We start from the raw sequence: 114681 nt of genomic DNA on the forward strand, positions 1-114681 counted from the left end.
ACCGGCCTGCAGTCCGGGGGGGTTCGGGGGCTCCCCCGCGCTCCCCCGGTTTTTTCCCCCTTCGGGGGGGGGGGGGCCCGTACGTGGTACGGGCCCACGCCGTCTGCGTTTTCCTCCGGTTCTCAGGGATCGGGGGTAGGGATAACCCCCCTCCCAGAACTCCGCCGCCCCTCATGGTGCGCGGCGCGGCGAAGGCGGAGGCTAGGGGCGTACGGGACGGGAAGGCGTCGAGCGGGGCCGGTCGGGGGAACGCGGCGGGCACGGTGGCGGCGAACGGTTCCGGCCGGACGGGGACCCGTAGGCGTCCCGGGAAACCGCAGCAGAACGGATGACGAAAGCCGATGGCGATGAATACCGCTTACTCACCGCGGACGCGTCCCTCGCGGATACCGGTGGGGCTGCGCGCCCCGTTCTCCGGGCAGACCTGGCGCGAGTTCCTGTACCTGATGCTCAGCCTGCCGATCTCCATCGTGACGTTCACCTGCGCGGTGGCGGTGATGTCGCTGGGCGCCGGCCTGCTGGTGACGTTCGTGGGCATCCCGGTGCTGGCCGCCGGGCTGACCGCCGTGCGGGGGCTGGGATACCTGGAGCGGGCCCGGGCGCGTGTCCTGCTGGGGCTGGAGGTGGCCGACCCGCGGCCGGTGCGGCCGGCGAAGCCGGGGGTGGTGAGCTGGACGAGTGCCGTCCTGAAGAGCGGGGTGTCCTGGCGGCACTTCCTGTACGGGGTGCTGCACCTCCCCTGGGCGGTCTTCGCGTTCGGCGTCTCGCTGACCTTCTGGCTCCTCGCCTGGTTGCTGCTGGCCTACCCGCTGTGGAAGTGGACGTTCCCCGCCTACCTGGACCAGCCGGGCATCCAGATGTTCGGCGACGGCACCCCCGAACGGTCCTGGTACATGGACACGCCGTTCGAGGTCGGGGTCGTCAGCGCGATCGGGCTGGCGCTGGTGTTCGTCGTGCCGTGGATGTTCCGCGGGCTGACGCACGTCGACCGGATTCTGGTGCTCGGGCTGCTGGGCCCGTCCGCCCTGGACCACCGGGTGTCGGAGCTGGAGTCGGACCGCGGCGTGGTCGTCGACACCGCCGCCGCCGACCTGCGCCGCATCGAGCGTGACCTGCACGACGGCGCGCAGGCGCGGCTGGTCAACCTCGCCATGGACCTGGGGCTGGCCAAGGAGAAGCTGCTCAAGGACCCCGAGGCCGCGGCCAAGATGGTGGACGAGGCCCACGGCGAGGTGAAGGTCGCCCTCCAGGAGCTGCGCGATCTGGCCCGGGGCATCCACCCGGCGATCCTCACCGACCGGGGGCTCGGGCCGGCGCTGTCCTCGCTGGGCGCGCGGTGCGCGGTGCCCGTCACCATCACCGTGGACCTGTCCCGGCGGCCCGCCCCGGCGATCGAGGGCATCGCCTACTTCACCGCCTCCGAGCTGCTGCAGAACATCTCCAAGCACGCCCGGGCCACCCGCGCCACGGTGGACGTCTGGCAGACCGACGACCGGCTGATGCTGCTGGTCACCGACGACGGGCAGGGCGGCGCGAACACCGCCTCCGGGAGCGGGCTGGCGGGCCTGGCCGAGCGGCTGGACTCGGTGGACGGCCTGCTCGTCATCGACTCGCCGATCGGCGGCCCGACCTCCATCACGGCGGAGCTGCCCTGGCGCGGGTGACGCCTGCTCCGGCTCCGCGAGCGACGTCCGCTCCGGCCTCGGCGGGTGACGTCCGCCACCTGCCGCGGGGGACGCCCGCGGTCCTCCGCGCATGACGTCCGCCGTCCTCCCCCCATACGCGCGCTCCCCGCCCGGCCCGGCGGGGAGCGCGTCGGCGTGCGGGATCTCGGCCGGTCCCGTCCATGGCTCCCGGCGTGAGCACGCGGGCATGCGGCCACCCCGTCCGCGCCCGGCTGTCTCCCCGTTACCGAACCGCGTCGGATCCGTCCCCCGGAACCCCCGCCCCCGCTTCCCCACCCGTACGCGGACGCGGCCCGTTGCCGGAATGCTGAGATGCTGGGACGGCACGGGGGGACCTCAGGGGCGAATCGGGGAGATCCCGGAGAGAACTCAGGGGTCGGACCGGTGAAGCCCGGGGACGCCGGGGGGACAACGAGAACGTGGGGGATGTGCGGTCGTGGAGGACAGGGTGCGGGTGGTCATTGCCGAGGATTCGGTGCTGCTGAGGGAGGGCCTGACCCGGTTGCTGACCGATCGCGGACATGACGTCGTCGCGGGGGTGGGTGATGCCGAGGCACTGCTGAAGATCATCGGTGAGCTGGCGGACGAGGGGGCGCTGCCGGACGTGGTGGTGGCGGACGTGCGGATGCCGCCGACGCACACCGACGAGGGGGTGCGGGCCGCGGTGCGGCTGCGCCGCGACCACCCGGAGGTCGGGGTGCTGGTGTTGTCCCAGTACGTGGAGGAGCAGTACGCGACGGAACTGCTGGCGGGTTCGACGCGCGGGGTCGGCTATCTCCTCAAGGACCGGGTAGCAGAGGTACGGGAATTCGTCGACGCGGTGGTGCGGGTGGCCCAAGGCGGCACCGCGCTCGATCCCGAGGTGGTCGCCCAGCTGCTCGGCCGGAGCCGCAAGCAGGACGTACTGGCCCACCTCACGCCCCGGGAACGGGAGGTCCTGGGGCTCATGGCCGAGGGCCGGACGAACTCCGCGATCGCCCGGCAGCTGGTGGTGAGCGACGGTGCGGTCGAGAAGCACGTCAGCAACATCTTCCTCAAGCTCGGCCTGGCCCAGAGTGACGGGGATCACCGGCGGGTCCTGGCCGTTCTCACGTATCTCAGGTCCTGAGACGACCCCGCGCCGTCAGGTGCCCAGCTCAGAGGCGGCGGCCATCCGCCCCCTGAGCTGTGCGGACGCCGCGGCGCGGAACCACCGGCCGGCCGGTGAACGTCATGGTGAGAGGACGTCGGGGGGCGTTGACTCATGACAGACCACCACAGAACGGTGCCCGGGGACGTCTCACACCCGCGTCCATCATGTGATCCACCCAAGGTAGGCGACCCTTACCCACGTACGATGGTCGTGGGACAACCGGTCCGTACGACACGTCCCGAGTCGTCCCCGGTCTACGGCGGGGATGCCCCACGCCTCTAGGGAGGTCCGAAGCAGTGACCAGCCAGGTCAGTAGCCCAGCCGAGCAGGCCGACGGAGCACCGACCGGGGAGCGGCCCGCTCCCGGCGGCGCGAACGGTGGCGTCCACAACGGCGGCGGCAAAGAGGTCCGCCGTCTGGACCGGGTGATCATCCGCTTCGCGGGTGACTCCGGTGACGGTATGCAGCTCACCGGCGACCGGTTCACGTCCGAGACGGCGTCCTTCGGCAACGACCTGTCGACGCTGCCGAACTTCCCCGCCGAGATCCGCGCCCCCGCCGGCACGCTGCCCGGCGTGTCCAGCTTCCAGCTGCACTTCGCCGACCACGACATCCTCACCCCCGGCGACGCGCCGAACGTGCTGGTGGCGATGAACCCGGCGGCGCTGAAGGCCAACCTGGGCGACCTGCCGCGCGGCGCGGAGATCATCGTCAACACGGACGAGTTCACCAAGCGCCCGATGGCCAAGGTCGGTTACGCCACCTCCCCGCTGGAGGACGGCTCGCTGGACGCGTACAACGTCCACCCGGTGCCGCTGACCACGCTGACGATCGAGGCGCTCAAGGAGTTCGGGCTCTCCCGCAAGGAGGCCGAGCGCAGCAAGAACATGTTCGCGCTGGGCCTGCTGAGCTGGATGTACCACCGGCCCACCGAGGGCACCGAGAAGTTCCTGCGACAGAAGTTCGCCAAGAAGCCGGACATCGCCGAGGCGAACGTGGCGGCCTTCCGGGCGGGCTGGAACTTCGGCGAGACGACCGAGGACTTCGCGGTCTCCTACGAGGTGGCGCCGGCGACGAAGGCGTTCCCCACCGGCACCTACCGCAACATCTCCGGCAACCTGGCGCTGGCCTACGGCCTGATCGCCGCCGGTCAGCAGGCGGACCTGCCGCTGTACCTGGGCTCGTACCCCATCACCCCGGCGTCCGACATCCTGCACGAGCTGTCCAAGCACAAGAACTTCGGTGTGCGGACCTTCCAGGCCGAGGACGAGATCGCGGGCATCGGCGCGGCGCTGGGCGCGGCGTTCGGCGGCGCGCTGGCGGTGACCACCACCTCCGGCCCCGGCGTGGCGCTGAAGTCGGAGACCATCGGCCTGGCGGTCTCCCTGGAGCTGCCGCTGCTGATCGTGGACATCCAGCGCGGCGGCCCCTCCACCGGCCTGCCCACCAAGACCGAGCAGGCCGACCTGCTCCAGGCCATGTACGGCCGCAACGGTGAGGCGCCGGTGCCGATCGTGGCGCCGAAGACGCCCGCCGACTGCTTCGACGCGGCGCTGGACGCGGCCCGGATCGCGCTCACCTACCGCACCCCGGTCTTCCTCCTCTCGGACGGCTACCTCGCCAACGGTTCCGAGCCGTGGCGCATCCCCGAGCTGGACGACCTGCCGGACCTGCGGGTCCGGTTCGCCACGGGCACCAACCACACCCTGGCCGACGGCACCGAGGTCTTCTGGCCCTACAAGCGCGACCCCGAGACGCTGGCCCGTCCGTGGGCGGTGCCGGGCACGCCGGGGCTGGAGCACCGGATCGGCGGCATCGAGAAGCAGGACGGGACGGGGAACATCTCCTACGACCCGGCCAACCACGACTTCATGGTCCGCACCCGCCAGGCCAAGATCGACGGCGTCGTCGTGCCGGACCTGGAGGTCGACGACCCGTCCGGCGAGGCACGCACGCTGGTCCTGGGCTGGGGCTCCACCTACGGGCCGATCACGGCGGCGGTCCGCCGGGTCCGCGGCGAGGGCGAGCGGATCGCGCAGGCCCACCTGCGGCACCTCAACCCCTTCCCGGCCAACCTCGGCCAGGTCCTGAAGGCGTACGACACCGTGGTGGTGCCGGAGATGAACCTGGGCCAGCTCGCCACCCTGATCCGGGCGCGGTACCTGGTGGACGCCCGCTCCCACACCCAGGTCAGCGGGATGCCGTTCAAGGCCGAGCAGCTCGCGGAGGTCTTTAAGGAGGCCATCAATGACTGAGACGATCACGGAAGGCACCGGCACGATCGAGGCGCTTTCCCTCGTCCCCAAGGCCGTCGCCCAGCAATCCATGAAGGACTTCAAGTCCGACCAGGAAGTGCGCTGGTGCCCCGGCTGCGGTGACTACGCCATCCTCGCCGCCGTCCAGGGCTTCATGCCCGAACTCGGCCTGGCGAAGGAGAACATCGTCTTCGTCTCCGGGATCGGCTGCTCCAGCCGCTTCCCGTACTACATGAACACCTACGGGATGCACTCCATCCACGGACGCGCCCCGGCCATCGCCACCGGCCTGGCCTCCTCGCGCCGCGACCTGTCGGTGTGGGTGGTCACCGGTGACGGCGACGCGCTGTCCATCGGCGGCAACCACCTCATCCACGCGCTGCGCCGCAACGTCAACCTGAAGATCCTGCTGTTCAACAACCGGATCTACGGGCTGACCAAGGGCCAGTACAGCCCGACCTCCGAGGTCGGCAAGATCACCAAGTCGACGCCGATGGGCTCGCTGGACGCGCCCTTCAACCCGGTGTCGCTGGCGATCGGCGCCGAGGCCTCCTTCGTCGCCCGCACCGTCGACTCCGACCGCAAGCACCTCACCCAGGTGCTGCGCGAGGCCGCCGAGCACCCGGGCACGGCGCTGGTGGAGATCTACCAGAACTGCAACATCTTCAACGACGGCGCCTTCGAGGTCCTCAAGGACAAGGAGAAGGCCCAGGAGGCCGTCATCCGCCTGGAGCACGGGCAGCCGATCCGCTTCGGCGCCCCGGGCGAGGACGGCCTCGGCTCCAAGGGCGTCGTCCGCGACCCGGCCACCGGCGACCTGAAGGTCGTGGACGTGGCCGCGCACGGCACCGACGGCATCCTGGTCCACGACGCCCACGCGGCCTCGCCGACCACCGCGTTCGCCCTCTCCCGGCTCGCCGACCCGGACACGCTGCACCACACCCCCATCGGGGTGTTCCGCAACGTCGACCGCCCGGTGTACGACACGGAGATGAGCGACCAGCTCGACGCCGCCATCGAGCAGAAGGGCAAGGGCGACCTCGCCTCCCTGCTGGCCGGCAACGACACGTGGACGGTGGTGGGCTGACGCCCTTCCGGTCGGGGCGGCGCTGTCGTAGGCGGGGCGCCCCGGGCGGCTGACGGAACCGAGCGGGTGCCCGTACGAGGAGTCTCAGGACTCTTGTCGTACGGGCACCCGCTTTTGCGCGTGGGGCCCCCGCTTTGTCCCGTGGGGGCACCCGCTTTTCCGCGTGGGGGCAGAGCGGGTCCGGGGAAGGAATCCGGGCCCGGCGCGGTCCGTCGTTCGATGTAGTGCGATGTCGTTCCGCGAGGGGAGGAGCGGCCGGGTGGGCTGACCTAGCGTCGGCAGGGACATGATCAAGCAGACAGACACCCCTCAGCCCCGCCCCGTGCGCCTCGCCGACCGGGGCGCCCCTCTCCCCGCGTACGCCTCCTACGGACGGGCCTTACTGGGCGCGGCCGTCATGGCCCTCGCCCTCGGGACGGCCGGGGCCCTGGGCGAGCTCGCGCACCTGCGCCTCGGGCTGGACGGCACCGCCCGGCAGGCGCTGACCGCCGTGCTGTGCGGCGGGATCGCCGTGCCGCTCGTCCTGTGGCTCCGGCGGCGGGTGGACCGGCGGCCGGTGGCCGGGCTCGGCCTCGCCGCCCGGGGCGCCGCCCGGTCCTTCGGGCTCGGCGTGCTCGTCACCGGGGGCGCCGCCGCCGCGACGTTCGCCCTGGGCACCGCGCTCGGCATGCTCCGGTGGGGCGCCGTGGACGGGCCCGTCCTGGCCCGGTACCTCCTCGTCAACGCGCTCGTCGCGCTCGCGCTGGAGGCGGTGCCCGAGGAACTGACCCTGCGCGGCTACGCCTACCGCAACCTCAGCGCCCGGCTGCGCCGCTGGACGGCCGCGCTGTGCACCGTCCTGCTCTTCCTGGCCGTGCCGGCCGGTTCGACCGTCGTGCAGTGGGCCCTGGCCGGCCTGCTCGGCGGCCCGGTGACCGCGCCGTCCTTCGCTCCGGCGGGCCAGGACCCGGTGTCCTACGCCGTCCTGCTCGTGGTCTTCGGCTGCGCGCTGCTCGTCGCCCGCATCACCACCGGGTCCCTGTGGACGGGCATCGCCCTGCACCTGACCTTCCTGACCGTCAACCGGATCACCCTGGACGGGGCGGCGCGCGGCGCGGGCTGGTCCGCCGAGCCGCTCACGCCGGACGCCCTGCTGCTGGTGCCGGGGTACCTGCTGCTGACGGCCGTGGCCTTCCTCGTCCTGGCGCGGCTGCGCGGGCGCCGCACCGGGTGGCGGGAGCGGGATCCGTACGGGGCGGAGGCGGACGCGGCGGGGTGACGCGGCTCGTCGGCGGGGTGACACGGCTCCGTGGGTGACACAGCTCCGTCGGCGGGCGGTGGGGGCCCGGCGCACGACACCCGGCACGTGCCGCGTACCCAGCGCACGACACCCGGCACATGCCGCCTACTCAGCGCACGACGAGGACGATCTTCCCCGTGGTGCGGTTCGTCTCGCCGTGGGCGTGGGCCTTGGCGGCCTCGGCGAGCGGGTAGGTCGCGTCGATGTGGGCGCGGAGCTTGCCCTGCTCGGCGAGTTCGGCGATGGCGCGCGTGCCCGCGTGGTCGGCCTCGACGACCATCCCTTCCAGCCGGACGCCCAGTTCGGCGGCCTTCCGCACCGCTTCGGCCTCGCTGCCGTCGGTCAGGATCGAGACCAGGATGCCGCCCTCGCGCAGGACCCCCAGCGAGCGGGTGCGCACGTCACCGGCGAGGGTGTCCAGCACCACGTCGACGCTGTCGACGGCGTCCGCGAAGTCCGTGGTCCGGTAGTCGATCAGCTCGTCGGCGCCGAGTTCGCGCAGCAGGTCGTGCTTGCCCGCGCTGGCCGTACCGATGACGTACGCGCCGCGTGCCTTGGCGATCTGCACGGCCAGGTGGCCGACCCCGCCGGCCGCGGCGTGGATCAGCACCCGCTGCCCCGGCCGGACGTCCGCGGTGTCGACCAGCGCCTGGTACGCGGTGAGCGCGGCGAGGGGCAGGGCACCTGCCTGCACGTGATCGAGGTTCGACGGCTTGTGGGTGAAGCTCCGGGCGGTGGCCTTGGCGTACTCGGCGTGCGCGCCCGCGCCGTGCGGGTACGGCAGCATGCCGAACACCTCGTCGCCCGGCTTGAACAGGGTGACGCCGGGACCGATCGCCTCGACGACCCCGGAGACGTCCCAGCCGAGGACCGGGCGGAGTTCGGGCACCCACGGCAGACCCGCGCGGTGCTTCCAGTCGGTCGGGTTGAGCCCCGCCGCGTGGACGCGGACGACGATCTCGCTCAACCCGGGGACGGGCCGCGGCCGTTCGGCCTCCTTCAGCACCTCCGGACCGCCGAAGGCGTCCTGGGTGATGACCCGCATGGTGCCGCTGTTCTCGGTGCGCTCGGTGTGCTCAGTGCTCTGAGCGTTCTTGGTGTTCTCGGTGTTCTCGGTGCTCTGGGCGTTCTTGATGTTCTCGCTCATGGCCCCAGCCTGCGGAAATCCACCCGATCACCACAATGGCATGATGGCCATCATTCGATGGGTTCATGCCAGCCCGCCGGCGATCCCCTCCCCCCTCCCGACGGAGTTACGCCATGGCAACCACGCACCGTGTGGCCGTCCTCGCCCTCGACGGGGTGTACCCGCTGGAACTCGGCGTGCCCAGCCGCATCTTCGGCGCCACCGATGGGCTGTACGAGGTGCTGACCTGCACCGTCGACGGCCGCCCTGTGCGTACGGCCGCCGACTTCACCATCGCCGTCGAGCACGGCCCCGAGGTGCTGGGCACCGCCGACACCGTGGTGATCGCCTCGTTCGCCGCGTCCCCCAGCGCGGCCGAACTCGCCCTGCTCCCGCTGCCGGAGCCGATCGCGGCGGCACTGTCGCTGATCAGGCCCGGCACCCGGCTCGTCTCCATCTGCACCGGCGCCTTCGTGCTCGCCGCGGCCGGTCTGCTGGACGGCCGCCCGGCCGCCACGCACTGGCAGGCGGTCGAGGAGTTCCGGCGCTTGTTCCCCAAGGTCGACCTGGACCCGGACGTGCTGTTCGTCGACGACGGCGACATCCTCACCTCGGCCGGGGCCGCCTCCGGCATCGACGTCTGCCTGCACCTGGTGCGCAAGGACCACGGCAGCGAGGTCGCCAACCAGGTGGCACGCCGGTGCGTGGTGCCGCCGTGGCGCGAGGGCGGCCAGGCCCAGTACATCGAGCAGCCGGTCCCCAGGACCCCGCAGGACAGCACGGCGGCCACCCGGCAGTGGGCGCTCGAACACCTGCGGGAACCGCTGGCCCTGGCGGACCTCGCGGAGCACGCGCGGATGAGCCGGCGCACCTTCGTCCGCCGCTTCAACGACGAGGTCGGCATGAGCCCGGGCCGCTGGCTCGTCCAGCAGCGCGTGGCCCGCGCCCGCCACCTCCTCGAATCCAGCGACCTTCCGGTGGACGAGGTCGCCGCCCGGGTGGGCTTCGCCACGGGCACATCCCTGCGTCAGCACCTCCATGCGGCGATCGGGGTGTCACCGTTGGCTTACCGGCGGACGTTCCGGGCGGGGGGCTGATCCCTCCCGGGGGGCCTGCGCCCCGCTCCCGTGTGGCCGAACCGCACCGCCTGTCACGAGTGTGACGACGTACACGCATGACAGGTGGGCCGGGCGCCGCTACCGTCAGGCGTCGGAAATAGTTGGATGCCACACGAGAAAGGGCAGGGCCTTGCCGCCTCACAGTGATCAGCGCGCCGGACTTGTCTACGGCTTCACGGCGTACGTGATGTGGGGCCTGCTCCCGCTGTACTGGCACGTCCTCTCGGACGTCGCGCCGTCGGAAATCCTCGCCCACCGGATGCTGTGGTCCCTGCCGGTGGCCGCCGTCATCCTGATCGCGCTGCGCCGGGGCGCCTGGATACGGCCGCTGCTGCGGCAGCCCAAGCGCCTCGCGTTCATCGCCCTGTGCACCCTGGTCATCTCGGCCAACTGGTACCTGTACATCTGGGCGGTCAACGCCGGGCACGTGCTGGAAGCCTCGCTCGGCTACTTCATCAACCCGCTGGTGAGCATCGCCTTCGGCGTCCTGGTGCTGCGGGAGCGGCTGCGCCCGATGCAGTGGGTGGCGGTCGGCGTCGGCGCGGTGTCGGTGCTCGTCATGGCCATCGCGTACGGGCGGGTGCCGTGGATCGCGCTCGCGCTGGCGCTCTCCTTCGCGACGTACGGCCTGATCAAGAAGCGGTACGTGAAACTGGACGGCATCGAGGGATTCAGCGCCGAGACGGCGCTGCAGTTCCTGCCCGCGCTCGGGTTCCTGGTGTTCCTCCAGACGCGCGGCGAGACCGGCTTCACCAGCGGCGGAGTGGGGCAGGCGCTGCTGCTCGCCGGGTGCGGGGTGGCCACCGCCGTGCCGCTGATCTGCTTCGGCGCCTCGGCGGTCCGGGTGCCGCTGACGACGCTGGGGATGATGCAGTACCTCGCGCCGACCTTCCAGTTCGTGCTGGGTCTGCTGGTCTTCCACGAGGAGATGCCGCCGGAGCGGTGGGCGGGCTTCGCCCTCGTGTGGCTTGCGCTGGTGATCCTTACCTGGGACGCGCTGCGGACAGCGCGAACGGCGCGCGCGGCCCGGGAGGCGGCGGCAGCACGGGCGGCCCGGGAAGCTGCGACAGCACGGGCGGCGGCGGCTCCGGTGCCGTCCACGGTTGCTCCGGTGCCGTCCACGGCCGCCCCGGCCGCGTCCGCGTCGGGGACGACGAACGCGCCGGAGACGGCCACCCCGGCGGAGACGGCCGGGTGCTGACGAGGCAGGCCGCCACCCAGCCCGAAAGGTGGCGCGGCGCCCGGCCCGAAAAGCAGCCCGCCGCGGAGCCCGACAGGCAGCGCGCCGCAGAGCCCGAGCGACGGGCCGCCGCAGAACTCGCACGACGGGCCGTCGCAGAGCCCGAACAACGGGCCGCCACCGAGCCCCAACACCGGCCCTCCTGACGCCCGTTTCCCGGGCGGGGACCCGCCCCGGTCCCCGCCCGCAGGCCGAGAGTGCCCGCTATGCGGACGCCCCTGTCCGGAATCACACTTGTCATGGACGCACCATCACCCCCACCATCGGCTTCCACGCACGTTCCGTCCCCGCCTCCCCCTCACGGAATCCCGGAGACCCCTCATGTCGTCGCACGCCGATGGACGCACCACCCGTAAGCCACGAAGATCCGCTCCAGCCTGGGCGCGGCGCGCCGCGCTGGCCGCCACCGCGGCCGGCACCGTGCTCGGCCTGCTGGCCGCCGCCCCCACCGCCGGCGCCAGTTCGCCCGGCGCCCCGACCGCGGCGCGCCCCGCCCCCACCGTGGCCGCCCCGGACATCCCGGTCGCCAACGTCAAGGCGCACCTGTCCCAGTTCCAGTCGATAGCCTCCGCCAACGGCGGCAACCGGGCCCACGGCCGCCCCGGTTACCGGGCCTCCGTCGACTACGTGAAGGGCAAGCTGGACGCCGCCGGGTACACCACCCGCCTCCAGCAGTTCTCCACCGGCGGCGCCACCGGCTGGAACCTGATAGCCGACTGGCCCGGCGGCGACCCGAACCAGGTCCTGATGGCCGGCGCGCACCTGGACTCCGTCAGCGCCGGGCCCGGCATCAACGACAACGGGTCGGGGTCGGCGGGCATCCTGGAGACCGCGCTCGCCGTCTCGCGCGCGGGCCTGACGCCCAAGAAGCACCTGCGGTTCGCCTGGTGGGGCGCGGAGGAGCTGGGGATGCGCGGCTCGCAGGCGTACGTGAACAGCCTGCCCGCCACCGACCGCTCCAAGATCAGCGGCTATCTGAACTTCGACATGATCGGCTCCCCGAACCCCGGCTACTTCGTCTACGACGACGACCGGCAGATCGAGTCCACCTTCAAGAGCTACTTCGCCTCCATCAACGTCCCCACGGAGATCGAGACCGAGGGCGACGGACGCTCCGACCACGCGCCGTTCAAGAACGTCGGGGTGCCGGTCGGCGGCCTGTTCTCCGGCGCCGACTACACCAAGACCAGCGCGCAGGCGCAGAAGTGGGGCGGCACCGCCGGGCGGCCGTTCGACTCCTGCTACCACCGCTCCTGCGACACCACCGCGAACCTCAGTGACACCTCACTGGACCGCAACACCGACGCCATCGCGTACGCCATCTGGACCCTCGGCGGCTCCGGCTCCACCAACCCGCCGACCGGCACCGTCTTCGAGAACGCCGCCGACGTGCAGATCCCGGACGCGGGCGCCGCGGTGACCTCCGCGGTCCAGGTCACCGGGCAGACCGGCAACGCCCCCGCCGCCCTCCAGGTCGGCGTCGACATCAAGCACACCTACCGCGGCGACCTCGTCATCGACCTCGTGGCCCCGGACGGCACCGCCTACCGGCTGAAGAACTCCGCCGCGGACCCCGCGCCCAACGTCCAGACCACGTACACCGTCGACGCCTCCAGCGAGGCCGCCAACGGCACCTGGCAGCTCCGCGTCCAGGACGTGGGCCCGCAGGACACGGGCTACATCGACAGCTGGAAGCTGACTTTCTGACCCGCCCCGGGCCGGCCCGACCCGGCCCGACCCGGCCCTGACGCACGTTCCGATGCCCTTCGGCGGGGACGGACGCGCGCTGTGACGGGCGCGTGCGGTGACGCCGTGCGGTTCCCGTACCGGCCGGTGCCCTTCGGTGGCACCGGCCGGTACGTGTGTGGGGCCCGTCAGCCGCTCAAGCCCCGTCCGTCCTCACGCCGTGATGTCCCGCGTGGTGAAACGGGCCCACGCCGCCGAGCCGAAGACCAGGGCGTACAGCCCCTGCAAACCGAGGTTCTTCTGGAGCTGGTCCCAGTAGACGGGGTCGCGGAGCAGGTCGGCGAAGGACAGCCAGTAGTGCGAGAACAGGTACGGCTGGATGGCGTGCATCTGGGGGATGGTGTCCAGGATCTGCACCGTGATCAGCACGCCCACGGTGGTCGCCATCGCCGCGATGCCGCTGTTGGTGAACGTCGAGACGAACAGGCCCAGGGCCGCCACACCGATCAGCGACAGCGCCACCACGCCCGCGATCACCAGCGCCCGCAGCAGCCCCTCGACGAACGGCACGGACGTCCCGGACAGCAGCGTGACCTCGCCGAGCGGGAACAGCAACGCCCCGACCACCAGCGCCGAGGCCGCCACCACCAGCGTCGCCACCAGGCAGAAGACGAGCGTGGTGGCGTACTTCACGAGCAGCAGGCGCGTTCGGCCCGCGGGGGCGACGAGCAGATAGCGCAGCGTCCCCGAACCGGCCTCGCCCGCGATGGCGTCCCCCGCGACCACCCCGATGGCCAGCGGCAGGAAGACCGGCAGCGTCGCGGCGAGCGAGGTGAAGACCAGGAACAGCCCGTTGTTGGTGATCTGCGAGACGAAGGCCGGGCCGCCTCCGCCACCCATCGAGCCCCCGTCGCTGGTCTCGATCTTCACGGCGATGCCGACGAGGACGGGCACGCCGGCCAGCACGATCAGCAGCGTACGGGTGCGCCAGCGCCGGAACGTCGTCCCGATCTCGCTGCGCAGCAGCCCTAGCGACCACAGCAGCCGGGGGCCGCGCGCCGCCACGGCGGCCGGGGAGCCCCCCGCGCCGCCCACGTCCGAAGCGTCCGAAGCGTCCGGAGCGGGACCGCCCCGCTCCGCCGCCGTCGTCGTCTCAGCCCGCGACATCGAACCCCTCCCCCGTCAGCCGTACGAAGATCTCCTCCAGGGACGCGTTCTCCGTCCCGAACCCGCGGACGCGGACGTCGGCCCGGACGAGGGCGGCGTTCAGGTCCGCGAGGTCCATGGAGCTCACGCCGTCCGGGGCGCCCGAGGCGTCCGGGGTATCCGTGTGAGGTCCGGTGCCGGTCGGGGGCGGCAGTTCGCCCGTCACCCTGTCGTCGGTGACGAGGAGGTCCGTCACGCCGTGCTCCTTCAGGACGCGGGCCGCTTCGGCCGTGTCGGGGGTGGTGACGACGAGCCGGCCCCGCGTGTCGGCCGCCAGTTCGGCGACCGTGCCCTGGGTGATCAGGCGGCCCCGGGCCATCACGGCCGCGTGCGAGCAGACCTGTTCGATCTCGTCCAGGAGGTGCGAGGAGAGGAAGACGGTCGTGCCGTCCGAGGCCAGCTCCCTTATGAGGGTGCGGATCTCGCGCATCCCCTGGGGGTCCAGGCCGTTGGTCGGCTCGTCCAGAACCAGCAGCTCACGGGGTTGCAGCAGCGCCGCGGCCAGCCCCAGCCGCTGCTTCATGCCGAGCGAGTAGGCCCGCGCCTTCTTGCGGGCGGCGGCGGTCAGGCCGACCCGGTCCAGCGCGCGGGCGACCCGTCGGGCACGGGTGCGCGGGTCGGCGGTGGGGTCGGCGGCGTCGTAGCGCAGGAGGTTGTCCCGGCCGCTGAGGAAGCCGTACAGGGCCGGGCCCTCGATGAGGGCGCCGACCCGGGGCAGCACCCGCCGCGCGGCTCGCGGCATCGGCTCGCCCAGCAGCCGCGCCCCGCCGGACGTGGGCTCGATCAGGCCCATCAGCATGCGGATGGTGGTGGTCTTGCCGGAGCCGTTCGGGCCGAGGAAGCCGAAGACGCTGCCGCGCGGCACGACGAGGTCCAGCCCGTCGACGGCCAGGTGCCCGCCCCGGTAGCGCTTCGTCAGACCGCGCGTCTCGATCACCGGGTCGGCGGTGACGAGCGGTGCCGGGACCGGCTTCTCCTCCCCCGTGCCCGGCGGCTCCGCCACCCGTTCCCCGGTGCCGGTCGGCGCCGGTCCCTCCCCGGCGGTCGGCTGTGTCATCGGCTGCTCCCCCTCCTCGTGGCTCGCCGTCTCCGTGGCGTCCGTGGCCAGGCGTCTTCATGGCTCGGCGTCCGGGCGCGCGGTTCCGACGGGTGCGGTCTTGCGGGTGTGACCCCGCAGCGGGCTTCCGTCTTCCATCGGACGACGAGCTCCGGTACCCGTTCCGGGCAACGCTCGGACCCCTCTCCGTACGGTACGCCGGAGGCGCGCGATACCCACGGCCCGCCGGGGACGCGGGAGTGCCGACGATCCCCCGCGCGCTCCCGGCCGGGTTCGGCCCCCGCGGGGTGGCCGGGGCCGTGCGGGCCGATCCCCGTACTCCCGGCCGCCCCCCGCACGACACCCGGGGTGGCGCGGGCCGTCACGCCCCCACCACCCCGGTGCCGCACCGCGTCACGGCCGCGCGCTACCGCGCTCCGCTCACTTGGCCTTGTTCGCCGCGTCGAGCAGGACCTGCTTGTCGACGGCGCCGGCGTAGACCGTGCCGTCGTCCGTGATCAGGGCGTTGACCAGGCGCGTGCTGAAGATCCGGCCGGCGCCGAAGGAGCCGTTGACCTGCTCGGTCATGCTGTCCAGCAGGTTGGCCACGTCACCGGACGCCTTCTGCTTCCCGCCGAGGGCCTTGGTGTCGGCCTTGGTGCCCTCGATCCGTACGACGGAGGCCCAGCCCTTGCCGATGACCGAGGGGGCCACGCCCTCGTTCTTCAGCTCCACCGGCTTCCCGTTCCGCAGGTCCTTGAACTCCCGCTGGAGCTTCTTGAAGTCCTCGGAGTCCTTGAAGCGCCCCAGCTCCTTCTCGTGCTGGGTGCGGACCTGGTCGCCGTCGAAGACCTTGGCGCCCTTGGGCGGGGCGAACCGGAAGGTGCTCGCGTCGGGCTTGGCGAAGTCCACGGACGTGAAGCCCGCCTCGATCGCCGCGGCGCCGCCGCTCTTGGGGGTGAGCGTGAACTTCAGCGGCACGCCCTTCTCGGCGTCCACCGCGATACGGATCTCGCCGACCGTCGAACCGGACTGCTTGGGCTTCACCGAGAGCTGGTAGGCGTCCCGGCCGGCCACCTTGGCGGTGCCGTCGACGGTGACCGCCGTCGAGTCACCGGCCGCCTTGAGCACGCTCTGGGCGAACTCCTGGGGGGTGAAGTCCTTCAGGTCCTTGGGGAGGGCCTCCACGCCGGACTTGCCGGAGCCCTGGATCCCCTTCGCGGCGTCCGCCGGCACCTTCTCGCGGAAGGCGGTGTTGGTGCCGCTGTCGTACGCCCAGACCTCGGCGCCGTTGTGGACGACGCTGTACTCGGCGGTCTTGTCCACCATGGACACCCGCTGGTGCTCGCGCCCGTCCACCGCGACGCGCAGCGTGTGCGCGCCCGAGGCGAGCTGCATGAGCCGCTGCCGCGGGTCCGCGGACGTGCCTGCGTCGTCACCCTTGTCCGGTCCGGCCTTGGGACCGGCGCCGAACGCGCCCGCGCCGCCGCCACCCGGCAGCGCGGGCAGCCCGAGGTCCGTGCTGATCCGCACGGTGCCGGAGAGCTGCTGCACGTCGGACTGCGCGACCTTCGCTATCAGTTCCTTCGCCGTGATGTCCGGCAGATCGGGGGAGCCGGAGCCGGCGAACGCCGGGACGAGCCCGACCGTCGCCGCCGCCACCCCCGCCACCACGACCGGGACCGCGTACCGGATCGTCTTCCGGCGCTTGGCTGCGCGCCCCCCGTCCCACTCGTCGGTGACCTGTGTCGGTTGGTTCCGTGGCATGTGCCCTACCTCCGTCGTAAGCGGCGGTTTCTACGCAACGCACTCCTCCACCCCTCGGGCTCATTGTGACCCGATCCGCCGCGGCGTGGTGCTCCTAATCCCACCAAATCCACCACCGGAACGCGTCAGCCCCGGGGATCACCTCGCCCTACTGCTGAGGGATGACGGCCCTGATCCGAGCGGGGGTGTCCGTACCGCCGCAGGCGGAGCGGACCTTAGGGGACGGCCTGGACACCGGGCCGTTCTTTGCCGATCGACGGGGCCGGAAACCGGTCTTGACCTCGGGCGGCATGGGGGCACGGGGGGACGTGCCGACCCCGTGGAGGGAGCGCGTCCGGCCGTTACGGGCAAAAAGGCCGGGGAGCGGGAGACCCAGCCCTTACGAGGGCGGGGAAAAGGCCGGAAATCGGCACTACAGGCCGGAAATCGGCGCTACGGACCGAAAGCCGAGCGAATGCCGACCGAATGCCGACTGAAAGCCAATGCCCCGATGCCCCTTACACAGACCCGGAGGAACACCGTCCCGGAAACGAACGCCCAGAACGCCGGGAACGGCCGGAACGACCGGAACAGCCAGAACGTCCAGAACGACCAACCGGACCGCCGACCGAACTGGAACGCCAACCGGACCGAACCGCCGACCCGAATCGAACCCACCCGGCCCCACCCCGGCGCCCCCGCCATCGGGCCACCAGGCCACCGGGCCACCGCTCAGCCCGCCCGGTGCACCACCGCGTCGCACAGGCTCTCCAGCGCCACCTTGGCCGTACAGGGCGGCAGCGGCGCGAGCGTGGCGCGGGCGTCCTCGGCGTAGCGCACGGTGTCCCGGCGCGCCTGTTCCAGCGCCGGGTGCTTGCGCAGCCGGGCCAGCGCGTCGGCGTGCCGCACGTCGTCGGTGAGGTCGCCGGCCAGCAGCTCGGCCAGCTCGCGGTCCTCGGGGGTGGCGTCGGGGCCGCCGGCCAGCGCCCGCACGTGCAGGACCGGCAGCGTCGGGATGCCCTCGCGCAGGTCCGTGCCCGGCGTCTTGCCGGACTCGTGGGAGTCGCTGGCGATGTCCAGCACGTCGTCGGCGAGCTGGAAGGCGGTGCCGAGCCGCTCTCCGTACTGGGTGAGGATGTTGACGATGGACTCGTCGGCGCCGGACATCATGGCGCCGAACCGGCCCGCGACGGCGATCAGCGAGCCCGTCTTGCCCGCGATGACGTCGAGGTAGTGGTCGATGGGGTCGCGGTCGTCGCGCGGCCCGGCCGTCTCCATGATCTGGCCGGTCACCAGGCGCTCGAACGCCTCGGCCTGGATGCGCACGGCCTCCGGCCCGAGGTCGGCGAGGATGTGCGAGGCACGGGCGAAGAGGAAGTCACCGGTCAGGACGGCGAGCGAGTTGCCCCAGCGGGCGTTGGCGCTCGGCACGCCGCGGCGCACCGCGGCCTCGTCCATCACGTCGTCGTGGTAGAGCGTCGCCAGGTGGGTGAGCTCCACGACGACGGCCGAGGGCACGACGCCGGGCGCGTGCGGGTCGCCGAACTGCGCGGCCAGCATCACCAGCAGCGGCCGGAACCGCTTGCCGCCCGCCCGTACGAGGTGCTGCGCGGCCTCCGTGATGAACGGCACGTCGCTTTTGGTGGCCTCCAGAAGGCCCTCCTCGACAGCCCCCAATCCGGCCTGGACATCGGCCTCAAGAGCCTGGTCCCGCACGCTCAGCCCGAAGGGCCCTACGACGGTCACGAGGGGTACTCCTGTCTGCTGACGATCAAACGGAATGTCGATCTGTCACTGTCTTCACCATTGGCCAGCGTATCCGGTCGCTCTTCGATCACCGTGAGCGCCCGCCCACGGGGGGCCTCCCAGGCGCCACGCGGGCACCCCCACGCCTCCCGCGCCGGGGCTCCGGCGGGGCCGTCGGGGGTGTTCCCGGTCACCTTGGGAGACCGGTGCGTTCCGCTTCGGGGTTGTGTCGCTTTTCCGACATCCGGTGGCGTCCGGTATGCGGCGACTCTATCCATATGCCGACTTACCGCGGCCCGGCCCCGTCACCCGTCCTCGGCGGCCCCCGCCCGCGCACGCGCATACAGGCGACGCGCACATACAGGCGAGGGGTGCGGGAGACCCGCACCCCTCGCCGTCGACGCCATCGCGTCCTCCGCCGCTCCGGGGCGCGTCCGAGGCGGCAGCCCGGACGGACGCGTCCGGGCCAGCCCGCGCGGACGCGTCCGGGTCGGCCCGCGCGGACGCGTCCGCATCACTCCGGGCGGAGCGCCAGGCGGAGCGCCAAGCGGGGCTCCAGGCGGATCTTCAGGCAGACGCGTCCGCGCACGCCCGCACGCCCGCACGCCCGACCGCGTACGAACGCACCACGCCGGGACTACTCCGCAAGCAAGAACCACCCCTGAGCCGAGCGCTCCCTCAGCCCCGTCCCCGGTCTCGTCCCCTCATCCGCCCCCTCACCCGTGCGCCGCCGCCAGCGCCCGCGCCAGCCGCGGCGAGGCGAACTCCGTCCCGCACACGAACCGCATGACCGGCCCGAAGGAGGCCGCCGCCGGCAGGCCCGTGAAGTACAGGCCCGGGACGGACGAGCCGTAGCCGGCGTCCAGGCGCGGGCCGCCCGCGCTGGTGACGATCTCCGTGCGGAGTCCCTGGCCGAGGAAGTCCAGCGCGGCCAGATCCATGCGGTAGCCGGTGGCGGCCAGGACGTGGTCCGCGCCCAGTTCGCCGCCGCGGCCGTCCGGCCCGCGCAGCGTCAGCACGGGGCGCCCGTCCTCGATCCGCGCCCGCGCGATCCGGCGCCCGGCCGTGACCTGCACCCGGCCCACGAACCGGTCCCGCAGCCACCAGGCGCCCAGCGGCCCCAGCACCCGCTTGACCAGGAACTTGCGGGTGGGCGGTGGCAGGTGGCGGAACCCGCCCGCGTAGTACGTGAAGGCGTACAGCGACCAGGCGTTGCCGAAGGGGGTCTCGGGCCGCAGCTTGGGCTGCCGGTCCGGCGGCGCGCCGAAGCCGACGGCCGCGCGCCCGCGCGCCACGATGCGCACGGACCGGGCGCCCGACTCGGCGAGCAGCACCGCGCTCTCCAGCGCCGACTGCCCGGCCCCGATCACCAGCACGTCCTTGCCGGCGAACCGGGACAGGTCGTGGTGCTGGGAGCTGTGCGAGATCGGCCCGGTGGGGGACGGCCCGTCGGGCACGGCGGCGAGGAGTTCGGACGGCATCCGGGCGAGCCCGGTCAGGCCGGTGGCCACCACGACCGCGCGGGCGGTGAACTCCTCGCCGCTGTCGAGCTTGATCTCGAAGGCGCCGCCACGCCGGTCGACGGAGACCACCCGCACCTGCTCCAGGTCGGGGACCAGCTTCTCCTGGAACCACTGGCCGTACCGGATGAAGGTCTCCACGGGGATGACGTCCCAGTCGGACTCGTACCGCCGCTCCCCCACGGCGTCGCAGAAGTCCACCAGCGTGTGGCCGCGCTGCGGGGTGTCGATGTTGGACGCCACCGGCGTCGACTTGAGCAGCATGCCCGCGGGCATGTGCGCGCGCCAGCTCACCATCGGGCTGCCGAAGACCCGGACGGGCAGCCCGCGGGCGCGTAGGTGGGCCGCCGTGGACAGGCCGAATGGTCCGGCCCCGATGACTGCTACCGGAGTGATCACTGAGGTCCCCTCCCCGAGGTGGTGCGATTGCCGGTGCGGTGGTGCTCCGTACGCGGGGCCCGGGCGGGACTCCCGCGTTCGGGCTCCCGTTTGTATGGGCTCCGGTGTACGGCTCCCGTGTACGGATGTGTCGGATGCGGATGTGACGGGTGCGGTGCACGTGTGACGGATGCGGATGTGACGAGTGCGGATGTGACGGATGCGGTGCACGTGTGACGGATACGGATGTGACGGACGTGGTGCACGCCGAAGGCCGGACGCGGGCGCCCTCCCGCCCCGTCCGGCCGTGGCTATCTGCCGGAACGCGCCCGGCGGGTGGCCCGCCGCAGTTGCAGCAGGTGCTTGACGCCCGGCCGGACGAACCGGGCGAGCATGGTGAAGAACGGCTTGAGGTCGTCCGGGGCCAGCCACGCCAGTTCCGTCCCGGTGGCGCGGGTGGGGGCGTGCGGCGTGGTGTAGCCGCTGCGGCGGTAGGCGAGCAGCGCGGGCAGGTCGATGTTCTCGACGACGAACCGGTGCCCGGCCCGCTGCTCGGCCTCCGGGACCTTGCGCCCGGTCAGGTCCAGGTGCTGGGCGCGGACCACGTCCACCCCCGCCTCGTTCTCGAACAGGCGGAACTGCGCGCCCATGCGGGGGTTGAAGTCCAGCAGCTTGTACCGGCCGTCGCGGCGGTCGTAGCGCCAGTCGAGGTCGATGATCCCGCTGAAGCCGATGCGTTTGATGAACTGGGCGGACATCTCGGCGAGTTCGTGGTTGTCCACGACGTACGCGCAGGCCGTCATGCCCGCGTGCGGGGGCCAGGAGCGCACCTTGACCCCGGTGAACATGGTCAGCGCCGTGCTGTCCGCGTCGAAGTAGGCGTGCGTGATCCAGTCCTCGGCCTGCTCGCGCGGCAGGTACTCCTGGAGGATCACCCCGGGCCGCGGCCCCCAGTCGCGCGCCAGGTCCAGCAGCTGTTCCGGCCCCGCGATGCGGGTGGTGCCGGGGACGGCGGGGTGGCGGCGGCGCTGGAAGGCCTCGCGGTTCTTGGCCACCACCGGGAACCGGGCCCGCGCCGCGAACCGTTCGACGTCCTCGTAGGACTCGGGGAACGCGGCGTCCGGGGAGGGCACGCCGTGCTCGACGCACAGTTCGTGCAGCCCCTGCTTGCTGGCCAGCCGGCGCGGCAGCGCGGGGTCCGTGCGCGGGAAGAGGAAGGCGTCGCCGAGGACGTCGGCGTGCTCGCCGATGAGGACGGCGGCCTCCTCGTCGGTGGGGATCAGGACGGTGGGCCGCCCGATCCGCCGTCCGATCCGCAGCAGCCCGTCCACCAGCCGCTCGGGGTCCTCTCGTCCGGTGGTCGGCCAGACGAAACGTCCCCGCAGGTAGCGGGAGGTGGCGGCGGGCGTGAAGCGGTCCTCGGTGATGGCGTACATGGGGACGCCGAGCCGGCCCAGACTCCGGATCGCCCCCACTCCGCCGTGGTGCAGCGGATAGTCACCGATCTTTACGATCAAACCCGGAACGCTCCGGTCGATCCCGAACAGTGTGCTGCTGCGAGCCACCTGTCCCCCCAACGGCTCGGTCCTCCCCGACCCCTGCCCCGCCACAGGACGCTAGGTGCGAATTACCCCTTCCGGCACCGTCTTTCCGGACATTACGAACTCTTTAGCCCCCTCTGGCGCGACCGTGCCCCCTATCCACCTCTTCACCTTTGCGTCGTCTCCTGCTCGATATGGCTCATTTGTGTTTCCCGACTGTCCTGTCCGATTCGCCTGTCGAGCGTTCGGCGACCTGTTCCGCCCCAGGCGTACAGAGGTAGCGGAGAAGGACGACGGACCGTGACGAGCCCCGGTCCGCACTCCCGGCACTCCCGGCGTCGCGCGCGCGGACGACGAACGCCGACGAGCCCCCGGCCCGCCCCCGGCCCCCGATCCCCCATCCCCCCACCGCCCCCCGGGCCGTAATCTGATCGCGGGCCCACCGGCCCACGGTCCGTACGACACGCGGCCCGAGGTACGTCCGCAGCGCCCCGGTCCCCCGCGGGCGTTCGGCTCCCCGGGCGACGACGAACGCGAGGAGCTGTCCATGCCCGAGCAGAGCCCGCTCGACCTGCCGGAAGGCGACCCCTTCGGCCCGCACAACCTCCCCTACGGCGTCTTCAGCACGCGCGAGCAGCCCGGCCACCGCCGGATCGGCGTCCGCTACGGCGCGCACGTCCTGGACCTGCACGCGCTGGCCACCACCTCCCCGTCGCCGCACGCCGCCCTGCTCACCGCCCCGACGCTCAACCCCCTGATGGCGGCGGGCCGTTCCGTATGGCAGGCCGTGCGCGAGGCGGTCCGCGCGGCCGTCACCGACCCCGCGCACCGCGCGACCACCGAGGACCTGCTGATCCCGCTGGACGAGGTCACCCTGCACCTCCCGTTCGAGGTCGCCGACTACGTCGACTTCTACGCCAGCGAGCACCACGCCACCAACGTCGGCCGGATCTTCCGCCCCGACGGCGCCGCGCTCACCCCCAACTGGAAGCACCTCCCGATCGGTTACCACGGCCGGTCCGGCACCGTTGTCGTCACCGGCACACCGGTGGTACGGCCCAGCGGCCAGCGCAAGGCGCCGTCCGACCCGGCGCCGGTCTTCGGCCCCTCCGTCCGCCTGGACATCGAGGCCGAGGTGGGCTTCGTCGTCGGCACGCCGTCCGCGCTCCACGAGCCCGTCGGCCAGGACGCCTTCCGCGACCACGTCTTCGGCGTCTGCCTGGTCAACGACTGGTCCGCCCGCGACCTCCAGGCGTGGGAGTACGTGCCGCTCGGCCCCTTCCTGGGCAAGTCCTTCGCCACCTCCGTCTCGGCCTGGATCACGCCGCTGGACGCCCTGGACCACGCGCGCACCGCGCCGCCGTCCCGCGACGTCCCGCTGCTGCCCTACCTGGACGACGCCCGGCGGGAGCCCGGCGGTTTCGACATCCGCATCCAGGTGGACATCAACGGCGAGACGATCTCCCGTCCGCCGTTCTCCGCGATGTACTGGACGGCGGCCCAGCAGCTCGCCCACATGACGGTCAACGGCGCCTCGCTGCGCACCGGCGACCTGTTCGCCTCCGGCACCGTCTCCGGGCCCGAGCCGGACCAGCTCGGCTGCCTGCTCGAACTCACCAAGGGCGGCGGACCCTACCTCCAGGACGGCGACGAGGTCGTCCTCACCGCCTGGTGCCCGGGGCCGGACGGCGCGCGCATCGGCCTCGGCGAGGTCCGCGGACGCGTCGCCCCCGCCCACGCGGAGTCCACGGGTGGGCCCGCCGCCGACGACCCCGCGGCGGTTCCGCCCGCGTCGTGAACGGGCCGAGCGGGCCGGTCGGGCCGACGGGTCCCACCGCCCCGACCGGGCTGACGCTGCCCGAGGAGCTGCTGCTCCTCGGGCTCGACCCGGAGACCGGCCGGACGCGGAGCAACCGGTCCTACCTGCGGTACGGGCTGGCCGGCGCGGCACTCGCCGAACTGGAGTGGGCGGGCCGGGTCGCCGAGGGGCACGGGAGGCGGATCACCGTCCTGAATCCGCTCCCCCTCCAGGACCCCGTTCTGGACGCCGCCCTGGCGACGTTGCCGCACCCGTCCGGCAAGGGTGGCGGTCGGCAGGCCAAGGCCCGCGTCTGGGTGCGCCGCGCCGCGCGGGAGGTGGAGGAGGCGTGCCGGAACCGGCTGGTCGAGCGGGGCGCCGTGCGCCGGGAGACCCGCCGGCTGCTGGGGATCTTCCCGTACGAGCGGCTGCCGGCCGGCCAGGCGGGGCTGTCCTGGCCGGTGCGGGAACGGTTCCGGGCCGCCCTGGAGGCGGGGCTCCCGGAACCCCGGTACCGCACGCTCGCCGCGCTGGCGGCGGCCGTCGACCTGGCCCCGCGGCTGCTGCCCGGCCGCGCCGAGGCGCGTCGGCGCCGGGAGCTCAAGCGGCTCGCCCGCGAGGAGTGGACGGTGCACGCCGTCCTGCGCGCGGTCCAGCAGGACAAGTCCTCCTCGGGAGGGGACGGGGGCGATGGGGGCGGAGGGGGCGGGGACGGGGGCGGCTGAGCCCCCGGCGGTGAAGCGGGCGGCCCGGTCGGGAAGAGGCGCCGGAAGCAACGGGGCGGCCCGATCGGAAGAAGGCGCCGGAAGCGACGGGGCGGTCCGCCCGGAAGAAGACGCCGGAAGCGACGGGGGCGGAAACGGGGCGCGGACGCCCGGTGCGCGAAGTGCGCAGGGACATCCCGAATGCCACCATGCGCCGCCCCTGTCCCGGATTCGGGGGAACGTTTACCCCATACCCGACTGCTAGCCTCGCGTCTCCCTGTTCCCCCAACGGAGGAGGCACACGTGCGCAACGCAGCACCGATCGCCGGGGCGGCCGTCGCCGCCGCACTGCTGCTCAGCGGTTGCGGCGGTACGGGTGACGGAGCCGGTACCGGCAAGGTGGCGAGCGGTTCTCCCGAGGCGAGCCGGTCCGGGGACGGGGAAGGCAAGGACGCGGACCAGGCGTTCCAGGGCGCCTGGGAGGCCGGCACCGACGGGACCAAGGTGATCCTCGTCGTCGCCGAGCGCACCGCGTCGCTGAGCGTGGGCCGCAAGACGGCCTGCCTCGGCACCGTGGAGGGCCGCACCGTCACCGTGAGGTGCAGCAACGGGGACACCACCCGCACCACGGGCACCCTGGAGCCGGGGAACGACAGCAAATCCCTCACCGTGGCCTGGAAGGACGGCCCGACCGACGCCTTCACCCGCTCCCCGGCCGGTGGCATCAAGCTGCCCAGCGGCGCCCCGACGAGCCTGCCGTCCGAAGTGCCGACGACCCTGCCCTCCAGCATCCCGACGGGCCTCCCGAGCGAAATCCTCCCCAAGCTCCCGGCCGGCAACTGACCCGCAGCCGCACGCGACCCGGCCCCTGCCCCCCTACCCCCACGCGCAAAGGCGCCCGGCTTCCGATCCCCCGAACCCCAGGCGCCTTCCCCCCCACCTCCACACGCAAAGGCGCCCGGCGTCCGACCCCCCGAACCCCAGGCGCCTTGCCGCGCGGCGCGCCTCAGCGCACGAACACCCCCGCCTGCTGGGCCAGATCCAGGAAGTACTGCGGCGCCAGCCCCAGCACCAGCGTGCCCGCGACGCCGACCCCGATGGCCGTCATCGTCAGCGGGCTCGGCACGGCCACCGTCGGCCCGTCCGCCTTCGGCTCGGTGAAGAACATGAGCACGATGACGCGGATGTAGAAGAACGCCGCGATGGCCGAGGAGATGACACCCACCACGACCAGCGCGCTCGCCCCGCTCTCCGCCGCCGCCTTGAACACCGCGAACTTGCCCGTGAACCCGGAGGTCAGCGGAATACCCGCGAACGCCAGCAGGAAGACCGCGAACACCGCCGCCGTCAGCGGCGAACGGCGGCCCAGCCCCGCCCACTTGGACAGGTGGGTCGCCTCGCCGCCCGCGTCCCGCACCAGCGTGACCACCGCGAACGCGCCGAGCGTCACGAAGGAGTACGCGGCCAGGTAGAACAGCACCGAGGAGATGCCGTGCTCGCTGAGGGCGATGACACCGGCGAGGATGAATCCGGCGTGCGCGATGGAGGAGTAGGCCAGCAGCCGCTTGACGTCCGTCTGCGTGATCGCCACGACCGCGCCGACCAGCATCGTCACGATGGCCACGCCCCACATCACCGGCCGCCAGTCCCAGCGCAGCCCCGGCAGCGCCACGTACAGCAGCCGCAGCAGCGCGCCGAAGGCGGCGACCTTGGTGGCGGCGGCCATGAAGCCGGTGACGGGGGTGGGCGCGCCCTGGTACACGTCCGGCGTCCACATGTGGAAGGGCACCGCGCCGACCTTGAACAGCAGGCCCATCAGCAGCAGCGCCCCGCCGATCAGCAGCAGCGCGTCGTTGCCCATCGTCCCGGCCAGCGCGGGGTCGATCTCCTTGGCGCCGTCGCCGACGACCTGGGCGATCCCGGCGTAGGAGACGGTGCCCGCGTACCCGTACAGCAGGGCGATGCCGAACAGCAGGAACGCCGAGGAGAAGGCGCCGAGCAGGAAGTACTTCACCGCCGCCTCCTGGGACAGCAGCCGCTGCCGCCGGGCCAGCGCGCACAGGATGTACAGCGGGAGGGAGAAGACCTCCAGGGCGACGAACAGGGTCAGCAGGTCGTTGGCGGCCGGGAAGACGAGCATCCCGCCGACCGCGAACAGGGCGAGCGGGAACACCTCGGTCGTGGTGAACCCGGCCTTCACCGCCGCCTGTTCGGCCTCGCCGCCGGGGACGGCGGCGGCCTGCGCGGCGAAGGAGTCGACCCGCTTGCCGTGTGCCGCCGGGTCCAGCCGCCGTTCGGCGAAGGTGAACACCGCGATCAGGGCGACGAGCAGGATGGTGCCCTGGAGGAAGAGCGCCGGGCCGTCCACGGCAATGGCGCCCATGGCGGCGATCCCCTGCTTGCCGGAGGTGGCGGAGCCGAACCCGCTCGCCGCCAGGCCGATGACCGCCGCGAACGCCGACGCGAGCGCCAGCACCGACAGCACCAGTTGGGCGTAGTAGCGGGTGCGGCGCGGCAGCACCGCCTCCAGGACGATGCCGACCACCGCGGCACCGAGGACGATCAGGGTGGGCGCGAGCTGGGTGTACTCGATCCGGGGCGCCGGGATCTTCCCCGGTACCTCGGCCGCCATCGTCCACAGGCTGTGGACGCCGGTCACGGAACTCATCGGGCGGCCTCCGTCTTCTGCTGCGGCTGGGGATCATGCCGGTCCACGACGGACAGCGTGTGCCGCACCGCCGGGTCGACCAGGTTCGTCAACGGCTTGGGGTACACGCCGAGGAAGACCAGCAGCGCGACCAGCGGCACCACGACGACCAGCTCCCGCGCCTTCAGGTCGGGCATCGCCCGCACCTCGGCCTTGACCGGCCCCGTCATCGTGCGCTGGTAGAGGACCAGGACGTACAGCGCGGCCAGCACGATGCCCACCGTCGCCACGATCCCCACCGCCGGATACCGGCTGAACGTGCCGACCAGCACCAGGAACTCGCTGACGAACGGCGCCAGCCCCGGCAGCGACAGCGTGGCCAGCCCGGCGACCAGGAACGTCCCGGCCAGCACGGGCGCCACCTTCTGCACCCCGCCGTAGTCGGCGATCAGCCGCGAGCCGCGCCGGCTGATCAGGAACCCGGCCACCAGCATCAGCGCCGCCGTGGAGATGCCGTGGTTGACCATGTAGAGCGTCGCCCCGCCCTGGCCCTGGCTCGTCATCGCGAAGATGCCCAGGACGATGAAGCCGAAGTGCGAGATGGAGGCGTAGGCCACCAGGCGCTTGATGTCCCGCTGGCCGACCGCGACCAGCGCCCCGTACAGGATGCTGATCAGCGCGAGGACGAGGATCACCGGCGTCGCCCAGGAGCTGGCCTCCGGGAAGAGCTGGAGGCAGAAGCGGAGCATCGCGAAGGTGCCGACCTTGTCGACCACCGCCGTGATCAGCACGGCGACCGGCGCGGTGGCCTCGCCCATGGCGTTGGGCAGCCAGGTGTGCAGCGGCCACAGCGGCGCCTTGACGGCGAAGGCGAAGAAGAAGCCGAGGAAGAGCCACCGCTCGGTGCCCGTCGCGATGTCCAGGTCCCCGGCGTCGCGGGCCTGGACGATCTGCTGGAGCGAGAAGGTGCCGGAGCCCAGGTCGTCGGCGGTGACGACGTACAGCCCGATCACCGCGGCCAGCATGATCAGGCCGCCGGCGAGGTTGTAGAGCAGGAACTTCACGGCCGCGTACGAGCGCTGGGTGGCGGCCCGCTCCTCGCCGTGCTCGCCCGCGCGGTCCCCGAAGCCGCCGATGAGGAAGTACATCGGGATGAGCATGGCTTCGAAGAACAGGTAGAAGAGGAAGACGTCGGTGGCCTCGAAGGAGATCACCACCATCGCCTCGACCGCCAGGATCAGCGCGAAGAACCCCTGGGTCGGCCGCCACCGGGAGCGCCGTTCGCCGGGCCCGTCCGTCTCCAGCCGGTCGGCGTCGTGCCAGCCCGCCAGGATGACGAACGGGATCAGCACCGCCGTCAGCGCGATCAGCGCCACCGCGATGCCGTCCACGCCCAGTTCGTAGCGCACCCCGAACGCGGGGATCCACTCGTACGACTCGCTGAGCTGGTACGGGCCCTTGGCACCCGAGTCGAAGCGGAAGGCGACCACCGCCGCCAGCACCAGCGTGGCCAGCGAGAAGAGGAGCGCCACCCACTTGGCGGCGGTGCGCCGGGCGGCGGGGACCGCCGCGGTGACGATCGCGCCGGCGGCCGGGACCGCGGCCGTGAGGGTCAGAAGGGGAAAGGACATGGCTCACACACCCCTCATCAGCAGCGTCGCGGCGATCAGCACGGCCACGCCGCCCAGCATCTGCACGGCGTACGAGCGGGCGTAGCCGCTCTGCCACTTGCGCAGCCGCCCGGACAGCCCGCCCATGGAGGCGGCGGTGCCGTTGACCGCGCCGTCCACGACCGAGTGGTCGAGGTAGACCAGGCCGCGGGTCAGGTGCTCGCCGCCGCGCACCAGCACGACGTGGTTGAAGTCGTCCTGGAGGAGGTCCCGCCGGGCGGCCCGGGTCAGCAGCGAACCGCGCGGCGCGACGGCCGGCACCGGCTTGCGTCCGTACTGGAGCCAGGCGAGCCCGACGCCGAGCAGCAGCACCACGATCGTGGCGGCGGTGACGGCCGTCGCGCTGAGCGGGGAGTGCCCGTGCTCGAAGTCCGTGACGGGCCGCAGCCACTCCACGAAGGCGTCGTTGAGGCTGAACAGTCCGCCCGCGGCCACCGATCCGACGGCCAGCAGGATCATCGGGATCGTCATCGTGCGGGGCGACTCGTGCGGGTGCGGCGGGGCGTACTCGCCCCGGGTCTCGGCGGCGGGCTCCACGTCCGGCTCGGCGGGCGAGGGGGTGGGCGCCTTGCGCCAGCGCTCCTCGCCGAAGAACGTCATGAGCATCACCCGCGTCATGTAGAACGCGGTGATGGCCGCGCCCAGCAGCGCCGCGCCGCCCAGGATCCAGCCCTCGGTGCCGCCCTTGGCGAACGCCGCCTCGATGATCTTGTCCTTCGAGAAGAACCCGGACAGCCCCGGGAAGCCGATGATCGCCAGGTAGCCGAGGCCGAAGGTGACGAACGTGACCGGGAGGTACTTGCGCAGGCCGCCGTAGCGGCGCATGTCCACCTCGTCGTTCATCGCGTGCATCACCGAACCGGCCCCCAGGAACAGCCCGGCCTTGAAGAAGCCGTGGGTGACCAGGTGCATGATGGCGAAGGCGTACCCGACCGGGCCCAGCCCGGCGGCCAGGATCATGTAGCCGATCTGCGACATCGTCGAGCCGGCCAGCGCCTTCTTGATGTCGTCCTTCGCGCAACCGACGATCGCGCCGAACAGCAGCGTCACCGCGCCGACCACGACCACCGCGGTCTGCGCGTCCGGCGCCCCGTTGAAGATCGCCCCGGAGCGGGTGATGAGGTAGACGCCCGCGGTGACCATGGTGGCCGCGTGGATCAGGGCGGAGACCGGGGTCGGGCCCTCCATCGCGTCACCCAGCCAGGACTGCAGCGGCACCTGCGCGGACTTGCCGCAGGCCGCCAGCAGCAGCATCAGCCCGATCGCGGTGAGCTTGCCCTCCCCGGTCTGCCCGGCCGCGTCCAGCACCGGCCCGAACGCGAACGTCCCGAAGGTGGTGAACATCAGCATGATCGCGATGGACAGGCCGATGTCGCCGACCCGGTTGACCAGGAACGCCTTCTTGGCGGCGGTGGCCGCGCTGGGCTTGTGCTGCCAGAAGCCGATCAGGAGGTAGGAGGCCAGGCCCACGCCCTCCCAGCCGACGTACAGCAGCAGGTAGTTGTCCGCGACGACGAGCAGCAGCATCGCCGCGAGGAAGAGGTTGAGGTAGCCGAAGAAGCGGCGGCGCCGCTCGTCGTGCTCCATGTAGCCGACCGAGTAGAGGTGGATCAGCGATCCGACCCCGGTGATCAGCAGGACGAAGGTCATCGAGAGCTGGTCGAGCTGGAAGGCGACGTCGGCCCGGAAGCCGCCGACCGGGATCCAGCTGAACAGGTGCTGGTGCAGCGTGCGGTCCCCGGCGTCCCGGCCGAGGAGATGGGCGAACAGGACGGCGGCGACGGCGAAGGACACCACCGCCAGCCCCGTACCGATCCAGTGGCCCCCGCGGTCCAGTCTCCGGCCGCCGCACAGCAGCAGGGCCGCGCCGAGCAGGGGGGCCGCGACGAGCAGCGCGATCAAGTTCTCCACAGTGTGCGACCCCTTACAGCTTCATCAGGCTGGCGTCGTCGACCGAGGCCGTGTGGCGGGTGCGGAAGATCGTGACGATGATCGCCAGGCCGACCACGACCTCGGCCGCGGCGACGACCATCGTGAAGAAGGCGATGATCTGGCCGTCCAGATTCCCGTGCATCCGCGAGAAGGCCACGAAGGCGAGGTTGCAGGCGTTGAGCATCAGCTCCACGCACATGAACACCACGATGGCGTTCCGCCGGATCAGCACCCCGGCCGCGCCGATGGTGAACAGCAGGGCGGCGAGATACAGGTAGTTGACCGGGTTCATTTGCTGACGTCCTCCCTCGCGGCGGACGGGGCCTGCGGCTCCTCGGGCTCGCTGTCCCGCCCCAACCGCTCCTCGGCGCGCCGCTCCAGGGCGGCCAGCTCCGCCAGCGCCTCACCGGAGACGTCCCGGATCTGGCCGCGCTGGCGCAGCGTCGGGTTGACGGTGAGGTCGGAGGGCGTGCCGTCGGGCAGCAGGCCGGGGATGTCCACGGCGTTGTGCCGGGCGTAGACGCCCGGGGCGGGCGCCGGGGTGGGCAGCGGCCACGCGGAGCCGCCGCCGGGGCGGCCGGACGGGGACTGGACGCCCTCGCGGACGCGCCGTTCGGCCAGCTCGCGCTGGGTCTTGGCGCGCTCGGTGCGCTCGCGGTGGGTGAGCACCATCGCGCCGACCGCCGCCGTGATGAGCAGCGCGCCGGTGATCTCGAAGGCGAACACGTACTTGGTGAAGATCAGCGCCGCCAGGCCCTGCACGTTGCCGCCGGCGTTGGCCTCGCCCAGGCCGTTGAAGTGCTTGAGCGAGGCGTTGCCGATGCCGGCGATGAGCAGGACGCCGAAGCCCAGCCCGCAGGCGGCGGCCAGCCACCGCTGGCCCTTGAGCGTCTCCTTGAGGGAGTCGGCGGCCGTGACGCCCACCAGCATGACGACGAAGAGGAACAGCATCATGATCGCGCCGGTGTAGACGACGATCTGGACGATGCCGAGGAAGTACGCGCCGTTGGCGAGGTAGAACACCGCCAGGATGATCATCGTCCCGGCCAGCGACAGAGCGCTGTGGACGGCGCGCTTCATCAGGATCGTGCACAGCGCGCCGATGACGGCGACCGTGCCCAGGATCCAGAACTGCACGGACTCGCCGGTGGACGTACTGGACGCCGCGGCGGCGAGGTGGAGGGAGGCCGTCATCGGATCACCTCGGACGCCGCCGGTTCCTCGGGACCGAAGGTCTCGGCGGCCTCCTGCGGGCGCTCGCCCTTGGAGATGGCCGTCTGCCGCTCGGTGCCCGGCGCGGCCCGGGTGACCAGGCCGTTGTAGTAGTCCTTCTCCGTCATGCCGGGGAAGATGGCGTGCGGGGTGTCGACCATCGTGTCCTCCAGGCCCGCGAGCAGCTCCTCCTTGGTGTAGATGAGCGATTCGCGGGACCGGTCGGCGAGTTCGTACTCGTTCGTCATGGTCAGCGCGCGCGTGGGGCACGCCTCCACGCACAGGCCGCACAGGATGCAGCGCAGGTAGTTGATCTGGTAGACGCGGCCGTAGCGCTCGCCCGGCGAGTAGCGCTCCTCGTCGGTGTTGTCGGCGCCCTCGACGTAGATGGCGTCCGCCGGGCAGGCCCACGCGCACAGCTCGCAGCCCACGCACTTCTCCAGCCCGTCCGGGTGCCGGTTGAGCTGGTGGCGGCCGTGGAAGCGTGGCGCGGTGGGCTTCTTCTGCTCCGGGTACTGCTCGGTCAGCCGCTTCTTGAACATGGCCTTGAAGGTCACGCCGAAGCCGGCCACCGGGTTGTGGAAGTCAGGCACCGTCGCCCCCCTTTCCCTCGGTCCCACCCATTCCATTACGGACAGTGTCGGGGCCGCCACTGACAATCAGCTCGCGCTCGGCCCACCGCGACCGCCGCCGCGGCACCGGCGGCAGCGTCTGCCCCGGCAGCGGCGGCACCGGGAACCCGCCCGCCATCGGGTCGAACGCCGGCTCGGGCGCCTCCTCGGGAGCCCGCTCGCCGCGCCGGAAGAAGTCCACGACCAGCGAGAGCAGCAGCAGCGCCACCGCCGCGCCGGCCACCCACAGGACGATGCGCTGGAAGTCGTACCCCTCGTTCTTCAGCGCCCGGACCGTGGCGACGAGCATCAGCCACAGCAGCGAGACGGGGATGAGGACCTTCCACCCCAGCTTCATGAACTGGTCGTAGCGCACCCGCGGCAGCGTGCCGCGCAGCCAGATGAAGAAGAACAGCAGCAGCTGCACCTTGATGACGAACCACAGCATCGGCCACCAGCCGTGGTTGGCGCCCTCCCAGAACGTGGAGATCGGGTACGGCGCCTTCCAGCCGCCCAGGAACAGCGTGACCGCGACCGCCGAGACGGTGACCATGTTGATGTACTCGGCGAGCATGAACATCGCGAACTTGATGGACGAGTACTCGGTGTTGAAACCGCCCACCAGGTCGCCCTCGGACTCCGGCATGTCGAACGGCGCCCGGTTCGTCTCGCCGACCATCGCGACGATGTAGATCAGGAACGACACCGGCAGCAGCAGCGCGTACCACGTCCCCTGCTGCGCCTCCACGATGGTGGAGGTCGACATCGACCCGGAGTACAGGAACACCGCCGCGAACGCCAGGCCCATCGCGATCTCGTAGGAGATCATCTGCGCGCACGAGCGCAGGCCGCCCAGCAGCGGGTACGTCGAGCCGGACGACCAGCCCGCCAGCACGATCCCGTAGATGCCGACCGACGCGGTGGCCAGAATGTAGAGGATGCCGATCGGCAGGTCGGTCAGCTGCATCGGCGTGCGGACCCCGAAGATGGAGATCTCGTTGCCCGCCGGGCCGAACGGGATCACCGCGATCGCCATGAAGGCCGGGATCGCGGCGACGATCGGCGCCAGCACGTACACCGCCTTGTCGGCGCGCTTGACGACCACGTCCTCCTTGAGCATCAGCTTGATGCCGTCTGCGAGGGACTGGAGCAGGCCCCAGGGGCCGTGCCGGTTCGGGCCGATGCGCAGTTGCATCCAGGCGACGACCTTGCGCTCCCAGACGATGGAGAACAGCACCGTCAGCATCAGGAACGCGAAGCAGAACACCGCCTTGATCGCGATGAGCCACCACGGGTCCCGCCCGAACATCGACAGGTCTTCCTGCGCGAGCCGCGTCCCGGCCGGGGCGAGTTGCGCGATCATGCGTCCACCTCCTGGCCCGGCGCCACGGCGCCGGTGACGGGGGAGATCGTGACCAGGTCGCCGGGGCGCGCCCCGGTGTCGGCGGTGACGCCGCCCCCGGTGGAGTTCATCGGCAGCCACACCACGTGGTCGGGCATCTCGGTGACCGCCAGCGGCAGCCGCACCGTTCCGGTGGGCCCGGTGACGGCGAGCAGGTCGCCGTCCTTGACGCCGGTGTCCGCCGCGGTGGCCGCCGACAGCCGGGCGAGCGCCGCGTGCCGGGTGCCGGCCAGCGCCTCGTCACCCTCCTGGAGGCGGCCCTGGTCCAGCAGCAGCCGGTGCCCGGCGAGCACCGCCTGGCCCGGCTCCGGACGGGCCGGGGGCCGGCCCGTCTCGGCGGGCTCGGTGGCGTACGGGCCGTCCCAGGGGCCGAGCCGGTCCAGCTCGGCCCGCACCGCCCGGACGTCCGGCAGCGCCAGGTGCACGTCCATCGCGTCGGCGAGCATGTGCAGCACCCGGGCGTCGCTCGGGGCGTGCCGGTGCGTCAACTGGTCCGGCTTGAGCGCGGCCTCGAACAGCCGCGCCCGGCCCTCCCAGTTGAGGAACGTTCCGGCCTTCTCGGCGACCGCCGCGACCGGCAGCACCACGTCCGCGCGCTCGGTGACGGCCGAGGGCCGCAGCTCCAGGCTCACCAGGAAGCCCACCGCGTCCAGCGCCTCCAGCGCGCCCGCCGGGTCCGGCAGGTCGGCGGGCTCGACGCCCGCCATCAGCAGCGCGCCCAGCTCTCCGGCCACCGCGGCGCTCAGGATCTGGCCGGTGTCCCGGCCGTGCCGCAGCGGCAGTTCGGCGACGCCCCAGGCGGCGGCGACCTCCTCGCGCGCCCGCGGGTCGGTGGCCGGCCGCCCGCCGGGCAGCAGGCCCGGCAGCGCCCCGGCCTCCAGGGCGCCGCGCTCCCCGGCCCGGCGCGGGATCCACACCAGCCGGGCCCCGGTGGCGCGCGCGGCCCGCAGCGCGGCGCTCGGCGCGCCGGGCACCGCGGCCAGCCGCTCGCCGACCACGATGACGGCGCCGGGCGCGCGCAGCGCCTCGGCGGCGGCCCGCCCCGCGTCCGGCGTCCCGTCGCCCACCGACGTGCCCCCGAGGGTGGCGCCGTCGGCGAGCGCGTCCAGCCAGCGGGTCTCCGTGCCGGGCGCGGCGGGCAGCAGCGTGCCGCCCGCCTTGAGCAGCCCCCGGGTGGCGTACGGGGCGAGCCCGTAGACGCGCTGCCCGTGCTTGCGGTGCGCCTTGCGCAACCGCAGGAAGACGCCGGGGGCCTCCTCCTCGGCCTCTATCCCGGCGAGCAGCACGGCGGGCGCCTGTTCCAGGGCCGTGTACGTGACGCCGCCGCCGTCCAGGTCGCGCCCCCGCCCGGCGACCGCCGCCGCCAGGAAGTCGGCCTCCTCCGCGCTGTGCGCCCGCGCCCGGAAGTCGATGTCGTGGGTGTCCAGCGCGATCCGGGCGAACTTGGCGTACGCGTACGCGTCCTCCACCGTCAGCCGTCCGCCGGTCAGCACGCCCGCGCGCCCGCGCGCCGCGGACAGCCCGCGCGCCGCCGCGGCCAGCGCCTCCGGCCAGCTCGCCGCGTGCAGCGCGCCGTCCTCACCGCGCACCAGCGGGGTGTCGATCCGGTCCCGCTGCTGCGCGTAACGGAAGCCGAACCGGCCCTTGTCGCAGATCCACTCCTCGTTGACCTCGGGGTCCTCGGCCGCCAGCCGCCGCATGACCTTGCCGCGCCGGTGGTCCGTCCGCGTCGCGCAGCCGCCCGCGCAGTGCTCGCACACCGACGGGGACGAGACGAGGTCGAAGGGGCGGGACCGGAAGCGGTACGCGGCCGAGGTCAGCGCGCCGACCGGGCAGATCTGGATGGTGTTGCCGGAGAAGTACGACTCGAAGGGGTCGCCCTCGCCGGTGCCGACCTGCTGGAGCGCGCCGCGCTCGATCAGCTCGATCATCGGGTCGCCCGCGATCTGCTGCGAGAAGCGGGTGCAGCGCGCGCACAGCACGCACCGCTCGCGGTCCAGCAGCACCTGCGTGGAGATCGGAACCGGCTTCTCGTACGTGCGCTTCTTGCCGGTGAAACGCGAATCGGGGTCGCCGACCTGCATGGCCTGGTTCTGCAGCGGGCACTCGCCGCCCTTGTCGCAGACCGGGCAGTCCAGCGGGTGGTTGATCAGCAGCAGCTCCATCACGCCGCGCTGCGCCTTCTCGGCGACCGGCGAGGTGAGCTGCGAGCGGACCACCATGCCGTCGGTGCAGGTGATGGTGCACGAGGCCATCGGCTTGCGCTGGCCCTCGACCTCCACGATGCACTGCCGGCAGGCGCCCGCCGGGTCGAGCAGCGGATGGTCGCAGAACCGGGGGATCTCGATGCCGAGCATCTCGGCGGCCCGGATGACCAGCGTCCCCTTGGGGACGCTGATCTCGATGCCGTCGATCGTCAGCGTCACCAGGTCCTCCGGCGGCACCGCCGCCTCCCCGCTGCCGGAGGAGGCGCTGGTCGTGACGGTCATGCGGTCACCTCCACGGGGGTGTCGGCCCAGACGGTCGATTTGGCGGGGTCGAAGGGGCAGCCCCGGCCGGTGATGTGCTGCTCGTACTCCTCGCGGAAGTACTTCAGGGAGGAGAAGATCGGCGAGGCGGCGCCGTCGCCGAGGGCACAGAAGGACTTGCCGTTGATGTTGTCGGCGATGTCCTGGAGCTTGTCGAGGTCCTCCATGCGGCCCTTGCCCGCCTCGATGTCCAGCAGCAACTGGGTGAGCCAGTAGGTGCCTTCGCGGCAGGGCGTGCACTTGCCGCAGGACTCGTGCGCGTAGAACTCCGTCCAGCGGGTGACCGCCCGCACCACGCAGGTGGTCTCGTCGAAGCACTGGAGCGCCTTGGTGCCCAGCATCGAACCGGCCGCGCCCACGCCCTCGTAGTCCAGCGGCACGTCCAGGTGCTCGTCGGTGAACATGGGCGTCGACGAGCCGCCCGGCGTCCAAAACTTCAGCCGGTGGCCGGGGCGCATCCCGCCGCTCATGTCCAGGAGCTGGCGCAGCGTGATCCCCAACGGGCCTTCGTACTGGCCCGGGTTGGCGACGTGGCCGCTGAGCGAGTACAGCGTGAAGCCCGGGGACTTCTCGCTGCCCATCGAGCGGAACCACTCCTTGCCCCGGTGCAGGATCGCGGGAACCGACGCGATGGACTCGACGTTGTTCACGACAGTGGGGCAGGCGTACAGGCCCGCCACGGCCGGGAAGGGGGGACGCAGCCTGGGTTGCCCGCGCCGTCCTTCCAGCGAGTCCAGCAGCGCGGTCTCCTCGCCGCAGATGTACGCGCCCGCGCCCGCGTGCACGATGACGTCGAGGTCGAGGCCGGAGCCGAGGATGTCCCGGCCGAGGTAGCCCGCCGCGTAGGCCTCCCGCACGGCCTCGTGCAGCCGCCGCAGCACGGGGACGACCTCGCCGCGCAGGTAGATGAAGGCGTGCTTGGCCCGGATCGCGTGGCAGGCGATGACGATGCCCTCGATCAGGGAGTGCGGGTTGGCGTACAGGAGCGGGATGTCCTTGCAGGTGCCCGGCTCGGACTCGTCCGCGTTGACGACGAGGTAGTGCGGCTTGCCGTCGCCCTGCGGGATGAACTGCCACTTCATCCCGGTCGGGAAGCCGGCGCCGCCGCGCCCGCGCAGCCCGGCGTCCTTGACGTAGGCGATGACGTCGTCCGGTGGCATGGCCAGCGCCGTGCGCAGGCCCTCGTACCCGTCGTGCCGCAGGTAGGTCTCCAGCGTCCAGGAGTCGGGCTGGTCCCAGAAGGCGGAGAGCACGGGCGCGAGCAGCTTCTCCGGGCTGGTCTCCGCGCCGGCCTCCGGCCGGGAACCGCCGGTGTATTCGGTGGCCACGGTCATCACTCCCCCTCCTCGGCGGCCGGTCCGGACGGCCGGGCGGGACGCGGGTCGGCGCCGCGCGCGGCGCCGGGGGGCGACGGGTGGGCCGGGTCGGCGGCCGAGGTCGTCAGCGGCGCGTCGTGGGAGCTGGGGTGCCCCGGCGCCGCCTCGTCCTGCGGGTAACGGCCCGGCCGCGGCGCCACCACGTGGTCCGCGCTGCCGCCCCCCTCCCCCTTGGCCAGCCGCAGCCCGGCCAGCGAGGCGGGCCCGGCGCTGCCGCCCTCGCGGACGGCCTCCGGCCGCGGATCGGGGAAGCCCGCCAGCACCCGGGCCGTCTCCTTGTACGTGCACAGCCGCGCGCCCCGGGTGGGCGCCACCGGGCGGCCCGCCTTCAGGTCGTCCACCAGCCGCTTGGCGCTGTCCGGCGTCTGGTTGTCGAAGAACTCCCAGTTGACCATCACCACGGGCGCGAAGTCGCAGGCCGCGTTGCACTCGATGTGTTCGAGGGTGATCTTCCCGTCCTCGGTCGTCCCGCCGTTGCCGACACCCAGGTGCTCCTGCAACTCCGCGAAGATCGCGTCGCCGCCCAGCACCGCGCACAGGGTGTTGGTGCACACGCCCACCTGGTAGTCGCCTGACGGCACCCGCCGGTACATGGTGTAGAAGCTCGCCACCGCCGTGACCTCGGCCGTCGTCAGCCCCAGGTGCTCGGCGCAGAACCGGATGCCGGTGCGCGTGACGTGCCCCTCCTCGGACTGCACCAGGTGCAGCAGCGGCAGCAGCGCCGAGCGGGCGCCGGGGTAGCGGGCGATCACCTCCCGGGCGTCCGCGTCCAGCCGCGCCCGCACGTCGGCCGGGTAGTCGGGGGCGGGCATCTGGGGGATGCCCAGGTTCGTGCTCGCCGGAGTGACGTCACTCACCGGTCGACGCCTCCCATCACGGGGTCGATGGACGCCACGGCGACGATGACGTCGGCCACCTGGCCGCCCTCGCACATCGCCGCCATGGCTTGCAGGTTGGTGAAGGACGGATCGCGGAAGTGCACGCGGTAGGGGCGGGTGCCCCCGTCGCTGACGACGTGCACGCCCAGCTCGCCCTTGGGTGACTCCACGGCCGTGTACGCCTGCCCGACCGGCACCCGGAACCCCTCGGTGACCAGCTTGAAGTGGTGGATCAGGGCCTCCATCGAGGTACCCATGATCTTCTTGATGTGGTCCAGGGAGTTGCCCAGCCCGTCCGGCCCCAGCGCGAGCTGCGCGGGCCAGGCGATCTTCTTGTCCGCGACCATCACCGGCCCGGGCGCCAGCCGGTCCAGGCACTGCTCGATGATCCGCAGGCTCTGCCGCATCTCCTCGATGCGAATCAGGAAGCGCCCGTAGGCGTCGCAGGTGTCGGTGGTCGGCACCTCGAAGTCGTACGTCTCGTAGCCGCAGTACGGCTGGGTCTTGCGCAGGTCGTGCGGCAGGCCCGCCGAGCGCAGCACCGGGCCGGTGGCGCCGGTGGCCAGGCATCCGGCCAGGTCCAGGTAGCCGACGTCCTGGAGGCGCGCCTTGAAGACCGGGTTTCCGGTCGCGAGCTTGTCGTACTCGGGCAGGTTCTTGCGCATCTTCTTCACGAACTCGCGCAGTTGGTCCACCGCGCCCGGCGGCAGGTCCTGGGCGAGGCCGCCGGGCCGGACGTAGGCGTGGTTCATCCGCAGACCGGTGATCAACTCGTAGAGATCGAGAACGAGTTCACGATCACGGAAGCCGTAGATCATGATCGTGGTGGCGCCCAGCTCCATGCCGCCGGTGGCGATGCACACCAGGTGCGAGGAGAGCCGGTTGAGCTCCATCATCAGGACGCGGATGACCGACGCGCGCTCGGGGATGTCCTCGGTGATGCCCAGCAGCTTCTCCACGGCCAGGCAGTAGGCCGTCTCGTTGAAGAAGGGCGTGAGGTAGTCCATCCGCGTGACGAAGGTGGTGCCCTGCGTCCAGGTGCGGTATTCGAGGTTCTTCTCGATGCCGGTGTGCAGGTAGCCGATGCCGCAGCGGGCCTCGGTGACCGTCTCGCCGTCGATCTCCAGGATGATCCGCAGCACGCCGTGCGTGGAGGGGTGCTGCGGGCCCATGTTGACGACGATCCGCTCGTCGTCGGCGCGCGCGGCGGCGGCGACGACCTCGTCCCAGTCGCCGCCGGTGACGGTGTAGACCCGGCCTTCGGTGGTCTCGCGGGGAGTTGCCTGCGACGTGGTCATCAGCTGTACGACCTCCGCTGGTCGGGTGCCGGGATCTGCGCGCCCTTGTACTCGACGGGGATGCCGCCGAGCGGGTAGTCCTTGCGCTGCGGGAACCCCTGCCAGTCGTCGGGCATCATGATCCGCGTCAGCGCCGGATGGCCGTCGAAGACGAGACCGAAGAAGTCGTACGTCTCGCGCTCGTGCCAGTCGTTGGTCGGGTAGACGTCCACGATCGAGGGGACGTGCGGGTCCGCGTCGGGCGCGGAGACCTCCAGCCGGATCAGCCGGTTGTGGGTGATCGAGCGCAGGTGGTAGACGGCGTGCAGCTCACGGCCCTTGTCGCCGGGGAAGTGCACGCCGCTCACCCCCGTGCACAGCTCGAAGCGGAGCGCCGGGTCGTCCCGCAGCGTCCGCGCCACCACCGGCAGGTACTCCCGCTCGATGTGGAAGGTCAGCTCGCCGCGGTCCACCACCGTCTTGCCGATGACGTTCTCCGGGACGAGTCCCTGCTCCTCCAGCGCCCCTTCGAGCTCGTCGGCGACCTCGTCGAACCACCCCCCGTACGGCCGCGCGCTCGCGCCGGGCAGCCGCACGGTCCGCACCAGGCCGCCGTACCCGGAGGTGTCGCCGCCGGCGGCGGCGCCGAACATGCCGCGCCGGACGCCGATGACCTCGCCGGAGTCGTCCCGCTGGGCGGGGACCTCCGATCCGTTGTGCCCGCTCACCGCAGCAGCCCCTTCATCTCGATGAGCGGCAGCGCCGTGAGCGCCGCCTGCTCCGCCTCGCGGGCCGCCTCGCGCTGGTTGACCCCGAGCTTGGTGCCCTGGATCTTCTGGTGCAGCTTGAGGATGGCGTCCATGAGCATCTCGGGGCGCGGCGGGCAGCCCGGCAGGTAGATGTCGACCGGCACGATGTGGTCCACGCCCTGCACGATCGCGTAGTTGTTGAACATCCCGCCCGACGAGGCGCACACCCCCATCGAGATCACCCATTTCGGGTTCGGCATCTGGTCGTAGACCTGCCGCAATACGGGCGCCATCTTCTGGCTCACCCGGCCGGCCACGATCATCAGGTCGGCCTGCCGTGGCGAGCCCCGGAAGACCTCCATGCCGAAGCGGGCCAGGTCGTAGCGCCCGGCCCCGGTGGTCATCATCTCGATGGCGCAGCAGGCGAGCCCGAAGGTCGCGGGGAAGACCGACGACTTGCGGACCCACCCCGCGGCCTGTTCGACGGTGCTCAGCAGAAAGCCGCTGGGCAGCTTCTCTTCAAGTCCCATTGGTGGCCCCTAGTCCCATTCCAGGCCGCCGCGGCGCCAGACGTAGGCGTAGGCGACGAAGACGGTGAGCGCGAAGAGGAGCATCTCCACGAGCCCGAACACCCCCAGCGCGTCGAATGTGACGGCCCAGGGGTAGAGGAAGACGATTTCGATGTCGAAGACGATGAAGAGCATCGCCGTCAGGTAGTACTTGATCGGGAAGCGACCGCCGCCTGAGGGCTGCGGGGTCGGCTCGATTCCGCACTCGTACGCTTCGAGCTTGGCCCGGTTGTAGCGCCTGGGTCCGACGAGCGTGGCCATGACGACGGAGAAGATCGCAAAGCCTGCTCCGAGGGCTCCCAGTACGAGGATGGGCGCATAAGCGTTCACCGTCCTCGCTCCCTTCAGTCGACGATGACTGGTTGGCGGTCCGTCCGGGTCCCGTCGCCGCCCCGCGAAGATCGTGCATATGTGAGGCAGTTCACAAGCCCGAACCGCCTGCATCTTAAGCCCGACGGTCTGTGATCTGCGACACGGGGTACGACAACGCCTTTGTGATCTCCACCACCTGACGATGGATCATGGGGCGGCAAACTCGATGATCTTCGTACATCAAGCGCTCAAATGATCACCAAGAGTGATCACAAACGGGGTTACCGCTGGTCAGGAAGAGATTGGCTTTATCAAGGTGTGCCAGGTACACGCAAATTGGTGTTACCGCCGATCACCTGATAATGCGTCCGCTTCGAACGCGCCCGGAGGGCCGCCCGAGGCCTCCCGGGGCGCGAGCCGGGCAGCGAGGAGAGCCCCGCCATCGTGACGGACCGTGAGCCCCTGGGCATGGGCGACGAAATGGGACGCCCGTTCGGTCGGCCGACGGGGGCGGCCGCCTGACCGCCGCTACGCGCGCCGGTTCACGAGCGGCCGGGAATGTCGTACGGAGCACCGGACGCCCCGCGACACCGCGCGGACCGACGCCGACGGCGAGCGGGGGACGCCGGACGGACGGCGGCGGCGCACACCGGATACGCCGGACGCGCGACCCGGCGATGCGCACCGCCCCACCCCCGGGACGGCCACCGGCCCTCCGAAACCGGCCACCCCTCCCCCGCCCCTCACATCGCATCAGCCACCGCGCGCACGCCGCTCCCTCACGGCCACTCACATCACGGCTCATCACGACCGCATCACAGGCACATAACGGGCACCTCCGAGTGACGTACCCCACGCGTCCCTCTGCTTTGGAATCGCCGCGACGGGGAAACCTTGGCGCGGCGGCTGTAAAAGTGATAAGCGCCCGCGGATCATGCTCTCGGCAGCAAATGCCATGCGTAGGAACATGATCACGAAATTCGTCCGGCGCCCGGCGCGATCAAGGCCCGACCAAAAGTCCGTTTTGTTCATCGCGTACGCGTCAAGTGTGGCGCACAACACGTTTGTTGGCAGCAACCTGTGGCTCCTGATAGCCGTGGTGCCATGTCCCCGAACGCAGTCATACCCAGCCACCGGAAGCCCCGTCGTTCCGCGTCTTCGCGGGCGCTGCGCGCAGGGGTCACCGGCGGCATCCTGACCCTCGCGGTCACCGGTGCGGCCCTCCCGGCGAACGCGGCCGAAAAGCCCGTCGCCGAGACCCTCGAAATGCCCACCGTCACCGCCGACCTGGTGACCACCCTCGCCAAGAGCGCCGACGCCGCCGAGCAGGCCGCCCTTGAGTACGAGCGCCAGGCCGCGCAGGACAGCTCCACCGCCGCCGCAGCCAAGGCCGCCGCCAAGGCCAAGGCCGAGGCGGAGCGCAAGGCCGAGGCCGAGCAGAAGGCCGAAGAGGCCCGCCAGGCCGAGGAGGCCAAGGCCCAGGAGCGCGCCTCGCGTTCCACCGAGCGGACCACGCTGACCACCCGCGCCGCCTCCACCGGGGTCTCCACCGACGCCACCGCGTCCACCCCCCGCTCCACCGGGACCGGCAGCAGCTCCTCGCTCGTCGGCTTCCTCCAGGCGCAGCTCGGCAAGTCCTACGTCATGGGCGCCACCGGTCCCTCCGCGTACGACTGCTCCGGCCTCGTCCAGGCCGCCTACCGCCAGCTCGGCATCGACCTGCCGCGCACCTCCCAGCAGCAGTCCACCTTCGGCACCCAGGTCGGCCTGGGCAACCTTCAGGTCGGGGACATCCTGTACTGGGGCGGCGCGGGCAGCGCGTACCACGTCGCCGTCTACGTCGGCAACGGCAACTTCATCGGCGCCCAGAACCCCAGCACGGGCATCGTGGAACGCCCGCTGAGCTACAGCCAGCCGACGGGTGCGGTGCGGGTGCTCTGAGGGGCTGGAGAGGCGTCTGAAGCGTCCGGGGGCTCGGTGAGCTGAGGACGCGTCTGACGGGTCTCGGCGGCGCGGTGTTGCCCGGCCGCGCCGTGGGGCCGGCCTGGATGTACGACGAAGCCGCCACTTCCTCCGTTGGGAGGGGGTGGCGGCTTCGGCGCGCCCGGGTGGAGGCGGGCGCGCTCCCCGGTGCCGGGGCCGGGGCGTCGGCGCGCCCATGGGGCCGGGCCATGGCTCCTCTGCGGACCGCGTATTCCCGGCCCCGTCACGCCCGCCGCCCCGCCGATCCGGTCCTCAGGAGCTGGGGGCCACCTTCGAGAGGCCGTTGATGATGCGGTCCATGGCGTCGCCGCCGGTGGGGTCCGTCAGGTTGGCGAGCATCTTGAGGGTGAAGCGCATCAGGACGGGGTGGGTCAGGCCGCGCTGGGTGGCGAGCTTCATGACCTTCGGGTTGCCGATGAGCTTCACGAAGGCGCGGCCGAGGGAGTAGTAGCCGCCGTAGGTGTCCTTGAGGATCTTCGGGTAGCGCTGGAGGGCCAGCTCGCGCTGGGCGTAGGTCTGGCGGGCGTGGGCCTGGACGATGACGTCGGCGGCGATGGCGCCGGACTCCATGGCGTACGCGATGCCCTCGCCGTTGAACGGGTTGACCATGCCGGCCGCGTCACCGACGAGCAGCAGCCCGCGCGTGTAGTGCGGCTGGCGGTTGAAGGCCATGGGGAGGGCGGCGCCGCGGATCGGGCCGGTCATGTTCTCCGGGGTGTAGCCCCAGTCCGCCGGCATGGAGGCGCACCACGCCTTGAGGACCTCGCGCCAGTCCAGCTCCTTGAAGGCGGCCGAGGTGTTCAGGACGCCCAGGCCCACGTTGGACGTGCCGTCGCCCATGCCGAAGATCCAGCCGTAGCCGGGGAGCAGGCGCTCCTGGCCGCCGCGCCGGTCCCACAGCTCCAGCCACGATTCGAGGTAGTCGTCGTCGTGCCGGGGCGAGGTGAAGTACGTGCGCACGGCGACGCCCATGGGGCGGTCCTCGCGCCGGTGCAGGCCCATGGCCAGGGACAGGCGCGTGGAGTTGCCGTCGGCGGCGACGACGAGCGGGGCGTGGAAGGTGACCGGGGTCCTCTCCTCGCCGAGCTTGGCGTGCACGCCCTCGATGCGGCCGGTCAGGTCGTTGATGATCGGCTCGCCCACGTTGCAGCGCTCGTACAGCCGGGCGCCCGCCTTCTGGGCCTGGCGGGCGAGCTGCTCGTCGAAGTCGTCGCGCTTGCGGACCAGCCCGTAATCCGGGTACGAGGCCAGTTCGGGCCAGTCGAGCTGGAGGCGGGAGCCGCCGCCGATGATGCGCAGACCCTTGTTGCGCAGCCAGCCCGCCTCTTCGGAGATGTCGATGCCCATGGCCACGAGCTGCTTGGTGGCGCGCGGCGTCAGGCCGTCGCCGCAGACCTTCTCGCGGGGGAAGGCGGTCTTCTCCAGGAGGAGCACGTCCAGCCCGGCCTTGGCCAGGTAGTAGGCGGTGGACGAGCCCGCCGGGCCGGCTCCGACGACGATGACGTCCGCGCGGCGGTCGGCGCCGCCGTCCGGGACGGAGGCGGCGGCTGGCGCGGACGCGGGCGAGGACTCCGTGGCGGACTCGGAAACGGGCTCGGACGCGGGCTCGGTCACGACGGGGCCTCCCGGAACTCGAAATCTGGGTGCCGACCGGCACTGGGCACCTGCAGTCTATGGGGGCGTATGTGATCAGAACCTGAAGGGTTCGTCCGGGAACGGGCCACTCCGGCCAGGGTCGGGCGGTGGGCTTTCCGGTGGGCCTTGGGCGGGTCCCTGGAGGGTGCCTCGTGTCGGGTTCCTGGAGGGTGCCTGGAGGGTCTTTGTCGGGTCCCTGCCGGGTTTCTGGAAGGGGCCCTGCCGGGTTCCTGGAGCGGTCCCTGCCGGGTTCCTGGAGGGCTTCGCGTCCGGCCGGCGGTTCGACCGCGCGTCCTGAGGGCCGGGGCCGTTCGCGAACGTTCAAGGGGGAGCCGTTCGGGAACGGCTCCCCTTGTGGCTGATCGGCCGTTTCAGGACGGCCGTGCCGCCGGGTCAGTCGATGTCGGTCTCCTCGGACCAGGTCTTCAGGGCGGTGCTGAAGACGATGTCCTGCTCCGGGTCCCACAGGTCGGCCCGGCACTCGTAGTAGATGCTGTATTCGGTCCCGTCGTCGGCGACGTACGCCTGGTCGATGGCGTGGATGGTCCGGCCGGAGTCGTCCGAGGTGTAGGTGAACTCCCAGCGGGCGCCGGGGCGGCCCTGGAAGGTGTTCTCCCGCATCTCCACCCGCTCGTAGTCCTGGCGCTTGCGGGCGCCCTCCTCCAGGGTGCGGAAGTTGTCGTACGAGCTCACCGGGGCGTCGTGGATGACGCCGATGCGCAGGTACGAGCCTCCGGTCGGGGCCTCGTAGTCGATCTGGGTGCCCTTCTCCGTACGGTGCCACCCGTCCATCACGGCGAGGGAGAAGCCCCGGGGGTCGGTGGTGCGGACGAAGTTCGGGGGGAGGTCGGTGAGGGCGGAGGCGGTGGCCTCCGGGGTGCCCTCCGGCGTTCCCTCGGGGGTGGCGGTCGCGGGGGCGGCGCCGGGCTCGGCGGTGGTGGCCGACGGGGTCGGGGACGCCGGGGTGGGCCGGTCGGATTCGGCCGCCGCGCGGGGCTTGGCGGGAGCGTCGCCGTCCTTGTTGAGGGCGTACAGGGTTCCGGCGGTGGCCGCGCCGCCGACGACGAACGCCGCAGTGGCGAGGGCGATCCCCTTCCCGGGCCGACGGCGCGGGAGCGGCGGGGCCTGCGGTGACGAGGTGGCGGAAGGGGCGGGGGACGGCGCGGCGGCCGGAGCGGTGCCGGGCGTGGCGTGGGCGGCGGGTGGCGCGGTGGGCGGTGCGGTGGGCGGTGCCGTAGGGGCGGCTGATGCGGACGGGGCGGTCTGTCCGTACGGTGCGGGGTTTCCGTGCGGTGCGGACGGCGCGTACGGAGCGGGCGGAGTGGTCTGCCCGTACGGAGCGGCAGGCGCGTACGGGGTGGCCGGCACGGCCGCGCGGGGAACGGCGAGGCCGAGGGCCTTCAGGGCGTACGGGACGAGGAGGACGGCGGCGAAGGACCAGAGCAGCCCGAACAGCAGCGCCTCGGCGCCGCCCACCGTGAGCGAGCCATGGGCGACCAGGCCGTCACCGCTGCCGGCGGCTTCGAGCCCGGTGCCGTAGTCCTCGTCACCGGAGAACAGGCCCCCGTCAAGCCCCGTGCCCGCGCTCACCTCGCGGAGGTTGAACTCCATCCCGAAGCCCGCGATCCACAGGAGCAGCAGCAACCCGGCGACGAAGAACCCGGCGGCGAGCAGTCGTTCGCCCTGGCCCACCGACCACCGCGCGGCCAGGACGCCGAGGATCAGCGCGCAGACCACGCCGAGCGCCACCGTTCCGGCGACCGTGCCGCCACCGGGGCCGTGGGCGAGGTCGGGGTAGCCCCAGGACATGTCGCCCCGCCCGAAGAACGGCAGGCCCGGTATCGACCACTGGGCGTCCAGCGGCGCGCCCCAGGAGAACCCGAGCGCCATCGCGCCCAGATTGGGCAGCAGCACGAGGAGGCCGACCACTCCGCCCGCGTTGATGTCCTTCCCCTGGACGAGGGTCAGGACGAGGACGACGGCGGACACGAGGCCGACCACGGCCGCCAGGGCGCACAGGGCCGTGCGCAGCGCGCCGACGGCCGTGCGCAGCGCCGGGCGGCCGGACAGCCACCGGTCGCGGTCCGGGCGCGTCAGCACGGTCCCGGCGATGACGGCGGACAGCAGGAAGGACCACAGCAGGGACGCGAACGGCGCGGACGATATCTCCGCACCGCCGTACGAGGGCTGGGCGAACAGCGCCAGAACGAAGGCGCCCAGGGCACTGAGCGCGGCGACCCGCAGCGTCGTCTCCAGCGTCTCGGTACCGCCCGGTGCACCCAGTGGTGCCGCCGTCTGGTGGACGCGCCGGGCCCGGCGGGCGGCGACCGCCAGCGCGAGCGCCCACAGGAGCGTCGCCAGCAGCGGCACCAAGGAGAGCGTCGCCTGCCCGGTGATCCGGGTGTCGGACGAGCCTGGGGCCGGACCTCCGTCCCCGGAGATCTCGAAGCCGCCGCCGACGCCTTGCAGCAGCAGCGCGAGCAGGGCGCGGGCGATGTCCAGCCAGCCCGGCGGGGCCCCGTCCGTACGCTCCGAACGGTCCTCGTCGCCCGTGGGGACGAAGGCGGCCAGGGCGCACGCGAGGACGAGGAACAGCGCGTTCGGCCAGACGGCGATCCGCGCGGCGGCTCCCCAGGCGCGGCCACCGCTCTTCACCGTGCGGGAGAGGAAGGCCGCGAACGGGGCGGCCGGTGCGGGCCCTTGGGTGGCGACCATCGGCCCATGAGCGGCGGCGTACGGCGGGACGCCGGGCGGGGGCGGGGCGGTCGGTGGCGCGGCCGGTGGGGTGGTGGGGCGGTGCGTGGGAGGGGGCGGGGTGCTCGGCAGCGGGGGGTGGTCGGGGGCGGTGGGTGCCGCGGAGGGGGTGGCCTCGGCTGGCGCCGGGTTGGGGCTCGGTGCGTTGGCGTCCGTCGGTTTGGAGACCGTCGCGTCCGTGCCCGTCGGCTTGGAGACCGGCGCGTCCGCTTCCACCGGCTTGGAGACCGCCGGGTCCTCGCCCGTCGGCTTGGGGCTTGTCGCGTCCGTGGCCGGCGCCTTCGCGTCCGGGGACTCGTCAGCCGTCGGCTTTCCGCCCGGGGCCTTGGACGGTGCCGTCCCCTCGGGGCGTATTTCCCGCCCGCACCCCATACAGAAGCGCGCCTCCCCTGGTGAAGACGCGCCACAATCCGGACAGAAGGCTGGCATGAGAGGCTCCGGGCATCGCGGGGCAGGGCCTGCGCCTCCCCCTGGACGTACGTACAGACACAGCCGTCACACAGGCGGTTCCCGGCCACGGGCCCCTGCCCCACGCACGCGAACGACCCCCTTCCGGCCGACACACGCGCGTCCATGACAAGCCGTCACGCCCCATGGTTACACGGGCATATGACTGCGATGGCTGTGATGGCCGTGATGGCTGTGATGACTACGTGAGCGGTAGCCGACGATCCGGGAGGGCACGGCCGCCGGAACCCGGCCGCACCCGCCCCACACCCGTCAGCCCTCAGCCCTCAGCCCTCAATCGGCTTGTATCCCCGGTGCATCGCCACGATGCCGCCCGTCAGATTGCGCCAGGCCACCTTCTGCCAGCCCACTCCCTGGAGGCGGGCGGCCAGTGCGGGCTGGTTGGGCCAGGTGCGGATGGACTCGGCGAGGTAGACGTACGCGTCCGGGTTGCTGCTGACCGCGCGGGCGACGGGCGGCAGGGCGCGCATCAGGTACTCGGTGTAGACGGTGCGGAAGGGCGCCCAGGTGGGTTCGCTGAACTCGCAGATGACGACCCGGCCGCCGGGCTTGGTGACCCGGTACAGCTCCTTCAGGGCGGCGTCCGTGTCCTGCACGTTGCGCAGGCCGAAGGAGATCGTGACGGCGTCGAACACGTCGTCCGCGAAGGGGAGACGGGTGCCGTCGCCGGCCGTGAAGGGCAGCCACGGGTTCCGCTTCTTGCCCTCGCGCAGCATGCCGACCGAGAAGTCGCACGGGACGACGTACGCACCGGAGCGGGTGAACGGCAGCGAGGACGTGCCGGTGCCGGCCGCGAGGTCGAGCACGCGTTCGGCGGGCCGCGCGGCGACCGCCCGGTCCACCTCCTTGCGCCACAGCCGCGCCTGCCCCAGGGACAGCACGTCGTTGGTGAGGTCGTACCGTGCCGCCACGCCGTCGAACATCTCGGCGACTTCGTGCGGCTGCTTGTCCAGGGATGCTCGGGTCACAGGCCCATTGTCCACCGCACGGCACTTCGTCCCCGTCCGGGGCACGGGTCCCCCGACGACGCTCCCCCTGCCGGGCCCCGGCGTCGTCACCGCCTCCGGAAGACCAGCCGCCCGTCCAGCACGGTGACCAGGCAGGCGCCGTCCGCGCCGAAGACCGCGAAGTCGGCCGGTCCGCCGACGGCCAGGGCGCGGGGACGGGGTTCAGGGCCGGGTCCGGGAAGCACGCGGAGGCCGGAGCGCTGGACGGCCGTACGGACGGCGGGCCGGGTGAACGGGCCGGTGACGGCCGTCGTGCCCGCCGCCAGCAGCCGCTGGAGGCCGCGCCGGGCGCTGGCGCCCCACCGGGTGTCGGGCATGTCCAGGGCGGCCAGCGCCCGCCCGGTCAGCGGCTCGCTGCCGAGCGCGTCGGCCTCGCGCGGGTCGGGGTGGTAGGTCGCCTCCAGGTAGGCGGCGCCGTCGGGCTCGTACCCGCCCGGCGTCAGCACGCCGTCCCACGCGCGGACGCGGGCCCGCGCGCCGTACGTCGCGGCCAGTTCGTCGTACGGCCCGATGGCGGCGAGGCGGGCACCGTCGACGACAACGGCGTCCGCGAGGTCGACGACGGGGGACGCGGGCTCGTCCACGGCGTGCGCGGGGTCGGCGGCAGCGGAGGACTCGGCAACGGCGTGCGCGGGCTCGTCCACGGCGCGCGCGGACGCGACGGCGGTGGGCGCGGGCTCGTCCACGGCGCGCGCGGGGTCGGCGGCAGCGGAGGACTCGGCAACGGCGTGCGCGGGCTCGTCCACGGCGTGCGCGGACGCGACGGCGGTGGGCGCCGGACCGGCAGCCGAGGGCTCCGGACCAGTTGCCGCGAGCCCGTCCTCTCCGGCCCCTACGGCGACCCGCACCCCCCGCACCCGATGGATCGTCAGCACGGCGGCCGGTTCAGCCGGCGTCGACGAGCTTCAGCTCGGGGTGGGCGGTGCCGCCCTCGATGGCCGTCGAGGAGAGGTGGGAGACGACGCGGTCGTCGACCGGGTCGTTGGCGGGGTCGTCGTGCACCACCAGGTGCTCGTACGTCGTGGCGCGCTGCGCCGGGACGCGGCCCGCCTTGCGGATGAGGTCGATCAGCTCCAGGCGGTTGGAGCGGTGCTTGGCACCGGCCGAGGAGACGACGTTCTCCTCCAGCATGACCGAGCCGAGGTCGTCCGCGCCGTAGTGCAGCGAGAGCTGGCCGACCTCCTTGCCGGTGGTCAGCCAGGAGCCCTGGATGTGGGCGACGTTGTCCAGGAAGAGCCGCGCGATGGCGATCATGCGCAGGTACTCGAAGAGGGTGGCCTGCGTGCGGCCCTTCAGGTGGTTGTTCTCCGGCTGGTAGGTGTACGGGATGAAGGCGCGGAAGCCGCCCGTGCGGTCCTGGACGTCGCGGATCATGCGCAGGTGCTCGATGCGCTCGGCGTTGGTCTCGCCGGTGCCCATGAGCATCGTGGACGTGGACTCGACGCCCAGGCGGTGCGCGGTCTCCATGATCTCCAGCCAGCGCTCGCCGGACTCCTTCAGCGGCGCGATGGCCTTGCGGGGCCGCTCGGGCAGCAGCTCGGCGCCCGCGCCGGCGAAGGAGTCCAGGCCCGCGGCGTGGATGCGGCGGATCGCCTCCTCCACGGAGACGCCGGAGATCCGGGCCATGTGCTCGACCTCGGAGGCGCCGAGGGAGTGGATGACGAGCTGGGGGAAGGCCTTCTTGATGGCGGAGAAGTGCTCTTCGTAGTACTCGACGCCGTAGTCCGGGTGGTGGCCGCCCTGGAACATGATCTGCGTGCCGCCCAGCTCGACGGTCTCCGCGCAGCGGCGCAGGATGTCGTCCAGATCCCGCGTCCAGCCCTTGGCGGTGTCCTTGGGGGCGGCGTAGAAGGCGCAGAACTTGCAGGCCGTCACGCAGACGTTGGTGTAGTTGATGTTGCGCTCGATGATGTACGTCGCGATGTGCTCGGTGCCCGCGTAACGGCGGCGGCGCACGGCGTCGGCGGCGGCTCCCAGCGCGTGCAGCGGCGCGGAGCGGTACAGGTCGAGCGCCTCTTCGGGCGTGATCCGCCCGCCGTCCGCGGCGCGGTCGAGTACGGACTGGAGGTCGGCGTTCTCGGTCACCGGGCGTCCCTTTCACAGGCGGGCATAACGACCGAACCAGACTACGCCAGGGGTCTGACACCGACTCCGGGGGCCGGGCGGGGGCGGGGAGCGCTCCCACACCCCGCCCGTGAACGCCCGTGGTTTTCCCGGGCCGGGGGACCCCTCCTCCCGCGACCCGTCGCACGCCGCCGAAACCGCCCCGCCCCGCCCCGGGCACCGGCTCACCCGCCGAGCAGTTCCACCTTCACGTCCGCCGGGTAGCCCGTCGTCGGCCCGGTGTGGCGGGCGAACTCGGTGACCCCGCGCAGCTGGTCGGGGCCGAAGCGGAAGTCCAGCGTGGTGAAGTACCGGGCCAGGACCTCCTGGTCGAAGGCCTCCCAGCGCGCCGCCTGCTCGGCGACCTTGTCGACCTCCTCCAGCGAGAGGTCGCGGGAGGCGAGGAACGCCTGGTGCACCTTGTGCACGAGCTCGGGCTCGCGTTCCAGGTACTCGCGGCGGGTGGCCCAGACCGCGAAGACGAACGGCAGCCCCGTCCAGTCCTTCCACATCTGGCCGAGGTCGTGCACCTGGAGGCCGAGCCGGGGGCCGTCGTGCAGGTTGGCGCGCAGCGCCGCGTCACCGATGAGGACGGCGGCGTCCGCCTCCTGCATCATCACGCCGAGATCCGGCGGGCAGGTGTAGTAGTCCGGCGTGACGCCGATCTTCTCGGCCAGCAGGAGCTGGGCCAGGCGCACGGAGGTGCGCGAGGTCGAGCCGAGCGCGACGCGGGCGCCGTCCAGCTCCTCCAGCGGCTTCTGCGTGACGATGACGCAGGACATGACGGGGCCGTCGCAGCCGACGGCCAGGTTCGGGAAGGCCACCAGGTCGTCGGCGGCGCGGAGGTACTCCACGAGCGTGACGGGACCGATGTCCAGGTCGCCGCGCACCAGCTGTTCGCTGAGCTTCTCCGGCGTGTCCTTGGTGAGGTCCAGATCGAGCAGCGCGCCCGTCCGCGCGAGGCCCCAATACAGGGGCATGCAGTTCAGGAACTGGATGTGGCCCACCCGCGGCCGGCTGCGGCGGTGGTGGGCCGCGCTTCCCTCGGGTGCGTCTTCGGCGGGTGCGTCTCCAACGGTTGAATTGTCCACATGCGGAGGCTAAACCCGTTGCGTACGTCTCGGCCCGGCGGGGGTTCGCCCGCTCACCGGGCCGTGGCCGGCCCGTCATGCCTGGGTGCCTATGACCGGTCGGCGCACTCGGTAAACGTGATCTTTAGCTCTTTCGCCTCCCCAACGCACCGTGCTAGGCTCAGCGCAAGTTGCAGTTTGGTTTCCCTTGCAGTACAGAGCCTGCGGAGCATGTGACGCCGCAGGCTTTTGTAGTTTTCAGACTTCTTGCAGGTTCTGGAGCAGGGCAACCCTTTGGCCCAAGGAGGGCTTATGGCTACCGGAACCGTCAAGTGGTTCAACGCTGAAAAGGGCTTCGGCTTCATCGCCCAGGACGGCGGCGGCCCGGATGTCTTCGTCCACTACTCCGCGATCAACGCCTCTGGCTTCCGCTCCCTTGAGGAGAACCAGCAGGTTACCTTCGACGTCACCCAGGGCCCCAAGGGTCCCCAGGCGGAGAACGTCACCCCGGCCTGAGTCAGCCGGATCGACCGATCGCGGTCGACACAGCAGTACCCAAGGAGCCTCGCTTCCTCCACCTTCGGTGGGGAGCGGGGCTCCTGCCTTGCCTCCGGCCTCCCCGCACCGTCCGCCGCTGGTCAAGCCGTACGGCACGGGGCCGGCGCCCGGCCGCTTCCCCCTCCCCCCGGCCCCCCTCCTCCCTAGGGTCGCCCGCCGCACACCCCCTCCGCTCCGACGGGTCTCCGGAGCGTTCCCGTCGGCGTCGCGAGGCGCTTCCGGAACGGTTCCCCAGTGATCCCGCCGACGTGCCGGCTCGGTTTTGCCAGGGGATTCCTTACGGATTCATGACGCCTTCACGCGTCTTTCCCGTTGACTTCGTGCCGCCTTTGCGCAGCCTTCACATCATCTCCGCGCCGCTTTCGCGTGACCTCTGTCGACTTCTGCCGCCTTTTCCGCGATTCAGGCATGAAGACATTGACGGACGGGTAGAGAACGTCCTTTTATCCGGATCGCACGTCACCACCGGGACGGGAATTCGGGAATCGCCCTACCCTGATTTCGTTCATACCTCCACCCCATTTTCAGATTCTCAGCCGTCACACGGAACACATCCGCCACACGGGCACACCGCTTGGGCCATCTCGCCCACACCTCGTCCACGGTCGTGCCGGTTCACCACTCCTGACCCGACCGTCCATTCGGGCTACTGTTCATGAGCATGACGATTCCCGGAATCCGTGCCGCGTCATGACCCGGCCGACCATCGCGGCGCACCACGTACGGGCCGCGCTGGGCGGTGCGCGGCGGCTGGGCCTGGACACCGTGCCGCTGCTCCAGGCCGCGCGCATCCCGCCGTCCCTGCTCGGGGACGACCGGGCGCGCGTCACCTCCGAGCAGTTCGCCCAGCTGATCAGGGCGCTGCGCCGGGCGACGGACGACGAGTTCCTGGGGCTGGGACCGGTGCCCAGCCGCCGCGGCACCTTCGCGATGATGTGCCAGGTGACCCTGGGCTGCCGCGACCTCGGTACGGCGCTGGACCGGGCGGTGCGCTTCTACGGGCTCTTCCCCGGCGTGCCCCGGTTGGCGGTCGGGAGCGGTTCCGAAACCTCCGAGGCCACCTTCTCCATCGCGGGCGAGCTGACCCCGTACGACGAGGACCGCTTCCTGTCCGAATGCCTGCTGATCATCTGGCACCGTCTCTCCAGCTGGCTGATCGGGCAGCGCATCCCCTTGCGCTGGGTCCGGTTCGCCTACCCGGCGCCGCCGCACGCCGAGGAGTACGACCTCCTGTTCGGCTGCCCGGTGCGCTTCGGCGCGCCGCGCACCGGCGCGGGGTGGGACGCCCGCTGGCTGGCCGCGCCCGTCGTCCGGGACGAGGCCGCGCTCGCGGCGATGCTGCGGCGGGCGCCCGCGGACCTGCTGAGCGCCCCGGCGCACGGCGCGTCGGTCGCCGAGCGGGTCCGGTACGCGCTCGGCGCCGCGCTCCGGGCGACCGGTCCCGCGCGGCTCCCGGAGGCCGTCGAGCTCGCGGCCCGGCTGGCGGTGAGCCCGGCCACCCTGCGCCGCCGCCTGCACGAGGAGGGCACGTCCTACCGGCGGCTGAAGGACGCGGTGCGCCGCGACGCGGCGATCACCTCGCTGGTGGCGGGCCGGGAGCCGATCGCGGAGCTGGCGGTCCGGCTCGGTTTCTCCGAGGACACCGCGTTCCATCGGGCGTTCCGCCGGTGGACGGGCACCACGCCCGGCGCCTACCGGCTGCACCAGGCGCGGGTGGCGGGACGTGCCGAGGGCCCGGTGGCGCACCGCGCCGAGGGTCCGGTGGCGGCCCACACTGAAAGCCCGGTGACCATCCGTGCCGTGAGCCCTGCGGCGATCCGCGCCGTGAGCTCCGTGGCGGCCCGCACCGAAAGCCCCCGGGTGGCCCACACCGAATGCCCCGCCAGGAACAGGACGCCCCCGGACGAGCACGCGGCCCCCGCTCCCCCAAGCAACACGGCGACGCCACACCCACCGCCCGCTCCACCCCCTGGAACGCCGGGTCAGCCAAGCTGAGCGTCCCGGTCAGCGCGGACTCCCCCCGCCGCTCATTACCGTCGGCGCACCACACCCTCAGCTACGGCCCATTGGGAGAGCCGCATGCGCATACGCAGCACAGCTCGCACCGCCGCCGTACCCCTCGCCGCCCTCGCCCTCACCCTCGGCCTCGTGGGCGCGGGCCCGGCCGGCGCCACCACGGCGCCGCGCCCCGCGACCGGAGACGACGCCCGTGTGGCGGGCCCCGCCGAACGCCTCGGGACCAAGGTCACCACCCACGCGGCAGGCTCCGGCCCCAAGGTCACCACCCGTGTGGCGGTCTCCGCCGACCACCCCGGCACCAAGACCACCACCCAGGTAACGGCCTCCGCCGACCGCCCCGGCGACCTCGTCAGATCCGCGCCCACCTCCTTCCACCCGCTCCCCGGCCAGCCCACCCGCACCCGGGCCTGGCACGTCGAGTACCGCTCCACCACCGCGCGGGGCGCCCCGAACGTCGTCTCGGGGACGGTGATCGTCCCCGACGACGGCAAGCAGGGGCCGCGCCCGCTGGTCACCTACGCCGTCGGCACGGTCGGCATGGCCGACTTCTGCGCGCCCTCGGCCGGTTTCCCGCGCGGCACCACCGTGGAGGCCAACCTGATCCAGCTGCTCACGGCCCGCGGGTGGGCGGTCGCGGTCACCGACTACGAGGGCCTGGGCACCCCGGGCGAGCACACCTACACCGTCGGCCGCGCCGAGGGCCACGCCGTCCTGGACGCCGCCCGCGCCGCGCTGCGGCTGCCCGGCGCCGCCGCCGCGGGCCTCACCGAACGCTCCCCGGTCGGCATCATGGGCTACTCCCAGGGCGGCCAGGCGGCCGGCTGGGCCGCCGAACTCCAGGGCTCCTACGCCCCCGAACTGAACGTCAAGGGCACCGCGGCCGGCGGCGTCCCGGCCGACCTCCTGAAGGTCGCCGACTTCAACAACGGCGGCATCGGGGCCGGGATGGTCCTGATGGCCGCGATCGGCCACGACGCCGCCTACCCCGAACTCGACCTGCCGAAGTACCTCAACGCCAAGGGCCGCTTCTACGCCGACTTCGCCAAGCGGAACTGCGTGGCCATCAACACCGTCGCGGGCCTCTTCAAGAGGATCTCCGACGTGACGGTGCGCAACCCGCTCTACGAACCGGACTGGCAGCAGCGCCTGCGCGCGTCGGAACTGGGCACCGGCAAGCCGGGCGCGCCGGTGCTCCTCTACCACGGGCTGCTGGACGAGCTGATCCCGTACGGGGTCGGCAGGCAGTTGCGCGCCGACTGGTGCGGCAAGGGCGGCACGGTCCAGTGGGCCACCATCCCGCTCGCCGAGCACGTCGTCGGCGCCGTCGCGGGCGCGCTGCCCGCCGCGAACTGGCTGTCCGACCGGTTCGCGGGCCGCCCGACGGACGGCGACTGCTCCTGACGACGGACCGACCGGCGCGGTGGGCTTCGTACGGATCCCGCGCATCCCGTGCATCCTGCGGATACCGCGCACCCCGTGGATACTGCGGATACTGCGGATTCCGCTCGTCCCGCCCCGGGCGGAGCCCACCGCGCCCCCTCCCACCATGTCACTCCCGCTCGTACAACTCCTCCACCTCCTTGGCGAAGTCCCGCAGCACGGCGGCCCGGCGCAGCTTCAGGGAGGGCGTCAGGTGCCCCGACTCCTCGGTGAACTCCACCGGCAGCACCCGGAACCGGCGGATCGATTCGGCCCGTGACACCAGGGCGTTGGCATCGTCCACGGCACGCTGTAGGTCCGCCAGCAGCCGCTCGTCACGGATCAGCTCGCCGATCGGCACGTCCCGCTTCTTCGTCATCAGGCGCCAGTGCGCCAGCCCGTCCGGCTCCAGGGTGAGGAGCGCGGTGATGTACGGCCGGTTGTCGCCGAGCACCATGCACTGGTCCACCAGAGGGTGCGCCCGCAGCCGGTCCTCCAGTGGGGCGGGGGCGACGTTCTTGCCGCCCGAGGTCACGATGATCTCCTTCTTGCGGCCGGTGATGGTCAGGTAGCCGTCCTCGTCCAGGGCGCCGATGTCCCCGGTGGGGAACCATTCGGCGCGCCGCGCACCGTTCCCCGTGACCGTCGCCGGCGTCACCGTCGCCGGGGTCACCGTCCCGCGCTCCCCGTCCCAGTACCCGGCGAACACCTGCCCGCCGCGCAGCAGCACCTCCCCGTCCTGCGCGATCCGCACGCCGGTGCCCGGCAGCGGCCGGCCCACCGTGCCCATCCGGGGTCTGAGCGGCGGGGTGACGGTGGCCGCGCCGGTGGTCTCCGTCAGGCCGTACCCCTCGAAGACCTCGATGCCCGCGCCCGCGTAGAAGGCCGCGAGCCGGTGGCCCAGCGGCGAGCCGCCGCAGATCGCGTAGCGCACCTTGCCGCCGAGTGCGGCCCGGATGCGGCGGTAGACCAGCGGGTCGTACAGCGCGCGGGCGGCCCGCAGGCCGAGCCCGGGACCGGGCCCCGTGCCGTGCTGCCGGGCCTCGACCGCCTCGCCGTACCGGCGCGCGACGTGCGCCGCGCGGTCGAAGGAGGCGGCCCGGCCCATCCGCTCGGCGGTGGCCCGGCCGGTGTTGTAGACCTTCTCCAGCACGTACGGGATGGTGAGCAGGAAGGTCGGCGCGAAGCCCGCCAGGTCGGCGAGGAGGTCCTCGGTCCTGATGCTGGGCGCGTGCCCCAGGCGCACGCGGGCCCGCAGGCAGCCGACGGCGACCATCCGGCCGAAGACGTGCGCCAGGGGGAGGAACAGCAGCGTGGCGGCGGGCTCCTTGCTGACGGACCGGAAGACCGGGTGCAGGAGCTCGATCGCGTTGTCCACCTCGGCGAAGAAGTTGCCGTGGGTGAGCACGCAGCCTTTGGGGCGGCCGGTGGTCCCGGAGGTGTAGATGAGGGTGGCGACGTCCTGCGGGCCGCTTTCCGCGCGCCGCTCGGAGATCAGCGCGTCCGGCAGCTCCCGCCCCGCCGAGACGATCTGCCCGACGGCCCCGGCGTCCAGCTGCCACAGGTGCCGCAGCCCCGGCAGCCCGGCCCGCACGCCGCTGACCAGCCGGGTCTGCTCGACGCCCTCCACGACACAGGCCGCCGCCCCCGCGTCGTGCAGGATCCAGCGCGTCTGGAGGGCGGACGAGGTGGGGTAGACGGGGACGGTGATCAGCCCGGCCGCCCAGGCCGCGAAGTCCAGCAACGTCCACTCGTACGTCGTCCGCGCCATGATCGCGAACCGGTCGCCGGGCCGCAGCCCGTGCGCCACCAGGCCCTTCGCCACCGCCCTGACCTCGGCGGCGAACTCGGCCGCGGTCACGTCCCGCCACCGGCCGTCCGGCCCCCTGCGGGAGAGCACGATCTCGTCCGGGGCCTCGGCGGCGTTGTCGAAGGGGATGTCTGCGAGCGCGCCCTCGCGGACGGCCGGCACCAGCGGCGGGACGGAGACCTCCCGGACGGTGCCGTTCTCGATCAGCTTCTCCGGCTCGGCCGGGGCGGGGGTGGTCGGTGCCTGGCGGCTGGGGCGGGCCGGGCGTCGCCGGCCTTGGGGCTCCTGCCGGTTCTGGTCTTCCTGACGGAACACGAGCGGCTCCTCATCTCCGGTCGGGCGCCGCGGCGTACGGCCCGGTGACGGACGCCGGAGGACCTGGCCGTGGGGGAACCGGACCCGGCTCCAATGGAGCCGACGACCGTCGGGAAGACCGCGGGCGGCGCGGTGGGGGGACACGGGTGGCGCGGTGCGGAGGTACGCGGGTGGCGCGGGGGTGCGGGGCGGCGCATGGGCGATGCGGGGGGTGACGCGGGGGTGCGGGGCGGCGCATGGGCGATGCGGGGGGTGACGCGGGGGTGCGGGGTGCCCAGAGTTGTGACGCACCGGGTCGTTGCGGGGCCGGGTCGGCGGACTGAGCGGACGCGTGGCGCGTACGGAGCCGCGTAAGGGGTGTGATGCGGGCTCCGTACGAAAGCGGCAGTGGCAGCGGACGAAGCAAGGCGGGGCAAGGGCACGGGCGGTGAAGGGAACGACGAACGACCGGCCCCGACCCGGAAGTAACCTTACTGCGAAGTAAATTGCCGGGGGAGCCCCGTGCGCGGCAGGAAATCGTCAGGCGCCGGGGGTCCAGCGCTCGCCGCCCATCAGCCGTCCGAGCCCGACCCAGACGAAGTTCATCAGCGTCATCGCCGTCTCCTTGGCCGCCGCTTCCCGGACCTCGTACAGGTCCGCGTCAGCGCCGACGTCCGCAGCCCCACCCGGCCCCACGGCACCGCCCGGCGCCCTCCCGACGGACACGGACCCACCACCACTCCCCGACGCCCTCCCGGCAGGCACGGACCCACCACCGCTCCCCGACGCCCTCCCGGCAGGGGCAGTCACACCGCCGATCCCCGGCCGGACGTTCGCCCACTCGGCCAGCGACTCGGCCGCGCCCACCAGCGCGTGCGCCAGACCCGCCACTTCCCGCGCGGCCGGTTCCCGGTCGCAGCCCGCCTCCTTGGCCGCCTCGCCGATCAGCCCCGTCACGAACTCCACGATCTCCGCCCGCATCGCCGCGACCTCCCGCGCGAACGGTTCGCCCTGCGTCCGCGCCTGCTGGTGCAGCACCGCCCACCCGTCCGGGTGCTCGGCGGTGTGCGCGAAGAAGCCCTTCAGCCCGCTCCACAACTGCCGGTCGGCCGCCGCCCCCGGTTCCACCGCGGCCCGCACGGCCGCCACCAGTGCCTCGGCCTCACGCCGGATGACGGCGCTGAACAGCTCTTCCTTGGAGTGCAGATACAGGTACACCAGCGGCTTGGAGACCCCGGCGGCCTCAGCGATCTCGTCCATCGAAGCGGCCCGGTAACCGCGCCGCGCGAACGTCACCACGGCCGCGTCCAGCATCTGCCGCTCCCGCACCGCCCGCGGCATCCGCTTACCCTTCCCCACTCCCACACCACCCGCCCCTCCACCGTGCCCCACCCCGTACACCGACCCGGATGAACCGGATGACGGGCCCGGCAAATTCAAGCCCGTCCGGCGATTGAGGACAACGCCCCCGGCGTTCACCGGACCCAAAAACCACCCGCCCCCACCGCACCACACCCGATCGGACTGCCCCCTTGTCCATGACCCGGATGACCCGGATGTCCCGGGCACCCCGGACGCCCGATGTCCCCGGCACCCCGGACACCCGAATGTCCCGAACGACGTGAACAACGCAAACGTCACCCACACAACAAAACGGCGGCGCCCCCGAAGTTCGTGCTTCGGGGGCGCCGCCGCAGCGCTTCCGGCTGCCCGGCGGCCGACCCGATGGACCGGGGCGGTCGGCCGGAGGGACCAGGCCGGAAAAATCAGGCCGCAGCCGCCACGGCCGCCTTCTGCTCGGCATCGGCCTGCCCGGCCTCACCGGGAGTCGCCCCGATGCCGTCACCGCGGGCGTACGCCGCACGGTCCAGGATCTTCTCCTTGGCCGAGACCAGGACCGGGACGACGACCTGTCCGGCCACGTTCGTCGCCGTACGCATCATGTCCAGGATCGGGTCGATGGCCATCAGGAGGCCGACGCCCTCCAGCGGGAGGCCCAGCGTCGAGAGCGTCAGCGTCAGCATGACGGTGGCGCCCGTCAGGCCCGCGGTGGCCGCGGAGCCGATGACCGACACGAAGGCGATCAGCAGGTAGTCACCGACGTTCAGCGGAACGTCGAAGATCTGCGCGATGAAGATCGCGGCGATCGCCGGGTAGATCGAGGCGCAGCCGTCCATCTTGGTCGTCGAGCCGAACGGCACCGCGAAGGACGCGTACTCCTTGGGCACGCCCAGCCGCTCGGTCACCCGCTGGGTCACCGGCATGGTGCCCACCGAGGAGCGGGAGACGAACGCGAGCTGGATCGCGGGCCAGGCGCCCTTGAAGAAGTGCAGCGGGTTGAGCTTGCCGACCGCCGACAGCAGCACCGGGTAGACGACGAACAGGACCAGCGCGCAACCGACGTAGATGTCGGCGGTGAAGGTCGCGTACTTGCCGATCAGGTCCCAGCCGTACTTGGCGATGGCGTGGCCGATCAGGCCGACGGTGCCGATCGGGGCGAGGCGGATGACCCACCACAGCGCCTTCTGGAGCAGCTCCAGGATGGAGCGGCTGAACTTGAGCACCGGCTCGGCCTTCTCGCCGAGCTGGAGGGCCGCGATACCGGCGACCGCCGCCATGAAGACGATCTGGAGCACTTCCAGGTCGGTGAACGGCGTGATGACGTCCTTCGGCACGATGCCGGTCAGGAAGTCGATCCAGGAGCCGGTGTGCTTCGGGAGCATGCCGTCCTTGGGCGTGAGGCCGGTGCCCGAGCCGGGGTTGGTCAGCAGGCCGATCGCCAGGCCGATGGCCACCGCGATCAGCGACGTGATCATGAACCACATCAGGGTGCGGACGGCGAGCCTGGCGGCGTTGTTGACCTGCCGCAGGTTGGTGATCGACACCAGGATGGCGAAGAAGACGAGCGGGGCGACCGCCAGCTTCAGAAGCTGGACGAAGAGGTCACCGATCTGCTCCAGGGTGCTGGCGAGCCAGCTGACGTCGCCGCTCTTGGCGACCCAGCCGAGCACCGCGCCCAGCACGAGGCCGAGCAGGATCTGCGCCCAGAAAGGGAACTTGGGTATTCGGGACGTCTTGGCGGCGGTGGGAGCCGGCGCGGCTCCGGAAGCCTTGGGGGACGTGGACAACGGACACACTCCGGGGGCGGAACGTCGGGGACATGGCGAAGAGCGACAGGAGGTCGGGCGACCGCGAGGCGGTCGCGAGTGGCACCTCCCGCCCGGAGGGTCAGGAGGGATCTCCGGCCGCTGGAACGAAAACGTCAGCGGCAGCGACAGGCCGCGGACATGCAGCGGCAAAGATCGACATGCAGACGCACCACGAGCGGAACGCTCATGGGGAACGGGTGCGCGACTGCTCTCTTCACACCAATCACATTAACACTTCTGCTTTGAGTAACCCAAAGGGTTTCTTTGGGGTGACCTCAGACTTGCGCGCGGGGAACAGTCAGATATGACAGAAGCCCCGCTCTGGAGCTGAGCTCCACGGCGGGGCGACGAATGCGGTGTCGAGTGTGGTGTGAGGCGTCTTACGACCGGCGGAAGGGGCGCGTCCGGGCAGGCACGAACCCACGGCCCACCCCGGACCCCGGCCTCGCGGGCCGAGGCAACAGAAGAGGGAGGACCGCAGCCCCTTGAAACCGCAGCCCCTTAAAGAAGCCCGTCCTCCTGGCTGCGGTTGGCGGCCAGGCGCTGCTTCTGGCGCTCCACCTTGTCCACGATCTGCTCGGACATCGCGTCCCGCTGCTTGCGCAGCAGGACGAAGCTGAGCGGGGCCGAGATGACGACGGCGAGCAGCAGCAGCCAGACAGCGTTGGAGCTGCCCACCCCGAGCGGAATGATCCGGAAAAACGCCAGCGCCCAGACGACCGCCAGGCAGACGACGAAGATGCCCAGGCGCATTGCGGTGTAGCGGAGTGTGGCGTGCTTCTGGCTACTCACGGACGGACCTTCTTCACAACGGCAACCGAAAGGGTCACCCACCAGTCAAGCACAGGCACCCCCGTGATCTTCCAGGCCCCTGCCCGGAGTCGCCATGATCAACGCCTCCGGTTTGCCGCCGCCACCGGCGACGATCAGCCGAGCGCCCGTCCCCGTCCCCTCACACACGAAGGGCGCGCCCCGGCCACCGGCCGCGACACGCCCTCCCGCACTCAGCCGCCCCTTACAGAATCGAAGAGGCCCGACCTCACACCCGCATCGGCTGCGGCGCCTCGCGGCGGTCCGCGTCCGGGCCCGGGTACTCGCGGATGATCTCGTACCGGGTGTTGCGCTCCACCGGGCGGAAACCGGCGTCGCGGATCAGGTCCAGCAGGTCGTCGCGGGTGAGCTTGTTCGGCGTGCCGTAGTTGTCGGCGTCGTGCGTGATCTTGTACTCGACGACCGAGCCGTCCATGTCGTCGGCGCCGTGCTGGAGCGCGAGCTGCGCGGTCTGCACGCCGTGCATGACCCAGAAGACCTTGACGTGCGGCACGTTGTCGAACAGCAGCCGGGAGACGGCGAAGGTCTTCAGCGCCTCGGCGCCCGTCGCCATGGTGGTGCGCGCCTGAAGGCGGTTGCGGACCTTGCCGTCCTTCATGTCCACGAAGTCGTGCTGGTAGCGCAGCGGAATGAAGACCTGGAAGCCGCCGGTCTCGTCCTGGAGCTCACGCAGCCGCAGGACGTGGTCCACCCGGTGGCGGGGCTCCTCGATGTGCCCGTACAGCATGGTGCACGGGGTCTTGAGGCCCTTCTCGTGCGCCAGGCGGTGGATGCGCGACCAGTCCTCCCAGTGGGTGTCGTGGTCGACGATGTGCTGCCGGACCTCCCAGTCGAAGATCTCGGCGCCGCCGCCGGTCAGCGACTCCAGCCCGGCGTCGATCAGCTCGTCCAGGATGTCGGAGGCGGACAGCCCGGAGATCTTCTCGAAGTGGTGGATCTCGGTGGCGGTGAACGCCTTCAGGGAGACCTGCGGGAGGGCCTCCTTCAGGGCGCGCAGCGAGCGCGGGTAGTAGCGCCAGGGCAGCGTGGGGTGCAGGCCGTTGACGATGTGCAGTTCGGTGAGGTTCTCGCCCTCCATCGCCTTGGCGAGCCGGACGGCCTCCTCGATGCGCATCGTGTACGCGTCCTTCTCGCCCGGCTTGCGCTGGAACGAGCAGTACGCGCACGAGGCGGTGCACACGTTCGTCATGTTGAGGTGGCGGTTGACGTTGAAGTGGACGACGTCACCGTTCTTACGGGTGCGCACCTGGTGCGCCAGTCCGCCCAGCCAGGCCAGGTCGTCGGACTCGTAGAGGGCGATGCCGTCCTCACGGGTCAGCCGCTCCCCGGCGTGGACCTTCTCCTCCAGCTCGCGCTTGAGCCCCGCGTCCATCCGGTCGCCTCCCATGTCTTCGCCAATCGGGCCTCGTCGAGCGTACGCCACCCCCTTTTCGCCGGGATTGACCCCCCGGCCTCCGGGTTTGCCGACGCGTCCTCCGGGTTTGCCGACGCGCCGGGGACCGGCCTGCGCCAAAGGGAAAGGGCGCCTCCACCCGAGGAGACGCCCTTTCACCCTTCGGTACCTGACTCCGGGACCGACCCACCGGCCGGGCTCGGCCCCGACCGCCGACCGGGCTCGTCACCGACCACCGACCGGCCTCGACCCCGGCCGCACGCCGACGAGGCCCAGCCCGCCAGCAGCCCGCCGCCCCGGCTCGGCCCGCCGACCGATCTCAGTCCTCCGGCAGCTCCCCCACCCGGTTCTCCCACTTGGTGGAGAGCACGATGGTGGTCCGCGTACGGGAGACGCCCTTCGTCCCCGAGAGGCGGCGGATGGTGCGCTCCAGCCCGTCCACGTCGCTGACCCGGACCTTGAGCATGTACGAGTCGTCGCCCGCGATGAACCAGCAGTCCTCGATCTCGGCGAGGTCGCGCAGCCGCCGCGCGACGTCCTCGTGGTCGGCGGCGTCCGAGAGCGAGATGCCCACCAGGGCGGTCACCCCGAGGCCGAGCGTGGCGGCGTCGACCGTCGCGCGGTAGCCGGTGATCACTCCGGCGGCCTCCAGCCGGTTGATCCGGTCCGTGACGCTGGGGCCGGAGAGACCGACGAGCCGGCCGAGTTCCGCGTACGAGGCCCTGCCGTTCTCCCGCAGCGCCTGGATGAGCTGCCTATCCACCGCGTCCATGCGTCCCTGACCTTCCAATCATTCCGGAATCCCGGCTTTTGCATGTAGAATCTAAGGTATACAGGGCTCCAGACCCTGCAACCCTGGTAGAGCGAAAGTGCTCGAACCAGTCCGCTCGATGATCAAAGACGATCTTTCACAGGAGTTGTCACCGTGTACTCGCTGGAGATGGCCTACGTTCGCATGCGCGAGCTGCAGGACCGGGCCAACCGCTCTCGCGCCTCCCGTACCACGACTGCCCGCCGGGCGTCCGTCACCGACCGCGACGACGCCCGCGCCGCCGCCAAGAAGCGCCGCTGACCCCGCTTGACCGCGAGTCCGCCGTCCCCGGACCTACGGTCTGCCCACCCGGGAGCCGCCCGACGGCCTCTGGCTCTCCCCTGTGAAGCCACCGCCCAGCTCCCCTTCCCACCGCCGGTACAGCCCGTGCGGCACCCCTGCCGCGTCGAGCACCCGGCCGGCGACGAAGTCCACCAGGTCCTGGATGTGCGTCGCCCCCGCGTAGAACGCCGGTGAGGCGGGCAGCACCACCGCGCCCGCCTCGTCCAGCGCGACCAGGTGCTTGAGGGTCTGCCCGTTCAGCGGGGTCTCCCGCACCGCGACCACCAGTCGGCGCCGTTCCTTGAGCGTCACGCTCGCCACCCGCTGCAGCAGGTCCTTGGACAGGCCCAGCGCCACCCCCGCCACGCTCGCCGTGCTGGCCGGGACGATCAGCATCCCCTTGGCCGGGTACGAGCCCGACGACGGCCCGGCCGCCAGGTCCCCGGCCGGCCAGTACCGCACGCCCGCGAGGTCCGCCTCGCTCACCGGGAACGTCTCGGGCTTGCCGTCCGCCCCCCGCGCCAGCCAGGTCCGCAGGTCCTCGCGCCAGTGGGCGTCCCGGAAGGCGATCCCGGTCTCGTCCAGCAGCGTCAGCCGCGACGCCCGGCTGACCACCAGGTCCACCGCCTCGCCCGCCTCCAGCAGCCCGCGCAGGACGGACGCGGCGTACGGCGTGCCGGACGCGCCGGACACCCCCACCACCCACGGGCGGCGCGGCCCGTCGCTTTCCCGGGGCCCGTCGCTTTCCCGGGGCTCATCGCCGGACGGCTGCGGGGACAGACCGTCCGGTGGCCGGTCGTTCGGCTCGCTGGACGTTCTGCCGTGCGGCGCCCCGAAGGGCTTGTCGTGCGTCTCGTTGTGCGGCGGCTCCACGCCGTCGAGCCTATCCGGCGGAACCGAAGTCACCGTCACAGCCGTTCCAGCGAGTGAGGACGTCGGGAGGGCCGCACGACGTCCGCGAGGATGCCGGGAGGGCCGCCGCATGACGAAGACACGAGCCGACGCGGGGACGAGGGCACGGGTCGGACCGGCCCTGTTCCTGATGCTGGGCTGGGTGGCCCTGCTGTGGCTGCTGGAGGGCGTGGACCAGGCCTCGGGGCACGCCCTGGACTCCTTCGGCATCCAGCCGCGCACCCTCGGCGAGCTGCCCGACATCCTCCCGGCCGCCTTCATCCACTTCGGCTTCGACCACCTCGCCGCCAACACGCTGCCGCTGCTGGTGCTGGGCTTCCTGGCCGCGCTGCGCAGCGGGATCGCGCGCTTCCTCGGGGTGACGCTGCTGATCGTGGTGACCAGCGGGCTGGGCGTGTGGCTCACCGCGGCCCCCCACAGCAACACCGCGGGCGCCTCCGGCGTCGTCTTCGGCCTCTTCGGCTACCTCCTCGTGCGCGGCTTCATCGAGCGCAAGGCGCTGGACATCGCCTTGGGCGTGCTGGTCGGCGCCGCGTACGGGTCGATCGTGTGGGGCGCGCTGCCGACCGACAGCGGGATCAGCTGGCAGGGCCACCTCTTCGGGCTGGTCGGCGGCGTGCTGGCCGCCTTCGTCTTCCGCCACCGGGGCCCGCGCCGGGCGACGGCCGGGGCGTTGTCAGACCCGTCCCGTAGTCTCTGATCACGTCGTCCGAACGATCGACGGCACCGCTGAGCAGCGGCGACGGCCGCGCCGGGCTCCCCCGCCCGCGTCCGCGCACCTCGCCGGCCGGCGGTACGGGACCGTTCGCGGCGGCGTGTGCAAGAACGTCGACGGGGCGGACGGACCGGCCCGGCTCACCCGGCAGCCGGCCCGCCTCCCTCGACAGGAACCACGCGGGATCGACGCGGAAGCGCCGCGCGATCGACGCGGAAACGACGGGGTGATCGGGCCATGTCCTACGACCAGCACGGATACGGAGCATCCGGATACGACGGCTCGTCCGCATCCGGATACGACGGCTCGTCCGGATCCGGATACGGCACCCCGCCCGGATACGGCGGCCCGCCGCCCCAGCCGCCGCACGGCCCCGGCGCCGCTCCGGGCCCCGGCTACGGGTACGGCTACGGCCAGGCCCCCCAGCAGCCCCCCGGCTACGACCCGTCCGGCTACGGCTACCCGCACCCCCACGGCGGACGCCCCTCCACCACCACCGCCATGTGGACGCACCTCGGCGCCCTCCTGACGATCACGGCGGGCACGGCCCTGTGCTGCCTCGGGGCGGTGCTCGGCTGGATCGTGCCCCTCTCCATCCGCAACAGCGAACGCCACCGGCACGACCCGTTCATCCGCCACCACGGCACCCAGGCCCTGAACTTCGGCATCACCCAGGCGATCATGACGGTCGTGTCGATCGTCTTCTACTTCGGCACCTTCTTCGCCTTCGGCCTCGCGGCCGACGAGGAGCAGCGCGCCAGCTCAGGCCTGGCGATACCCATGCTGACCGTGATCGCGATCATCGGCGCCTACGGCGTGACGTGCATGGTCTTCGCCGTCATCGGCCTCATCAAGGCGAGCCAGGGCCAGATGTGGTCCTACCCGAAGGCACTGGCCTGGCGCTTCAGCAAGGGCTGAGCTACCGGTGCTGACGCACCCCGGGGAACGCCAAGGGCGGCGCCCCGCGGCCCCAGGCCGCGGCGGACACCGCCCCTTCCCCGTCTCCCGGCTCACCGTCTGGTGAAGGACATCCGACGAGGACGAACGCCCCGGAGCCCCGTCACACCGTCAGCCCCCGCACCAGCAGATCCAGCAGCGCGCAGACGAACAGCGCTATCCCGATGAACCCGTTCACCGTGAAGAACGCGCGGTTCAGGCGCGAGAGGTCGTGCGGTCGCACGATGCTGTGCTCGTACAGGAACGCGGCGATGACGATCACGAGCCCGATCCAGAAGAACGCCCCGGCGCCGGTGGCCAGCGCGTACCAGACCAGCAGGGCCGTGGTGACGACGTGGCTGCCGCGGGCGCCGTACAGCGCGGCCGGGATGCCGAAGCGGGCGGGCACGGACTTCACGCCGTGCGCCCGGTCGGCCTGGACGTCCTGGCAGGCGAAGATCAGGTCGAAGCCGCCGATCCAGACGCCGACCGCCAGGCCGAGGATGACCGCGTCCCAGGACCAGGTGCCGGTGACCGCCAGCCAGGCGCCGACCGGCCCGATCGCCTGGGCCAGCCCCAGGATGGCGTGCGGGAAGTTCGTGAACCGCTTCCCGTACGGATAGACCACCATCGGGACGACGGCGACCGGCGCCAGCGCCAGGCACAGCGGGTTGAGCGCCGCCGCCGCCCCGAGGAAGACGACGACGGCGATCAGCGCGCCGGTCCACGCCGAGCGCACCGACATCGCGCCGGTCACCAGCTCGCGGGTCGCGGTGCGCGGGTTACGGGCGTCGATCTCGCGGTCGATGATGCGGTTGGCGGCCATCGCGAACGTGCGCAGGCCCACCATGGCGAGCGTGACCAGCAGCAGTTCGAGCCAGTGGATGCTCCGGTCCCGCTGGTACATCGCCGTCAGGGCGCCGATGTAGGCGAAGGGCAGCGCGAAGACCGAGTGCTCGATCATCACCAGGCGCAGGAACGCCTTTATCTTGCCGGGTGGGGCCGGCTGCGGCCCGAAGAGATCCGGGGTCGCGGAGTCGGCGCTCATGCGGGCACCACCGCGTCCGCGCGCGGGAGAACCGGCTCCGCGCCGCCGTCATACCTGCTCGGCCTGCGCTTCACAGCCCGTACTCCTTCCATCGTCGGGTCACCCGCTCGGCCGTGGCGGGGTCGGATTCGACCATGGCGGGCCAGCCGCCGTTGCGGGTGTAGCCCTCCTCGGGCCACTTCGCGGTCGCGTCGATGCCCGCCTTGCCGCCCCAGAACTGCTGGTAGGAGGCGTGGTCGAGGTGATCCACGGGTCCTTCGACGACGGTCAGGTCGCGGGCGTAGTCGGTGTTGCCGAGGGCCCGCCAGGACACCTCGTGCAGGTTGTGCACGTCGCAGTCGGCGTCCACCACGATGATCAGCTTGGTCAGCGACATCATGTGCGCGCCCCAGATGGCGTGCATGACCTTCTGTGCGTGCTTCGGGTACTTCTTGTCGATCGAGACGATCGCGCAGTTGTGGAATCCGCCCGATTCCGGCAGGTGGTAGTCCACGATGTCGGGCACGATGATCTTCAGCAGCGGCAGGAAGAACCGCTCGGTGGCCCGTCCCAGCGGCCCGTCCTCCGTCGGCGGCCGGCCCACCACGATCGACTGGAACACCGGGCGGCGGCGCATCGTCACGCAGTCGATGGTCAGCGCCGGGAAGTCCTCCTGCGGCGTGTAGAAGCCGGTGTGGTCGCCGAAGGGACCCTCCGGCAGCATCTTCCCGGGCTCCAGCCAGCCCTCCAGGACCACCTCGGCGTGCGCCGGGACCTGGAGCGGCACGGTCTTGCAGTCCACCATCTCGACCCGCTTGCCCTGCAGGAACCCGGCGAACAGGTACTCGTCGATGTCCCCCGGCAGCGGCGCGGTCGAGGCGTAGGTGACGGCCGGCGGACACCCGAAGGCGATGGCCACCGGCAGCCGCTCGCCGCGCTTGGCGGCGACCTGGTAGTGGTTGCGGCTGTCCTTGTGGATCTGCCAGTGCATGCCGATGGTGCGGCGGTCGTGGCGCTGGAGGCGGTACAGCCCCAGGTTCCGCACACCGGTCTCGGGGTGCTTGGTGTGCGTCAGGCCGAGATTGAAGAACGAGCCGCCGTCCTCGGGCCAGGTGAACAGCGCGGGCAGCGCGTCCAGGTCCACGTCGTCGCCGGTGAGCACGACCTCCTGGACGGGGGCGCTCTCGCCCTTCACCTTCCTCGGCGGCACGTGCGCCATGTTCGCGAGCTTGCCGAACGCCTCGCGGACGCCGACGAAGCCGTGAGGCAGCTCGGGCTTCAGCAGCCCGCCGATCTTGTCGCTGATCTCCCCGTACGACGCCAGGCCGAGCGCCTTGAGCAGCCGGCGGTCCGTCCCGAACACGTTCATCGCCAGGGGCAGCGAGGACCCCTTCACGTTCTCGAAGAGCAGCGCGGGGCCACCGGCCTTCTGCACCCGGTCCACGATCTCCCCGACCTCCAGATGAGGGTCGACCTCGGCCTTGATGCGCTTGAGGTCGCCCTCGCGGTCCAGCGCGCGCAGAAACGAGCGAAGATCGTCATAAGCCATGCGTTCCAGTATCCGGTACGGACTACCCTTAACGGGTCACCGGGCCCCATAGGCGGCCCGCAGCCGACCACAGGGGGCCGTTCCGCAATGGGCTTGCTCAGATACCTGCCGTTCGTCCTGGTGCTGGCACTGTGGATCTACGCGTTCATCGACTGCCTCAACACCCCCGAGGACCGGGTCAAGGGCCTGCCCAAGGTGGCCTGGGTCTTCATCGTCCTGCTCTTCGGCGAGGTCCTGATCGGCCCCATCGCCTGGCTCGTCGCCGGCAAGGTCCGCCAGGCCCCGGCCGGCGGCAGCACCCCCTCCCAGTGGCACCGCAACCACCGCGAACGCTGGGTCGCCCCCGACGACAACCCCGCCTTCCTCCAGTCCCTCAAGGACGAGAACAAGCGCGACGAACAACTCCTCAAGAGCTGGGAAGCCGACCTCCGCCGCCGCGAGGACGAACTCCGCCGCAAGGAAAACCCCACCACCCCGCCCGACGGCCCCACCGACACCCCGCCCCGCGACCGCGCCGACCGCGCCGGCAACGAGCCGGAGGACACGCCGCCGGGGAAGAACTGAGGGACGGGGCGGGGAAACGTTCACCCGGGGTGCGGGGGTTTCGTCCGGAGGGACGGACGCCTCACCCCTATGCCTCATCCGCTCCCTCAGGTGAATCCCGCACCACCGCCCACACACACTTTCCCGGCCCCGTGCGCTCGTCCACACCCCAGCTCGTCGCCAGAGCGGCGACCAGGATCAGGCCCCGGCCGGCCGTGTCGGTTCCTCCGGGTGCACGGAGCGTCGGCCGCGCCTTCCCCGCATCGTGCACCTCGATCCGAACCGCGCCCTGGTCACGGACGTACCGGGTCTCGATCTCCCGGCCCGGTGATGTCCGGGCGTGCCGCACCGCGTTGGTGACGAGTTCGGACACCACCACCAGCGCAGTGTCCTCCAGCGCGCCCAAACCCCAATCGTTCAACGCCGCACGCAGCTCACTTCGCGCCTTGCCCACACTGGCCGCATGGCGCGGCCAGCGACGGACCCGCCGACCACGGTTGCCCACTGCCTCATTCACTCGCATGGAAACCAGGCTCCGCGTCACGGACCTTCGGCACGACATCCGCGTGGTTACCCACCGTGGGTAGCATCACCGGCAGCACACAGCGGTATGTACGGTCCCGTCCACCGGAGTGTCGCTCATGCCCAAATCCGAGCCGTCACACGAACTGCCGGCACTTCTCCTGAATGACCCGCTCATGGTCGAGGCGTGCCGGGAACGCGACTTCGCCACGATCTTCCGGCTTCTCAAACGAGCCGGAATCTACCCCGCCCTCATCGCCCGCCGATGCGATCTCACACCGAGTCGTGTCGGAGAGGTCATGTCGGGGCGGCGCGTCATCAGAGACATAGTCGTCGTCGAACGAGCGGCTGATGGTCTCCACATCCCAGGGCATTTGCTCGGCCTCGCACCCCGTCCCTGGGAAAGCGACATCCGGCCATCCGCAATCGGTCCTGCGGAGCTCCCACACGAGTCACTGTTCTCAGCAGACGGAGCGCACGCAACACCTGACCGCCACCTGATGGACCCCGAATTCGCGACGACACTCATCGAACGACAATTACTCCACGCATACCCGAGCGCCAACTATTTCGGGCCCCGGCCTTCCCTGGCTTCCGCCATGCAGCAGGTGCGCACGGTGTGCCTACTGCTACGGGCGAGCGGCGGAGCGGTCCGGCACCGGGTGCTCGGCGTGGCCAGCAGAACAGCGGAGTTCGTCGGATGGCTGCACCAGGATCTCGGGGATTTCCGCACTGCGGGGTATTGGTCGGACCGGTCGATGGAGTGGGCGCAGGAAGCCGCCGACGACCCCATGCAGGCGTACGTACTCTTCCGCAAGAGCCATCAGGCCGCCGCCCAGAACGTCCCCGAAAAAACCATCGGGCTCGCACGGGCCGCGCAACGTACGCCAGGCGTTCCATCGCGGCTCACCGCGTTGGCAACCCAACAAGAGGCCACCGGGTACGCACTTCAGCGCAACCCGAAGGCCGCACTCCAAAGGTTCGATGACGCCCACGAGCTGGCTCATCATTCCGCCACAGAGATTTCCACGTTTCCGACTCCGTCCGAGGCTTCGAAAAGCGCGGTCGACACGACGTACTGCACCCCCGGCTATATCGAGCTCCAGCGGGCCAAGTGCTGGCTCACCCTTGGCGAGCCTCATCGTGCCGTACAGATTTACGAGCGGGAGATCGAAGCGCTCCCACCGGTCTATCGCAACGACCGCGGTGTCTACCTCGCTCAATTGGCCCTCGCCCTCGCGGAAACCGGCGATCCCGAACAGGGCGCTCAGGCAGCGGTCGAAGCCACCACGATCGCGGCCCATACCGGATCCGCCAGAATTCTCACCGCGCTGGAAGCAGCGGCGGCAACCATGCTGCCGCGACGGGACGTGCCCGCCGTCATGCACTTCATCGAGCAATTCCACGCCGTGCGGTCACGCTCCGTGGCCCATCGGCCATGAATCCCGGGGGTAGCGACAGATGGACGATCTGATCACCCAGGCCACATCCGACGACGAGCACCGCAGAGGAGCGGTGGTGGCGGTCCTGCCCATCGGGAGCTTCGAGCAGCACGGCAAGCACCTCCCCCTCGTCACCGACACCCTCGTCGCCTGCTTGATCGCCCACCGGATCGCAACGGATCACGGCCTCTTCCTGCTGCCGCCCCTCACGCTCTCCTGCTCCCACGAACACGCGACGATGCCCGGCACGGTCAGCATCAGCGCCCCGACGCTGTACGCCGTGGTCCACGACACCTGGCGGTCCCTCGACGCGTCCGGGACCCCCGGCTTGCTCATCGTCAACGGCCACGGCGGCAATTACGTCCTCTCCAACCTCGTCCAGGAGCTGAACGTCAACGGTCCGCGTGTGTCCTTGTTCCCCACCCGTGAGGACCGGGAACGGGCGCGTACCGAGGCCGGGCTCGACAGCAGCGCCGACGAGGACATGCACGGCGGCGAATTCGAGGTGTCGCTGCTGCTTCACGGGGCGCCCCACGTAGTCCGCGAAGGGATCGACGAGGACGACCACACCGCTTCCTCCCGCTCGCACCTCCTCACGCTGGGCATGGCCGCCTACACCCCGAACGGAATCATCGGCCGGCCTTCACTGGCCACCGCGGCCAAGGGCAAAGCCCTGCTGACCAGCTTCTCCGAATCGGCCGCCGCCCACCTGCACCTGATCGGCGGGCGCTGAGGCCCCGCCCGTACAAATTCGCTGGCCCCCGCCCCACCACGAGGTCAGGCTTGACCGCCATGACCACCCACGACGACCCCATACGGCGGGACGCGCTCCCCAGCCACCCGGCCCGGCACACCGACGCCCCCGCGTCCGCCCCACCGTCCGACCGGCAGGTGCGGGTCCTCCGCGACCGCCAGGTGCGGGCCCTCCACACCGACACCACCATCACCGTCTACCAGGCGTACCGCCCCGGCCTCGGCGTCCCGGCCGCCCGCGACGGGCGGTTCCCGGCGGCCTGGAAACGGGACCGCATGACGTGGATCAAGCCCTCGTTCCTGTGGATGATGTACCGCTGCGGCTGGGCCGCCAAGCCCGACCAGGAATGCGTCCTGGCCATCGAGATCGACCGCGCGGGCTTCGACTGGGCCCTCCAGAACGCCTGCCTGTCCCACTACGACCGCACCGTCCACCCCGACCACGACACCTGGAAGCAGCGCCTGCGCACCTCCCCCGCCCGCATCCAGTGGGACCCCGAACGCGACCTCCACCTCCGCCCCCTCCCCCACCGCTCCCTCCAGCTCGGCCTGGCGGGCGAGGCGTCCCGGCGTTACGCCGACGAGTGGACGGTCTCGATCAGGGACGTCACGCCGTTGGCTCGCGAGATCCACGCACTGGTCACCCGCGGCGACACGGAGGCCGCGACGCGCCTGCTGCCGGCGGAACGGCCGTATCCGGCGCCGGAGGGGACGCCGGGGCTGACGGGCTGACGGGCTGACGCAGGGCCGGAGCCGGGATCAGTCCCGGGGCCAGAGGGTCGTGTCGATGGTGATGTCGGGGAACGGCAGCGTGAAGGTCATCCCGAACGCGTATGTGGACACGTCTTGGTATTCGCCGTCCTTCGGGTCGTGGTGGACGTGCACACAGCCGGTCTTCGGGTCGGCGATGACGTACGTGGGGACCTCCGCCGCCGCGTACGTCTTCAGTTTGGTGTCGTAGTCGTCCCGGTGGCTGCTCGGGGAGACGACCTCGGCGACCAGTTCCGCGTCGCTGTAGTGGTAGTCCCCGTTGTCCATGTGCTCCGCGGCGTCCGCGACCAGCGCCACGTCCGGCGCGAAGCCGTTGAGCGATCCCGGAAAATCCATGCGGACGTCCCACAGCACCTTGGCGGTGGCGAGCCCCCGGGCGTCCTCGATGGAACGCGTCAGCATCCGGATGATCGTGGAGTGCGTCCGGCTGTGCGGGTTGAGGACGATCCGGCCCTCGATGATCTCTGCCCGATAGCCCGCCGGCACGTTCATGTCCTCGATGAGCGCGAACATCGCGTCCAGTGCCGTGGAGCCCGCTCCGGTGGCCATCGCCCACCCCTCCCCGTCGGCGCCGCGGCGAGTCTACGGGGCGCCCCGCGCCCCCGTTCGTACCTCGCGTGCGGCCCACCACACGGCCGTGTCCGGACATCGCGAGACCCGGTGCCGAGACCGGTTGGTCACCGGTCCCCGTTCCCCGTGCGCCAGCCATCGCCTGCGGTAGCGTGGCCGGTGTGAACGCCCCGGCCATCGACGAGGTCCGCCTCACCGCCTTCAAGAGTTTCCGCGGTGAGACGCTCCGGATCGCCCCGCTCACCGTGCTCATCGGCCGGAACAGCAGCGGAAAGTCGAACGCGCTGGACGGCCTGGAAGTGCTCTCCCGGTTGGCTCGCGGGGAGGACATCACCGAGGCGCTGGAAAGCCGCCGCAGTGCGGCCGGTCCGGTGCGCGGCGGGTTGACCGGCTGCGTTCCCCACGGATCCGACAGATTCTCGCTCGGCTGCACGGTGCGTACGGAGCGCGGACCCATCCACCTCGACGTGACCGTGGAGGTGGAACCCGAGGTCCGGATCGTGCGGGAACGCCTGTCCGGACCGACCGGTGAAGGGCACCGGGACATTCTGGTCACCGCCGAGCCCGGCCCGTACGGCGCCGACCTGCACGCCAGTTGGCACAGAGGCGGGCAGTCGCCGGACCGCCACGGCCCCTTCCGCACCTCCAGACTGCTGACCTCGCAACTTCCGTTGCGCCTCGGGGGCGAGACGCCAGGTGAGCGGGACAGCGCCTGGTGCGCCGAGACCATGTTGTCCGCGCTGGTCGGCGTCTTCCACCTCGATCCGGTGCCGCATCTGATGCGGCAGTACGTCCCGGCCCGCGACAGCCATCTCCGACGGACCGCCGAGAACCTCTCCGCGTCGATCGGCAACCTCCAGCGCACCGATCACGCATTGTTCGACCACCTTGTCCAGCTGCTGCGGGAGCTCGCGGACCACGACATCAGGAAGCTCACCGTCACCAGGTCCGAGCTCGGCGACGTCATGCTCGCTCTGGACGAAGGTGCGCTGGGCCTCACCCCCGCCAGGGAGATGAGCGACGGGATGCTCCGCTTCCTCGCCATCGCCACGTCCCTGCTCACCGGAGGAGACGGTCTCGATCTCGGTACGTCGCCCGCGCCCGGCGCACCGGGCGCGGAGCGGGCTCTCGCGCTCGTGGTGGAGGAACTGGAGAACGGGCTGCACCCCTCCCAGGCGAACAAAGTGCTCCAGCTCGTCCGGCGATCCGGCGCGAGGAACGGCACGCGCGTCCTGATCACCACGCACAGCCCGGCGCTCCTGTCCGCGCTCGACAGCGCTGATCACGAGGGCGTCATGGTCTGCCGACGCGATCGCGGGAACGGCAGCAGTCGGCTGACCAGGCTCACCGATCTCGACGGGTACCCGGCCGCCATGGCCGCCGGACCGCTGGGCGATGTGGTCGCCCAAGGCCGACTGGACGTGCGGGACCGACGCGATCGCGACTACACCGAATTCGACCGGCTGCTGGGAATCGGGTGAGGCGTGGCGCGGAGGGTGGAGTTCGTTGATACGTCGATTCTGTGCAATTTGCTTGAAGTACCCGGAAAGTGCCAGGACCGCGAGAAAGTGCTCCAGGAACTGCGCCGGAAGCGAGAGGTCCGTGACTGTGACCTCCTGCTGCCCGTGACGGCCGTCATCGAGACGGGCAATCACATCGCACAGCTCGCGGACGGGTACCAGCGCCGGACATCCGCGGAGAAGTTCGCCGCCGTCCTGCGCATGGTGGTGGAGGGTAAGGCACCCTGGGCGCTCAATGAGGTCGAATGGGACGCGGCCCACCTCAGCACGTTGATCGCGGGCGGCAGTACGGGCAGCAGCCTCGTCGAGCACGCCTGCAACCGACTCGGCTGCGGAGACCTGAACATCTTGATCGAGCGGGATCGGTATCTCGCCCGGACCTCCGGCATCACGGCGACCGTCTGGACGCTGGACGAACTGCTCTCGGCGTACGCCTGACCCACCGGCCCCTCAGGCGCCCCGCGCCCCCCGCTCATAAGCCCCGTACAACGTCCGCCAGCGATCCAGGTTCCACGTCGACCAGTCCGCGGGGCGGCCCGCGAGGGCGTCGACGAGGTATTCGAAGTGGTGGTGCCAGCCGGCGAGGCGGCTGAGGCGTTCGCGGGTGGGGCCGGTGAACTCGTTGGTGAAGTGGAGGCGGGTGCCGGGGGCGTCGGGGGCCGGGGAGAGGTCGAAGCGGACGCGGCCGTGGAGGTCGACGGTGTACTCGGCCAGCCGGTTCGGGCCCCAGGCGGTGACCTGGCCGGGGGCCACGGTTGATTCGCCCTGTTCGTCGGTGTTCAGCCAGCGGAGGGTGATCGCGCCGCCTTCGTGCTGTTCGAAGGGGTCCGCGGCGGCGAGCCAGGTGGGCAGGCCCTCAGGGGTGGCGACGGCCTGCCAGACGTCCTCCACAGGCTGGGGGAACGCCGGCTGGAACGTGAGGATGTGCGTGTCGCCGTGCGAGACGGCGGTGCCGTACGGGATCGGGCTCGGGAGAGTGCTCGCGCCTTCCATGAGGCCCACGATTCCGTACGGCACCGCCGTCGGCAGGTCGGACTCCGGCGTCGGAGTGGAGACCGGTGACGTCGGACTCCCGCGTAGGGGAGCGGTCCGGTTCGGACTCCGGCGTAGGGGAGCGGTCCGGTTCAGACCCCGACGTCGGAGTGCGGTCCGGTTCAGACCCCGACGTCGGAGTGCGGTCCGGTTCAGACCCCGACGTCGGAGTGCGGTCCGGTTCAGACTCCGGCGTAGGAGTGGAGGCCGGTGACGAAGATGTTCACGCCGTAGTAGTTGAAGAGGTAGCAGGCGAAGGCGATCAGGCCCAGCCAGGCGGCCTTGCGGCCCTTCCAGCCCGCGGTGGCCCGGGCGTGCAGGTAGGCGGCGTAGGCGACCCAGGTGATGAAGGTCCAGACCTCCTTGGGGTCCCAGCCCCAGTAGCGGCCCCAGGCGGCCTCGGCCCAGATGGCGCCCGCGATGATCGTGAACGTCCACAGCGGGAAGACCGTGGCGTTGACGCGGTAGGCGAACTTGTCCAGCGAGGCGGACGAGGGCAGCCGCTCCAGCACCGAGCGGGCGAAACCGCCGGGCTGCGGGCCGTCCGGGTTGGCGAGCTTGGCCTCGTAGCGGTCCCGGAAGAGGAACAGGATCGTGGAGACGGCACCCAGGTACAGCACCGCGCCGGAGATGATCGCGCAGCTGACGTGGATCCACAGCCAAACCGAGTGCAGCGCCGGGACGAGCTGGTCGCTGGCGGTGTACAGGACGCTGATCGCCAGGCCCAGGTCCAGCAGGACCGTGGTGACCAGGGGCAATCCGAGCCAGCGGACCCGCTTCTTCATCGCCAGGAGGACGAGGTACGCGGTGACGGCGACCGCGGCGAAGGTCGTCGAGAACTCGTACATGTTGCCCCAGGGGGCACGCTGGACGGACAGCGCGCGGGTGACCACGCCGCCGACGTGGATCGCCCAGGCCAGGACCGTCAGCGAGATGGCGATCCGCCCGTAGAGGTCGCCCTTCTCGGTGCCGCCCGCGGCGCCCGGCCCGTCCGGCACGTCACGGGTGCCGGACGCCGCCCGGGTGACGACCTTCGGGCGCTCCAGGACGGCGGTGCCGCCGGCCTTCCGGGCCGCCGGGGCCGCGGCGGCGACGGTGGTCCGGGTGGCGTCGGCGGTCAGCGCGGCGGCGGTGCGGCCGACCTTGCTGCGGCTGCCGAACACCCATTCGGACATGTGCGCCAGGAAGGCGAGGGTGTAGACGGCCATCGCCGAATAGATCAGCACATTGCTGGTATGTGCCATGTTCTCGTTGGCTGCGGCAGCGAGGTTCACGCGCGCGCTCCTTCGGAAGGTTCAGCAGGACCGGCGGAGCCGGGGGACTCCACGGGGGCATCGGGAGCGGAGGGGGTGTCGGCGGGGGCGCCAGGGTTGGGGCTGGTGGCTTCGGCGGCCGTGGACTTCGGGGCGGCTTCGGGCTTGCGGTCGCCCTCGGGCTTCCGGTCGCCATCGGGCTCGGCCCCGTCCTCGGGCTTCCGGTCACCCTCGGGCTCGTCCTCGTCCTTCGCGCCCTCGGTCCGCGCCCGGCCGTCGCCGGTGGCCGGCTCCGGGGCGCTTTCCGGCTCCGGCTCCGCGCTCACCGGCGCGTCCGCCTCCAGCGCCGCGGCCAGCTCGGCCAGCTCCTCCGGGAGCTTGGCGGACTCGCTGCGGCCGAGGCCGGCGAGCTCGACGACGGTGACGCCGTCGGCGCCCCGCTCGGCCCGGACCCATACCCGGCGGCGCTGTATGAACAGCGAGGCGGCCAGGCCGACCAGCGCCGCGCCCGCGCCCGCGAGGGCCAGGCCGTTGCCGGGCTGGTGGCTGATCTTGAAGCTGGCCCAGCTCTTGACGCCCTCGAAGGTGATCGAGCCCTCGCCGTTCGGCAGCTCCAGGGTGGACTGGTCGGCGAGCTTCTGCGCGGAGGCCTTGGGGTCCTCGCGCTGCACCAGCTCCTTGGGGCGGAGCGCCTTCTTGAGGATGTTGCCCTTGTCGTCCTTGTACTGCTTCAGGCGCTTGGTTTCGAGCTGGTAGACGTTCTGCGGCAGGCCGGAGTCCAGGCCGAGGTCGCCGTGGTACGCGGTGACCGCCAGCACCGGGAAGTCCAGCGCCGGGAACTGCGAGAACATCGTGCCGGAGTCCTTGCCCCCGTAGGTGGGGACGAAGAGGCCCTGGACGCCGAGCTGGTTGCGCTTGCCGTCCTTGTTCTGGGCGCCCGGCACCTTCACCACGCCGGTGGAGGTGAGGTTCTTGGGGTCGGTGGGCAGGAAGGGGACGGCGCCCTCGTAGACCGTCTTGCCGCGGCCGTCCTTGACGCTGATCACCGGGGCGTACCCGTGCGAGAGCAGGTAGACCTTGGAGCCCGCGATGTCCAGCGGATGGTTCACCTCGATGGAGGTGTGGTGCTCCTTGCCGTCCGCGCCCTCGAAGTACGTCACATCGGCGCGGAACGTGCGCGGGGTGCCGAGCTGCGGCCCCGAGCGCTCGTACGTCGCGTCGAAGCGCTTCAGGGTGAAGCCGAAGGGCTCCATGCTGTCGGTGTCGAAGAACGGGCCCGAGGTGATGTCGTCGTACTGCGTGCGGCTGTTCGCGAACCCGTCGCCCTCGGTGAGGAGCTTGCCGCCCTCGGACTTCCACAGGCTGCCGACCGCGAAGGCGACCAGCATGACGATCAGCGCGATGTGGAAGACGAGGTTCCCGGCCTCGCGCAGGTAGCCCTTCTCGGCGGCGACCGCGCTGCCGGAGGCATCCGTGCGGAACCGGCGCCTCTTGAGCACCCGCCGGGCCGCGTCCAGCACCTCGTCCGGCTCCGCCGTCGTCCGCCAGGTCGCGTACGCGGGCAGCCGGGTCATCCGGCGCGGGGCGGCCGGCGGGCGGCCCCGGAGCTGGCCCACGAACTGCCAGGCGCGCGGGACGATGCAGCCGATCAGGGAGATGAACAGCAGCAGGTAGATCGCGGAGAACCACACCGAGCTGTAGACGTGGAACATCCCGAGCTTGTCGTAGACCGAGCCCAGGACGTCGTGCTTCGCGCGGAACTCGTCGACCTTGACCGGATCGATGGAGACCTGCGGGATCAGCGATCCGGGGATCGCTCCGAGCGACAGCAGGAACAGCAGGATCAGCGCGACCCGCATGGAGGTCAGCTGCCGCCAGAACCAGCGCGCCCAGCCGATCGGGCCGAGGGAGGGGAGGGAGACGTCCTCCTTCGGCGCGGTGGAGAGCTGGGCCCCGGCCTTGCCCAGGTCGGGCTCGGTGGGGGTGTCGGTCTTGGTGGACATCGGTTCAGATCCCAACGAAGTATCTGCTCGACCAGTTCTGCAGGCCGGACATCAAGTAGTCCCAGGCTCCGGTGAGGAGCAGGACGCCGAGCACGACCATCATTCCGCCGCCGATCCGCAGCACCCACACATAGTGGCGCTTGACCCAGCCGAACGCGCCCATCGCCTTGCGGAAGGCCAGGGCCGTGAAGATGAAGGGCAGGCCCAGGCCCAGGCAGTAGACGACGCCCAGCAGGGCGCCGCGGGCCGCGGTCGCCTGGTTCATGGAGAGGGTGGTCACGGCGGTGAGCGTGGGGCCCAGGCACGGGGTCCAGCCGACGCCGAAGAGCACGCCGAGCAACGGCGCGCCCGCCAGCCCCATGGTGGGCTTCCGGTGGAAGCGCAGCTCCCGCTGGCCGAAGCGTTTGAGCACACCCGCGAACGCCAGACCCAGCAGGATCAGCAGCCCGCCGAGTATCCGGCTCAGGATGTCCTTGTAGAGCTGGAGCGTGTTGCCGAACTGGCCGAAGAGCGTTCCGGTGGAGATGAACACCGCGCTGAAGCCGAGGACGAACAGCAGCGCCCCGGAGAGCATCCGGCCGCGCTTGGCCGCGGCCAGGTCCGTGCCGGTCAAGCCGGTGACGTAGGACATGTAGCCGGGAACGAGCGGCAGGACACAGGGGGAGAAGAAGGAGACCAGTCCGGCCAGGAGCGCGAGGGGCACGGCGGCCAGCAGCGCGCCCGTCATGACGGTCTGGTTCTGCCCGGCGGCGAGAAGGATCATGGTCACTTCTCGGCGATCAGCGGAGTGACCATCTTGCGCAGCTCGTCCTCGGTCATCGGACCGATCGACCGGGCCGCGATCCGGCCCTTCCGGTCCACGGCGATGGTGGAAGGAATCGACTGCGGGTTCACGCTGCCCTTGGGGAAGCGCAGCATCAGCTTGCCCGCCGGGTCGTACAGGCTCGGGTACGGCACCTTGTGCTGTTCCTCGAACACGGTGGCCTGCGTCTTCTCGGTGTCCCGGGTGTTGATCCCGACGAACTGGACGCCCTTGCCCTCGGTCTCCTTGGCGACCTTGGAGAAGTTCGCCGCCTCCGCGATGCAGGGGCCGCACCACGATCCCCAGACGTTGAGGATGACGACCTTGCCCTTGTAGTCCGCGATCTTCAGCGGCTTGCCCTGGAGGGTGTCGCCGGAGATGTCGGGGGCCGGCCGGCGGTCCGCCACCGGGACCGTGTCCACGCCGTCCTTGCCCTGCACGAACTTCGTCTGCGAGGAACCACCCGAAGTACCGTCCCCGCAGGCGCTCAGCGTCAGCGCTCCCAGGGCGATGCCCGTGGCGATCACGGCGGTGCGGCGGCGACCGGTCAGTCGGCTCAAGGCGCGGCAGGCACTCATGTGAAAAGTTTCGCATGGGCCTTTTGCGGATCTTCCGCACCCCCCTCGGCCGTTGCGCCCGGCATGTCGGGATGGTTCGGCCGGGGGGCGGTGGGGCTGGGATGGGGGCGGGCCTGGTCGGCGGGGCGGGCCTGGTGCGCCGCCCGCGGGGTCCGCCTGGCGCAAGCCCGGGGTCGGCGGGTGGGGGCGGGCCGAGTGTGACGCGTACGGGGCCCGCGTGCCGCGTACGGCCCGCGTGTCGCGCGCCCGGCGACCGGGGCCCCCGGTGAACGGCGGACTCGGGCGCGCCGCGTGCGTCGTCCGCGTGCGGCGCGCCCGGCCCCGGGGCTCACGCCCCCGTCATGTACGCCTTCCAGCCCCCGGCCGGCTGCTGGCCGACCTGGAGCTTCTGGAGCTTGGCGATCACCTTCGGGTCCTGCGCGTCCAGCCAGTCGGTGAACTGGCGGAAGGACACCAGCCGGACGTCCTTGTGCTTCTCGTCGGCGATGTGCTTGAGCGCTTCCTCGACGGCGTCCATGTAGATGCCGCCGTTCCACTGCTCGAAGTGGTTGCCGACGAAGAAGGGGGCCCGGTTGGTCTCGTAGGCGCGCTGGAAGCCCTTGATGTAGGACTCGGTCGCCTGCTTGCGCCAGCCCGGGTAGTTGGCCGGCGGGGCCTTGGTGGAGTTCTTCGACTGGTTGGCGAGGATGTTGTAGTCCATCGAGAGGACTTCGAACGAGTGGCCGGGGAAAGGTATCTGCTGGAGCGGGAAGTCCCAGATGCCCAGCTTCTTGGTCGGCCACATCTGCCGGCCGCCCGGCGAGCTGGCGTCGTACCGCCAGCCCAGTTCCTTCGCGGTCGGCAGCAGGTTGTCCTGCCCGAGCAGGCACGGCGTACGGCCGCCCACCAGCTCCTTGCGGTAGTCGAAGGGCAGCGGCTCCAGGTCCGTGAAACCGGTGTTCGTCCGCCAGGTCGTCACGAAGTCCACGGCCTGGTCGATCTCCGACCGCCACTGCTTCGGGGTCCAGTGGGCGACCGAGCCCGAGCCGGCGCAGAAGTGGCCGTTGAAGTGGGTGCCGATCTCGTGGCCCTCCAGCCACGCCGCGCGGACGTTCTTCAGCGTCTCGCGGATGTGGTCGTCGGTGAGGTAGCCGATGTCGGAGGCGCCGACCTTGTTGTTCGGCGGGCGGTAGAGGTTCTGCTTCGACTCCGGCAGGCAGTACAGCCCGGAGAGGAAGAAGGTCATCGCCGCGCCGTGGTCCTTCGCGAGCCTGCGGAAGCGGGGGAAGAGACCGTTGCCGACCTCGCCCGCGCCGTCCCACGAGAAGATCACGAACTGCGGCGGGGTCTGCCCCGGCTCCAGTCGCTCCGGCTTGCCGGGCTGGTTCGGCTGCGGGCCGGAGTCGGCGGTCGAGCCGTCGCCTATCGGCTTGGCCCGCGCCTGCACCTTCTTGTTGTCCCCGCCGCCCCCGGAGCCGGAACCGGTGGCACAGCCCGCGACGCCGAGCGCCGCGACCGCGCCCACTCCCATCCCCAGCAGGTTCCGCCGACTGATCGCGCGCATACCGTTCCCATCCCTGCTTGCTGCTCACCAACGCCATGTCCGTGTAGTGGACATGAGGTAGGAGGGACGGGAGGGACAGATGGGTTCCGCTTTAATGGCGCGATTATCTAATTTTTCTGATTATTGAAGATGTGACGGTTAGTAGGGGATTCGTCCGCATCAGTCACGGCGAGCCGCGTTCACGGGGATTGATACGGGTTCCCGGCCGTTCCTCGGGTCTGCGACGAGCCCGGTGGAGCGGGTCCGGTGGAGCGGGTCCGCGACGAGCCCGGCGTCGCGGACCTGTGACGAGCCCGGCTTTGGGCTCCGTGGCGGGTGGTGCGGCAACCCCGGCGCGAGCCCTTCCCAGCGGTGGGTGGCGCGCCCTCGCCCCTTCCCGTTGCGGGGACGTGGCAAGGGGCGGTGGCGGTTCCCCAGGAACCACTACCGCCCCATCTGTCTCGTGCCTCTCACCCGGAGCCCGGCAGACCCGGCACCCTCCGGACGGCTGCTACGCCCCTCCGGACGGCTGCCAACACCCTTCGCCCCGAACGCTCAGGCCCCGAACGCTCAGGCCCCGAACGCCTTCCCCTGGCTCGTCCCCTGCGCCGCCTTGCCCTTCGTCGGCTTGGCGCCCGCGCGCAGGTGGACCGGCACCAGGTCCAGAGCGGGCTCGCTGTACCCGATCGAGACGATCTTGTCGCCGCGGAAGGTGAACGAGGTCAGCGAGGCCAGCGTGCACTGCCGCTTGCGCGGGTCGTGCCACAGCCGGCGCCGCTCGGCGAAGCTGCGGACGATCCAGATCGGGAGCTGGTGGCTGACCGCCACGGCCTCGTGCCCCCGGGCCGCGTCCCGCGCCGCCCCGAGCGCGCCCATCATCCGGACGACCTGCTCGATGTACGGCTCGCCCCAGGAGGGCCGGAACGGGTTGGTCAGGTGCTTCCAGTTCGCGGGCTTCTTCAGCGCGCCGTCGCCGACCCCGAACGTCTTGCCCTCGAAGACATTCGCCGCCTCGATCAGCCGCTCGTCGGTGGCCAGGTCCAGGCCGTGCGCCTTGGCGACCGGCGTCGCCGTCTCCTGCGCCCGCTCCAGGGGCGAGGCGACGACGTGGGTGATGTCCCGCCCGGCCAGGTGCTCGGCGACCCGGTCGGCCATCTGCCGGCCCAGTTCGGACAGGTGGTAGCCGGGCCGGCGGCCGTACAGCACGCCGTCCGGGTTGTGCACCTCACCGTGCCGCATGAGATGTACGACGGTGATGTCTTCGCTGCTCATGCCATCCATCATTCACTCGGTCCGAATCGCCGGGCCCCACCGGCCCCCATGACGCGGCCGTTCCCGTCCGGGACGGCACGCGTCCCGGACGGGAAGGGAGCCGGTGGGAAACCGTTCTCGTCCGGCCCGGCCGGCCACGGCCGCGGGCGGCCGGGGCCCGTCCTCACTCCGTCGCTTCGGCGGCGGCGCGGGCGGCGGCCGGCAGCGCGGCGGCGACGCGCTCCAGCGCCCGCTCGTCGTGCGCCGTCGAGACGAACCACGACTCGAAGGCGGACGGCGGCAGGTACACGCCCTGCGAGAGCATCGAGTGGAAGAAGGCCGTGAAGCGGAACGCCTCCTGGCCCTTGGCGCCGTCGTAGTCGGTGACGTCCCGGTCGGTGAAGAAGACCGAGAACATGTTGCCCGCCACCTGGAGGCGGTGCGCCACGCCCTCCTTGGTCAGCGCGTCGCCGATCAGCGCGCGCAGCTCGGCGGAGACCGCGTCCACCTTCGCGTACGCGGCGTCGTCCAGCAGACGGAGCTGCGCGAGGCCGGCGGCGGTGGCGACCGGGTTACCGGAGAGGGTGCCCGCCTGGTAGACCGGGCCGGCCGGGGCGAGGTGCGCCATCACGTCGGCGCGGCCACCGAACGCGGCGGCCGGGAACCCGCCGCCCATGACCTTGCCGAACGTCATCAGGTCGGGCCGCACCCCGTCGATGCCGTACCAGCCGGCCTTGCTGACGCGGAAGCCCGTCATGACCTCGTCGGAGATGTAGAGCGCGCCGTTCTCCGCGCAGAGGTCCTTGAGCCCCTGGTTGAAGCCGGGCAGCGGCGGGACCACGCCCATGTTGCCGGGGGACGCCTCGGTGATCACGCAGGCGATCTGGCCGGGGTGCGCCGCGAAGGCGGCCCGCACGGCCTCAAGGTCGTTGTAGGGGAGGACGAGGGTGTCGCCGGCCTGCGCGCCCGTGACGCCCGGCGTGTCGGGCAGACCGAAGGTCGCCACGCCCGAACCGGCGGCGGCCAGCAGCGCGTCCACGTGGCCGTGGTAGCAGCCGGCGAACTTCACGACCTTGGCCCGGCCGGTGAAGCCGCGGGCGAGCCGGATCGCCGACATCGTCGCCTCCGTGCCGGAGGACACCAGGCGGACCTGCTCGACGGGCTCGATCCGGGCCACGATCTCCTCGGCCAGCTCCACCTCGCCCGCACCGGGGGTCCCGAAGGACGTCCCGCGGGCGACGGCGGCCTGCACGGCCTCGGTGACGGCCGGGTGCGCGTGCCCGAGGATCATCGGACCCCACGAACACACCAGGTCGACGTACTCACGCCCATCGGCGTCGGTGAGGTAGGGACCGGTACCGGACACCATGAACCGGGGCGTACCGCCCACGGCGCGGAACGCTCGCACCGGGGAGTTCACGCCGCCGGGCGTCACAACGGCCGCACGGTCGAACAGCGTCTGCGAAACTGGGGCATCGTACGAGTAAGTCACGCAAGCAATGGTCTCAGAGGCGTGCACGCAGGCGCGCGGCCGGGCGTTTCACACGCCGGTGACGGGGGAGGTCTCTGGGACGATGATCGGGTTTGCGCGGCTGGGGCTGCGAGTGGTCGGGTGGAGATATGCATCGCGGTGGCGAAGTGGGCGAGGGGACCGAGGACCGAGGCCCCGAGCGCGCCCAGCGAGGGCGTCACCGGCGCGAGGAGCCCAGGGGTGGGGAACCTAGGGGCGGCCGTATGGGAGTGACGTACAAGTACTTCGGCGCGCCCAACGGCGCGACCGCGGCCCGCGTCCCGATCACCATGCGGCCGGAGGAGCTGGGCGGTGACGAGCTCGGCATGGGCGGCATGTTCACCAAGATCAAGCCGGAGACGATGGCCGCCATGGTGCTCACCGGCATAGAGGGCATACCCCTGCACCGGGTGCCCCCGCTGGAACTGGTCGTCCTCCACCCCGACTACGCCGTCGTCAAACTCCCCATGACCGTCATCGACCCGCTGCGCGACATCGGCGAGGAATCCGTCGGCGCCGCCGCCTTCATCTGGTCCACCGTCCCCGACCGCGGCGGCCCGCGCGACGCCTACGCCGTCTACCGGCTCCTGCACGAATGGCAGGACTTCTCCCATCGGCTGCACGAGGCGGGGCATCAGGCGTACTGCCTGGTGTGGCCGTGAGGCCCGCACGGTCCGGGTTCGGCCGGTAGTTCCGTATCGCCCTGATGAGGTCATAACCCGGCGCGGCCCTTCCCTTTCGGGACCGACGACGTGTCGCACTCGTTCGATGGCGTCGGGGCCTGTGATGTCCGGGCCGGGGGCGCCCGTTCCGGCCCGTCCGGCGTTCGAGCCCGTCCGGCGTTCGAGGACATCCCGGCGAGCGCGGGTGCGGGTGCGGGCTTGCGGCGGGTGGCAGGTGGCGCGTGATCATTGAGCACCGGTGAACGCCGGGGGCGTTGTCCTCAATCGCCGGACGGGCTTGATTTGGCGGGACCGGCTTGGTTTGGCCGGACGGGCTTGGATTGGCCGGACCGGCTCGGATTGGCCGGACCGGCTCGGATTGGCCAAACGGGCTCGGATTGGCCGGACCGGCTTGGATTGGCCGGACGGGCTTGATTCCGCCGCTACCAGGTCGGGCGGGCTCCCACACCCCCGTCGACGACCAGGTCGTGTCCCGTGATCCAGGAGGCCATCGGCGAGGCGAGGAAGACGCAGGCGTCCCCGATGTCCTCGGGGCGTCCGAGCCGGCCGGTGGGTACGGCCCGCTCCCAGCGGCGCACGCCCTCGGGCCACTCCCGTTCCAGCCCGTCGTGACCGATCAGCCCGGGCGAGACGGTGTTGACCCGGATGCCGTACGGGCCGTACTCCAGGGCCGCCGAGCGGGCGTGCATGACGATCGCGGCCTTGGACGCGCAGTAATGGGCGTGGGCGGGAGCCGCCTGGCCGGCCTCGATGGAGGCGATGTGGGTGATCGTTCCGCCGCCGGCGCCGCGCATCACGGCCGCGGCGGCCTGGGTGCAGGCGAAGACGCTGGTCAGGTTGGTGTCCACGACCGCGCGCCAGTCGGCGAGGGTCATGCCCGGCAGCTCCTGAGTGGGCTGCACGCCCGCGTTGTTCACCACCGCGGTCAGCCGCCCCCGCCAGGCCGCCGCCTCCTGGACCACGCGGTGGCACCCGTCCTCGGTGGACAGGTCGCCGCCGAGCGCGAGCGCGCTGCCGCCGCGCTTCTCGATGCGGGTGACGAGTTCCCGGGCGGCGTCGGCACGCGAGCGGTGGTGGACGACGACGGCGGCGCCCGCGTCGGCGAACCGCTGGGCGATGCCCTGCCCGACGGTCCCGCTCGCACCGGTCACGAGGACGACGTGACCGGTGAGGGAGGGGAGGGAGGGGCCAGTTCCTTGATCGGGAGCGTCAGGAGCGTCGGGAGTGGTGGTGGGGCGGTCGGGCTGGGGCATGGAGGGGGCTCCTGGGGGTCGCGGGCGGGGCGGGGGGCTTTCTCCTGGGGTGCTGCGGACGGCGGTTCGGGGCCAGCGTCGGGGCGGCGGGGTCGGGCGTCGGGCCGACGGCATCGGGCATCGGTCGTCCGGCGGCGGGCTGACGGCGACGGGCATCGGGGTCGGCCGTCGGGCCGACGGCATCGGTCGTCCGGCCGAGGGCTCAGGGTCGGCTGAGGCTTGCGATACGGTCCGCTTCCTGGGGATAGCGCGCGGCCAGTTCGTCGGCGTTCCCGTGTTCGTACCCGTCATACGTGAACCCCGGGGCCATGGTGCAGCCGAACAGCGTCCAGGCACCGCCCTCGGCGACCCGGGCGCCCATCCAGGTGCCGGCGGGCACGGTGATCTGCACGTGCTGCCCGCCCAGGACGTCCGGGCCGAGGACGGCCGTGCGGGACGTGCCGTCCGGAGCGAGCAGGAGGAGGGTGAGCGGGTCGCCGAGGTGGTAGTGCCAGATCTCGTCGGTGGGCAGCCGGTGCAGGGCGGAGAAGTCGTCGGGGTCGGACGTCAGCAGCATGACGATCGCGGTGCCCTCCGGCCGCCCGTCCGGGCGCGGCGGCCCGGCCCAGGTCTCCTTGAAGCGCCCGCCTTCGCGGGGCAGCGGGCGCAGGCCGTAGAAGGCGGCGAGCGCTTCGGGTGTGGGGGCGTCGCGGTGCATGGCGTTGCCTTCCTTCCCGTCGTCGGCAGGTGGTGACGCGGACGGCCTCATGGCGGCCCGCACCACCCGCCCATTTACGCCCACGCGCCGCCTCTTGTCACGGCTGCCGGTTCGTCAAGTACCGCTGGACCGTGGGCGCCAGCCAGGCCACGAGTTCGTCGCGGGACATCTCGACCGCCGGCGGGAGACACAGGATGTAGCGGCACAGGGCCATGCCGAGGATCTGCGAGGCGACCAGCGCGGAACGGGTGCGCGCCTCCTCGGGGACCGGGCAGACGGCGGTGAGCACCGGCCGGATCTGCTCGGCGAAGATGGCGCGCATCCGTTCCGAACCGGCCTCGTTGGTGACGCCGACCCGCAGCATCCCCGTCAGGATCTTGTCCCTCTCCCAGCGCTCGACGAAGTGGCGCACGAGGCGGGCGCCGACCTCCTCCAGGGGAACGGTGGTCAGGTCCGGGACGCGCAGGTCGATCGCGGAGGCGGCCACGAACAGCCCCTCCTTGTTCCCGAAGTAGCGCATCACCATCGAGGGGTCGATGCCCGCCTCTTTGGCGATGGCCCGGATCGTGGCCCGCTCGTACCCGTCGGCGGCGAAGCGCTCGCGGGCGGCGGTGAGGATCGCGGCGCGGGTGGCGTCGGAGCGCCGGGGACGGGACGCGGTGAGCGGCTGGTCGGCGGAGGCTCCGGCGGACGTCCCGTCCGGTCTCCCGGCGGCAGCTCCGAACGAAGCCCCGGACGGCCCCCCGGCAGCCGGTGGACCGGCAGACGACGAACCGTCAGGCGACGGACCGGCAGGTGCCGAGCCGGAAGACGACGGAACGGCGTCGAGCCCGGCGTCGGCGGCGGGATCGGAAACGGCAGGGGTTCCGGAGGCTCCAGAGGCCCCCGGGGGCACATGGTCGACCATGCAAACGACTGTAGGCCAACGGCTGTTGACACGCCATCACCGCGCGCCCTACCGTTGCCAACAAGCGTTGACCAACAACTGTTGACCTATATGTGCCGACCCACGAATGTGGGCCGCGAGGAGACGGTCATGCACCGCGAAACCCGCGCGAACGGAACCGACAACACCAACCGGTCCCTCTCCACCGGCCTCCACGACTTCGACGCCGCCGACGCCGCCACCGATGTCGCCGGCGCCCTCCACGCACTCACCCCCGGCTCCCGTTCCGACGTCATCGTCGTGGGCGCCGGACCGACCGGCCTGCTGCTGGCGGGCGACCTCGCCGCGGCCGGTCTGAACGTCACCCTCATGGAGCGGCGCGGCCCGGAGGTCAGCAACCTCACCCGCTCGCTCGCCGTCCACGCCCGCACGCTCGAACAGCTCGACGCCCGCGGGCTCGCCGACGAACTCATCGCGGGCGGCAACCCCATCAGCGGCATCCAGGTCTTCGGCGGGACCCGGATCGGCGCGTCCGAACTGCCGACCCGCTTCCCGTTCGTCCTGATCACCCCGCAGTACGAGGTGGAGCGCCTCTTGGAGCGGCGGGCCCGGGAGGTGGGCGTCACCTTCCGGTACGACACCGAGGTGCGCGGCCTGGAGCAGGACGCCGACGGCGTGAACGTCCTCGTCCGCGAACCGGACGGCGCGTCCGGCCGCCACCGCGCGAGCTACCTCGTCGGCACGGACGGCGTGCGCAGCGTCGTCCGCAAGGCCCTGAGGCTGCCGTTCCCGGGGCGGCCGGTCATCCAGTCCGTCGTCCTGGCCGACGCCCGGCTCACCAAGGCGCCGGCGGACCGCATCACCGCGCAGGCCACCCGGGACGCCTTCGCCTTCATCGGCCCCTTCGGTGGCGACCTGTACCGCGTCATCGGCCGGAACTGGCGCCGTCCGGCCGACGAGGACACGCCGGTCACCCTGGAGGAGATCCGCGAGTTCATGCGGCTGGCCCTCGGCGACGACTACGGCGTGCACGACGTCCAATGGGCCTCCCGCTTCCACAGCGACGAGCGGCAGGTGCCCCGGTACCGCGTCGGCCGCGTCTTCCTGGCCGGCGACGCGGCGCACGTCCACTCCCCCGCCGGCGGCCAGGGCATGAACACCGGACTCCAGGACGCGGCCAACCTCGGCTGGAAGCTGGCCGCCGTCCTGCACGGCGCCGCGCCGGACCGGCTGCTGGACACCTACCACGACGAACGCCACCCGGTCGGCAAGACGGTGCTGCGCAGCAGCGGCGCCCTCATCCGCCTCGCGCTGATGCGCACGGCGCCGCAGCGCGCGCTCCGCGCGGTGGCGGGCCAGGTCTTCTCACACATCCGGCCGCTCGCCCGCCGCGCCGCGCTCCAGGTCACCGGCCTCGGCGTCGCGTACGGCGCCGAGCGCGGCGCCCACCCGCTGACCGGCACCCGCGCCCCGGACCTCCGGCTGGCGGGCGGCGGACGGCTGTACGAGGCCCTGCGCGGTGGTGGATTCGTCCTGGTCCGCCCGGCGGACGAGACGGCGGCGGATGGCGGGACGGGCGCTGTGAACGGGGCGGGCACTTCGAACGGGACGGGCGCTGCGAACGGGACGGGCGCTGCGAACGGAACGGGAGGGGGCGGCGACGTGACGGAACGGCCCCTGGTGTCCGTCACCCGCGTCTCCTGGGCCGGCGACCGGCGCACCGCCCTCCTGATCCGCCCCGACGGCTACATCGCCTGGGCCACCGACGCCACGGACCCGGCGGAACGCGCTGCCGGGCTGCGCGCGGCACTCATCCGGTGGACCGGCAGCGACCGGGCCGGCGAGGCGGCGGGAGCGGCCACGGGGGTGGTGCGCTGAGGCGTCCGTCCGGAAAGCCGGCGGCGGCAGACCGGCAGAACCATCGATGAGCATCGGTGGGCGGCTCGCACGGGGGCGGGCCGCCCACCGGGCCGCCTTCTCGGACGGCATCCGCCCACCGGCCCGCGTTTTCGGACGGCATCCGCCCACTGGCCGCGTCCGCGTTCTCGTGTGGCGTCCGCCCACCGGCCCGCGACCTCGGCGGACACCGCCCGCCGGTCGGTGCCTCCTGGCTCACCGCCCCCGGGGCGCGTACATGATCAGGGCCATGCCGACGAGGCAGAGCAGGGCACCGGCCACGTCCCAACGGTCGGGCCGATAGCCGTCCGCCACCATGCCCCAAGCCAGCGAACCGGCCACGAACACGCCCCCGTACGCGGCCAGCACCCGCCCGAAAGCGGCGTCCGGTTGCAGCGTGGCGACGAACCCGTACGCCCCCAGGGCGATGACACCGGCCCCGATCCAGATCCAGCCCCGGTGCTCCCGAACCCCCTGCCACACGAGCCAGGCCCCGCCGATCTCGAAGACGGCGGAGAGGAGAAAGAGAAGCACGGAACGGGCGATCAGCATGGGACCAAGGCTAGGTGGCGTGGTCCATGCGGCCCGGCCACGCCGCATGAGTGATGAGCCCCGAGAAGGGATCGGCGTCGCGGTGATCAGCAAGCCGCCGTGTCGAAGCTCCACGCGTTCTCAGGGGCGTGAGAGGCAGCGCCATAGGCTGTGTCTATGGCGCCACGTCGGCTTCCGGCAGCGGCCACCGACCGACGCACGGGACGGAGCAGTCATCAGCCATGACCGACCGGGCCGATCTCCTGTCCGGCGAGGAACTCCCGGACGGATTCCGTTACCCCGCCACCTTCCTGCGCGCGGTCGGCTCCGGGCTGGCCGGGCTCGAACCGTGGTGGCTCCTGGAGGCGGAACACCTGCGGGCCCGGGCGAGGGGCCTTCGCGAGCGGTTCCCGCGGCGTCGGCTGGTGCCGTTCTCCCGTAGGGAAGACAACGACGACGTCGCCTGCTGGGACCTCGACAGCGGAACCGTGCGCGTCATCCACGACTTCACCACGCCCGGCCGGGAAAACCGGGCCGAGTTCGCCACCTTCGACGACTGGCTGCGCGCGGCGCTGGAGGACTTCCTCGCGGAGGACTTCCCCGGGGAGGACTTCCTCGCGTCCGACTGACGCCCCCGGCTCCCGGCCGATGCCCCAGCCCGGCCACGTCCCGCACCGAGGCATGGGACATCCCCGTCCCCCTCCCCCACCCCACCCCCACGTACCATCGGCCTCCGTTCCGTACCGGAACGTGCCCGAACACCGCCCCGAGGAGACGCTTCATGACCGATGCCGCCCACTCCCCCGTCCCCGTGTCCGAGGAGGCCCCCATCGCTGTCATCACCGGTGCCAGCAGTGGCATCGGGGCCGCCACCGCGCGGCGGCTGGCGGCGGCCGGGTTCCGTGTCGTTCTGACGGCGCGGCGGGCGGAGCGTATTCAGGCGCTGGCCGACGAACTGCCGGGCGCGCGGGCGTACCCGCTGGACGTGACCGACCGGGCGGCCGTGGACGCCTTTGCCGCCTCCCTGCCCTCCGTCCGGGTGCTGGTCAACAACGCCGGTGGCGCGCTCGGCGCCGACCCGGTCGCGACCGGCGATCCGGCCGACTGGCGCGCGATGTACGAGGTCAACGTGCTGGGCGTGCTCAACGTGACCCAGGCGCTGTTGCCCGCCCTGACCGCGTCCGGTGACGGAACGGTCGTCGTGCTGTCCTCCACCGCGGGCCACGGAACCTACGAGGGCGGCGGCGGGTACGTCGCGGCCAAGCACGGCGCGCACGTCCTCGCCGAGACGCTGCGCCTGGAGCTGTGCGGGCAGCCCGTCCGCGTCATCGAGATCGCGCCCGGCATGGTCAAGACGGAGGAGTTCGCCACCACCCGGTTCCGCGGGGACGCGGAGAAGGCCGCCAAGGTGTACGAGGGCGTGGCCGAGCCGCTGACCGCCGACGACGTGGCCGACACCATCGAGTGGGTGGTGACCCGGCCCTCCCACGTCAACGTCGACCTGCTGGTCGTCCGGCCGCGCGCCCAGGCGTCCAACACCAAGGTGCACCGGGAGCGTTGACGCGGACGGAGGGACGGCGCCCGGCGGTGCGGCGCCGGGCGGAGGGGGTGACTCCGGGGCCGGGCCGCCCGCCGGACCGGGCGGACCCGCCCGAACCGCGGAGGGAGACACCCGCCCGGCCCCGGTCGAGGTGAACGGCCAGGCCCTGCGGCCCTTCACCTCGCCCTCACCACCATTCACTCACGCCCGGTAGAGGGCGCGCGTGGGCTCAGCGGGCCTCTTCGTGGGCCGTTGGGCCCTTACGCGCACCCGCGGACGCATCCGCGTGGTCCCGGCGTGGTCGCGTCTGCGTAGCGGGACGTCGGCCCGCACAAGGCCATCCCCCGGCCCACGCGAAGCCCCCTCAAGAACGGTGCTCCCATCCCCGCGCCGTCCGGGTCAGTTCCTCGAAGCCGAGGTCCGCCAACTCCCGCAGCTCCTCCGGCTCGTCCGCCGACGCGTACGCCAGCAGCCGGTCCGCGCCGGCCAGCCGCAGCCAGCGGGCGGCGTGGCCCAGGAGCCACCGGGCCAGGCCGGTGTCCCGGTACGCGTCCGCGACGTGCAGGTTGCCGACATCCGCGAGGCCACCGCTACGGGCGTACCGCTCGGCGCGGTCCAGGACGGTGTCGACCTCGATGTAGCCGATCACCTCACCGTCCAGATGGGCCGAGAACCGCGTGCCGCACTCGCCGAGCGTCCGGCGCAGCTCCGGCCCGGCCTGGGCGAGCGGAGGCGCCAACGCGCCGGGCGCGGACAGCGCGGCCACCTCCGCGATCAGCAGGACCTCCGTGTCCCCGGTGTGCGCGAAGCCCGCCCGTTCGTAGGCGGCCCGGACGTGCGGCCAGGGCTCCGGCAGGCCGTAGACGCCGGGCGCGGGGAGCGCGCCGTCCGCGCGCCGGACGGAGACCCGCCACCGCCCCAGCCGGGCCAGGCAGGCCGCCATCAGCAACTCGCCCGCATCCTCGGCGTCCGGCCAGAACGAGGCGCCCGGCCGGCACAGGAACCAGGCGATCTCGCCCACGCCCCGGTAGTCCTCCCCCACGTCCGGATCGTCGCGGTAGCGCAGCAGGTGGGCGGCGGCGACGACGTACCGGCGCTGCTCGGCGACGAGCGTGACGCGCTCGGCCACCCACGGATCGACGATGAACTCGTCCGGCTGCCGCTGGAGTTGGCTCAGCACGGTGTTCACCGACACCGACACGCCGGGGATGACGGCGGCGACGTGGTCGTTGACCAGTTCGGTGAGTTGTTCGCGGTCGCCCCGGCGGAAGGGGCGCACTTCCGGCGCACCGGGCGCGGCGGACGGGAACGGGGCAGGCATGACGGGCCTCCTGGGCACGAGTGACGAGTGCGGGGAGCCGCCATGCGATGCGGTATGCGGGGAGGATAACAAGACGGATGTGCGAACGGGCGCCTGCGTCCCCACTCCCCCACCCCGGGGGCGATGGGAACGGACGGGGTGCGAGCCCGCCCTCTTCCCAGGACGTGACGTTTGGGCATCAGACCGGCCCCTGACCGGTCAGGCCGGACCCGTCACTGCGTCCCCGACTCCGGATCCCCCGTCCCCGGCTCCGTCACCCCGTGCCAAGCTCCGTCACCCAGCCCCAGGCTCCGGGTCCCCCGTCGCGTACGGATTCTCGACGCCCTCCGGCAGAACGCCCACGAACGGCTCCCCCTCGCCCGCAAAGACGTACGCCCCGCCCTCGATCCGCTCGATCAGGCCCCGGGTCCACGAGGCCCAGGCGTCCGCCGAGTTGATCCACATGTTCATGATCTCGCCGATGTGGCCGAGTGGCTCCGGCGTGTCCTCGGGGATGTAGTGCTCGGTGACCGTGGACTGCCAGCCCTCCAGGGCCCGCACCCGTTCCTTGAGGAGGGCCACCACCTCGGACCGCGGCAGGTCCACCATGAAGCCGACGCCCGCGCTCAGCTCGTCCACCTTCTGATCGTGCTGCGACAGCGCCTGGCGGAGCAGGGTGAAGTACTCCTCCTCGCCCGCCTCGGTCAGCTCGTACTCGGTGCGCGGCGGACCGCCGACCGTGCTGGGCGCGATGTCGTGCGCGAGCATCAGCCCTTGCTTGGCCATCTGCTTGAGCGCGTGGTAGATCGAGCCGGGTTTGGCGTTGGACCACTCGTGGGCGCCCCAGAATTCGAGGTCGTTGCGCACCTGGTACCCGTGTGCCCGCCCGTGCTGCCGCACGGCTCCCAGAACCAGCAGCCGGATCGCCGACATCGTGACCTCGCCTCTCACCACTCCTACAGAGGCAAGCCTAGACGCCGGGATCACTCGCCGACGGCGAGCCTCCTTGACGGGCCACCGGTGTGCCTGGCCACGCCCCCTCCCGAAAATGCCGGGCCGGGGCGCCGGACTCGTACGTAGGATCGGCCGGGTCGCGCGCCGGGCCCGTCCACAGGCTCGTCCGGAGGAACGCGGGACAGGTGACGCGGACGGCGCACCGCGGCGGGGAGCGGTCCCCGCGCGAAGTGACCGGGAGGACGACGATGCCCATCAGAGCGGCCCGGCCGGACGAGGCGGAGCGGCTGACCGAGCTGGCCCTGCGCTCCAAGGCGTACTGGGGCTACGACCCCGCCTTCATGGAGGCGTGCGGGGAGGAGCTCACCCTGCGCGAGGCGGACGTCGAGCCGTGCCGCACCCACGTCTACGAGCGAGACGGGCGGCTGCTGGGCCTCGTCACCCTGGAGGGCGAGCCGCCCGAAGGCGTCCTGGGGATGTGCTTCGTCGAACCGTCCGCCATAGGGCAGGGGATCGGCCGGCGGCTGATGGAGCACGCCCGCTCCCAGGCGCGGCGGCTCGGCTTCGACCGGCTGAGCATCGACGCGGACCCGAACGCCCTGCCCTTCTACCTCGCCATGGGCGCCGTACAGGTCGGGACGGCGCCTTCGGGGTCCATACCGGGGCGGGAGCTGCCGCGCTTGTCGCTGGCCGTGGCTCCGGGGACGGGGTAGCGGGCGGGCGGGCCGGGCGGCGGGAGCCCACGGCGTTCCCGCCACCCCGCGCCCGCCACTGCACCGAGACCGCCCACGGCCGTCTCGTCAGTCCCCGTCCGCTGTCGCACGGAGACCGCCCAGCGCCGCCCCGTCACTCCTTGTCCAGTGCCGCACCGAGACCGCCCACGACCGCCCCGTCACTCCCCGCCCGCTGTCGCCTCCTGCGCCGCGCGCTCCGCGTCCACGAGGGCGAAGGCGGTCTGCCCGTCCAGCGACTCGCGGATGATGTCCGCGTGACCGGCGTGCCGGGCCACCTCCTCGATGAGGTGCAGCAGCAGCCAGCGCATCGACTGCTCGGCCTTGGGCGGGAACCAGGGGGCCTCCGGCAGCGGGAACGTCTGGTTGAGGTCGGGCACGGACCGGAGGAACTCCTCGGTGCGCCGGGCCACCCGCTCCCAGTGCGCCAGCATCCCGGCCACCGTCTCGTCCCCCACCAGCCGGAAGCTCTCGTTCCAGGTCTCCGGAGTCCGCTGGACGGTCGGGGGAACCTGCTCCGCGATGTCGAGCCAGTTCTGCTCGACCTCCACCACGTGCTTGAGCAGGCCGGAGAGGGACAGCTCGCTGGCGCTCGGCCGCTGGGCGGCCTGCTCGTCGGTCAGGCCGAGGAGCGAGCGGCGGATGCCGCCGCGCTGCGCCTCCAGGAAGGCCAGAAGCGCGCCGAGCTCGTCACCGTGGGCTTCTGCGGAGACGTGGGTGGGCATGGGAGCCGCCTTTCCTGGGTCGGTAGATCGATGGCCGTCCGCGTTGCGAACAGTTACGAACCTACGGCCAGTAGCGGTCAGGTTCTGTCCTCTACTCGGCGGCCGACGACGATTGAGGAGCAGTCGGCCTCCATGCCGTGATCAGCCACGCCCCCACAAGGGACGAACTGGGACGGACTGGGACCCTCACGACAGTCCGAAATCATCACGACGGTCCGCAACCCTTACAACCGTCCGGAACCCTCACGACCGTCCGGAACCCTCACAACGGCCCGGAACCCTCACAGCGGAAGCCGGCGCCGCCCGTGCTGCACCGACACCCACTTCTGCGTCGTGAACGCCTCGACCGCCGATTCCCCGTTCAGCCGCCCCACCCCGGAGAACTTCTCCCCGCCGAACGCCACCAGGGGCTCGTCGTGCACCGTGGCGTCGTTGACGTGGATCATGCCGGTCTCGATGCGCCGGGCGATCCGCACGCCGCGCTCCACGTCCCGGGTGTGCACCGCGCCGCTGAGTCCGTAGGGGCTCTCGTTGGCGATGCGGACGGCCTCCTCCTCGCCGTCGAAGGAGGTCAGCAGCACCACGGGCCCGAAGATCTCCTGGTCGTTGATGCCGGAGGTCCGGGGGAGCCCGGCCAGGACGGTGGGCTCCACGAGGCTGCCGATCGTGCGTCCCCTGACGAGCGCGGTCGCGCCTTCCTTCAGGGCGCGCTCGACCAGCGCGGCCAGGGCGTCGGCCTGCAGGGTGTTGATCAGCGGCCCGATCTGGATCCCGTCCTCCCGAGGGTCCCCCGCCCGCAGGGCCCGCACCCGGGCGACGAACTTCTCGGTGAACTCCCGCTCCACGGAACGGTCCACCAGGACGCGGTTCGCCGCCATGCAGACCTGCCCCTGATAGACGAAGCGGCTGAACACGGCCGCCTCGACGGCATAGTCGACGTCCGCGTCGTCCATGACGATCAGCGCGCTGTTCCCGCTCAGTTCGAGGATCACGCGCTTGAAGTGCCCCGCGCCGACGGCGGCGACATGCCGGCCCACCTTGTCGGAGCCGGCGAAGGAGATCACCTTCGGCACGGGGTGCTCGATCAGCGCGTCGCCTATCTCGGCGATGTCGGTGATCAGGACGTTCAGCAGGCCCGCCGGCAGCCCGGCGTCCTCGAAGATCTTGGCGATCAGCCCGCCGCCGACGATCGGCGCGTTCTGGTTCGGCTTGAGGACGACCGCGTTGCCGAGCGCCAGCGCCGGCGCCACGGACTTGATCGCCACCAGGAACGGGAAGTTGAACGGGCTGATGACGCCCACCACGCCGACCGGGAGCCGGTACACGCGGTTCTCCCGGCCGTCCACCGGCGAGGGCAGGATGCGCCCCTCCTCGCGGACGGTCCCCTGGATCGCCTCGCGGACGAATTCCTTGGCGAGCATCACCTCGTACGCGGCCTTCGCGCGGGTGGCGCCCAGCTCGACCACCATCGCCTCGACGATGTCGGCCTCGCGCTCGCCGATGAGCCGGACCACGTTCTCCAGGATGCCCCGCCGGTGGTACGGCCCGGCCTCGGCCCACGCGCGCTGGGCGCGCTCGGCGGCGCGGTAGGCCAGGTCCACCTCGCCGACGCCGGCGACGGTGATGGACGCCAGCTTCTCCTGGTCGTAGGGATTGAAATCGATGATGTCCCAGGATCCGCCGCCGACCCGCCACGCACCGTCGATGTACTGGTAGGCCAGCTCGGCGAAGAAGGACATGGCATTCCTACTCTGTACGGCTCGTGAATCGGCACCGATCGTGAATCTGTACGGATCGTGGATCTGCACAGCCCGTGAATCTGTATCGATCGTGAATCTGTACGGCTTATGCGGAGTTGCGGAAACACGGCGGACGGAACGGGGTGAAACGCGTGCGCCGAGGCGGCAGTTGCCACCTCGGCGCCATCGTACCCGTGTGCTAATTGAGTTGGAGAAGTCCCCGCAGAAGGTCGCGGCTGTCCTCGGGACTGGGGCTGTCCGCCTGCAAGCACCCCATGACGCGCTCGTACTGCGCGACCTCGTCGGGCTTGTCCAGATAGAGCGCGCTGGTGAGCTGCTCCAGATAGACGAGGTCGGAGAGGTCGGACTCGGGGAACCGCAGCATCGTGAAGGCGCCGCTCTCGCCCGCGTGACCACCGAAGTGGAACGGCATGACCTGGAGCCGGACGTTCGGCCGCTCCGACATGTCGATGAGGTGCTGGAGCTGGCCCCGCATGACGGCCCGGTCCCCGTACGGGCGGCGCAGCGCGGCCTCGTCCAGGACGCAGTGCAGCTCCGGCGCGCGCTCGGCGACCAGCAGCTTCTGCCGCTCCTGGCGCAGCGCCACCCGCCGCTCGACGTCGGCGGCCGGGGCGCCCGGCATCCCCCGGCTGACGACGGCGTGCGCGTACGCCTCGGTCTGCAGCAGGCCGTGCACGAACTGGACCTCGTACGTACGGATCAAGGAGGCGGCGCTCTCCAGGCCGACGTAGGTCTGGAACCACCCCGGCAGAACGTCGCCGTAGCTGTGCCACCACCCCGCCACGTTGGCCTCGCGGGCCAGCGCGAGCAGCGCGTCACGCTCCCGTGCGTCGTTCACGCCGTACAGCGTGAGCAGGTCTTCCACATCCCGCGCTTTGAAGCTCACCCGGCCCAACTCCATGCGGCTGATCTTTGATTCGGACGCACGGATCGAGTAGCCGGCCGCCTCACGGGTTATCCCGCGGGACTCACGCAGCCGCCGGAGCTGCGATCCCAGCAGGATGCGCCGCACCACAGACCCGCTCGACTCACTTGCGGACACCTTCCGACCCTCCTGTGGACCTCCCCGTCCAACAATGGGCCGCAGTCTGCCACGTTCAGGCTTCATTGAGTGCTCATCCGGTTACTGATATGTGCGGACCGGTCATCTGTCCACCCCTGTGCGTAGGGGGAAACCACTGGTTCCCGTAAGAAGAAATAGGCGCTAAAGGCCACGGCCATACGCAAACGCGGCGCGTGCACGTGCATCTGCCCTTGCATCTGGCGTACGCATTCGGAACGATGGGCGACGCACGCATGCACGCTCGTGAAAGATCCCCCGGTACCGTCCGACCGGTCCGGATCATGACGTCCGCGAACGCCAGGAGTGCCTCGCATGGGGACCAGGGTTTTGACCGCGCTAGAGCCGTTGTGGCGGGGCCTACCGTCCGTCGATCCCCTACCCGGCTCCAGCTCCGTCTCCTGTCCGCTCCAGCCGCGTTACGAATCGGTCCGGGGTGCCCGCCAGTTCACCCGCGAGACCCTGAGCCGCTGGGAATTGGACGACCTGTTCGACGGAGTCGCGCTGGTCGTCTCCGAACTCGTCACCAACGCCCTGCGGCACGCCGTCCTGACACCGGACGAGGCCGTGGCGGCGGCTGCCGCGCCGAACGCCGGGGCCGGTCTCGGCGTCGGCCTGGTCCCGGCCCCGGGGCCCGCGTCGGTCCCCGACCCTTCGTCGGCCCCCGGCCCTTCGTCGACGCCCGGCCCGGCGTCGCCCCCCTCCGGCTCGGCGCTCGACGAGGCCGACCCCGCCCAGCTGCACCTGATGCGCTGGTCCTCCCGCCTCATCTGCGCCGTGCGCGACTCCAGCGACGCGTCCCCGGTGTCCGGCGAGGCGGACGAGGGCGCCGAATCGGGGCGCGGGCTCCACCTCGTCGAGTCCTTCAGCGACAGCTGGGGCTGGCACCCGCTGGCCGGCGCCCCGCACGGCAAGATCGTGTGGGCGCTTTTCCGGGTGCCGTAAGACGGGTCGGCCCGCACCGGTCGGCGTGAGGGCCGCACGTCCCGGTCGGCGTGACGGGCACGCCCCGGTCGGTGTGAGAGACCGGCTCCGATTCTGTGCTTTTCCGGCCGCCTTTCGACCGACATACATCGTCAATCACGCCACCGACAAGCGTCAATTGCCCATCAAGTGATCGAACTCGCCGTCCTTGACGCCGAGGATCATCGCCTCGACCTCCGCCGGGGTGTAGATGAGCGCGGGCCCGTCGGGAAACCGCGAGTTGCGCACCGCGACCTCACCCCCGGGCAGTTTCGCGAACTCCACACACGATCCCTGCGAATTGCTGTGCCGGCTTTTCTGCCAGGCGACTCCGTGAAGGTCCGTCGCGGCCATGCCGTTGTACGCGTGGGGCACAGGACTCTCCCAGGTCGAGCGCAAGACAACTGACCGGGATCATAACGCCGTTCACGTGCCGATGCATGAGCATATGCACGTGCACGACGCCCTGTACCTGCGCGATCACGGTGGGACAGTCAGGCACGGGCGGCGCACCACCGTCCGTGAGCACCCCACCCCGAGGCGTACGCCCCATCACCATCCGCGCGGCGCCCCGCTTTCTCGGCTTCCGCCACGACCTGACGCCATCCCCGTCGTCCTCCCCTGTATCCCTTCACCCCCTTCGTCCCGTCGCCCCCTCCTTCCCGTCGTCACCGTGACACGTAGGGCAGCAGCGCCATCTCCCGGGCGTTCTTGATCGCACGGGCCAGCTGCCGCTGCTGCCGCGCCGACACCCGCGTCACCCGCCGACTGCGGATCTTGCCGCGATCGGAAATGAACTTCCGCAGCAGGTCGGTGTCCTTGTAGTCGATGTACGTGATGTTCGCCGCATCCAGCGGATTGGCCCGACGGGCCGGTGTACGGCGCGGGGTGTGACGACGGGGCATGGCGGGTGGCTCCTTGTCTGTCCGTTCGTTTGAGGGGTGCGCTTTGGGGTTCGGCGCGCGGGGGTCCGGGCTCGTTGCCTGCGGCCCGGGGCCCGGGGCCCGCGGGGGGGCGATCCCCGCGGACGGCGGCGGCCCCCTCAGCGGGCCTCGCGCTTCCCGTACCGCCGCTCGAAGCGCTCGACGCGCCCCGCGGTGTCCAGGACGCGCGCCGTCCCCGTGTAGAAGGGGTGGCTCGCCGACGAGATCTCCACGTCGATGACGGGGTAGGTGTTGCCGTCCTCCCACTCCACGGTCTTGTCGCTGGTGGCCGTCGAACGGGTGAGGAAGGCGAACCCGGCGGCCCGGTCGCGGAAGACGACCGGCCCGTAGGCGGGGTGGATTCCAGGCTTCATCGGGGTCAGCGCTCCTCTCGGAAGGTGACGTGGCGACCGGCGACCGGGTCGTACTTGCGCAGTTCGAGCCGGTCGGGGTCGTTACGGCGGTTCTTGCGGGTCACGTAGGTGTAGCCGGTGCCGGCGGTGGACCGGAGTTTGATCACGGGTCGGAGTTCGTTGCGGGCCATGCGGCTATTATACAGAAATGGTTCCCATTTTCATTAGGAGGTACGAGCCTTGTCGTCCCACTGCCAGCTGACCGGCCGCAAGCCCGGCTTCGGCAACGCCGTCTCCCACTCCCACCGACGCACGTCCCGGCGGTTCGACCCGAACATCCAGCGCAAGCGCTACTGGCTGCCCAGCGAGAACCGCACCGTCCGGCTCACCCTCAGCGCCAAGGCCATCAAGACCGTGGACGCCATCGGGATCGAGGCCGCGGTCGCGCGCATCCGCGCCCGAGGGGAGCGCGTCTGATGGCGAAGAAGAGCAAGATCGCGAAGAACGAGCAGCGCCGGGCGACGGTCGCCCGCTACGCGGCCCGGCGGGCCCTCCTGAAGGCCGTCATCCGCGATCCGGCGGCCCCGGAGGACGAGCGCTCGGCCGCCCGCCGGGAGCTGAACCGGCAGCCCCGGGACGCCAGCCCGACCCGCGTCCGCAACCGCGACAGCGTGGACGGCCGCCCCCGGGGCTACTTCCGCGCCTTCGGGCTCTCCCGCGTCCGCCTGCGCGAACAGGCCCACGCGGGGTACCTGCCGGGGGTACGGAAATCCAGCTGGTAGGGACGCCGGCCGGAGGCGTCGTCGGGTCGTAGGGGGGTGCTGGGGCGGAGGGGGCGTCGAGGGTGTCGGGGGCCGCTGGTGGCCTCCGGGGCGTCGGGGGTGCCGGGGGTCGCTGGTGGGCCGGGCCTCCGGGGCGTCGGGGGCCGCTGGTGGGGCTGTCCTTCACCGAGTCCTCAGACCCAAGACCGGCCCATCCGGCGCCCCCCTCGGCCGGGCCCAGTCAGGACCGATCAGACCCGGCCGAGGGCAATCGGCACGAGGGCGTAATACTGGACGTAACGCGCATACGCGCCCCGCGCTCCCCGCGCCCGCCACGAGAGACGAGAGCGAGAAGTCCCCTATGCTCCGCAACGCCCTTGAGCCCTGGCACCTGATCCTGGTCGTCCTGGTCCTCGTCCTGCTCTTCGGTTCGAAGAAGCTGCCCGACATGGCCCGGGGCCTGGGGAAGTCGATGCGCATCCTGAAGGCCGAGGCGAAGGCCATGAAGGACGACGTGCGGGACGGCGCCAAGGAGGGCTACCGGGGCGAGACCGAGTCCCAGCAGCCGGAGCGGGCACCCATCACGTCTCACTGAGGAAGCCCGGCGACCATTCGAGGCACCTGAGCCGCCAGAGGGGGCGTCCATACCGCCCCGGTGCGCCACCCGCAGCGCCTCCTGAGAGGCGTCCACTGGCCGAGGCAGGCCATGCTGCTCTCCTCCAAGGCCCTGCCCGCTTCCCGTTCCGGGGCCGTCGGCGCCATGGTGGGCCTCCTTCGTGCGGAGCGGCCGTGGCAGCCTGTGCGAGCCGATCGTGCTCGTACGGCTCAATTGCCACCCGATCGGGAAAGCCGCGACGGGTTTGAGGGAAGGCCCGCCGGCCCCCTCTTCGCTAACTGTCGCCGCCCTCGTCGATCAGCCTCCGTACCTCGCGGCCGATCAGGCCGAGGCGCGCTTCGGCCACCAGGGGGACGGCGCGGCGCTGGCGGCGGGCCTCGGAGAGGTCGATGTCGATGGTGACCAGGGCCGTCTCCCATCTGGGCGCCTGGGCGACCACCGCGCCGCGCGGGTCGATCACCCGGGAGCCGCCCCAGAAGGACGCGCCGTTCTCATTGCCCACCCGATTGACGAAGACCAGCCAGCACTGGAGCATCCGCGCCGTATAGGAGAGCAGCGTCTCCCAGTAGGAGACCGTGTCCATGGCCTCCGGGTCCAGGCTGGCCGCGCTGTTGGTCGGCACGAACAGGACCTCCGCCCCGTCCTGGACCGCCAGCCACGGCAGTACGGGCTGCCAGGCGTCGTTGCACACCAAGGTGGCGCCGCGGCCACCGCTGGGGGATTTGGCCAGGTCGAAGGCTCGCAGCGTCTGGCCGGGACTGACGTGCTTGCGTTCCTCCCAGGCCAGGTAGTTCGGGAGGTAGAGCTTGCGGTGGGCGTGCACCAGGGCGCCGTCCGCGTAGTAGGCCGCCGTGTTGTACGCGCGCAGGCTGGTGTGCTCGTGGAACCCGACCAGGACGTCGGAGCCGAGCCCGCTCAGTTCGAGCAACCGGGGGTCGCCCGACTCGATGGACATGTCCTGGTCGAGGCCACCCAAGTGGTAGCCGTGCAGGCTCAGTTCCGGGAAGACGACGACGCCTGCCCCTTGGGACGCCGCCTCCTCGACCTGTTCCCGGGCGAGGGCGATGTTGTGTTCCACGTCGCCCAGCACGCAGTCCGTTTGCGCCAGCGCCACCCGCATCGCCACACCTCACCCTCGCTTCGCACACCCTCCCCATTCATCCCTCTCGTTCTATTTTGTCGCTCCTGGGCCAGGTCGCCAGAGGAGCCGGGCGGCGGCCACTGACAGACGGAGATCAACAGGCTTGGGCCTGGCCCACGCCCGCCCGTGCGGGAGCGGGCACAGGCGCCGGCAGGCCCATGAGCCCGCGGACAGGCGCCCGCCCCCAGGCACGGTGGATCAGGCCCCGAGGAACTGCTCCATCGTGGTGGCCAGGGCCACCGGCGCCTCCAGCATCGGGTAGTGGCCGGAGCCCGGCAGGGTGACGATCTCCGCGCCGGGGTACCAGAGCCCCCAGGTCGCCCGCATGAGCTCGGCCGTCAGCGCCACGTCGTACGCCCCGACGACGACGCGCACGGGCACGGCTCGCTCCTTGGTCACTGCGGCGACCGCGTCCGAGAGGTCGCTCGATTGCCAGTCCGCCAGATAACCGGCGTGCGCCTCCTGGCGTGAGGCGTCCAGGGAGCGCCGGACCACGCGGTCCAGCCAGACGCCGCCCGCGCGGTGGCCGGTCGCCAGGTCGATGATGGCGCGGCGCTTCGACGGATCGGACGAGGACCCGAAGAACAGGTCCCGGGCCTGCTCGTCCATGGGATACGGGCCCGCGGGGAGCGGCGTGAGGGCCACCATGCGCTCCACCCGCTGCGGCGCGCGGATCAGGACCTGCTGAACGGCCTTGCCGCCCATGGAGTGACCGACCAGCGCGAACCGCTCCCAGCCGAGCTGGTCCACCAGGGTCAGCGCGTCGTCGGCGATCTCGGCGAGGTCGTAGCGCCCGGTGACGTACTTGCGGTCGCCGTAGCCGCGGTAGTCCATGAACACGTACGTGAAGGCGTCCTGGTCCAGGTAGTCGAGGAACGCGCCCCAATGGGCCGAGGTCAGGAACCAGTCGTGGAGGACGAGGACGTGCCGAGGTCCCGTTCCGAGGGTGCGGTGGGCGATGGCCATGGGGCGGCTCCTTGGGTGAGGCGCGGTGCGGGGGGATCGGGGTGGTGCGGGGGGATCCGGGCGGTGGGGCGGGATCGGGGCGGTGGGGCGGGATCGGCGCGGTGTGCTCTGCGGGATGGTGCGGTGTGCTCTGTGGGACGGTGCGGGGCCGGTGGTCGCTCAGGCGGACGGATTCGGGAACGGCGGGGGGAGGCGATCACCCGCGTTGTCATGAGTGACCGCCCGGTGCGGGGACGGCCGGGATGGAAAGCGCTGGTGTGGAAAGCGCCAGGGTGCAAAGCGGCGGGGTGGGAGGTGGTCGTCTGGTGCGTCGTGAGCTGTTCGGCGGGCGGCAGGTGCATTGTCCGGTCGTCGACGGGTGCCTGGGTAGGCCGCGTGGGACGTCCGGTGCATCGGATCCGCGGGTAGGGCGTGCAGGTTTCCGGCGCCCCGGGCGCGTGGACGGGCCGTGCGGCGGAGCCGACGCGTCGACGCGTCGGCGGACGAGCCGCGTGAGCGTGCCGACGCCTCGGGTGTACGACGTTTCCACTGGTCAGGGGCGTTGTCAGTGGTCGGGTGTGGAATGGGCGCATGAACGGGAAAGTGACGGTGACCCACGCGCAGGTGCTCGCCTGGCGGCTGCGGCGGCAGGGCCTGGCTCCGCGCACCGACGCGTCGGTGCCGGAGGTCGTGGAGCGGCTGGCCGGGGTGCAGGCGCAGGTGGCCTCGTCGGCGCAACTGGCGGTCGCGTCACGGCAGGTGAGCCCGTCACCGGACGCGGTGTCCCAGGCGCTGGACGCTCGTTCGATCGTCAAGACGTGGGCCATGCGCGGGACGCTGCACTGGCTGACGCCCGCTCACATGGGTGCGTACCTCTCCCTGCTCGGCGCGGCACGGACATGGGAGAAACCCGCCTGGCAGAAGGCGTTCGGGGTGAGTGCGGCCCAGATGGCGGCCATGGGCGAGGCCGTGGACGAGGTGCTGGACGACCGGGTGCTCACCCGGCAGGAGCTCACGGACGCCCTCTTGTCCCGCGCCGGATTCGCCGGCCTGGCCGGGCAGTTGTCCTCCGGCTGGGGCGCCGTGCTCAAGCCGCTGGCGTGGACCGGACGGCTGTGCCAGGGGCCGACGCGGGGCCAGAAGGTGACGTTCGCGGCACCTCGTTCGTGGGTGCCGGGCTGGCGCGGCATACCCGAGCCGGACGAGGCCGCCGCCGTGGTGATACCGGCGTACCTGCGCGCCCACGGCCCGGCGACGCCGGAGGCGTTCGACGCCTGGCTGCTGCGTGGGGCCACCCGCAAGGCCACGCTGCGGGGATGGTTCGCCTCGCTGGGGGAACGGCTGGTCCCGGTGGAGGTGGACGGTGCGGGCGGGGCGTACGTCCTGGCCGAGGACGCCGATGAACTGGCGCGTACGGAGCCCTCGCGGGAAGTACGGCTGCTGCCGGGGTTCGATCAGTACGTCCTCGGCCCCGGAACGTCGGACGCCCGCCTGATAGCACCGGCCCGGCGCAAGGCGGTGAGCCGGGCCGCGGGGTGGATATCCCCCGTCGTGGTGCACGCGGGGAGGGTCGTAGGGGTGTGGGACTTCACGGACGAGGGGGTGGCGGTGACGCTCTTCGAGGAGGACGCCGAGGTTCCGAGGGCGGGGCTGGAGGCGGAGGTGGCACACCTGGCCCGGTGCACGGGCCGGGAGGACCGGCGGCTGGTGGTGCGCAGGGGGTGAGTGAGGGGTGAGTGGGGGGTGAGTGGGGGCCGGTTACGGGCCGCACGTGGAGATGGGGCGCCGGTAACGCCCACGGTTGGCTCGGTGCGCGCGGTTGGCCTGGTGCCCGCAGCCGACCCGGTGCACGCGGCTGGCCCAGCGGCCTCGGTCGACTCGGCCCACGCGGCCGTCGTCGCCGTGATGCCCTCGCCGGCCACCACGGCTTGACCGACCCTCTCGCCGGCGGGCTCCCCCGCCGAGACCGCCTCCCGCACGGCCGACGCCTGCCGCATGACCCGCAGACCCACCGACCCGCAAACCGGCGGACCGGCGGACCGGCAGACCGGCAGACCGGCACAGAGAGCAGTACCAAGATCCGCACCGAAATCGGCACCGAAATCGGCACAGAGATCTCCTTCACCGTCGATTGTCAGACCCTGGTGCGAGACTCACGGCATGAGATGGGCGGTGGCGGAGACGGGCGACGGGGGTGCTCGTCTCTGCCCGCTCGGTCCGGACGGGCGGCCCGCCGGTCCGGTGCTGAGAGAGCCGGACCTGGTGGAGTCCGTGCGGTCGCGGCCCGAGGTCGAACGGTGGGTCTGGCGGTCCACGGCCGAGATCTACCGACGGCTGCTCTCGGCCGGGGTGCGGGTGGAGCGCTGTTACGACGTCGAGGCCGCCGAGGCGCTGCTCATCGGCCACGAGGAGGGGCAGTCCGGCCAGCCGCGGTCGCTGGCGGCGGCCTGGGCCCGGCTGCGCGGCCTGCCGGTGCCGGACGACCCGCCCGTACGGAGCGCGGAGCCGCAGCCCTCGCTCTTCGAGCCGGGCCCGGTGCCGCTGCCGCCGGGGACGGACACGTTCGACGCCTTGCTGGAGGTGTACGCCGAGCAGGTGGCGCGTACGGAGAAGGCGGAGCACCCGGAGCGGATGCGGTTGCTGCTGGCCGCGGAGTCGGCGGGAATGCTGGTGGCGTCCGAGATGGGCTGGGTGGGGCTGCCGTGGCGGGCGGACGTCCATCGGGAGTTGCTGGACGCGCTGCTGGGCGAGCGGTATCCGGGCGGGTTGGAGCCGCGGCGGATGGCCGAGTTGGCGGAGGAGGTCTCGCGCGCCTTCGGGGAGGGCGTGCGCGTACGGCCGGACCTGCCCGCGGAGATCGTGAAGGCGTTCGCCGGCGCGGGCATCTCCCTGAGCTCGACCCGCAAGTGGGAGCTCCAGGACATCGACCATCCGGCGGTCGCGCCGCTCCTCGCCTACAAGAAGCTCTACCGCCTGCACACCGCCCACGGCTGGGCCTGGCTCCAGCAGTGGGTGCGCGAGGGCCGCTTCCGCCCCGAGTACCTGCCGGGCGGTACGGTCTCCGGCCGGTGGACCACCAACGGGGGCGGCGCGCTCCAGATCCCCAAGGTGATCCGCCGCGCGGTGATCGCCGATCCGGGCTGGCGGCTGGTGGTCGCCGACGCGGCCCAGATGGAACCCCGGGTCCTGGCCGCCATCTCCCGGGACCGCGGCCTGATGGAGGTGGCCGGCAGCGGCGCGGACCTGTACGCCGACCTCGCCGCCCGCGCCTTCGGCGGCGACCGCGACCGGGCCAAGCTCGGCCTGCTCGGCGCCATCTACGGCCAGACCTCGGGTGACGCACTCAAGCACATGGCCGACCTGCGCCGCCGCTACCCGGCGGCGGTGGAGTACGTGGACGCGGCGGCCCGCGCCGGTGAACAGGGCCGACTCGTGCGCACATGGCTCGGGCGCACCTGCCCGCCCGCCTCCATGACCCCTCCCGAAGAGGCGGGCCTGCCCCAGGAGGAGGCCCCGTCCTACGGCAGCACCGCGGGCTCGCGGGCCCGCGGGCGTTTCACCCGCAATTTCGTCGTCCAGGGCAGCGCGGCCGACTGGGCGTTGCTGATGCTGGCCGCGCTGCGCCGCGCCCTGCACGAGGCAGGGCTGCGGGCCGAGATGGTCTTCTTCCAGCACGACGAGGTGATCGTCCACTGCCCCGCCGAGGAGGCCGAGGCGGTGGCCGCGGCGATACCGGAGGCGGCGGCGGTGGCCTCCCGAGTCGCGTTCGGCCCGACCCCGGTCCGGTTCCCGTTCAGCACGTCAGTGGTGGAGTGCTACGCGGACGCGAAGTGAACGTCGGGGCTACGAGCTGCACTTGATAGAGGGGGCGGGACGGCGCCGATAACGCCCAGCGGGAGTTGGAGTTTCCGTCTGAGTGCCCAGCGGGAGTTGGAGTTCCCCCTGAGTGCTCAGCGGGCGCGGAAACGACGGCCGGTACCCAGCAGGCGCGGGAGTGACGTCAGCACCTGAGGGACGCTGGAGTGACGTCAGCACCTCAGCGGACGTGGGAGTGACGGCCGGTACCTACCGCGCGCGGGAACGACGGCCGATCGTTCACTCCCCCGCCGTCGCCAGCAGCCCGCGCGTGATCCGGACCATGGTCGCGACCAGGAGCTCGCGCGGCTGCTCCGGCCGGTCCAGCCACCACAGCGCCAGCCCGTACAGCGAACTGCGGATGACCTCGCCCAAAGGCTCCAGTTGGGCTTCCGGGATGCCGGGCGCGTACTCCCGCAGCAGGGCGGCATCCGTCGCACGCTGCCTGCGCTGCAGCTCGCGGTGGAACGCCTGCACCTCGGGGTCGCCCGTCGTGTCCCGGAACATCATCCGCCAGGTGTACGGGTGGCTCTGGACGTACCCGAACCAGGCCTCGTACATCGCCTCCATCCGTTCCTCCAGACTCCCCGAACCGTCGAGCAGTTCGCGGAGGGGCCCGGCGGCGAGCTCGTCGCGGTGCCGCTCCAGCAGGGCGAGGTGCAGTTCCTGCTTGGAGTCGAAATGCCGGTAGAGCATCGGCTTGCTGAGGCCCGCCTCGGCGGCGATCTCGCCGATGGTCGTACCGGCGTACCCGCGCTCGGCGAAGAGCCGGGCGGCGGCTTCCTCGATGCGGGTGCGCGCTTCGGCGCGGGCGGCCCGGGCCCGGTTCAAGGGGTGGCGATCGACGGGCGACGAGGCCCCCGGCGCGGGTTCGGCGGAGGCCGCGGCGCCGCTCGTCGTGGCGTCGGATGTCGTCGGGTCGAATGTGCTCATTCCTCTGGCCTCCACAGCGTCGTTCGTGGAATACTAAGTCGTGTACCAGATGGTATACGGGTGAGTAACATGCGAGAACGGGGCTCGACATGATTGTTTCCGTGCACCTGGCCGAAGTCGGCATCCGCTCGGTCGCAGCCATACTGCGGGACAGCCCGCGTCCGGGCGGCCCCGGCGTCCCCGGCCTGCGCGCCGCCCACACCACGCTCACCGGAGTCATCGCGGCCGGCCTGCCCCGAGTGACGCCGGGCCGGGTCGCGCTCGTCGCGGCCTGGGAAGACGACGACTCCCTCGACCGCTTCCTGGCCGACCATCCCTTGGCCCACCGGCTGGCCCACGGTTGGCGCGTGCGCCTGCAACCCCTGCGCGTGTCGGGTTCGTGGTCCGGCATGCCGATCACCATCCCGTCCGGGACAGCACCCGCCGAGGACGACGAGCCGGTGGCCGTCCTCACGCTGGGCGAGCTGCGGCTGCGCCGCGCGGCCCCCTTCCTGCGGGCCAACTCCCAGGCGTCGGGCCGGGCCGCGTCCTCCCCCGCCATGGTCGCCTCGTTCGCGCTGGCCCGGCCACCCCGTTTCGTCGGCACCTTCTCGCTGTGGAGCAGCGCGCGCCTGATGCGCCAATACGCGTACGGGACATCGGAACCGGAGCACATATCGGCGGTCCGCAGCCACCAGGCGGTGCCGTTCCACCACGAGGCCGCCTTCGTCCGCTTCCGGCCGTACGGGGCACACGGCACCCTTGACGGCCGCGAGCCGCTGACGGCCGCCGCCACGGCCTGACGCGCCACCGCCCCACGAGCCGCGCGGGCGGGCATAGATGAGGGCATGGGAAGCGGACACGACGCGAGCCGGGAAGCAGACCGGCGAAAGAACACCGGGACGGAGAAGGGAGGAAAAGAAGCCACAGGACAGCGGAGAGCCGCGAACGGACCGGAGGACGGGCGGAAAGCCGATCGCGAGCGGAAATCCCGGTACGGGCCAGGAGTGTGCGACGAGCGGAAATCCGGGCGCGAGCAGGAATCGGGGAACGAGCGGGAAGCCGGGAACGGGACGGCATCGGAACGCCGGGCGGAAGGGGCAGCGGCAGCGCGGGCGGCGGAGCCGGTGCGGGACGACACAGCGATAGCGCATGCGGGGGAGGCAGCTCAGGAGAAGAAGGCAACTCGAAGGCCGCAGACGGCTCAAGGCCCGGACGTGACTCACGGCACGGACACGGCGCAGGACACGGACACTGCGCACAGCACGGAGGTAACCCACGGCGCGGGCGGAACGCGGGCGGTGGGAACAGGAGCGGCCGGCCGAGGGCAAAGGTCGCGTGAAGCAGCACGGAGACGGGAGGTGATGCCTGACGAGCGGAGTGAGAAACCAGAAGCGGCCGGGAGCGACCCGGGCGGGTTGGAGCGGATCAATCCGCCGCGGCTGTCGCCCCCGAGGGGGTTCAGCCACGCCGTACGCGTCACCTCCGGCACCGTGGTCTTCCTGGCGGGGCAGACCGCGTTGGACGGGGAGGGGCGGATCATCGGGGGCGGCGTGGTCGAGCAGTTCGAGACGGCGCTCGGCAACCTCCTGGCCGCTGCCCGGGCCGCCGGGGCCGGGCCGGGAGACCTGGCCAAGCTCACCGTCTTCACCGTGGACGTGGCGGACTACCGGCGCCATTCCGCCGCCATCGGCCAGGTGTGGAAGCGCCTGGTGGGGACGGCCTATCCGGCCATGGCCGTGATCGGCGTGGCCCGGCTGTGGGACGAAACCGCCCTGGTCGAGATCGAGGGCATCGCCGTGGTGCCCTGAGCCCGACAGGCTGCCCGCCTGGGCCGACGCACCATCGCCCGGGCCGCCGGAGGACGAGCCCCTGACCGCCAGAGGGCGGGCACCGGGTCGCCGGACGACGGCTCACCGAACGGCGGGCCGCCCCAGGAGGGCCCCGCCACCGGGCAGGCCGGTTCGCCTTCCGGGCTGCGTCGACCCGACCGACCCCGGCCACGGCCACCGGGCCGCGCCCTGGGCCGGCCCCACCCCCGGCACAGAGCAGGACCGCCCACGGCAGCCGCCCCTCAGCCGTCCTCAGTCGCCCCGCGCCACCTGCTGGAACTTCACCAGCGCCGCCGCGTCCTCCTCGCTCAGCTCTATGGCGAAGTCCCGGGCCAGGAGTTCGGGCAGTTCCTCGGGGGCGACCTGGCGGGTTTCGCGGGACCAGTCGGGGCGGGTCAGCGTCAGTTCCGTGCCGATCAGGGTGCGCCGCAGTTGGGGTTCGGGGCGCTGGACCACCAGGCGGCCGGTGAAGGGTGAGCGGGGGTGGGTGGAGATGTAGTGGTTGAAGACCTGGTAGTCGGCCGGGTAGCGGACTTCCGGGCCGAACGCGTAGAGGTCGAACCAGCCGTCGTCATGCAGGGACCGCAGGACCCACAGGCCCGTCCGCTCCTCCTGTACGAGGCCGAAGGTCCAGCCGCCGTGCCGTGTCTCTACGCCCGCGCGCAGCGGTACCGGTTCGAGCAGGCCCTCGCCGCCGAAGCCGACGTCGGTGATCCACTCCTCGCCGTCCAGGGTCACCTTCAGCAGCGCGTGGGTGACCGCCCGCACCTTGTCCTCACCCATGCGGATGCGCGCGCCCAGGCCGGAGACGTCGAAGCCCAGCCGGTCCAGCGCGGCGGCGTAGAGCAGGTTCTGCTCGTAGCAGTAACCGCCGCGCCGCCGGGTGACCAGCTTGTCCTGAAGGGCCTCCAGGTCCAGGAGGATCGGCCGGCCGAGCACGATGTCCAGGTTCTCGAAGCCGACCGCGGCGGTGTGGGCGGCGTGCAGCGCCCGGAGGGTCTCCAGAGTCGGCGTGCGTTCCCCGGCGTAACCGATGCGGGTCAGGTAGGCGTCGACATCGAGTCGGTCGCCGCCCCAGGGGGACTGGGACTGGTCGGTCATCGCGGGCTTCTCCTGGGTCTGTCGGCGGGTCTGGTGCCGTAAGAGAAACACGGGCACGAGGGCGGGTCTTCCCCGGGAAACCGGGACATCGAGATAGCGGAAAACAGCCGCGCCGATAAACCGAAGCACCGAAGGTGCAGGGCAGCCGCTTTCCAACCCTTTTGCGCAGTTCGCCGGACAGGGTTTAAGTGGGAGATATCCGCCTCGATATCCGCCTCGCCATCCACCTCTCATGCCCGATGCCCCACCCCGCCAATGCCCCGATGCCCCACGCCCGATGCCCGATCCCCGATGCCCGATCCCCGATGCCCGATCCCCAATGCCTGACGCCCGCGCTTCCCGCCCCGGCACCACGGCACCACGCCATCTCGGTCCCAGCACCCCGACACCACGGCACCACGCCACCCCGGCCCCCAGCGCCCCGCCAGCACGCGCCCCGCCACCCCGCCAGCACGGCGCCCCGCCACCCCACCGCCACACCACCCCGCCAGCCAGCAGTCCACACCCCCCGCTCCCCCACGCCCCCACGCCTCACCCCCGCCCACCTCACGCCCCCACGCACGCCCGCCCCCACCCCCATATCCCCCGCCGACCACGAACGGAAAGCCCATGACCATGCCCCCGCTCGGTTCCTTCGGGTCCTTCGGCTCGCAGGATCCGTTCAACGAGCTCCTGAACCGGTTCTTCGGCATGTCCCCGGCCTCCTCGCCGCCCGCCGTCCAGCGGGTCCCCATCGGCCGGCTGCTCACCGAGTCGGCGCGCGAGCTGATCGGCGCCGCCTCCGCGAAGGCCCAGCAGGACGGCAGCGTGGACCTGGACACCGAGCACCTGCTGTGGGCCTGCACGCAGGTCGAACCGGCGCGCAGGCTGCTGACCCGGGCGGGCGCCGACCCCGACCGCCTCGCCGCCGACATCGCCGAGGCGCTGCCCGGCGAGAGCGGCGCGGCCTCCACCGAGCCGGGACTGACCCCGGCCGCCAAGCGCACCTTGACGGCGGCCCACGCCCGTTCGCAGGCGGCC

General features: G+C 71.8%; 100 protein-coding genes and 2 pseudogenes (1 of these 102 only partly in view). 38 read left to right on the forward strand and 64 right to left on the reverse strand.

Annotated features, from left to right (window positions below):
- Window positions 1–347: 347 nt before the first annotated feature.
- The 5 genes from ABZX96_RS06200 (at window position 348) to ABZX96_RS06220 (ending at window position 7417) form a co-directional block, all read left to right on the forward strand.
- Window positions 348–1664 carry a sensor domain-containing protein gene (locus ABZX96_RS06200; protein WP_355538693.1) on the forward strand — a complete coding sequence of 439 codons (1317 nt, stop codon included), beginning with the start codon at window positions 348–350 and terminating at the stop codon, window positions 1662–1664.
- Window positions 1665–2133: 469 nt separating this feature from the next.
- The gene (locus ABZX96_RS06205; RefSeq protein WP_355539107.1) at window positions 2134–2793 is read left to right on the forward strand and encodes a response regulator transcription factor; all 660 of its coding nucleotides are present in this window, start codon (window positions 2134–2136) and stop codon (window positions 2791–2793) included.
- Window positions 2794–3113: 320 nt separating this feature from the next.
- Window positions 3114–5072 carry a 2-oxoacid:acceptor oxidoreductase subunit alpha gene (locus tag ABZX96_RS06210; RefSeq protein WP_355538696.1) on the forward strand — a complete coding sequence of 653 codons (1959 nt, stop codon included), beginning with the start codon at window positions 3114–3116 and terminating at the stop codon, window positions 5070–5072.
- Window positions 5065–6159 (forward strand): 2-oxoacid:ferredoxin oxidoreductase subunit beta, encoded by a 1095-nt coding sequence (locus tag ABZX96_RS06215; protein WP_355538699.1) that lies wholly within the window; start codon window positions 5065–5067, stop codon window positions 6157–6159. The genes ABZX96_RS06210 and ABZX96_RS06215 overlap by 8 nt, the downstream gene beginning before the upstream one ends.
- Before the next feature lie 286 nt (window positions 6160–6445).
- A complete protein-coding gene (locus tag ABZX96_RS06220; protein WP_355538702.1) occupies window positions 6446–7417 on the forward strand; it encodes a CPBP family intramembrane glutamic endopeptidase in 972 nt (323 codons plus the stop codon).
- A gap of 130 nt (window positions 7418–7547) precedes the next feature.
- On the opposite strand, the gene ABZX96_RS06225 is transcribed toward ABZX96_RS06220, so the two are convergent.
- Window positions 7548–8483, reverse strand: coding sequence for an NADP-dependent oxidoreductase (locus ABZX96_RS06225; RefSeq protein ID WP_355539110.1), 936 nt, complete (start codon window positions 8481–8483; stop codon window positions 7548–7550).
- Between the two features lie 215 nt (window positions 8484–8698).
- Between ABZX96_RS06225 and ABZX96_RS06230 the strand changes: the two genes are divergently transcribed.
- The 3 genes from ABZX96_RS06230 to ABZX96_RS06240 all read left to right on the forward strand — a co-directional run bounded on the left by ABZX96_RS06230 (window position 8699) and on the right by ABZX96_RS06240 (window position 12629).
- The gene (locus ABZX96_RS06230) at window positions 8699–9661 is read left to right on the forward strand and encodes a helix-turn-helix domain-containing protein (protein WP_355538705.1); all 963 of its coding nucleotides are present in this window, start codon (window positions 8699–8701) and stop codon (window positions 9659–9661) included.
- Window positions 9662–9812: 151 nt separating this feature from the next.
- Entirely contained in the window at window positions 9813–10883 is a 1071-nt protein-coding gene (gene rarD / locus ABZX96_RS06235) for an EamA family transporter RarD (RefSeq protein WP_355538708.1), read from the forward strand.
- A gap of 360 nt (window positions 10884–11243) precedes the next feature.
- Complete coding sequence (locus tag ABZX96_RS06240) at window positions 11244–12629, forward strand: M28 family metallopeptidase (RefSeq protein WP_355538711.1); 1386 nt, start codon at window positions 11244–11246, stop codon at window positions 12627–12629.
- Window positions 12630–12821: 192 nt separating this feature from the next.
- On the opposite strand, the gene ABZX96_RS06245 is transcribed toward ABZX96_RS06240, so the two are convergent.
- From ABZX96_RS06245 to ABZX96_RS06270, 6 genes are all read right to left on the reverse strand, one after another.
- Window positions 12822–13775 (reverse strand): ABC transporter permease, encoded by a 954-nt coding sequence (locus tag ABZX96_RS06245; protein WP_355538714.1) that lies wholly within the window; start codon window positions 13773–13775, stop codon window positions 12822–12824.
- Window positions 13762–14871 (reverse strand): ABC transporter ATP-binding protein, encoded by a 1110-nt coding sequence (locus ABZX96_RS06250; protein WP_355538717.1) that lies wholly within the window; start codon window positions 14869–14871, stop codon window positions 13762–13764. The genes ABZX96_RS06245 and ABZX96_RS06250 overlap by 14 nt, the downstream gene beginning before the upstream one ends.
- Window positions 14872–15291: 420 nt before the next feature.
- The gene (locus tag ABZX96_RS06255; RefSeq protein WP_355538720.1) at window positions 15292–16617 is read right to left on the reverse strand and encodes a DUF2092 domain-containing protein; all 1326 of its coding nucleotides are present in this window, start codon (window positions 16615–16617) and stop codon (window positions 15292–15294) included.
- Between the two features lie 711 nt (window positions 16618–17328).
- Window positions 17329–18342: a polyprenyl synthetase family protein gene (locus ABZX96_RS06260; protein WP_355538723.1), complete on the reverse strand. Its 1014-nt coding sequence runs from the start codon at window positions 18340–18342 to the stop codon at window positions 17329–17331.
- A 716-nt stretch (window positions 18343–19058) separates the two neighbouring features.
- Window positions 19059–20261, reverse strand: coding sequence for an FAD-dependent oxidoreductase (locus ABZX96_RS06265; protein ID WP_355538726.1), 1203 nt, complete (start codon window positions 20259–20261; stop codon window positions 19059–19061).
- A 290-nt stretch (window positions 20262–20551) separates the two neighbouring features.
- A complete protein-coding gene (locus tag ABZX96_RS06270; protein ID WP_355538729.1) occupies window positions 20552–21805 on the reverse strand; it encodes an ATP-grasp domain-containing protein in 1254 nt (417 codons plus the stop codon).
- 523 nt (window positions 21806–22328) lie between these two features.
- Between ABZX96_RS06270 and fahA the strand changes: the two genes are divergently transcribed.
- From fahA to ABZX96_RS06285, 3 genes are all read left to right on the forward strand, one after another.
- Complete coding sequence (gene fahA, locus ABZX96_RS06275) at window positions 22329–23579, forward strand: fumarylacetoacetase (protein WP_355538732.1); 1251 nt, start codon at window positions 22329–22331, stop codon at window positions 23577–23579.
- Window positions 23576–24304 (forward strand): GPP34 family phosphoprotein, encoded by a 729-nt coding sequence (locus tag ABZX96_RS06280; protein WP_355538735.1) that lies wholly within the window; start codon window positions 23576–23578, stop codon window positions 24302–24304. Before fahA ends, ABZX96_RS06280 begins: the two co-directional genes overlap by 4 nt.
- Before the next feature lie 282 nt (window positions 24305–24586).
- Window positions 24587–25126, forward strand: a complete 540-nt coding sequence (locus tag ABZX96_RS06285; RefSeq protein WP_355538738.1) for a hypothetical protein — start codon at window positions 24587–24589, stop codon at window positions 25124–25126.
- 163 nt (window positions 25127–25289) lie between these two features.
- Here ABZX96_RS06285 and nuoN read toward each other — a convergent pair whose 3' ends face one another.
- The 14 genes from nuoN to ABZX96_RS06355 are packed head-to-tail and all read right to left on the reverse strand — an operon-like array spanning window position 25290 to window position 41464.
- Window positions 25290–26951, reverse strand: a complete 1662-nt coding sequence (gene nuoN / locus ABZX96_RS06290; protein WP_355538741.1) for an NADH-quinone oxidoreductase subunit NuoN — start codon at window positions 26949–26951, stop codon at window positions 25290–25292.
- Window positions 26948–28561: an NADH-quinone oxidoreductase subunit M gene (locus ABZX96_RS06295; RefSeq protein ID WP_355538744.1), complete on the reverse strand. Its 1614-nt coding sequence runs from the start codon at window positions 28559–28561 to the stop codon at window positions 26948–26950. The genes nuoN and ABZX96_RS06295 overlap by 4 nt, the downstream gene beginning before the upstream one ends.
- A gap of 3 nt (window positions 28562–28564) precedes the next feature.
- Complete coding sequence (gene nuoL / locus ABZX96_RS06300) at window positions 28565–30511, reverse strand: NADH-quinone oxidoreductase subunit L (protein WP_355538747.1); 1947 nt, start codon at window positions 30509–30511, stop codon at window positions 28565–28567.
- 13 nt (window positions 30512–30524) lie between these two features.
- Window positions 30525–30824, reverse strand: coding sequence for an NADH-quinone oxidoreductase subunit NuoK (gene nuoK, locus ABZX96_RS06305; protein WP_355538750.1), 300 nt, complete (start codon window positions 30822–30824; stop codon window positions 30525–30527).
- Complete coding sequence (locus tag ABZX96_RS06310; RefSeq protein ID WP_355538753.1) at window positions 30821–31726, reverse strand: NADH-quinone oxidoreductase subunit J; 906 nt, start codon at window positions 31724–31726, stop codon at window positions 30821–30823. The genes nuoK and ABZX96_RS06310 overlap by 4 nt, the downstream gene beginning before the upstream one ends.
- Complete coding sequence (nuoI, locus tag ABZX96_RS06315; RefSeq protein ID WP_355538756.1) at window positions 31723–32373, reverse strand: NADH-quinone oxidoreductase subunit NuoI; 651 nt, start codon at window positions 32371–32373, stop codon at window positions 31723–31725. The genes ABZX96_RS06310 and nuoI overlap by 4 nt, the downstream gene beginning before the upstream one ends.
- Window positions 32330–33718, reverse strand: coding sequence for an NADH-quinone oxidoreductase subunit NuoH (gene nuoH / locus ABZX96_RS06320; protein WP_355538759.1), 1389 nt, complete (start codon window positions 33716–33718; stop codon window positions 32330–32332). Before nuoH ends, nuoI begins: the two co-directional genes overlap by 44 nt.
- On the reverse strand, window positions 33715–36246 hold the full coding sequence (locus tag ABZX96_RS06325; protein ID WP_355538762.1) for an NADH-quinone oxidoreductase subunit G: 2532 nt from the start codon (window positions 36244–36246) through the stop codon (window positions 33715–33717). The genes nuoH and ABZX96_RS06325 overlap by 4 nt, the downstream gene beginning before the upstream one ends.
- The gene (gene nuoF, locus ABZX96_RS06330; RefSeq protein ID WP_355538765.1) at window positions 36243–37619 is read right to left on the reverse strand and encodes an NADH-quinone oxidoreductase subunit NuoF; all 1377 of its coding nucleotides are present in this window, start codon (window positions 37617–37619) and stop codon (window positions 36243–36245) included. Before nuoF ends, ABZX96_RS06325 begins: the two co-directional genes overlap by 4 nt.
- Window positions 37619–38473, reverse strand: a complete 855-nt coding sequence (gene nuoE, locus ABZX96_RS06335; RefSeq protein WP_355539113.1) for an NADH-quinone oxidoreductase subunit NuoE — start codon at window positions 38471–38473, stop codon at window positions 37619–37621. The genes nuoF and nuoE overlap by 1 nt, the downstream gene beginning before the upstream one ends.
- A gap of 41 nt (window positions 38474–38514) precedes the next feature.
- Window positions 38515–39837 (reverse strand): NADH-quinone oxidoreductase subunit D, encoded by a 1323-nt coding sequence (locus ABZX96_RS06340; RefSeq protein WP_355538768.1) that lies wholly within the window; start codon window positions 39835–39837, stop codon window positions 38515–38517.
- Window positions 39837–40544 carry an NADH-quinone oxidoreductase subunit C gene (locus ABZX96_RS06345; protein WP_355538771.1) on the reverse strand — a complete coding sequence of 236 codons (708 nt, stop codon included), beginning with the start codon at window positions 40542–40544 and terminating at the stop codon, window positions 39837–39839. Before ABZX96_RS06345 ends, ABZX96_RS06340 begins: the two co-directional genes overlap by 1 nt.
- A complete protein-coding gene (locus ABZX96_RS06350; RefSeq protein ID WP_355538774.1) occupies window positions 40541–41095 on the reverse strand; it encodes an NADH-quinone oxidoreductase subunit B family protein in 555 nt (184 codons plus the stop codon). The genes ABZX96_RS06345 and ABZX96_RS06350 overlap by 4 nt, the downstream gene beginning before the upstream one ends.
- A gap of 9 nt (window positions 41096–41104) precedes the next feature.
- Window positions 41105–41464 (reverse strand): NADH-quinone oxidoreductase subunit A, encoded by a 360-nt coding sequence (locus ABZX96_RS06355; RefSeq protein ID WP_355538777.1) that lies wholly within the window; start codon window positions 41462–41464, stop codon window positions 41105–41107.
- Window positions 41465–42550: 1086 nt separating this feature from the next.
- On the opposite strand from ABZX96_RS06355, the gene ABZX96_RS06360 reads away from it, so the two are divergent.
- Window positions 42551–43387, forward strand: coding sequence for an NlpC/P60 family protein (locus ABZX96_RS06360; RefSeq protein WP_355538780.1), 837 nt, complete (start codon window positions 42551–42553; stop codon window positions 43385–43387).
- A 294-nt stretch (window positions 43388–43681) separates the two neighbouring features.
- Here ABZX96_RS06360 and ABZX96_RS06365 read toward each other — a convergent pair whose 3' ends face one another.
- The 6 genes from ABZX96_RS06365 to ABZX96_RS06390 form a co-directional block, all read right to left on the reverse strand.
- Window positions 43682–44929 carry a geranylgeranyl reductase family protein gene (locus ABZX96_RS06365; RefSeq protein ID WP_355539116.1) on the reverse strand — a complete coding sequence of 416 codons (1248 nt, stop codon included), beginning with the start codon at window positions 44927–44929 and terminating at the stop codon, window positions 43682–43684.
- A gap of 528 nt (window positions 44930–45457) precedes the next feature.
- Window positions 45458–48190: a hypothetical protein gene (locus ABZX96_RS06370; protein WP_355538783.1), complete on the reverse strand. Its 2733-nt coding sequence runs from the start codon at window positions 48188–48190 to the stop codon at window positions 45458–45460.
- 362 nt (window positions 48191–48552) lie between these two features.
- A complete protein-coding gene (locus ABZX96_RS06375; protein ID WP_355538786.1) occupies window positions 48553–49254 on the reverse strand; it encodes a demethylmenaquinone methyltransferase in 702 nt (233 codons plus the stop codon).
- Window positions 49255–49340: 86 nt separating this feature from the next.
- The gene (locus ABZX96_RS06380; protein ID WP_355539119.1) at window positions 49341–49877 is read right to left on the reverse strand and encodes a hypothetical protein; all 537 of its coding nucleotides are present in this window, start codon (window positions 49875–49877) and stop codon (window positions 49341–49343) included.
- A 301-nt stretch (window positions 49878–50178) separates the two neighbouring features.
- Window positions 50179–51378 (reverse strand): cyclic dehypoxanthinyl futalosine synthase, encoded by a 1200-nt coding sequence (gene mqnC, locus ABZX96_RS06385; RefSeq protein ID WP_355538789.1) that lies wholly within the window; start codon window positions 51376–51378, stop codon window positions 50179–50181.
- Between the two features lie 203 nt (window positions 51379–51581).
- Window positions 51582–52403 (reverse strand): menaquinone biosynthesis protein, encoded by an 822-nt coding sequence (locus ABZX96_RS06390; protein ID WP_355539122.1) that lies wholly within the window; start codon window positions 52401–52403, stop codon window positions 51582–51584.
- Window positions 52404–52778: 375 nt separating this feature from the next.
- Between ABZX96_RS06390 and ABZX96_RS06395 the strand changes: the two genes are divergently transcribed.
- The 3 genes and pseudogenes from ABZX96_RS06395 (at window position 52779) to ABZX96_RS06405 (ending at window position 56444) form a co-directional block, all read left to right on the forward strand.
- Window positions 52779–52982 carry a cold-shock protein gene (locus ABZX96_RS06395; protein ID WP_030667277.1) on the forward strand — a complete coding sequence of 68 codons (204 nt, stop codon included), beginning with the start codon at window positions 52779–52781 and terminating at the stop codon, window positions 52980–52982.
- A gap of 732 nt (window positions 52983–53714) precedes the next feature.
- A pseudogene (locus tag ABZX96_RS06400) lies at window positions 53715–54725 on the forward strand (AraC family transcriptional regulator); the annotation flags it as partial.
- Window positions 54726–55103: 378 nt separating this feature from the next.
- On the forward strand, window positions 55104–56444 hold the full coding sequence (locus ABZX96_RS06405; protein WP_355538793.1) for a lipase family protein: 1341 nt from the start codon (window positions 55104–55106) through the stop codon (window positions 56442–56444).
- Window positions 56445–56592: 148 nt separating this feature from the next.
- Here the strand turns inward: ABZX96_RS06405 and ABZX96_RS06410 are convergent, their stop codons facing one another.
- From ABZX96_RS06410 to ABZX96_RS06435, 6 genes are all read right to left on the reverse strand, one after another.
- On the reverse strand, window positions 56593–58476 hold the full coding sequence (locus ABZX96_RS06410) for an AMP-dependent synthetase/ligase (RefSeq protein WP_355539125.1): 1884 nt from the start codon (window positions 58474–58476) through the stop codon (window positions 56593–56595).
- Between the two features lie 630 nt (window positions 58477–59106).
- Window positions 59107–59925 (reverse strand): TetR/AcrR family transcriptional regulator, encoded by an 819-nt coding sequence (locus ABZX96_RS06415; RefSeq protein WP_355538796.1) that lies wholly within the window; start codon window positions 59923–59925, stop codon window positions 59107–59109.
- A gap of 407 nt (window positions 59926–60332) precedes the next feature.
- Complete coding sequence (locus ABZX96_RS06420; protein WP_355538798.1) at window positions 60333–61694, reverse strand: dicarboxylate/amino acid:cation symporter; 1362 nt, start codon at window positions 61692–61694, stop codon at window positions 60333–60335.
- 522 nt (window positions 61695–62216) lie between these two features.
- Window positions 62217–62507 carry a DUF4229 domain-containing protein gene (locus ABZX96_RS06425; RefSeq protein ID WP_355538800.1) on the reverse strand — a complete coding sequence of 97 codons (291 nt, stop codon included), beginning with the start codon at window positions 62505–62507 and terminating at the stop codon, window positions 62217–62219.
- Between the two features lie 247 nt (window positions 62508–62754).
- Complete coding sequence (mqnE, locus tag ABZX96_RS06430) at window positions 62755–63918, reverse strand: aminofutalosine synthase MqnE (protein ID WP_355538802.1); 1164 nt, start codon at window positions 63916–63918, stop codon at window positions 62755–62757.
- 340 nt (window positions 63919–64258) lie between these two features.
- Window positions 64259–64711: an Lrp/AsnC family transcriptional regulator gene (locus ABZX96_RS06435; RefSeq protein WP_355538804.1), complete on the reverse strand. Its 453-nt coding sequence runs from the start codon at window positions 64709–64711 to the stop codon at window positions 64259–64261.
- 153 nt (window positions 64712–64864) lie between these two features.
- Here ABZX96_RS06435 and ABZX96_RS06440 point away from each other — a divergent pair, with 153 nt between their 5' ends.
- Entirely contained in the window at window positions 64865–65011 is a 147-nt protein-coding gene (locus tag ABZX96_RS06440; protein ID WP_355538806.1) for a hypothetical protein, read from the forward strand.
- A 33-nt stretch (window positions 65012–65044) separates the two neighbouring features.
- Here ABZX96_RS06440 and ABZX96_RS06445 read toward each other — a convergent pair whose 3' ends face one another.
- Window positions 65045–65734 (reverse strand): UbiX family flavin prenyltransferase, encoded by a 690-nt coding sequence (locus ABZX96_RS06445; RefSeq protein WP_355539128.1) that lies wholly within the window; start codon window positions 65732–65734, stop codon window positions 65045–65047.
- A 280-nt stretch (window positions 65735–66014) separates the two neighbouring features.
- Here ABZX96_RS06445 and ABZX96_RS06450 point away from each other — a divergent pair, with 280 nt between their 5' ends.
- Both ABZX96_RS06450 and ABZX96_RS06455 read left to right on the forward strand, forming a co-directional pair.
- The gene (locus ABZX96_RS06450; RefSeq protein WP_355538808.1) at window positions 66015–66644 is read left to right on the forward strand and encodes a rhomboid family intramembrane serine protease; all 630 of its coding nucleotides are present in this window, start codon (window positions 66015–66017) and stop codon (window positions 66642–66644) included.
- Window positions 66645–66896: 252 nt separating this feature from the next.
- Window positions 66897–67577: a DUF4870 domain-containing protein gene (locus tag ABZX96_RS06455; RefSeq protein WP_355538811.1), complete on the forward strand. Its 681-nt coding sequence runs from the start codon at window positions 66897–66899 to the stop codon at window positions 67575–67577.
- A gap of 142 nt (window positions 67578–67719) precedes the next feature.
- Here the strand turns inward: ABZX96_RS06455 and mqnP are convergent, their stop codons facing one another.
- Both mqnP and ABZX96_RS06465 read right to left on the reverse strand, forming a co-directional pair.
- Window positions 67720–68643: a menaquinone biosynthesis prenyltransferase MqnP gene (gene mqnP, locus ABZX96_RS06460; protein ID WP_355538814.1), complete on the reverse strand. Its 924-nt coding sequence runs from the start codon at window positions 68641–68643 to the stop codon at window positions 67720–67722.
- Between the two features lie 70 nt (window positions 68644–68713).
- Window positions 68714–70171: a menaquinone biosynthesis decarboxylase gene (locus tag ABZX96_RS06465; RefSeq protein ID WP_355538817.1), complete on the reverse strand. Its 1458-nt coding sequence runs from the start codon at window positions 70169–70171 to the stop codon at window positions 68714–68716.
- Window positions 70172–70264: 93 nt separating this feature from the next.
- Between ABZX96_RS06465 and ABZX96_RS06470 the strand changes: the two genes are divergently transcribed.
- Window positions 70265–70735, forward strand: a complete 471-nt coding sequence (locus ABZX96_RS06470) for a PLD nuclease N-terminal domain-containing protein (protein WP_355539131.1) — start codon at window positions 70265–70267, stop codon at window positions 70733–70735.
- A gap of 67 nt (window positions 70736–70802) precedes the next feature.
- On the opposite strand, the gene ABZX96_RS06475 is transcribed toward ABZX96_RS06470, so the two are convergent.
- A complete protein-coding gene (locus ABZX96_RS06475; RefSeq protein WP_355538820.1) occupies window positions 70803–71276 on the reverse strand; it encodes an ATP-binding protein in 474 nt (157 codons plus the stop codon).
- 97 nt (window positions 71277–71373) lie between these two features.
- On the reverse strand, window positions 71374–71598 hold the full coding sequence (locus ABZX96_RS06480; protein ID WP_355538823.1) for a hypothetical protein: 225 nt from the start codon (window positions 71596–71598) through the stop codon (window positions 71374–71376).
- A gap of 138 nt (window positions 71599–71736) precedes the next feature.
- Between ABZX96_RS06480 and ABZX96_RS06485 the strand changes: the two genes are divergently transcribed.
- The 3 genes from ABZX96_RS06485 to ABZX96_RS06495 are packed head-to-tail and all read left to right on the forward strand — an operon-like array spanning window position 71737 to window position 74163.
- Window positions 71737–72678, forward strand: a complete 942-nt coding sequence (locus tag ABZX96_RS06485) for a hypothetical protein (RefSeq protein WP_355538826.1) — start codon at window positions 71737–71739, stop codon at window positions 72676–72678.
- A gap of 19 nt (window positions 72679–72697) precedes the next feature.
- Window positions 72698–73411 carry a creatininase family protein gene (locus ABZX96_RS06490; RefSeq protein ID WP_355538829.1) on the forward strand — a complete coding sequence of 238 codons (714 nt, stop codon included), beginning with the start codon at window positions 72698–72700 and terminating at the stop codon, window positions 73409–73411.
- Between the two features lie 59 nt (window positions 73412–73470).
- Window positions 73471–74163, forward strand: coding sequence for a DUF4291 domain-containing protein (locus ABZX96_RS06495; RefSeq protein ID WP_355538832.1), 693 nt, complete (start codon window positions 73471–73473; stop codon window positions 74161–74163).
- 27 nt (window positions 74164–74190) lie between these two features.
- On the opposite strand, the gene ABZX96_RS06500 is transcribed toward ABZX96_RS06495, so the two are convergent.
- Entirely contained in the window at window positions 74191–74751 is a 561-nt protein-coding gene (locus tag ABZX96_RS06500) for a Uma2 family endonuclease (RefSeq protein ID WP_355538835.1), read from the reverse strand.
- A 182-nt stretch (window positions 74752–74933) separates the two neighbouring features.
- Here ABZX96_RS06500 and ABZX96_RS06505 point away from each other — a divergent pair, with 182 nt between their 5' ends.
- Both ABZX96_RS06505 and ABZX96_RS06510 read left to right on the forward strand, forming a co-directional pair.
- Window positions 74934–76253 carry an ATP-binding protein gene (locus ABZX96_RS06505; RefSeq protein ID WP_355538838.1) on the forward strand — a complete coding sequence of 440 codons (1320 nt, stop codon included), beginning with the start codon at window positions 74934–74936 and terminating at the stop codon, window positions 76251–76253.
- 48 nt (window positions 76254–76301) lie between these two features.
- Window positions 76302–76730 (forward strand): hypothetical protein, encoded by a 429-nt coding sequence (locus ABZX96_RS06510; protein ID WP_355538841.1) that lies wholly within the window; start codon window positions 76302–76304, stop codon window positions 76728–76730.
- 12 nt (window positions 76731–76742) lie between these two features.
- Here the strand turns inward: ABZX96_RS06510 and ABZX96_RS06515 are convergent, their stop codons facing one another.
- The 8 genes from ABZX96_RS06515 to hemL all read right to left on the reverse strand — a co-directional run bounded on the left by ABZX96_RS06515 (window position 76743) and on the right by hemL (window position 86225).
- Window positions 76743–77285 (reverse strand): SRPBCC domain-containing protein, encoded by a 543-nt coding sequence (locus tag ABZX96_RS06515; protein ID WP_355538844.1) that lies wholly within the window; start codon window positions 77283–77285, stop codon window positions 76743–76745.
- Between the two features lie 221 nt (window positions 77286–77506).
- On the reverse strand, window positions 77507–78598 hold the full coding sequence (gene ccsB / locus ABZX96_RS06520; RefSeq protein WP_355538847.1) for a c-type cytochrome biogenesis protein CcsB: 1092 nt from the start codon (window positions 78596–78598) through the stop codon (window positions 77507–77509).
- Complete coding sequence (locus tag ABZX96_RS06525) at window positions 78595–80580, reverse strand: cytochrome c biogenesis protein ResB (RefSeq protein ID WP_355538850.1); 1986 nt, start codon at window positions 80578–80580, stop codon at window positions 78595–78597. Before ABZX96_RS06525 ends, ccsB begins: the two co-directional genes overlap by 4 nt.
- Window positions 80581–80584: 4 nt before the next feature.
- Window positions 80585–81343: a cytochrome c biogenesis protein CcdA gene (locus tag ABZX96_RS06530; RefSeq protein WP_355538853.1), complete on the reverse strand. Its 759-nt coding sequence runs from the start codon at window positions 81341–81343 to the stop codon at window positions 80585–80587.
- A gap of 2 nt (window positions 81344–81345) precedes the next feature.
- Window positions 81346–81960, reverse strand: coding sequence for a TlpA disulfide reductase family protein (locus tag ABZX96_RS06535; protein ID WP_355538856.1), 615 nt, complete (start codon window positions 81958–81960; stop codon window positions 81346–81348).
- Window positions 81961–82288: 328 nt separating this feature from the next.
- Window positions 82289–83503, reverse strand: a complete 1215-nt coding sequence (locus ABZX96_RS06540) for a hypothetical protein (protein WP_355538859.1) — start codon at window positions 83501–83503, stop codon at window positions 82289–82291.
- A 549-nt stretch (window positions 83504–84052) separates the two neighbouring features.
- A complete protein-coding gene (locus ABZX96_RS06545; protein ID WP_355538862.1) occupies window positions 84053–84754 on the reverse strand; it encodes a histidine phosphatase family protein in 702 nt (233 codons plus the stop codon).
- A gap of 163 nt (window positions 84755–84917) precedes the next feature.
- Complete coding sequence (hemL, locus tag ABZX96_RS06550; protein WP_355538865.1) at window positions 84918–86225, reverse strand: glutamate-1-semialdehyde 2,1-aminomutase; 1308 nt, start codon at window positions 86223–86225, stop codon at window positions 84918–84920.
- 128 nt (window positions 86226–86353) lie between these two features.
- Between hemL and ABZX96_RS06555 the strand changes: the two genes are divergently transcribed.
- Window positions 86354–86905, forward strand: coding sequence for a hypothetical protein (locus tag ABZX96_RS06555; RefSeq protein ID WP_355538868.1), 552 nt, complete (start codon window positions 86354–86356; stop codon window positions 86903–86905).
- A gap of 443 nt (window positions 86906–87348) precedes the next feature.
- Here ABZX96_RS06555 and ABZX96_RS06560 read toward each other — a convergent pair whose 3' ends face one another.
- The 3 genes from ABZX96_RS06560 to ABZX96_RS06570 form a co-directional block, all read right to left on the reverse strand.
- The gene (locus tag ABZX96_RS06560) at window positions 87349–88179 is read right to left on the reverse strand and encodes an SDR family oxidoreductase (protein ID WP_355538871.1); all 831 of its coding nucleotides are present in this window, start codon (window positions 88177–88179) and stop codon (window positions 87349–87351) included.
- A gap of 202 nt (window positions 88180–88381) precedes the next feature.
- Window positions 88382–88876, reverse strand: coding sequence for a cupin domain-containing protein (locus ABZX96_RS06565; protein WP_355538874.1), 495 nt, complete (start codon window positions 88874–88876; stop codon window positions 88382–88384).
- 97 nt (window positions 88877–88973) lie between these two features.
- The gene (locus tag ABZX96_RS06570; RefSeq protein WP_355539134.1) at window positions 88974–89495 is read right to left on the reverse strand and encodes a TetR family transcriptional regulator; all 522 of its coding nucleotides are present in this window, start codon (window positions 89493–89495) and stop codon (window positions 88974–88976) included.
- Window positions 89496–89912: 417 nt separating this feature from the next.
- Between ABZX96_RS06570 and ABZX96_RS06575 the strand changes: the two genes are divergently transcribed.
- A complete protein-coding gene (locus tag ABZX96_RS06575) occupies window positions 89913–91640 on the forward strand; it encodes an FAD-dependent monooxygenase (protein WP_355538877.1) in 1728 nt (575 codons plus the stop codon).
- A 234-nt stretch (window positions 91641–91874) separates the two neighbouring features.
- On the opposite strand, the gene ABZX96_RS06580 is transcribed toward ABZX96_RS06575, so the two are convergent.
- Window positions 91875–92210, reverse strand: a complete 336-nt coding sequence (locus tag ABZX96_RS06580; RefSeq protein ID WP_355538880.1) for a YnfA family protein — start codon at window positions 92208–92210, stop codon at window positions 91875–91877.
- A 221-nt stretch (window positions 92211–92431) separates the two neighbouring features.
- On the opposite strand from ABZX96_RS06580, the gene ABZX96_RS06585 reads away from it, so the two are divergent.
- Both ABZX96_RS06585 and ABZX96_RS06590 read left to right on the forward strand, forming a co-directional pair.
- Window positions 92432–92818 carry a hypothetical protein gene (locus ABZX96_RS06585; protein ID WP_355538883.1) on the forward strand — a complete coding sequence of 129 codons (387 nt, stop codon included), beginning with the start codon at window positions 92432–92434 and terminating at the stop codon, window positions 92816–92818.
- Between the two features lie 152 nt (window positions 92819–92970).
- On the forward strand, window positions 92971–93750 hold the full coding sequence (locus ABZX96_RS06590) for an SDR family oxidoreductase (protein ID WP_355538886.1): 780 nt from the start codon (window positions 92971–92973) through the stop codon (window positions 93748–93750).
- A 343-nt stretch (window positions 93751–94093) separates the two neighbouring features.
- Here ABZX96_RS06590 and ABZX96_RS06595 read toward each other — a convergent pair whose 3' ends face one another.
- Both ABZX96_RS06595 and ABZX96_RS06600 read right to left on the reverse strand, forming a co-directional pair.
- Window positions 94094–95050 carry a GNAT family N-acetyltransferase gene (locus ABZX96_RS06595; RefSeq protein WP_355538889.1) on the reverse strand — a complete coding sequence of 319 codons (957 nt, stop codon included), beginning with the start codon at window positions 95048–95050 and terminating at the stop codon, window positions 94094–94096.
- Between the two features lie 273 nt (window positions 95051–95323).
- Window positions 95324–95962 (reverse strand): PadR family transcriptional regulator, encoded by a 639-nt coding sequence (locus tag ABZX96_RS06600; RefSeq protein ID WP_355539137.1) that lies wholly within the window; start codon window positions 95960–95962, stop codon window positions 95324–95326.
- Window positions 95963–96231: 269 nt separating this feature from the next.
- On the opposite strand from ABZX96_RS06600, the gene ABZX96_RS06605 reads away from it, so the two are divergent.
- Window positions 96232–96696 carry a GNAT family N-acetyltransferase gene (locus ABZX96_RS06605; protein ID WP_355538892.1) on the forward strand — a complete coding sequence of 155 codons (465 nt, stop codon included), beginning with the start codon at window positions 96232–96234 and terminating at the stop codon, window positions 96694–96696.
- Between the two features lie 179 nt (window positions 96697–96875).
- Here ABZX96_RS06605 and ABZX96_RS06610 read toward each other — a convergent pair whose 3' ends face one another.
- The 3 genes from ABZX96_RS06610 to ABZX96_RS06620 all read right to left on the reverse strand — a co-directional run bounded on the left by ABZX96_RS06610 (window position 96876) and on the right by ABZX96_RS06620 (window position 100241).
- Window positions 96876–97439 carry a DinB family protein gene (locus tag ABZX96_RS06610; RefSeq protein WP_355538895.1) on the reverse strand — a complete coding sequence of 188 codons (564 nt, stop codon included), beginning with the start codon at window positions 97437–97439 and terminating at the stop codon, window positions 96876–96878.
- A gap of 281 nt (window positions 97440–97720) precedes the next feature.
- On the reverse strand, window positions 97721–99178 hold the full coding sequence (locus ABZX96_RS06615; protein WP_355538898.1) for an aldehyde dehydrogenase family protein: 1458 nt from the start codon (window positions 99176–99178) through the stop codon (window positions 97721–97723).
- 199 nt (window positions 99179–99377) lie between these two features.
- On the reverse strand, window positions 99378–100241 hold the full coding sequence (locus ABZX96_RS06620) for a helix-turn-helix transcriptional regulator (protein ID WP_355538901.1): 864 nt from the start codon (window positions 100239–100241) through the stop codon (window positions 99378–99380).
- A gap of 333 nt (window positions 100242–100574) precedes the next feature.
- Here ABZX96_RS06620 and ABZX96_RS06625 point away from each other — a divergent pair, with 333 nt between their 5' ends.
- Window positions 100575–101204, forward strand: a complete 630-nt coding sequence (locus ABZX96_RS06625; RefSeq protein ID WP_355538904.1) for an ATP-binding protein — start codon at window positions 100575–100577, stop codon at window positions 101202–101204.
- Between the two features lie 153 nt (window positions 101205–101357).
- Here ABZX96_RS06625 and ABZX96_RS06630 read toward each other — a convergent pair whose 3' ends face one another.
- The 4 genes from ABZX96_RS06630 to rpmG form a co-directional block, all read right to left on the reverse strand.
- Window positions 101358–101597 (reverse strand): DUF397 domain-containing protein, encoded by a 240-nt coding sequence (locus ABZX96_RS06630; protein WP_355538907.1) that lies wholly within the window; start codon window positions 101595–101597, stop codon window positions 101358–101360.
- 293 nt (window positions 101598–101890) lie between these two features.
- Window positions 101891–102127: a 30S ribosomal protein S18 gene (rpsR, locus tag ABZX96_RS06635; RefSeq protein WP_355538910.1), complete on the reverse strand. Its 237-nt coding sequence runs from the start codon at window positions 102125–102127 to the stop codon at window positions 101891–101893.
- Between the two features lie 137 nt (window positions 102128–102264).
- A complete protein-coding gene (locus ABZX96_RS06640; protein WP_355538913.1) occupies window positions 102265–102519 on the reverse strand; it encodes a type B 50S ribosomal protein L31 in 255 nt (84 codons plus the stop codon).
- A gap of 5 nt (window positions 102520–102524) precedes the next feature.
- On the reverse strand, window positions 102525–102689 hold the full coding sequence (gene rpmG / locus ABZX96_RS06645) for a 50S ribosomal protein L33 (RefSeq protein WP_242581703.1): 165 nt from the start codon (window positions 102687–102689) through the stop codon (window positions 102525–102527).
- A 49-nt stretch (window positions 102690–102738) separates the two neighbouring features.
- Between rpmG and rpmB the strand changes: the two genes are divergently transcribed.
- From rpmB to tatA, 3 genes and pseudogenes are all read left to right on the forward strand, one after another.
- Complete coding sequence (gene rpmB / locus ABZX96_RS06650) at window positions 102739–102975, forward strand: 50S ribosomal protein L28 (RefSeq protein WP_355538917.1); 237 nt, start codon at window positions 102739–102741, stop codon at window positions 102973–102975.
- Complete coding sequence (gene rpsN, locus ABZX96_RS06655) at window positions 102975–103280, forward strand: 30S ribosomal protein S14 (RefSeq protein WP_355538920.1); 306 nt, start codon at window positions 102975–102977, stop codon at window positions 103278–103280. Before rpmB ends, rpsN begins: the two co-directional genes overlap by 1 nt.
- A gap of 340 nt (window positions 103281–103620) precedes the next feature.
- Window positions 103621–103773, forward strand: a pseudogene (tatA, locus tag ABZX96_RS06660) (Sec-independent protein translocase subunit TatA); the annotation flags it as partial.
- A gap of 376 nt (window positions 103774–104149) precedes the next feature.
- Here the strand turns inward: tatA and ABZX96_RS06665 are convergent.
- Both ABZX96_RS06665 and ABZX96_RS06670 read right to left on the reverse strand, forming a co-directional pair.
- Window positions 104150–104995: a nitrilase-related carbon-nitrogen hydrolase gene (locus ABZX96_RS06665; protein ID WP_355538923.1), complete on the reverse strand. Its 846-nt coding sequence runs from the start codon at window positions 104993–104995 to the stop codon at window positions 104150–104152.
- A 219-nt stretch (window positions 104996–105214) separates the two neighbouring features.
- A complete protein-coding gene (locus tag ABZX96_RS06670) occupies window positions 105215–105982 on the reverse strand; it encodes an alpha/beta hydrolase (RefSeq protein ID WP_355538926.1) in 768 nt (255 codons plus the stop codon).
- Window positions 105983–106552: 570 nt separating this feature from the next.
- On the opposite strand from ABZX96_RS06670, the gene ABZX96_RS06675 reads away from it, so the two are divergent.
- Together ABZX96_RS06675 and ABZX96_RS06680 are read left to right on the forward strand one after the other, a co-directional pair.
- Entirely contained in the window at window positions 106553–107686 is a 1134-nt protein-coding gene (locus tag ABZX96_RS06675) for a winged helix DNA-binding domain-containing protein (RefSeq protein WP_355538929.1), read from the forward strand.
- 435 nt (window positions 107687–108121) lie between these two features.
- Window positions 108122–109795, forward strand: a complete 1674-nt coding sequence (locus ABZX96_RS06680) for a bifunctional 3'-5' exonuclease/DNA polymerase (protein ID WP_355538932.1) — start codon at window positions 108122–108124, stop codon at window positions 109793–109795.
- 261 nt (window positions 109796–110056) lie between these two features.
- Here ABZX96_RS06680 and ABZX96_RS06685 read toward each other — a convergent pair whose 3' ends face one another.
- Complete coding sequence (locus ABZX96_RS06685) at window positions 110057–110749, reverse strand: TetR/AcrR family transcriptional regulator (RefSeq protein WP_355538935.1); 693 nt, start codon at window positions 110747–110749, stop codon at window positions 110057–110059.
- 89 nt (window positions 110750–110838) lie between these two features.
- Between ABZX96_RS06685 and ABZX96_RS06690 the strand changes: the two genes are divergently transcribed.
- Both ABZX96_RS06690 and ABZX96_RS06695 read left to right on the forward strand, forming a co-directional pair.
- Complete coding sequence (locus ABZX96_RS06690) at window positions 110839–111531, forward strand: spheroidene monooxygenase (protein ID WP_355538938.1); 693 nt, start codon at window positions 110839–110841, stop codon at window positions 111529–111531.
- A 561-nt stretch (window positions 111532–112092) separates the two neighbouring features.
- Window positions 112093–112539 carry a RidA family protein gene (locus tag ABZX96_RS06695; RefSeq protein WP_355538941.1) on the forward strand — a complete coding sequence of 149 codons (447 nt, stop codon included), beginning with the start codon at window positions 112093–112095 and terminating at the stop codon, window positions 112537–112539.
- Window positions 112540–112812: 273 nt separating this feature from the next.
- On the opposite strand, the gene ABZX96_RS06700 is transcribed toward ABZX96_RS06695, so the two are convergent.
- Entirely contained in the window at window positions 112813–113661 is an 849-nt protein-coding gene (locus ABZX96_RS06700) for an arylamine N-acetyltransferase (protein WP_355538944.1), read from the reverse strand.
- Window positions 113662–114270: 609 nt separating this feature from the next.
- On the opposite strand from ABZX96_RS06700, the gene ABZX96_RS06705 reads away from it, so the two are divergent.
- Window positions 114271–114681: the 5' end (the start) of an AAA family ATPase gene (locus ABZX96_RS06705; RefSeq protein WP_355538947.1), read on the forward strand. The gene runs 2157 nt beyond the window's last position; 411 of the gene's 2568 nt are visible here — the first part of the coding sequence; its start codon is at window positions 114271–114273; its stop codon lies beyond the right edge, outside the window.

It is taken from the genome of Streptomyces sp. NPDC003077, from assembly GCF_040611095.1.
Lineage (GTDB): Bacteria > Actinomycetota > Actinomycetes > Streptomycetales > Streptomycetaceae > Streptomyces.

Bases quoted from the DNA above. Each gene is read 5' to 3' on its own strand.
- ABZX96_RS06245 (WP_355538714.1), bottom strand. From the start codon at position 13,775: ATGTCGCGGGCTGAGACGACGACGGCGGCGGAGCGGGGCGGTCCCGCT.
- ABZX96_RS06595 (WP_355538889.1), bottom strand. From the start codon at position 95,050: ATGCCTGCCCCGTTCCCGTCCGCCGCGCCCGGTGCGCCGGAAGTGCGC.
- ABZX96_RS06545 (WP_355538862.1), bottom strand. From the start codon at position 84,754: ATGAGCAGCGAAGACATCACCGTCGTACATCTCATGCGGCACGGTGAG.
- ABZX96_RS06540 (WP_355538859.1), bottom strand. From the start codon at position 83,503: ATGCGCGCGATCAGTCGGCGGAACCTGCTGGGGATGGGAGTGGGCGCG.
- ABZX96_RS06585 (WP_355538883.1), top strand. From the start codon at position 92,432: ATGACCGACCGGGCCGATCTCCTGTCCGGCGAGGAACTCCCGGACGGA.
- ABZX96_RS06490 (WP_355538829.1), top strand. From the start codon at position 72,698: ATGGACGATCTGATCACCCAGGCCACATCCGACGACGAGCACCGCAGA.
- ABZX96_RS06255 (WP_355538720.1), bottom strand. From the start codon at position 16,617: ATGCCACGGAACCAACCGACACAGGTCACCGACGAGTGGGACGGGGGG.
- ABZX96_RS06465 (WP_355538817.1), bottom strand. From the start codon at position 70,171: ATGGCTTATGACGATCTTCGCTCGTTTCTGCGCGCGCTGGACCGCGAG.
- ABZX96_RS06610 (WP_355538895.1), bottom strand. From the start codon at position 97,439: ATGCCCACCCACGTCTCCGCAGAAGCCCACGGTGACGAGCTCGGCGCG.
- ABZX96_RS06590 (WP_355538886.1), top strand. From the start codon at position 92,971: ATGACCGATGCCGCCCACTCCCCCGTCCCCGTGTCCGAGGAGGCCCCC.
- ABZX96_RS06555 (WP_355538868.1), top strand. From the start codon at position 86,354: ATGCATCGCGGTGGCGAAGTGGGCGAGGGGACCGAGGACCGAGGCCCC.
- ABZX96_RS06450 (WP_355538808.1), top strand. From the start codon at position 66,015: ATGACGAAGACACGAGCCGACGCGGGGACGAGGGCACGGGTCGGACCG.
- ABZX96_RS06395 (WP_030667277.1), top strand. From the start codon at position 52,779: ATGGCTACCGGAACCGTCAAGTGGTTCAACGCTGAAAAGGGCTTCGGC.
- ABZX96_RS06370 (WP_355538783.1), bottom strand. From the start codon at position 48,190: ATGGGGTGCGGGCGGGAAATACGCCCCGAGGGGACGGCACCGTCCAAG.
- ABZX96_RS06575 (WP_355538877.1), top strand. From the start codon at position 89,913: ATGCACCGCGAAACCCGCGCGAACGGAACCGACAACACCAACCGGTCC.
- ABZX96_RS06580 (WP_355538880.1), bottom strand. From the start codon at position 92,210: ATGCTGATCGCCCGTTCCGTGCTTCTCTTTCTCCTCTCCGCCGTCTTC.
- ABZX96_RS06495 (WP_355538832.1), top strand. From the start codon at position 73,471: ATGACCACCCACGACGACCCCATACGGCGGGACGCGCTCCCCAGCCAC.
- ABZX96_RS06665 (WP_355538923.1), bottom strand. From the start codon at position 104,995: ATGCGGGTGGCGCTGGCGCAAACGGACTGCGTGCTGGGCGACGTGGAA.
- ABZX96_RS06700 (WP_355538944.1), bottom strand. From the start codon at position 113,661: ATGACCGACCAGTCCCAGTCCCCCTGGGGCGGCGACCGACTCGATGTC.
- ABZX96_RS06435 (WP_355538804.1), bottom strand. From the start codon at position 64,711: ATGGACGCGGTGGATAGGCAGCTCATCCAGGCGCTGCGGGAGAACGGC.
- nuoI (WP_355538756.1), bottom strand. From the start codon at position 32,373: ATGGAATGGGTGGGACCGAGGGAAAGGGGGGCGACGGTGCCTGACTTC.
- ABZX96_RS06565 (WP_355538874.1), bottom strand. From the start codon at position 88,876: ATGCACCGCGACGCCCCCACACCCGAAGCGCTCGCCGCCTTCTACGGC.
- ABZX96_RS06295 (WP_355538744.1), bottom strand. From the start codon at position 28,561: ATGTCCTTTCCCCTTCTGACCCTCACGGCCGCGGTCCCGGCCGCCGGC.
- ABZX96_RS06230 (WP_355538705.1), top strand. From the start codon at position 8,699: ATGGCAACCACGCACCGTGTGGCCGTCCTCGCCCTCGACGGGGTGTAC.
- fahA (WP_355538732.1), top strand. From the start codon at position 22,329: ATGCCCGAGCAGAGCCCGCTCGACCTGCCGGAAGGCGACCCCTTCGGC.
- ABZX96_RS06670 (WP_355538926.1), bottom strand. From the start codon at position 105,982: ATGGCCATCGCCCACCGCACCCTCGGAACGGGACCTCGGCACGTCCTC.
- ABZX96_RS06405 (WP_355538793.1), top strand. From the start codon at position 55,104: ATGCGCATACGCAGCACAGCTCGCACCGCCGCCGTACCCCTCGCCGCC.
- ABZX96_RS06310 (WP_355538753.1), bottom strand. From the start codon at position 31,726: ATGACGGCCTCCCTCCACCTCGCCGCCGCGGCGTCCAGTACGTCCACC.
- mqnE (WP_355538802.1), bottom strand. From the start codon at position 63,918: ATGGACGCGGGGCTCAAGCGCGAGCTGGAGGAGAAGGTCCACGCCGGG.
- ABZX96_RS06500 (WP_355538835.1), bottom strand. From the start codon at position 74,751: ATGGCCACCGGAGCGGGCTCCACGGCACTGGACGCGATGTTCGCGCTC.
- ABZX96_RS06455 (WP_355538811.1), top strand. From the start codon at position 66,897: ATGTCCTACGACCAGCACGGATACGGAGCATCCGGATACGACGGCTCG.
- ABZX96_RS06485 (WP_355538826.1), top strand. From the start codon at position 71,737: ATGGACCCCGAATTCGCGACGACACTCATCGAACGACAATTACTCCAC.
- nuoE (WP_355539113.1), bottom strand. From the start codon at position 38,473: ATGCCCGCCCCCGACTACCCGGCCGACGTGCGGGCGCGGCTGGACGCG.
- ABZX96_RS06240 (WP_355538711.1), top strand. From the start codon at position 11,244: ATGTCGTCGCACGCCGATGGACGCACCACCCGTAAGCCACGAAGATCC.
- ABZX96_RS06605 (WP_355538892.1), top strand. From the start codon at position 96,232: ATGCCCATCAGAGCGGCCCGGCCGGACGAGGCGGAGCGGCTGACCGAG.
- ABZX96_RS06215 (WP_355538699.1), top strand. From the start codon at position 5,065: ATGACTGAGACGATCACGGAAGGCACCGGCACGATCGAGGCGCTTTCC.
- rpsR (WP_355538910.1), bottom strand. From the start codon at position 102,127: ATGCCCCGTCGTCACACCCCGCGCCGTACACCGGCCCGTCGGGCCAAT.
- ABZX96_RS06325 (WP_355538762.1), bottom strand. From the start codon at position 36,246: ATGACCGTCACGACCAGCGCCTCCTCCGGCAGCGGGGAGGCGGCGGTG.
- ABZX96_RS06475 (WP_355538820.1), bottom strand. From the start codon at position 71,276: ATGTCGTGCCGAAGGTCCGTGACGCGGAGCCTGGTTTCCATGCGAGTG.
- ABZX96_RS06560 (WP_355538871.1), bottom strand. From the start codon at position 88,179: ATGCCCCAGCCCGACCGCCCCACCACCACTCCCGACGCTCCTGACGCT.
- rpsN (WP_355538920.1), top strand. From the start codon at position 102,975: ATGGCGAAGAAGAGCAAGATCGCGAAGAACGAGCAGCGCCGGGCGACG.
- ABZX96_RS06685 (WP_355538935.1), bottom strand. From the start codon at position 110,749: ATGAGCACATTCGACCCGACGACATCCGACGCCACGACGAGCGGCGCC.
- ABZX96_RS06525 (WP_355538850.1), bottom strand. From the start codon at position 80,580: ATGTCCACCAAGACCGACACCCCCACCGAGCCCGACCTGGGCAAGGCC.
- ABZX96_RS06680 (WP_355538932.1), top strand. From the start codon at position 108,122: ATGAGATGGGCGGTGGCGGAGACGGGCGACGGGGGTGCTCGTCTCTGC.
- ABZX96_RS06530 (WP_355538853.1), bottom strand. From the start codon at position 81,343: ATGATCCTTCTCGCCGCCGGGCAGAACCAGACCGTCATGACGGGCGCG.
- ABZX96_RS06200 (WP_355538693.1), top strand. From the start codon at position 348: ATGAATACCGCTTACTCACCGCGGACGCGTCCCTCGCGGATACCGGTG.
- ABZX96_RS06615 (WP_355538898.1), bottom strand. From the start codon at position 99,178: ATGTCCTTCTTCGCCGAGCTGGCCTACCAGTACATCGACGGTGCGTGG.
- ABZX96_RS06360 (WP_355538780.1), top strand. From the start codon at position 42,551: ATGTCCCCGAACGCAGTCATACCCAGCCACCGGAAGCCCCGTCGTTCC.
- ABZX96_RS06625 (WP_355538904.1), top strand. From the start codon at position 100,575: ATGGGGACCAGGGTTTTGACCGCGCTAGAGCCGTTGTGGCGGGGCCTA.
- ABZX96_RS06535 (WP_355538856.1), bottom strand. From the start codon at position 81,960: ATGAGTGCCTGCCGCGCCTTGAGCCGACTGACCGGTCGCCGCCGCACC.
- ABZX96_RS06225 (WP_355539110.1), bottom strand. From the start codon at position 8,483: ATGCGGGTCATCACCCAGGACGCCTTCGGCGGTCCGGAGGTGCTGAAG.
- nuoF (WP_355538765.1), bottom strand. From the start codon at position 37,619: ATGACCGTGGCCACCGAATACACCGGCGGTTCCCGGCCGGAGGCCGGC.
- ABZX96_RS06675 (WP_355538929.1), top strand. From the start codon at position 106,553: ATGAACGGGAAAGTGACGGTGACCCACGCGCAGGTGCTCGCCTGGCGG.
- nuoN (WP_355538741.1), bottom strand. From the start codon at position 26,951: ATGAGTTCCGTGACCGGCGTCCACAGCCTGTGGACGATGGCGGCCGAG.
- ABZX96_RS06515 (WP_355538844.1), bottom strand. From the start codon at position 77,285: ATGGAAGGCGCGAGCACTCTCCCGAGCCCGATCCCGTACGGCACCGCC.
- ABZX96_RS06340 (WP_355538768.1), bottom strand. From the start codon at position 39,837: ATGACCACGTCGCAGGCAACTCCCCGCGAGACCACCGAAGGCCGGGTC.
- mqnP (WP_355538814.1), bottom strand. From the start codon at position 68,643: ATGAGCGCCGACTCCGCGACCCCGGATCTCTTCGGGCCGCAGCCGGCC.
- nuoH (WP_355538759.1), bottom strand. From the start codon at position 33,718: ATGATCGCGCAACTCGCCCCGGCCGGGACGCGGCTCGCGCAGGAAGAC.
- ABZX96_RS06250 (WP_355538717.1), bottom strand. From the start codon at position 14,871: ATGACACAGCCGACCGCCGGGGAGGGACCGGCGCCGACCGGCACCGGG.
- ABZX96_RS06690 (WP_355538938.1), top strand. From the start codon at position 110,839: ATGATTGTTTCCGTGCACCTGGCCGAAGTCGGCATCCGCTCGGTCGCA.
- nuoK (WP_355538750.1), bottom strand. From the start codon at position 30,824: ATGAACCCGGTCAACTACCTGTATCTCGCCGCCCTGCTGTTCACCATC.
- ABZX96_RS06695 (WP_355538941.1), top strand. From the start codon at position 112,093: ATGCCTGACGAGCGGAGTGAGAAACCAGAAGCGGCCGGGAGCGACCCG.
- ABZX96_RS06600 (WP_355539137.1), bottom strand. From the start codon at position 95,962: ATGTCGGCGATCCGGCTGCTGGTTCTGGGAGCCGTGCGGCAGCACGGG.
- ABZX96_RS06350 (WP_355538774.1), bottom strand. From the start codon at position 41,095: ATGGGACTTGAAGAGAAGCTGCCCAGCGGCTTTCTGCTGAGCACCGTC.
- rpmG (WP_242581703.1), bottom strand. From the start codon at position 102,689: ATGGCCCGCAACGAACTCCGACCCGTGATCAAACTCCGGTCCACCGCC.
- ABZX96_RS06640 (WP_355538913.1), bottom strand. From the start codon at position 102,519: ATGAAGCCTGGAATCCACCCCGCCTACGGGCCGGTCGTCTTCCGCGAC.
- ABZX96_RS06220 (WP_355538702.1), top strand. From the start codon at position 6,446: ATGATCAAGCAGACAGACACCCCTCAGCCCCGCCCCGTGCGCCTCGCC.